This is a genomic window from Mycolicibacterium aurum, from assembly GCF_900637195.1.
GTDB classification, from domain to species: domain Bacteria; phylum Actinomycetota; class Actinomycetes; order Mycobacteriales; family Mycobacteriaceae; genus Mycobacterium; species Mycobacterium aurum.
This window is the reverse complement of record NZ_LR134356.1, coordinates 5,605,317-5,720,659: the sequence shown is the minus strand read 5'-3', so window position 1 is coordinate 5,720,659 and position 115,343 is coordinate 5,605,317. Positions and strand designations below refer to the sequence as shown.

General features: G+C 68.2%; 106 protein-coding genes and 3 tRNA genes (2 of these 109 cut by a window edge). 52 read left to right on the top strand and 57 right to left on the bottom strand.

Annotated features, from left to right (window positions below):
- The 6 genes from EL337_RS27150 to EL337_RS27125 form a co-directional block, all read right to left on the bottom strand.
- Window positions 1–2,044, bottom strand: the beginning of a protein-coding gene (locus tag EL337_RS27150; RefSeq protein WP_126316706.1) for a putative Ig domain-containing protein. It extends 2,273 nt beyond the left edge of the window; 2,044 of the gene's 4,317 nt are visible here — the first part of the coding sequence; the start codon lies at window positions 2,042–2,044; the stop codon falls past the left edge of the window.
- Window positions 2,045–2,225: 181 nt separating this feature from the next.
- A complete protein-coding gene (locus tag EL337_RS29255; protein WP_048630735.1) occupies window positions 2,226–4,802 on the bottom strand; it encodes a LuxR C-terminal-related transcriptional regulator in 2,577 nt (858 codons plus the stop codon).
- Between the two features lie 116 nt (window positions 4,803–4,918).
- Entirely contained in the window at window positions 4,919–5,770 is an 852-nt protein-coding gene (locus EL337_RS27140) for an LLM class F420-dependent oxidoreductase (RefSeq protein ID WP_048630734.1), read from the bottom strand.
- 35 nt (window positions 5,771–5,805) lie between these two features.
- On the bottom strand, window positions 5,806–7,206 hold the full coding sequence (locus EL337_RS27135) for a GntP family permease (protein WP_048630733.1): 1,401 nt from the start codon (window positions 7,204–7,206) through the stop codon (window positions 5,806–5,808).
- A 32-nt stretch (window positions 7,207–7,238) separates the two neighbouring features.
- Window positions 7,239–8,201, bottom strand: a complete 963-nt coding sequence (locus EL337_RS27130) for a 3-hydroxyacyl-CoA dehydrogenase family protein (RefSeq protein WP_048630732.1) — start codon at window positions 8,199–8,201, stop codon at window positions 7,239–7,241.
- Between the two features lie 23 nt (window positions 8,202–8,224).
- Window positions 8,225–9,145, bottom strand: coding sequence for a sugar phosphate isomerase/epimerase family protein (locus EL337_RS27125; protein ID WP_048630731.1), 921 nt, complete (start codon window positions 9,143–9,145; stop codon window positions 8,225–8,227).
- Window positions 9,146–9,333: 188 nt separating this feature from the next.
- Between EL337_RS27125 and EL337_RS27120 the strand changes: the two genes are divergently transcribed.
- The 6 genes from EL337_RS27120 (at window position 9,334) to EL337_RS27095 (ending at window position 14,799) form a co-directional block, all read left to right on the top strand.
- Entirely contained in the window at window positions 9,334–10,077 is a 744-nt protein-coding gene (locus EL337_RS27120; RefSeq protein ID WP_232786706.1) for a GntR family transcriptional regulator, read from the top strand.
- A 94-nt stretch (window positions 10,078–10,171) separates the two neighbouring features.
- Entirely contained in the window at window positions 10,172–11,887 is a 1,716-nt protein-coding gene (gene lerK, locus EL337_RS27115; protein WP_048630730.1) for an L-erythrulose 1-kinase, read from the top strand.
- A gap of 19 nt (window positions 11,888–11,906) precedes the next feature.
- Window positions 11,907–12,365 (top strand): D-erythrulose 4-phosphate isomerase DerI2, encoded by a 459-nt coding sequence (derI2, locus tag EL337_RS27110; protein ID WP_048630729.1) that lies wholly within the window; start codon window positions 11,907–11,909, stop codon window positions 12,363–12,365.
- Entirely contained in the window at window positions 12,358–13,149 is a 792-nt protein-coding gene (locus tag EL337_RS27105; RefSeq protein ID WP_306316157.1) for a triose-phosphate isomerase, read from the top strand. Before derI2 ends, EL337_RS27105 begins: the two co-directional genes overlap by 8 nt.
- 47 nt (window positions 13,150–13,196) lie before the next feature.
- Window positions 13,197–13,766: a TIGR03086 family metal-binding protein gene (locus EL337_RS27100; protein WP_048630727.1), complete on the top strand. Its 570-nt coding sequence runs from the start codon at window positions 13,197–13,199 to the stop codon at window positions 13,764–13,766.
- A 25-nt stretch (window positions 13,767–13,791) separates the two neighbouring features.
- Entirely contained in the window at window positions 13,792–14,799 is a 1,008-nt protein-coding gene (locus tag EL337_RS27095) for a PHP domain-containing protein (RefSeq protein WP_048630726.1), read from the top strand.
- Window positions 14,800–14,812: 13 nt separating this feature from the next.
- On the opposite strand, the gene dinB is transcribed toward EL337_RS27095, so the two are convergent.
- Both dinB and EL337_RS27085 read right to left on the bottom strand, forming a co-directional pair.
- Window positions 14,813–16,027, bottom strand: a complete 1,215-nt coding sequence (dinB, locus tag EL337_RS27090; protein ID WP_048630725.1) for a DNA polymerase IV — start codon at window positions 16,025–16,027, stop codon at window positions 14,813–14,815.
- Window positions 16,028–16,051: 24 nt separating this feature from the next.
- Window positions 16,052–16,693, bottom strand: coding sequence for a TetR/AcrR family transcriptional regulator (locus EL337_RS27085; protein ID WP_048630724.1), 642 nt, complete (start codon window positions 16,691–16,693; stop codon window positions 16,052–16,054).
- Between the two features lie 76 nt (window positions 16,694–16,769).
- On the opposite strand from EL337_RS27085, the gene EL337_RS27080 reads away from it, so the two are divergent.
- Entirely contained in the window at window positions 16,770–18,245 is a 1,476-nt protein-coding gene (locus tag EL337_RS27080; protein ID WP_048630723.1) for a flavin-containing monooxygenase, read from the top strand.
- A 1-nt stretch (window position 18,246) separates the two neighbouring features.
- Here EL337_RS27080 and rraA read toward each other — a convergent pair whose 3' ends face one another.
- The 5 genes from rraA to EL337_RS27055 form a co-directional block, all read right to left on the bottom strand.
- Window positions 18,247–18,729, bottom strand: a complete 483-nt coding sequence (gene rraA / locus EL337_RS27075) for a ribonuclease E activity regulator RraA (protein ID WP_048630722.1) — start codon at window positions 18,727–18,729, stop codon at window positions 18,247–18,249.
- Between the two features lie 23 nt (window positions 18,730–18,752).
- A complete protein-coding gene (locus tag EL337_RS27070) occupies window positions 18,753–19,502 on the bottom strand; it encodes a MerR family transcriptional regulator (RefSeq protein WP_048630721.1) in 750 nt (249 codons plus the stop codon).
- A gap of 47 nt (window positions 19,503–19,549) precedes the next feature.
- The gene (locus EL337_RS27065; RefSeq protein WP_048630720.1) at window positions 19,550–20,029 is read right to left on the bottom strand and encodes a hypothetical protein; all 480 of its coding nucleotides are present in this window, start codon (window positions 20,027–20,029) and stop codon (window positions 19,550–19,552) included.
- 84 nt (window positions 20,030–20,113) lie between these two features.
- Window positions 20,114–20,680: a copper resistance CopC family protein gene (locus EL337_RS27060; RefSeq protein WP_048630719.1), complete on the bottom strand. Its 567-nt coding sequence runs from the start codon at window positions 20,678–20,680 to the stop codon at window positions 20,114–20,116.
- A 31-nt stretch (window positions 20,681–20,711) separates the two neighbouring features.
- Complete coding sequence (locus EL337_RS27055) at window positions 20,712–21,377, bottom strand: DUF6474 family protein (protein ID WP_048630718.1); 666 nt, start codon at window positions 21,375–21,377, stop codon at window positions 20,712–20,714.
- A gap of 213 nt (window positions 21,378–21,590) precedes the next feature.
- Between EL337_RS27055 and EL337_RS27050 the strand changes: the two genes are divergently transcribed.
- From EL337_RS27050 to EL337_RS27040, 3 genes are all read left to right on the top strand, one after another.
- Window positions 21,591–22,502, top strand: a complete 912-nt coding sequence (locus tag EL337_RS27050) for a hypothetical protein (RefSeq protein ID WP_053086808.1) — start codon at window positions 21,591–21,593, stop codon at window positions 22,500–22,502.
- Window positions 22,503–22,565: 63 nt separating this feature from the next.
- Window positions 22,566–23,057 (top strand): ImmA/IrrE family metallo-endopeptidase, encoded by a 492-nt coding sequence (locus EL337_RS27045; protein ID WP_048630717.1) that lies wholly within the window; start codon window positions 22,566–22,568, stop codon window positions 23,055–23,057.
- On the top strand, window positions 23,054–24,220 hold the full coding sequence (locus EL337_RS27040; protein ID WP_048630716.1) for a hypothetical protein: 1,167 nt from the start codon (window positions 23,054–23,056) through the stop codon (window positions 24,218–24,220). The genes EL337_RS27045 and EL337_RS27040 overlap by 4 nt, the downstream gene beginning before the upstream one ends.
- A gap of 39 nt (window positions 24,221–24,259) precedes the next feature.
- Here EL337_RS27040 and EL337_RS27035 read toward each other — a convergent pair whose 3' ends face one another.
- The 3 genes from EL337_RS27035 to sodN form a co-directional block, all read right to left on the bottom strand.
- On the bottom strand, window positions 24,260–24,658 hold the full coding sequence (locus EL337_RS27035) for a helix-turn-helix transcriptional regulator (protein ID WP_048630715.1): 399 nt from the start codon (window positions 24,656–24,658) through the stop codon (window positions 24,260–24,262).
- A gap of 457 nt (window positions 24,659–25,115) precedes the next feature.
- Entirely contained in the window at window positions 25,116–25,649 is a 534-nt protein-coding gene (locus EL337_RS27030) for a hypothetical protein (RefSeq protein WP_048630942.1), read from the bottom strand.
- A gap of 184 nt (window positions 25,650–25,833) precedes the next feature.
- Complete coding sequence (gene sodN, locus EL337_RS27025) at window positions 25,834–26,280, bottom strand: superoxide dismutase, Ni (protein ID WP_048630714.1); 447 nt, start codon at window positions 26,278–26,280, stop codon at window positions 25,834–25,836.
- A gap of 23 nt (window positions 26,281–26,303) precedes the next feature.
- Here sodN and EL337_RS27020 point away from each other — a divergent pair, with 23 nt between their 5' ends.
- Window positions 26,304–26,651, top strand: a complete 348-nt coding sequence (locus EL337_RS27020; protein ID WP_306316156.1) for a S24/S26 family peptidase — start codon at window positions 26,304–26,306, stop codon at window positions 26,649–26,651.
- On the opposite strand, the gene EL337_RS28845 is transcribed toward EL337_RS27020, so the two are convergent.
- Window positions 26,635–26,802, bottom strand: coding sequence for a hypothetical protein (locus EL337_RS28845; RefSeq protein WP_170216938.1), 168 nt, complete (start codon window positions 26,800–26,802; stop codon window positions 26,635–26,637). The two genes, EL337_RS27020 and EL337_RS28845, sit on opposite strands and share 17 nt — an antisense overlap.
- Before the next feature lie 394 nt (window positions 26,803–27,196).
- On the opposite strand from EL337_RS28845, the gene EL337_RS27015 reads away from it, so the two are divergent.
- The 3 genes from EL337_RS27015 to EL337_RS27005 are packed head-to-tail and all read left to right on the top strand — an operon-like array spanning window position 27,197 to window position 29,460.
- Window positions 27,197–27,538: a rhodanese-like domain-containing protein gene (locus EL337_RS27015; protein ID WP_048630713.1), complete on the top strand. Its 342-nt coding sequence runs from the start codon at window positions 27,197–27,199 to the stop codon at window positions 27,536–27,538.
- A 13-nt stretch (window positions 27,539–27,551) separates the two neighbouring features.
- On the top strand, window positions 27,552–28,634 hold the full coding sequence (locus tag EL337_RS27010) for a DUF4328 domain-containing protein (protein ID WP_048630712.1): 1,083 nt from the start codon (window positions 27,552–27,554) through the stop codon (window positions 28,632–28,634).
- A 4-nt stretch (window positions 28,635–28,638) separates the two neighbouring features.
- Complete coding sequence (locus EL337_RS27005; protein ID WP_048630711.1) at window positions 28,639–29,460, top strand: glycerophosphodiester phosphodiesterase; 822 nt, start codon at window positions 28,639–28,641, stop codon at window positions 29,458–29,460.
- Between the two features lie 14 nt (window positions 29,461–29,474).
- Here the strand turns inward: EL337_RS27005 and EL337_RS27000 are convergent, their stop codons facing one another.
- The 4 genes from EL337_RS27000 to EL337_RS26985 all read right to left on the bottom strand — a co-directional run bounded on the left by EL337_RS27000 (window position 29,475) and on the right by EL337_RS26985 (window position 33,107).
- Window positions 29,475–30,020, bottom strand: coding sequence for a ferritin (locus EL337_RS27000; RefSeq protein WP_048630710.1), 546 nt, complete (start codon window positions 30,018–30,020; stop codon window positions 29,475–29,477).
- Window positions 30,021–30,148: 128 nt separating this feature from the next.
- A complete protein-coding gene (locus tag EL337_RS26995; protein WP_083442952.1) occupies window positions 30,149–31,456 on the bottom strand; it encodes an LCP family protein in 1,308 nt (435 codons plus the stop codon).
- Between the two features lie 52 nt (window positions 31,457–31,508).
- Window positions 31,509–32,276, bottom strand: coding sequence for a CPBP family intramembrane glutamic endopeptidase (locus EL337_RS26990; RefSeq protein ID WP_048630709.1), 768 nt, complete (start codon window positions 32,274–32,276; stop codon window positions 31,509–31,511).
- A gap of 30 nt (window positions 32,277–32,306) precedes the next feature.
- Window positions 32,307–33,107, bottom strand: a complete 801-nt coding sequence (locus EL337_RS26985) for a DUF2470 domain-containing protein (RefSeq protein WP_048630708.1) — start codon at window positions 33,105–33,107, stop codon at window positions 32,307–32,309.
- 112 nt (window positions 33,108–33,219) lie between these two features.
- Here EL337_RS26985 and pheA point away from each other — a divergent pair, with 112 nt between their 5' ends.
- Together pheA and EL337_RS26975 are read left to right on the top strand one after the other, a co-directional pair.
- Entirely contained in the window at window positions 33,220–34,164 is a 945-nt protein-coding gene (pheA, locus tag EL337_RS26980; protein ID WP_048630707.1) for a prephenate dehydratase, read from the top strand.
- Window positions 34,161–34,871, top strand: coding sequence for a histidine phosphatase family protein (locus EL337_RS26975; protein ID WP_048630706.1), 711 nt, complete (start codon window positions 34,161–34,163; stop codon window positions 34,869–34,871). Before pheA ends, EL337_RS26975 begins: the two co-directional genes overlap by 4 nt.
- Here EL337_RS26975 and EL337_RS26970 read toward each other — a convergent pair.
- The 3 genes from EL337_RS26970 to EL337_RS26960 all read right to left on the bottom strand — a co-directional run bounded on the left by EL337_RS26970 (window position 34,851) and on the right by EL337_RS26960 (window position 36,842).
- Window positions 34,851–35,051: a hypothetical protein gene (locus tag EL337_RS26970; RefSeq protein WP_048630705.1), complete on the bottom strand. Its 201-nt coding sequence runs from the start codon at window positions 35,049–35,051 to the stop codon at window positions 34,851–34,853. The genes EL337_RS26975 and EL337_RS26970 overlap by 21 nt on opposite strands.
- A gap of 62 nt (window positions 35,052–35,113) precedes the next feature.
- Window positions 35,114–35,464: a metallopeptidase family protein gene (locus EL337_RS26965; RefSeq protein WP_048630704.1), complete on the bottom strand. Its 351-nt coding sequence runs from the start codon at window positions 35,462–35,464 to the stop codon at window positions 35,114–35,116.
- A gap of 4 nt (window positions 35,465–35,468) precedes the next feature.
- The gene (locus EL337_RS26960) at window positions 35,469–36,842 is read right to left on the bottom strand and encodes a septum formation family protein (RefSeq protein WP_048630703.1); all 1,374 of its coding nucleotides are present in this window, start codon (window positions 36,840–36,842) and stop codon (window positions 35,469–35,471) included.
- Window positions 36,843–36,997: 155 nt separating this feature from the next.
- Here EL337_RS26960 and serS point away from each other — a divergent pair, with 155 nt between their 5' ends.
- Window positions 36,998–38,257 (top strand): serine--tRNA ligase, encoded by a 1,260-nt coding sequence (gene serS / locus EL337_RS26955; RefSeq protein ID WP_048630702.1) that lies wholly within the window; start codon window positions 36,998–37,000, stop codon window positions 38,255–38,257.
- A gap of 5 nt (window positions 38,258–38,262) precedes the next feature.
- Here serS and EL337_RS26950 read toward each other — a convergent pair whose 3' ends face one another.
- Genes EL337_RS26950 through EL337_RS26940 form a run of 3 tightly spaced genes read right to left on the bottom strand, consistent with a single transcriptional unit; the run spans window position 38,263 to window position 40,921 of the window.
- Window positions 38,263–38,610 (bottom strand): hypothetical protein, encoded by a 348-nt coding sequence (locus tag EL337_RS26950; RefSeq protein ID WP_048630701.1) that lies wholly within the window; start codon window positions 38,608–38,610, stop codon window positions 38,263–38,265.
- A complete protein-coding gene (locus tag EL337_RS26945; protein WP_048630700.1) occupies window positions 38,607–40,169 on the bottom strand; it encodes a Rieske 2Fe-2S domain-containing protein in 1,563 nt (520 codons plus the stop codon). Before EL337_RS26945 ends, EL337_RS26950 begins: the two co-directional genes overlap by 4 nt.
- Window positions 40,170–40,207: 38 nt before the next feature.
- On the bottom strand, window positions 40,208–40,921 hold the full coding sequence (locus tag EL337_RS26940) for an aminoglycoside 3'-phosphotransferase (protein ID WP_048630699.1): 714 nt from the start codon (window positions 40,919–40,921) through the stop codon (window positions 40,208–40,210).
- A 53-nt stretch (window positions 40,922–40,974) separates the two neighbouring features.
- Here EL337_RS26940 and EL337_RS26935 point away from each other — a divergent pair, with 53 nt between their 5' ends.
- The 4 genes from EL337_RS26935 (at window position 40,975) to EL337_RS26920 (ending at window position 46,178) form a co-directional block, all read left to right on the top strand.
- A complete protein-coding gene (locus EL337_RS26935) occupies window positions 40,975–41,772 on the top strand; it encodes a lysophospholipid acyltransferase family protein (RefSeq protein ID WP_048630698.1) in 798 nt (265 codons plus the stop codon).
- A 5-nt stretch (window positions 41,773–41,777) separates the two neighbouring features.
- Window positions 41,778–42,524 carry a lysophospholipid acyltransferase family protein gene (locus EL337_RS26930; protein WP_048630697.1) on the top strand — a complete coding sequence of 249 codons (747 nt, stop codon included), beginning with the start codon at window positions 41,778–41,780 and terminating at the stop codon, window positions 42,522–42,524.
- A complete protein-coding gene (locus tag EL337_RS26925) occupies window positions 42,521–43,333 on the top strand; it encodes a Cof-type HAD-IIB family hydrolase (protein WP_048630696.1) in 813 nt (270 codons plus the stop codon). Before EL337_RS26930 ends, EL337_RS26925 begins: the two co-directional genes overlap by 4 nt.
- Window positions 43,334–43,403: 70 nt before the next feature.
- Window positions 43,404–46,178 carry a helix-turn-helix transcriptional regulator gene (locus EL337_RS26920; RefSeq protein WP_232786723.1) on the top strand — a complete coding sequence of 925 codons (2,775 nt, stop codon included), beginning with the start codon at window positions 43,404–43,406 and terminating at the stop codon, window positions 46,176–46,178.
- Here the strand turns inward: EL337_RS26920 and EL337_RS26915 are convergent.
- Both EL337_RS26915 and EL337_RS26910 read right to left on the bottom strand, forming a co-directional pair.
- Entirely contained in the window at window positions 46,165–47,781 is a 1,617-nt protein-coding gene (locus EL337_RS26915; protein WP_048630694.1) for an N-acetylmuramoyl-L-alanine amidase, read from the bottom strand. The two genes, EL337_RS26920 and EL337_RS26915, sit on opposite strands and share 14 nt — an antisense overlap.
- A 141-nt stretch (window positions 47,782–47,922) precedes the next feature.
- On the bottom strand, window positions 47,923–48,873 hold the full coding sequence (locus EL337_RS26910; protein ID WP_048630693.1) for an exported repetitive protein Erp: 951 nt from the start codon (window positions 48,871–48,873) through the stop codon (window positions 47,923–47,925).
- Between the two features lie 168 nt (window positions 48,874–49,041).
- Here EL337_RS26910 and glf point away from each other — a divergent pair, with 168 nt between their 5' ends.
- The 15 genes from glf to EL337_RS26835 all read left to right on the top strand — a co-directional run bounded on the left by glf (window position 49,042) and on the right by EL337_RS26835 (window position 71,515).
- Window positions 49,042–50,280, top strand: a complete 1,239-nt coding sequence (glf, locus tag EL337_RS26905; RefSeq protein ID WP_048630692.1) for a UDP-galactopyranose mutase — start codon at window positions 49,042–49,044, stop codon at window positions 50,278–50,280.
- Window positions 50,281–50,282: 2 nt separating this feature from the next.
- On the top strand, window positions 50,283–52,241 hold the full coding sequence (locus tag EL337_RS26900) for a glycosyltransferase (protein ID WP_048630691.1): 1,959 nt from the start codon (window positions 50,283–50,285) through the stop codon (window positions 52,239–52,241).
- A complete protein-coding gene (locus EL337_RS26895) occupies window positions 52,234–52,776 on the top strand; it encodes a phosphatase PAP2 family protein (protein ID WP_048630690.1) in 543 nt (180 codons plus the stop codon). Before EL337_RS26900 ends, EL337_RS26895 begins: the two co-directional genes overlap by 8 nt.
- Window positions 52,773–53,705, top strand: a complete 933-nt coding sequence (locus EL337_RS26890) for a decaprenyl-phosphate phosphoribosyltransferase (RefSeq protein ID WP_048630689.1) — start codon at window positions 52,773–52,775, stop codon at window positions 53,703–53,705. Before EL337_RS26895 ends, EL337_RS26890 begins: the two co-directional genes overlap by 4 nt.
- A 34-nt stretch (window positions 53,706–53,739) precedes the next feature.
- A complete protein-coding gene (zomB, locus tag EL337_RS26885; RefSeq protein ID WP_083442951.1) occupies window positions 53,740–55,701 on the top strand; it encodes a terminal beta-(1->2)-arabinofuranosyltransferase in 1,962 nt (653 codons plus the stop codon).
- A gap of 232 nt (window positions 55,702–55,933) precedes the next feature.
- Complete coding sequence (locus EL337_RS26880; RefSeq protein ID WP_048630687.1) at window positions 55,934–56,989, top strand: esterase family protein; 1,056 nt, start codon at window positions 55,934–55,936, stop codon at window positions 56,987–56,989.
- Between the two features lie 154 nt (window positions 56,990–57,143).
- A complete protein-coding gene (locus tag EL337_RS26875) occupies window positions 57,144–58,058 on the top strand; it encodes an alpha/beta hydrolase-fold protein (protein ID WP_048630686.1) in 915 nt (304 codons plus the stop codon).
- Window positions 58,059–58,094: 36 nt separating this feature from the next.
- On the top strand, window positions 58,095–58,583 hold the full coding sequence (locus EL337_RS26870; RefSeq protein ID WP_232786705.1) for a DUF732 domain-containing protein: 489 nt from the start codon (window positions 58,095–58,097) through the stop codon (window positions 58,581–58,583).
- An 18-nt stretch (window positions 58,584–58,601) separates the two neighbouring features.
- Window positions 58,602–59,612 (top strand): carboxylesterase Culp6, encoded by a 1,011-nt coding sequence (culp6, locus tag EL337_RS26865; RefSeq protein ID WP_048630685.1) that lies wholly within the window; start codon window positions 58,602–58,604, stop codon window positions 59,610–59,612.
- Between the two features lie 173 nt (window positions 59,613–59,785).
- Window positions 59,786–61,675 (top strand): long-chain-fatty-acid--AMP ligase FadD32, encoded by a 1,890-nt coding sequence (gene fadD32 / locus EL337_RS26860; protein ID WP_048630684.1) that lies wholly within the window; start codon window positions 59,786–59,788, stop codon window positions 61,673–61,675.
- A 90-nt stretch (window positions 61,676–61,765) separates the two neighbouring features.
- A complete protein-coding gene (pks13, locus tag EL337_RS26855) occupies window positions 61,766–67,198 on the top strand; it encodes a polyketide synthase Pks13 (protein ID WP_048630683.1) in 5,433 nt (1,810 codons plus the stop codon).
- Window positions 67,195–68,769, top strand: a complete 1,575-nt coding sequence (locus EL337_RS26850) for an acyl-CoA carboxylase subunit beta (RefSeq protein WP_048630682.1) — start codon at window positions 67,195–67,197, stop codon at window positions 68,767–68,769. The genes pks13 and EL337_RS26850 overlap by 4 nt, the downstream gene beginning before the upstream one ends.
- A 44-nt stretch (window positions 68,770–68,813) precedes the next feature.
- Complete coding sequence (locus EL337_RS26845) at window positions 68,814–69,716, top strand: DUF4331 family protein (protein WP_048630681.1); 903 nt, start codon at window positions 68,814–68,816, stop codon at window positions 69,714–69,716.
- Window positions 69,703–70,083, top strand: a complete 381-nt coding sequence (locus tag EL337_RS26840; protein ID WP_232786704.1) for a hypothetical protein — start codon at window positions 69,703–69,705, stop codon at window positions 70,081–70,083. The genes EL337_RS26845 and EL337_RS26840 overlap by 14 nt, the downstream gene beginning before the upstream one ends.
- 37 nt (window positions 70,084–70,120) lie before the next feature.
- A complete protein-coding gene (locus tag EL337_RS26835; RefSeq protein ID WP_048630680.1) occupies window positions 70,121–71,515 on the top strand; it encodes a serine/threonine-protein kinase in 1,395 nt (464 codons plus the stop codon).
- On the opposite strand, the gene EL337_RS26830 is transcribed toward EL337_RS26835, so the two are convergent.
- The 10 genes from EL337_RS26830 to EL337_RS26785 all read right to left on the bottom strand — a co-directional run bounded on the left by EL337_RS26830 (window position 71,512) and on the right by EL337_RS26785 (window position 89,645).
- The gene (locus tag EL337_RS26830; protein WP_048630938.1) at window positions 71,512–72,390 is read right to left on the bottom strand and encodes an MBL fold metallo-hydrolase; all 879 of its coding nucleotides are present in this window, start codon (window positions 72,388–72,390) and stop codon (window positions 71,512–71,514) included. The genes EL337_RS26835 and EL337_RS26830 overlap by 4 nt on opposite strands.
- The gene (locus EL337_RS26825; protein WP_048630679.1) at window positions 72,387–75,662 is read right to left on the bottom strand and encodes an arabinosyltransferase domain-containing protein; all 3,276 of its coding nucleotides are present in this window, start codon (window positions 75,660–75,662) and stop codon (window positions 72,387–72,389) included. The genes EL337_RS26830 and EL337_RS26825 overlap by 4 nt, the downstream gene beginning before the upstream one ends.
- Window positions 75,659–78,916: an arabinosyltransferase domain-containing protein gene (locus EL337_RS26820; protein WP_048630678.1), complete on the bottom strand. Its 3,258-nt coding sequence runs from the start codon at window positions 78,914–78,916 to the stop codon at window positions 75,659–75,661. Before EL337_RS26820 ends, EL337_RS26825 begins: the two co-directional genes overlap by 4 nt.
- Window positions 78,917–78,981: 65 nt before the next feature.
- Entirely contained in the window at window positions 78,982–82,260 is a 3,279-nt protein-coding gene (locus tag EL337_RS26815; RefSeq protein ID WP_048630677.1) for an arabinosyltransferase domain-containing protein, read from the bottom strand.
- A 4-nt stretch (window positions 82,261–82,264) separates the two neighbouring features.
- Complete coding sequence (locus EL337_RS26810) at window positions 82,265–84,097, bottom strand: galactan 5-O-arabinofuranosyltransferase (protein WP_048630676.1); 1,833 nt, start codon at window positions 84,095–84,097, stop codon at window positions 82,265–82,267.
- Between the two features lie 104 nt (window positions 84,098–84,201).
- Window positions 84,202–84,984: a decaprenylphospho-beta-D-erythro-pentofuranosid-2-ulose 2-reductase gene (locus EL337_RS26805; RefSeq protein ID WP_048630675.1), complete on the bottom strand. Its 783-nt coding sequence runs from the start codon at window positions 84,982–84,984 to the stop codon at window positions 84,202–84,204.
- Entirely contained in the window at window positions 84,985–86,367 is a 1,383-nt protein-coding gene (locus tag EL337_RS26800; protein ID WP_048630674.1) for a decaprenylphosphoryl-beta-D-ribose oxidase, read from the bottom strand.
- Window positions 86,368–86,428: 61 nt separating this feature from the next.
- Entirely contained in the window at window positions 86,429–86,830 is a 402-nt protein-coding gene (locus EL337_RS26795) for a GtrA family protein (protein WP_048630937.1), read from the bottom strand.
- Between the two features lie 52 nt (window positions 86,831–86,882).
- Complete coding sequence (locus tag EL337_RS26790; protein WP_048630673.1) at window positions 86,883–88,457, bottom strand: HNH endonuclease signature motif containing protein; 1,575 nt, start codon at window positions 88,455–88,457, stop codon at window positions 86,883–86,885.
- A gap of 123 nt (window positions 88,458–88,580) precedes the next feature.
- Window positions 88,581–89,645, bottom strand: a complete 1,065-nt coding sequence (locus tag EL337_RS26785; protein WP_048630672.1) for a GGDEF domain-containing protein — start codon at window positions 89,643–89,645, stop codon at window positions 88,581–88,583.
- A 288-nt stretch (window positions 89,646–89,933) separates the two neighbouring features.
- Here EL337_RS26785 and EL337_RS26780 point away from each other — a divergent pair, with 288 nt between their 5' ends.
- On the top strand, window positions 89,934–90,236 hold the full coding sequence (locus EL337_RS26780; protein ID WP_048633213.1) for a hypothetical protein: 303 nt from the start codon (window positions 89,934–89,936) through the stop codon (window positions 90,234–90,236).
- A gap of 48 nt (window positions 90,237–90,284) precedes the next feature.
- On the opposite strand, the gene EL337_RS26775 is transcribed toward EL337_RS26780, so the two are convergent.
- Window positions 90,285–90,779 carry a nitroreductase family deazaflavin-dependent oxidoreductase gene (locus tag EL337_RS26775; protein ID WP_157866291.1) on the bottom strand — a complete coding sequence of 165 codons (495 nt, stop codon included), beginning with the start codon at window positions 90,777–90,779 and terminating at the stop codon, window positions 90,285–90,287.
- 10 nt (window positions 90,780–90,789) lie between these two features.
- On the bottom strand, window positions 90,790–92,211 hold the full coding sequence (gene pdxR / locus EL337_RS26770; RefSeq protein WP_048630670.1) for a MocR-like pyridoxine biosynthesis transcription factor PdxR: 1,422 nt from the start codon (window positions 92,209–92,211) through the stop codon (window positions 90,790–90,792).
- Between the two features lie 49 nt (window positions 92,212–92,260).
- Here pdxR and EL337_RS26765 point away from each other — a divergent pair, with 49 nt between their 5' ends.
- Window positions 92,261–92,722, top strand: coding sequence for a carboxymuconolactone decarboxylase family protein (locus EL337_RS26765; RefSeq protein ID WP_048630669.1), 462 nt, complete (start codon window positions 92,261–92,263; stop codon window positions 92,720–92,722).
- 14 nt (window positions 92,723–92,736) lie between these two features.
- On the top strand, window positions 92,737–93,498 hold the full coding sequence (locus EL337_RS26760; RefSeq protein ID WP_048630668.1) for a phosphotransferase family protein: 762 nt from the start codon (window positions 92,737–92,739) through the stop codon (window positions 93,496–93,498).
- Here EL337_RS26760 and EL337_RS26755 read toward each other — a convergent pair.
- Window positions 93,495–93,839: a TFIIB-type zinc ribbon-containing protein gene (locus EL337_RS26755; RefSeq protein ID WP_109519758.1), complete on the bottom strand. Its 345-nt coding sequence runs from the start codon at window positions 93,837–93,839 to the stop codon at window positions 93,495–93,497. The genes EL337_RS26760 and EL337_RS26755 overlap by 4 nt on opposite strands.
- A gap of 70 nt (window positions 93,840–93,909) precedes the next feature.
- Between EL337_RS26755 and EL337_RS26750 the strand changes: the two genes are divergently transcribed.
- Window positions 93,910–94,362, top strand: a complete 453-nt coding sequence (locus EL337_RS26750) for a pyridoxamine 5'-phosphate oxidase family protein (RefSeq protein WP_370737118.1) — start codon at window positions 93,910–93,912, stop codon at window positions 94,360–94,362.
- 3 nt (window positions 94,363–94,365) lie between these two features.
- On the opposite strand, the gene wzm is transcribed toward EL337_RS26750, so the two are convergent.
- From wzm to EL337_RS26730, 4 genes are read right to left on the bottom strand one after another with little or no spacing between them, the layout of a single operon-like run.
- On the bottom strand, window positions 94,366–95,196 hold the full coding sequence (wzm, locus tag EL337_RS26745) for a galactan export ABC transporter permease subunit Wzm/RfbD (RefSeq protein ID WP_048630666.1): 831 nt from the start codon (window positions 95,194–95,196) through the stop codon (window positions 94,366–94,368).
- On the bottom strand, window positions 95,193–96,092 hold the full coding sequence (gene glfT1 / locus EL337_RS26740; RefSeq protein ID WP_048630665.1) for a galactofuranosyltransferase GlfT1: 900 nt from the start codon (window positions 96,090–96,092) through the stop codon (window positions 95,193–95,195). Before glfT1 ends, wzm begins: the two co-directional genes overlap by 4 nt.
- The gene (gene wzt / locus EL337_RS26735) at window positions 96,085–96,894 is read right to left on the bottom strand and encodes a galactan export ABC transporter ATP-binding subunit Wzt/RfbE (protein ID WP_048630664.1); all 810 of its coding nucleotides are present in this window, start codon (window positions 96,892–96,894) and stop codon (window positions 96,085–96,087) included. The genes glfT1 and wzt overlap by 8 nt, the downstream gene beginning before the upstream one ends.
- A gap of 7 nt (window positions 96,895–96,901) precedes the next feature.
- Window positions 96,902–97,423, bottom strand: a complete 522-nt coding sequence (locus EL337_RS26730) for a bacterial proteasome activator family protein (RefSeq protein ID WP_048630663.1) — start codon at window positions 97,421–97,423, stop codon at window positions 96,902–96,904.
- Window positions 97,424–97,843: 420 nt separating this feature from the next.
- Between EL337_RS26730 and EL337_RS26725 the strand changes: the two genes are divergently transcribed.
- Window positions 97,844–99,040: a cysteine desulfurase-like protein gene (locus EL337_RS26725; protein WP_048630662.1), complete on the top strand. Its 1,197-nt coding sequence runs from the start codon at window positions 97,844–97,846 to the stop codon at window positions 99,038–99,040.
- Window positions 99,041–99,043: 3 nt separating this feature from the next.
- On the opposite strand, the gene EL337_RS26720 is transcribed toward EL337_RS26725, so the two are convergent.
- Window positions 99,044–100,030, bottom strand: a complete 987-nt coding sequence (locus EL337_RS26720; protein ID WP_048630661.1) for an NAD(P)H-quinone oxidoreductase — start codon at window positions 100,028–100,030, stop codon at window positions 99,044–99,046.
- 78 nt (window positions 100,031–100,108) lie between these two features.
- On the opposite strand from EL337_RS26720, the gene EL337_RS26715 reads away from it, so the two are divergent.
- From EL337_RS26715 to EL337_RS26705, 3 genes are all read left to right on the top strand, one after another.
- Window positions 100,109–100,621 carry a MarR family winged helix-turn-helix transcriptional regulator gene (locus EL337_RS26715; protein ID WP_048630660.1) on the top strand — a complete coding sequence of 171 codons (513 nt, stop codon included), beginning with the start codon at window positions 100,109–100,111 and terminating at the stop codon, window positions 100,619–100,621.
- A 10-nt stretch (window positions 100,622–100,631) separates the two neighbouring features.
- Window positions 100,632–100,721 (top strand) — tRNA-Ser (locus EL337_RS26710).
- Window positions 100,722–100,822: 101 nt separating this feature from the next.
- The gene (locus EL337_RS26705; protein ID WP_048630659.1) at window positions 100,823–102,130 is read left to right on the top strand and encodes an MFS transporter; all 1,308 of its coding nucleotides are present in this window, start codon (window positions 100,823–100,825) and stop codon (window positions 102,128–102,130) included.
- Here the strand turns inward: EL337_RS26705 and EL337_RS26700 are convergent.
- From EL337_RS26700 to hisC, 4 genes are read right to left on the bottom strand one after another with little or no spacing between them, the layout of a single operon-like run.
- Window positions 102,117–102,941, bottom strand: coding sequence for a crotonase/enoyl-CoA hydratase family protein (locus EL337_RS26700; RefSeq protein WP_048630658.1), 825 nt, complete (start codon window positions 102,939–102,941; stop codon window positions 102,117–102,119). The two genes, EL337_RS26705 and EL337_RS26700, sit on opposite strands and share 14 nt — an antisense overlap.
- A gap of 27 nt (window positions 102,942–102,968) precedes the next feature.
- Entirely contained in the window at window positions 102,969–103,430 is a 462-nt protein-coding gene (locus EL337_RS26695) for a hypothetical protein (RefSeq protein WP_048630657.1), read from the bottom strand.
- Window positions 103,431–103,448: 18 nt separating this feature from the next.
- Window positions 103,449–103,931 (bottom strand): DUF4334 domain-containing protein, encoded by a 483-nt coding sequence (locus EL337_RS26690; RefSeq protein WP_048630656.1) that lies wholly within the window; start codon window positions 103,929–103,931, stop codon window positions 103,449–103,451.
- On the bottom strand, window positions 103,928–104,995 hold the full coding sequence (gene hisC, locus EL337_RS26685) for a histidinol-phosphate transaminase (RefSeq protein WP_048630655.1): 1,068 nt from the start codon (window positions 104,993–104,995) through the stop codon (window positions 103,928–103,930). Before hisC ends, EL337_RS26690 begins: the two co-directional genes overlap by 4 nt.
- Window positions 104,996–105,078: 83 nt before the next feature.
- Between hisC and EL337_RS26680 the strand changes: the two genes are divergently transcribed.
- The 7 genes from EL337_RS26680 to EL337_RS26650 all read left to right on the top strand — a co-directional run bounded on the left by EL337_RS26680 (window position 105,079) and on the right by EL337_RS26650 (window position 109,661).
- Window positions 105,079–105,170, top strand: a tRNA-Ser gene (locus EL337_RS26680).
- Between the two features lie 23 nt (window positions 105,171–105,193).
- Window positions 105,194–105,266, top strand: a tRNA-Arg gene (locus EL337_RS26675).
- A gap of 73 nt (window positions 105,267–105,339) precedes the next feature.
- Window positions 105,340–107,079: an aa3-type cytochrome oxidase subunit I gene (ctaD, locus tag EL337_RS26670; RefSeq protein ID WP_126316704.1), complete on the top strand. Its 1,740-nt coding sequence runs from the start codon at window positions 105,340–105,342 to the stop codon at window positions 107,077–107,079.
- Window positions 107,080–107,107: 28 nt separating this feature from the next.
- Complete coding sequence (locus EL337_RS26665) at window positions 107,108–107,686, top strand: mycothiol transferase (protein ID WP_048632124.1); 579 nt, start codon at window positions 107,108–107,110, stop codon at window positions 107,684–107,686.
- Between the two features lie 14 nt (window positions 107,687–107,700).
- Window positions 107,701–108,207 carry a metallophosphoesterase family protein gene (locus EL337_RS26660; RefSeq protein ID WP_048631892.1) on the top strand — a complete coding sequence of 169 codons (507 nt, stop codon included), beginning with the start codon at window positions 107,701–107,703 and terminating at the stop codon, window positions 108,205–108,207.
- A complete protein-coding gene (locus tag EL337_RS26655) occupies window positions 108,200–108,616 on the top strand; it encodes an MmcQ/YjbR family DNA-binding protein (RefSeq protein ID WP_048631891.1) in 417 nt (138 codons plus the stop codon). Before EL337_RS26660 ends, EL337_RS26655 begins: the two co-directional genes overlap by 8 nt.
- A 124-nt stretch (window positions 108,617–108,740) precedes the next feature.
- Window positions 108,741–109,661 (top strand): tetratricopeptide repeat protein, encoded by a 921-nt coding sequence (locus EL337_RS26650; protein ID WP_126316702.1) that lies wholly within the window; start codon window positions 108,741–108,743, stop codon window positions 109,659–109,661.
- Window positions 109,662–109,846: 185 nt separating this feature from the next.
- On the opposite strand, the gene EL337_RS26645 is transcribed toward EL337_RS26650, so the two are convergent.
- From EL337_RS26645 to EL337_RS26620, 6 genes are all read right to left on the bottom strand, one after another.
- Entirely contained in the window at window positions 109,847–110,248 is a 402-nt protein-coding gene (locus tag EL337_RS26645) for a hypothetical protein (RefSeq protein ID WP_232786771.1), read from the bottom strand.
- A complete protein-coding gene (locus EL337_RS28840; RefSeq protein WP_083443042.1) occupies window positions 110,238–110,432 on the bottom strand; it encodes a hypothetical protein in 195 nt (64 codons plus the stop codon). The genes EL337_RS26645 and EL337_RS28840 overlap by 11 nt, the downstream gene beginning before the upstream one ends.
- Before the next feature lie 485 nt (window positions 110,433–110,917).
- Window positions 110,918–113,521 (bottom strand): glycohydrolase toxin TNT-related protein, encoded by a 2,604-nt coding sequence (locus tag EL337_RS26635; protein ID WP_126316700.1) that lies wholly within the window; start codon window positions 113,519–113,521, stop codon window positions 110,918–110,920.
- A gap of 18 nt (window positions 113,522–113,539) precedes the next feature.
- On the bottom strand, window positions 113,540–113,830 hold the full coding sequence (locus tag EL337_RS26630) for a WXG100 family type VII secretion target (protein WP_083443312.1): 291 nt from the start codon (window positions 113,828–113,830) through the stop codon (window positions 113,540–113,542).
- Entirely contained in the window at window positions 113,827–114,465 is a 639-nt protein-coding gene (locus EL337_RS26625; RefSeq protein ID WP_053086880.1) for a WXG100 family type VII secretion target, read from the bottom strand. Before EL337_RS26625 ends, EL337_RS26630 begins: the two co-directional genes overlap by 4 nt.
- A 125-nt stretch (window positions 114,466–114,590) precedes the next feature.
- Entirely contained in the window at window positions 114,591–115,142 is a 552-nt protein-coding gene (locus EL337_RS26620) for a cupin domain-containing protein (RefSeq protein ID WP_048635548.1), read from the bottom strand.
- Window positions 115,143–115,192: 50 nt separating this feature from the next.
- Between EL337_RS26620 and EL337_RS26615 the strand changes: the two genes are divergently transcribed.
- Window positions 115,193–115,343: the start of an alkyl/aryl-sulfatase gene (locus EL337_RS26615; RefSeq protein WP_048635547.1), read on the top strand. The gene runs 1,727 nt beyond the window's last position; only the first 151 of its 1,878 coding nucleotides appear in the window; its start codon is at window positions 115,193–115,195; the stop codon falls past the right edge of the window.

Genomic DNA, 115,343 nt, shown 5'->3' with positions numbered 1-115,343 from the left:
CTTGGGTGGCGGTCTGGTCGGGGATGGGGTTGGCGACGGTGGGCGCGTCGTTGACGTTGGCGACGGCGAGACTGAGCGAGTCGGTGACGCTGGCCCCGGACGGGTCGGTGGCAGTGACGGTGACGGAAACCGTGCCGACATCGGTGTTGGTGGGGGTCCCGGTGAAGGTGCGGGTGGTGGGGCTGAAGGTCAGCCAACTCGGCAGGGCACCGGTGGTGTAGGTGAGGGTGTCACCGGCGTCGATGTCACCGAAGGTGTTGGCGGGCAACGTGTAGGTGAATCCGGTGCCCTGGGTGGCGGTCTGGTCGGGGATGGGGTTGGCGACGGTGGGGGCGTCGTTGACGTTCGCGACGGCCAGGGCGAACGTGTCGGTGACGCTGGCCCCGGACGGGTCGGTGGCGGTGACGGTGACGGAAACAGTGCCGACATCAATGTTGGTGGGGGTCCCGGTGAAGGTGCGGGTGGTGGGGCTGAAGGTCAGCCAACTCGGCAGGGCACCGGTGGTGTAGGTGAGGGTGTCACCGGCGTCGATGTCACCGAAGGTGTTGGCGGGCAACGTGTAGGTGAATCCGGTGCCTTGGGTGGCGGTCTGGTCGGGGATGGGATTGGCGACGGTGGGCGCGTCGTTGACGTTCGCTACGGCCAGACTGAACGTGTCGGTGACGCTGGCCCCGGACGGGTCGGTGGCAGTGACGACGACGGCCACGGTACCCACGTCGGTGTTGGTGGGTGTGCCGGTGAACGTACGCGTCGCGGCGTTGAAGGTCAGCCAGGCCGGCAGGGTGCCAGTGCTGTAGGTGAGGGTGTCGGCCTCGGCATCGCCGAACGTCGCTGCCGGAACCTGGTAGGTGAAACCGGTGTCCTCGGTGGCGGTTTGATCCGGGATGGGGGTGGCGACTGTCGGCGCGGTGTTGGGTGTTTCGGTGAGCGTGATCGCGAGTGTCGCCGTGGTGGTGTGCCCGCCCCCGAACAGGCGGCCGAGGCCGTGGAAGTGGAAGGCGGTGTCGGCGGCGGTGATGGTCACGGCGTCGGTTCCGGTGGAATCGGCGTCGGTGTAGTAGGTGTAGGTGCCGTCGGTGTTGGCGGTCAGCGTTCCCTGTGTGCCGTCGGTGGTGGTGTAGGTCAGCGGGTCGCCGTTGGCGTCGTCGAAGTCAACATCGAGGATGACGGCCAGCTTGCCGTCACCGGTGAAGCTGGTACCGACGATCTGTGCGGTCGTGATGGTAGGGCGCTCGTTCCAGACGAAAGATTCGATGCGCCGGTAGAGGCCCCAGATCGCCTCCAGGAAGGGGTTTTTCGGCACACCAGGTGCGGGGGCAGGGTTGAAGTCGAAGATGCCGAGCACACCCACGACGAGGGCGCGCACTATCTGGCGAAGCGGTGCCGGCGGTGGTGGGGGCGCGGTGACTGTGACGCTGGCCTGGGGCAGGTGCGGCGGCGTGGTGGCCGAGGCCGCCAACGTAGTGGCATTGCGCTGCGTCGAGAGGGTCGAAACGACCTCGGGTTCCGAAGGCTCGGCGTCGGGAGTGAGCGTGGTGGTGGGCGACGACGGCGGCAGGTGCGGCTGCGTGGCGTTCTCATCGGGGTCCCCACCGAGCACCGGGCCGTCGCCGGACGCCGTGGGAGTTTCGGCCTCCGGCGGCGACTCTTCGGACTCCGTATCGGTAGGCACCTCGGCAGGCACCTCGAGGTCGGGATCGCTGGGTAGCTCGGCATCCACGTCGGGATCGGCGGGCAGCTCGATGTCGGGATCGGCGCTCAACTCGGCGTCGAGGTCTTCGAGCGGATCCTCCGTGGCGGGCTCGTCCTCATCATCGGGGGAGGTGGTGGTCTGCGCACCGGTCGACTCCGTGGTGGACGTCACGCCGTCGGTCTCGGTGGAAGTGTCGGTATCGGAAGTTGGTGATGAGTCGCGCGACACCGAGGTGGTGGTCTGACCGGTCTCGGTGTCGGCCACGGCGGTGTGCGGGAACGTGATGGCGCTGCCCACTCCCAGCGCCACGGCCAAAGCGCCGACCCGACCGATGTGCTGGGCGTACCCCATCGCAAACCCCATCCCTGACTGCGGTGGGTCGCTGCCACCGCATTTCGGTTCAGTCTGGGCGACGGACCAGCGCTCTCCATCCGGGACGCACTACGGAATTTTCGGAAGCGTCAACGCGCGACTACTGAGTTTTTCTTCGCAGCCACCCAAAGCAGGCAACCGAGTACCGGCGAATGCACCGTCAGCCGGTTGCGCGGCGAATCACGTCGGCAAGCGCGGAACGTCCCGTCACCCCGGCCTTATTGCTCGCGTTGTAGATATGGCTCTCGACAGTGCGCACCGACAGCGAGACGGCCTGCGCGATCTCCCGATTCGACAGTCCCTGCGCCACCAGCACCGCGATCTCGCGCTCCCGGCGAGTGAACGGCGGCGCAAACGCCGCGGCGGCGATTGCCGGGCTTGAAGCGCCACCACAGGCGGTGGCCAATCCCCGCACCCGCGACGCTGCCGTCATCGCGCTACCGACCCGGCCTGCGCGACGGTGCGACGCGGCAGCCTGCCCTGCGGCGTCGGCAGCAGCCAGCAGGTCGCCCATCGCCTCGAACTCGACTGACGCCTGAGCCAGCCCGCCGGCATCGTCAGCGCTCAGCGCCGCCGCGTAGCGCGCCGCCACTGCGGCTCTGGGACCTCGAACGAAGGCTGCCAATTCGGCGAGCCGCGCCGCGACCTCTGTGTCATCGAACTGCGCCGAGGTCTGCAGACTCCACACCTCACGGGCCCACTGACTGCCCTCGCGGGCCTTCTCCGCCGCGCTGCGGGCGAGTCGGCGCGCGTCGACGAGCCGCTGGCGCGCTGCGGCCACCCAGGCCTCGGTGAGCAGCTCGGCCGGCAACACGTAGACGGAGGACGGTTTCCGGTGTGCGCGGGCAGTCTCCAACGCGTCGCTGGCGGCATCGACGTCGCCGGACCGTGCCAACGCCTGGGCTCGTAGCAGGTAAAAACGGTGAAAGCTGCTGGCCACCCAAAAGCTGTTCGTCCCAGCGACATCTGCTTCGTCACTGACCAATTGGGTGGGCAGATGGCGCAGGGCTGCACCGAGATCGCCTGCGGCGAGCGCCGCCATGCCGACGATCTCTGAGGCCACCGCCCGCGCCGAAGCCGGCCCGTCCCGCTGGTCGAGACGGTATTCTTCGGCCACTTCGACGGCGTCGCCGATGAGTCCTGCCGCGGCGAGGGCGAAGGTGTGGAACTCGACCAGCGGCTGGCGGAGAAATCTGCCCTGGTCCGACAGGTCGACCCCGCGGCGACACTCGATGGCCTTCGCCACCGCCGCATCAGGCTGCCCGAGTTCGCCGAACGCCAAGGTCTCTGCACACAGGCCGATGGTCGTACCGAAGGCGTCCAGCTCGGAATAGTCGATACGTGCCATGACGTCGATGACGTCGGCGGGTCTGCCGGCCAGCGTGAGTTGATTGGCGCGGAATACCAACAGCTGGTGGCGGTGGGCGCCGGACGCGGTCTCGAGCGCCTCGTCGATGACCCGCCGGGACTCCTCAGGTGATTGCAACGGCCACAGCAGGTTTGCGGCACGCACGATCACGTCGTTGATGTAGGCGGACCGGGAATCTTCACCGGCATCGATACTGTCGATGACCTCCGAGGCAAACTGGCCCTTGTGCAACATGAACAGGCTGTAGGCGAGCTGGACGCGCGCGTTCGTGCCGCCACCGGCGTCGGCGGCTGCGGTCAAGAGCCGTTCGGCCGTCTCGAAATCCAGCAGTGAACTCGCCGCGGTAGCCGCTGACAGCAGCACGTCTGTCTCAGGCGGTAGGTCTGACTCCAGCCAGAGCAATCCTCGCCGCACTGCGTTGGCGGGACCGCCGCTGTCCTTCATGGCTTTGGCCACCTGCCCGCGTAACCGGCGGAGCCGCGACGGCCCACATCGGTTGAGACGGACCTCGCCGTACAGGGGGTGGCCGACGTAGACCACGTCGTCCGACGTCCGGATCAGTTCGCGCTGTTCGGCTTCTTCGATGGCAATGGGATTGGCAAGCGTCCTCAGAATGCGCCAATCGAGGGGCTCTGCCAGTGAGACGAGATCGAGGACGTCACGCACGGTGTCCGGGATGGCACCGATCTGGGAGTCGACGACTTCGGCGAGCGACGCAGACACGGCAAGATTTCCCAGCCAGCGGGCGGCACCGTCGGCGGTGACGATGCGCTCCGCGCGCGACTCCTGGTCGACCAGTTGGCGTAAGAACAGGATGTTTCCGCGGGTGAGTTGCCACATCCGGTCGCTGCAATGCCGATCAGGTGCGCATCCGAGTACGGCCGTCAGCAGCGTGTCAGTCTCGTTGTGGGACAACGGCTGGACTTCCCGCCGCTGCAGCAGACCGTCCTTCCACAGCGCGATGACGGCATCCGGTGTGCGTTCGCCCGTTCGGATGGTCACGATCGCCGAGGCCCGCTCCGCCTGCACGAGCTGGTGCAACACCAAGGCGGACAGCTCGTCGAGGAGGTGGGCATCATCGACGAATACCAGTAGGCGCCCGGGCTGGGCACCAGCGGACAGCGCGGCGATCACGTTGTGGGCCAACGCCAGTGGCGCACCGTCGACATCGTCGGTCCACTGCGCGAAGGCGCCGAGCGGGATGGAGCGGCTGGTTGCCGTCGCGGCGGCGCGCCGGACGGTCCAACCGGCGTCGGCCGCCGCGCGCGCCGCCTCGCGAGCGAGTCGTGATTTGCCGACGCCGGGCTTGCCCGTCAGCACCATCCCCAGGAACGCGCCACCGCTGATCAGACTGGTGAACTCGTCCATTTCCTGGGTCCGACCAATCAGCGGCCAGTGATCGAGCACACGTTACGTTAGCTGGCCTAGCTGTCTCGAGCAGCGTGAACAGCGAGACTGACGAGATGTGTAGCGCGCGAGGCGTCCTACGCCCTGAGTAACCCGGAGTCTCTGATCGTCTCGGCGAGGGGCTCCAGCACCGCGGGGTCGTACGGCGGCGGCAGGTACATGATCGCGAGATCCAGCCCCTCCGCGCCGAGGGCGATGCAGTCTTCGATCACCCCGCGGTAATTGCGGTCCTCGCCGAGCCGGACATGGGCCGACAGCGTGATCTCCTTGGGGTCGCGACCGACGTCGGCGCAATGCCGGGCCAGTACGTCGCGCTTGCGCGCGAACTCCTCGGGAGTGCCGCCGACGAAATTCCAGTGATCGGCGTACTGGGCGGTGATCCGGAGGGTGCGCTTCTCGCCGCTGCCGCCGATGCAGATCGGGGGATGGGGCTGCTGGGGCCCCTTCGGCTCGTTCCGGGCGTCCTTGAGTTGGTAGAACTTCCCGTCGAACGTCGTCGTCTCCTGCGTCAGCAAGCCCTTGAGGATCTGGCAGGCCTCCTCGAAGCGGTCGAACCGCTCCTTGATGGAGCCCAGCTCGATGCCGTAGGCGCCCGACTCCTCCTCATTCCATCCGGCGCCGATGCCGAGTTCGAGGCGCCCGTTGGAGACGATGTCCAGCGCGCTGGCCATGTTGGCCAGGACGGCGGGGTGGCGGTAGTGGATGCCGGTGACGAGCACGCCGACCCGAAGCCTCGTGGTGGCCTGGGCCAGCGCGGTCAGCGTGATCCACCCTTCGAGGCACGGGCCCGTCGAGTCGGAGAAGATCGGATAGAAGTGGTCGAAGGTCCAGCCGGACTCGAAGACGTCGATGTCATCGGCGGTCTTCCAGATCTCGAGCATGTCGGACCAGGTGGTGTTCTGAGGTGAGGTCTTGAAGGCGAATCGCACGTCTACCGACGTTAGTCCGGTTTCCTGAAAGGCACTCAGCTGGCGACCACGTAGACCACCGAGGCCAACGCAAAGGACATGAAGCCGATGGCCGTGGCGATGACCGTCCACGTCTTCAACGTGGTCACCGTGTCGAAACCGCAGAACCGACCGATCAACCAGAAGCCGGAATCGTTCACATGGGAGAACGTGATCGAGCCTGCACAGATGCCCACGACGACTGCCGCCAGGGGGATGGCCCCGAGTTCCATCGAGACCACGGCGGGGGCCATGATCGACCCGGCCGTCGTCGCGGCGACGGTGGCCGAGCCCTGCGCCACCCGGAAGATGATCGCAATCAGGAAGCCGGCGACGATGACCGGCAAGCCCAGGGCGTCCAGGCCATCGGCCAGGGTCTGGCCTATCCCGGTTTCGGTGAGAATTCTGCCGAATGCGCCGCCGGCCCCGGTGATCAGGATGATCGAGCACACGGGCGCCAGTGCATCGTCGACGAGGTCCTCCAACAGTCCGCCGATCGGCTCTCCGCGTCGACGGCGGGGCACGACATACAGCAACACCATGGCCAGCAACACGGTGATCAGCAGGGCCATCGAGGTGGTCCCGATGAGGCGGGACAGCTGATAGAAGATGTTGTCATCGGCCACGGCGCCGTCTGCCTCGAGCGTCGAGAACACCGTGTTGAAGAAGATCAATCCCAGCGGCAGCAGCAGGACGAACATGATGGTCCAGAAGCCCGGCCGCTCGTCCTCCGGATAGTCCTTCGGTTCGCCGAGCAGGTTCGGCACCGGCATGTTCGGATACCGCTTGGCGATGAGCAGACCGAGCCGGTAGCCGGCGAGGTACCACGTCGGCAGACCGACGAGCAGCGAGACGATGACCACCATCCCGATGTCGGCACCCATCACCGTTGCGGCGGCGGTGGGGCCGGGGTGCGGAGGCGTCAGCGCGTGCATCATCAGGAATGCACCGATGGACGGCAGCACGTACAGCATGAACGAGCCGCCCAGGCGCCGAGCCACCGTGTAGATGATGGGCAGCATGACGATGAAGCCGGCGTCCAGGAAGATCGGGAACGCGTAGAACAGCGAGGCCACCGCGAGCGCGAGCGGCGCTCGCTTCTCCCCGAACCGCTGCAGCATCTTGTCGGCGAGAGTCTGTGCGCCGCCGGTCATTTCGACCAGTCGTCCGAGGACTGCGCCAAAGCCGACGAGTAGGGCCACAGTACCGACGGTGGTACTGAAGCCCTCGATCACCACACTGACGACGTCGCCCATGCCGATGCCGGCGGCCAGGCCGGTCAACACGCTGACCACGATCAGCGAGAAGAACGCGTGCAGCCTGACCTTGACGATCAGTACGAGCAGCACCGCGATCGCCACGACGGCGATGATGAGGAGCAGGGCGGTGGGCCGCTCCGCGAGGACTACTTCGTCCATGGGTTTCCCTTCCGGGTTGACGAGAACGGCGGTCAGGATCCCTTGGGCGCAGGACCGAGTTCGCGCAGGAGATCACCCATGCGCGAGTACGCCTTGTTTCGGTAGGCGATGACTGCTGCCTTGGTGTCGTCGTCGAAGTCGCCCGTCCACCCCTTGCCGTTCTTGGTGCCGTGGCGGCCCGCGTCGACGTTGTCGGTAAGGAGCTTGGGAGTTGCCATGCGCTCACCGAACTCGTTCTCCAGGGTGCGGAATCCCTTGACGTACACGTCGAGTCCGGCTTGATCGGCGATGGCGAACGGGCCGAAGAATCCCAGCCGGAAGCCGAACGTGGTGCGCACGATGGTGTCGACGTCCTCCTTCGTGGCCACGCCCTGTTCGACGATGAGCGTCGCCTCCTTGAGCAGTGCGTATTGCAGGCGGTTCAGCGCCATGCCGGGGGTATCGGCGACCTGCGCGCCCTCGCACCCGGCCCGCACCAGGAGATCCTTGATCGAGTCGATGACCTCTTGGGTCGTGGCCTCGCCGGCGACCAGCTCGACGCCGGGGATGAACGGCGCGGGGTTGGAGAAGTGCACGGTGAGGAAGCGCTCGGGGTTGGTGACCGCGTCGACCAGCACCTTGACCGGGATGGTGGAGGTGTTGGTGCCGATGATCGCGTCGGCGCGTGCGCTCGCGCAGATCCGTTCCAGGACTTCCTTTTTGACCTCGGGGTCTTCGAAGACCGCTTCCATCACGAAGTCGACGTCAGAGACGGCGTCCTCGAGGCTGGCGCCGGCCGTCAGGTTGCCCATGATGGTCTTGGCGCTGCCGGCGCCGAACAGGCCCTGGTCCTCGAATTCCTTGGCCTCCTTCTCCAACCGTACGAGAGCATCGTTGGTGGCCTCGATGCTGACGTCGGCTATCTGCACCTTGAAGCCGTTCAGGGCGAGAACCTGGGCGATTCCGCCGCCCATGTAACCGGCGCCGACGACCGTGACGGTGTTGATCTTGCGCATGCGATGCCCTTCGGGGTTGGAGGTCAGGCGAGTGCGGAGGAGAGAACCTGCTCGATGTACTCCCGGTTCTCGGCGCACACGCCCAGAGAGTCGGAGCCGTAGTGCTCGCAGCAGAACGGCCCTGTGTATCCGAGTTCGAGTGCCAGACGGATCATCTGGCGATAGTTGATGTAGCCGTACTTCAACGGCAGCGGCGCGGAGCTGTACGCGCCGGTCGCCGGGTCGAAGTCGCGCGAATAGTTCTTGATGTGCCAAAAGTTCGAGTAGGGAAGGACTTTGGCGTACATCTCACTGAAATGCGGCATCGGTCGATGCAGCCGGATCAGGTTGCCCAGATCTGGATTCAAGCCCACCGCGTCGTGGTCCACGTCGCGGATGAAGCTGACCGCGTCGTCAGGTGTCCCGATGTAGGTGTCCTCGTACATCTCCAGGCTGAGCTCGATCCCGTTGGCCCGGGCGTGGTCGCCCAGCTCGCGGACGCGTTCCACCGCGAGATCACGCAGTGCCGGGTCGTCGACATGACCTTCCACCAACCAGAACCAGATGTGCTCGCTCTGTTCGGGCGTGACCGCCTGCATGAAGCCGGTGTTGACGATGGTGGCGCCGAAGGTCGGTGCGAGGTCGATGAGCCGGTGGGCGTCGGCCAGGTTCTTCGGCCCGTTGGCGACGTCGACAACCGAGTTACGGGTCATGGAGATGGAGGAGATCGCCAAACCCTCGTCGCGGAGAACCGTGCGGAACTCCTCGACCCGACTGTCCGACAATGCAGCGAGCGGGACCCACGCATCGGTGGGATCGATGTAGGAGAACCCCAGTTCCCGGACCTGTCGCAGCTGCGAAGCCCATACCGCCGACGGCGCGTCCTTGATGTGGCCACCGTCGGGTGCCCGGTTGCCGAACCCGAGCATGTTGGCCGCGATCGGCCAGGTGTGAGCCGAGTACATCCAGGTCCTCCGTCGTGTTCTGGATCACAAATAGCTGTATAAATCACATAGGATATAGGCATCCGGGTGCGGTCTGTCAATGCCGGGTAAACTCTGTTCGCTGGAATGGGACGGCGTGAGCAGCGGCAGGGTCACCAACCCCGACGTGTCCGCCGGGCGGTACGCCGCCGGGATGCGAGGGGTATGAAGTGGGAGTCGACGAGTACCCCATGCCGGTGCGCAACACCCTTGTCGATCAGGTCTACGAGCGCCTGATGGAGCTCCTTCTCGACGGAACCCTGCAGTCCGGAGATCCCGTCAGTATCGATGGGACGGCGCGCTACCTGGGCGTCTCACCCACACCGGTGCGGGAGGCGCTGGCCCGCCTGGAGTCCACCGGCAACGTCGTACGGGTGGCCATGCGGGGTTACCGGGTGCCGGAGATGCCCGACGCCAAGGAGATCACGGACATCATGGATGCCCGTCTGCTCATCGAGCCGCAGCTCGCGGAGCTGGCCTGCACCAGGGCCGATGCCAGACTGTTCGACGGCCTGGAACAGGCGATAGAAGGGCAGGAGCGAGCGCCGCACACGACCGACGCCGCCGCGATCAGGGCGTATCACCGCGCGGACGAACACTTCCACCGGTTGATCGCCGAACACGCCGACAACGCGGCGCTGCTGCGAGCCTACGACGCACTGGGCGGCCACGGGCAGCGCTTCCGGCTCTTCATCGGGGTGGGCGTCCGGGATTCCGCGTGTGCGATCGCCGAGCACCGCGACATTCTGGCCGCGCTCCGGCGCGGCTACGCACCCGAGGTCTACCGCATCATGCACGAGCACATCAAGGGTGTGAAGGAACGGGCACTGGCCGAGCACGCCCAGGCCGAACGCGCGAAGGGGACGCGCCCGGCAGCCGTCCGCAATGCGAACCCCGACGAGCTTCGCCCGTGATTCGGTGGCCGCTATCCTATACGATTACTGAACGAACACCCGGGTCGCGGGACCGGCTCCCGCGGACTGCCCGGCGCATCCCCAAGGACGGACAATGACGTACCTCCTCAACTCTGCAGACGACTTCGCCGACGAAGCGGTCCGCGGCCTCGTCGCCGCCCATCCCGATCTGCTGTCCGAAGTCCCCGGCGGCGTCGCTCGCTCCACGCAGACTCCACAGGGCCAACCCGCACTGGTGATCGGCGGCGGGTCCGGGCACTACCCGGCGTTCGCCGGCTGGGTCGGTCCGGGCATGGGCCACGGCGCACCGTGCGGCAACATCTTCTCCTCACCCTCTGCCTCGGAGGTGTACTCCGTGGTGCGCAATGCCGAGAACGGCGGAGGCGTCATCCTCGGCTTCGGCAACTATGCCGGGGACGTCCTGCACTTCGGCCTCGCCGCGGAGAAGCTGCGTCACGAGGGAATCGACGTGCGCATCGTCACCGTCAGCGACGACATCGCCTCCAACGGGCCGGACAACCATCGCGACCGTCGGGGCGTCGCCGGTGATCTCCCCGTCTTCAAGATCGCAGGGGCTGCCATCGAAGCCGGCGCAGACCTCGATGAAGCCGAGCGGGTGGCCTGGAAGGCCAACGACGCGACCCGGTCCTTCGGTGTGGCCTTCGACGGGTGCACCTTGCCCGGCGCCGACGAGCCGCTCTTCCACATCGAGAAGGGCCAGATGGGTGTCGGACTCGGCATTCACGGCGAGCCGGGCGTCCGGGACACCGGCATCGGCACCGCCGCCGAGATCGCCGATCTGCTGTTCGACGATCTGATGGCCGAAGAGCCCCCGCGCGGCGAGAACGGATACGACGGCCGCGTCGCCGTGATCCTGAACGGCCTCGGCACCGTCAAGTACGAGGAGCTCTTCGTCGTCTACGGGCGGATCGCCGAACGGCTGCAGGAGAAAGGGCTGACCGCCGTGCGCCCCGAGGTCGGCGAGTTCGTCACCAGCCTGGACATGGCCGGGCTGTCGTTGACCCTGGTATTCCTCGATGACGAACTCGAAAGGCTCTGGCTGGCACCGGTGGACACTCCCGCGTTTCGGCGCGGGGCGATGCCCGATGTCGAGCGTCCGGCCCGTACCGAGATCTGGGACGCGGCCGAAGCGGAGATCCCGGATTCGAGCGAGGACTCCCGAGCCTGCGCCCAGACCATCGTCGCAGTGCTGGAGACATTTCAGAACGTGTGCGCCGACAACGAGGCCGAACTCGGTCGGCTCGACGCGGTCGCCGGGGACGGCGATCACGGCCAGGGCATGGCCTACGGTTCCCGCGGCGCAGCCGAAGCCGCCCGTGCCGCCGTGGACCAGGGTGCCGGCGCGAGGACCACGCTGCTGCTGGCCGGTCAGGCATGGGCCGACTCAGCCGGTGGCACCTCAGGCGCCCTGTGGGGGGCGGCGCTGACCAGCGCAGGGGGACTGTTCACCGACACCGACGGTGCCGGCGAGCAGAACGTCGTCGATGCCGTCAACGCGGGGATCGACGCCGTCCTCCGGCTCGGGGGCGCCCAACTGGGTGACAAGACCATGGTCGACGCCGCCGTGCCATTCCGGGACGCACTCGTCGACGCGTTCGACGCGGACGCGGGACCCGCCATCGCCACCGCAGCGCGTGTAGCGCGCGAAGCGGCCGACAAGACCGCCGACATCACGGCGCGGTTGGGCCGAGCGCGGGTACTCGGCGAGAAGAGCAAGGGCACTCCGGACCCCGGCGCACTGTCGTTCTCGATGCTGATGGCGGCTCTCGGCGAGCAGCTGACTCGATGACTGTGAGAAGGAGCAAACAATGGCACTGAAGATCGTGATCGGCGGCGACAACGCCGGATTCAATTACAAGGAAGCCCTGCGCAAGGACCTCGAGGCCGATGACCGGGTGGAGGTCGTTGCGGACGTCGGCGTCGCGGACCCCGACGATGACACGTCGTACCCGAACGTCGCTGTGGCCGCCGCCGAGAAGGTCGCCCGCGGCGAGGCGGATCGCGCGCTGCTGATCTGCGGGACCGGCCTTGGCGTCGCCATCGCCGCAAACAAGGTCAAGGGGATCCGTGCCGTCACCGCCCACGACATCTACTCCGTCCAACGCTCCGTCCTGTCGAACAACGCTCAGGTGCTGTGCATGGGGGAGCGGGTCGTCGGGCTGGAGCTGGCGCGAACCCTGGTGAAGGAATGGCTCGGGCTGGAGTTCGATCCGCAGTCCTCGTCCGCGGCCAAGGTCGACGCCATCTGCGCGTACGAGGGTGACTGACACGGGGGCGATCCGCATGGGGCCGTTGTGGATCGGCACCAGCTGGAAGATGAACAAGGGACTCGCCGAAGCTCGCCGTTATGCCCGCGGGCTGCACGACCACCTCGGTAAGACCGGTCTCTCGGGAGTCCAGCCATTCATCATCCCGTCGTTCACCGCGCTCGCCGCCACCCGCGACGAACTTGGAGCCGAGTCGCCCGTGCTGCTCGGGGTGCAGAACGCACATTGGGACGACCATGGAGCCTGGACGGGGGAGGTGTCCGTCCCCCAGGCCAAGGACGCCGGCGCCCAGCTGGTCGAGATCGGCCACTCGGAACGGCGCGAGCACTTCGGTGAGACCGTGGCGACGACCCGCCTCAAGGTGGCTGCTGCGCTGGCGCACGGACTGGTCCCGCTGCTGTGTATCGGCGAGAGCGCCGAGGTCAACCAGGCCGGGGAGTCCGCGCCATTCATCCTGCAGCAGGCCGCCGGAGCGCTCGACGGCCTCACTCCAGAGCAGTTGGGACGCGTCCTGATCGCCTACGAACCCATCTGGGCGATCGGCGAGAACGGCCGGCCCGCCACCGTCGAGGAACTACGCGAGCCGTTCGCCGCTCTCGGCCGCGAGTACGGCGGCCGCACGAGCGGTCTGCTCTACGGCGGCTCGGTCAATCTCGACAACGCCGAGGACCTGCTCGGCATCGACCACGTCACTGGGCTGTTCGTCGGGCGGGCCGCCTGGGAGCTGCCGGGCTACCTGCGGCTTCTCCAGATGGCCGCGGCCCATCCCAAGGCGGGCGCCTGAACGTTCGCCCGCGATGAGTTCCGGGCCGGCACCGGGTCAGTACCGCCATGATCGACATGACCACGGCGTGCACCAGCACCGCCGGCCTTCTGCACCAGGTGAGCGACCAACAACTCGGTGCGGCAACCCCGTGCACCCACATGGACCTGCGAACGATGATCGCCCACGTCGGCGGCTTGTCGTCGGCCTTCGCCGCAGCTGCGCGCAAAGACTTCGGTGAACTGACCGACACCCCGCCGAGCACCGACGTGGCCCTCGACGAGGACTGGCGCAGCTCGTATCCCACACGGCTCGCGGGTCTCGCCGCGGCGTGGAAGGAGCCCGCGGCGTGGGAGGGAATGTCGCGGGCGGGCGGCGTCGACTTTCCGGCCGAGGTCGGCGGGATGATCGCGTTGACAGAGGTGGTGGTGCACGGGTGGGACATCGCCGTGACCGCGGGGTTGCCGTACGAGGTACCGGTCGACACCCTGGAAGCGGTGCTGGGGCATGTGGCGTCATTCTCCGGAGGAGAGCCGATCGACGGGCTGTTCGGAGCGGCCGTCCCGGTGGCCGACGACGCTCCGCTGATCGACCGGGTGGTGGCGCTCACCGGCCGCGACCCGGCGTGGTCTGGCTAGGCGCTGCCACGGGCACACTGGAGCCATGGACCCGGTCATCGCGCTGCGCCAGATCGCCTATTACAAAGACCGCGCGCGGGAGGAATCGCGGCGGGTGATGGCCTACCGCACCGCCGCTGACGTGATCGAAGGGCTGACGGACGCACAGCGGGAGAAGCACGGAGCGGCCAACAGCTGGCAGACGCTCCCCAAGATCGGACCGAAGACCGCCAAGGTGATCGCCGAAGCGTGGGCCGGCCGCGAACCCGAGGCGCTGATCGAGCTGCGCGAGGCCGCCCAGGATCTCGGCGGTGGCGACATCCGCACCGCCCTTCGGGGCGACCTGCACGTCCACTCCAACTGGTCCGACGGCTCCGCACCCATCGAAGAGATGATGCTGGCGGCGCGCGACCTGGGCCACGAATACTGTGCCCTCACCGACCACTCGCCGCGCCTGCGGATCGCCAACGGGCTGTCGCCGGAGCGGCTGCGTGAACAGCTCGACGTCATCGACGAGATCCGCGAAACCGTGGCTCCCATGCGGATTCTCACCGGCATCGAGGTCGACATCCTCGAAGACGGGTCGCTCGACCAGGAGGACGAACTGCTGGAGCGGCTCGACGTCGTCGTCGCCAGTGTCCACTCGAAGCTCGCCATGGATGCTCCGTCGATGACCCGGCGGATGCTCAAGGCCGTCGCCAACCCGCACACCGACGTGCTCGGTCACTGCACGGGGCGACTGGTGACCGGCGGCCGCGGTACCCGGCCCGAATCGACGTTCGACGCCGAGAAGGTGTTCACCGCGTGCCGTGACGCCGGCACCGCGGTGGAGATCAACTCCCGGCCGGAGCGACGGGATCCGCCGACGCGGCTGCTCACTCTCGCGATGGACATCGGCTGCGTGTTCTCGATCGACACCGACTCCCACGCACCGGGTCAGTTGGAATTCCTGGGTTACGGGGCCCAGCGCGCGCTCGATGCCGGCCTTGAGCCCGCACGCATCGTCAACACCTGGTCGGCCGACGACCTGCTCGCCTGGACGCGCGCCCGGTAGCCGAAATGCCTGGTCAGTCCGGCAGCATGGGCATTTCCAATCCCGGGTCACGGCCCACAAGTACGCCCCGGGTCAGCGCGGCGTTGCCGTAACGTCCCCGCACCCGGTCGATGGCCAGGTCGATCGTGAGCGAATCCCGCACGTCGGCCGCCTCCCCGAACGGCAGTGTGAGCTGCTGGGCCCCGTCGCGGTCGATGTTGCACACCGCGAACCCGATCAGCGTGAGGCCGCGGTCCGCGATCAGGGGGCCGGCGGCCGACACCAGGCACCGCGCGGCGCCCAGAATCACGTCGGTGGACGCGGTGGCGCGCGGCATCGTATGAGACCTGGTCACGCGGCCGAAGTCGTGAAACCGCAACCGCAACACCACCGTGCGTCCGGTCCGGTCGGCTTTGCGCATGCGCCGCGTGATCCTGTCGACGAGGTTCACCACGACGGCGTCGACCTCGGCGGCCGACATGGAACTTCCCGCCCGGCCCAGCGCCCGCTGCGCGCCGACGGAACGGCGTCGTTGTCCCGTGGTGACCCGACGACGATCCACGTTGTGCGACAAGGCGAACAGCTGGCGACCCATCGCTGCGCCCACCAGCGACCCCAGTGTGGTCTCGCTCAGCTCGGCCACATCCGCGACCGTCTCGATGCCGTGTGCGCGCAGTTTGTCCGCGGTCTTGGCTCCCACGCCCCACAGCCGCCGCACGGGCAGTGGGTGCAGGAACTCCAGTTCCCGGTCCGGCGGCACCAGCAACAACCCGTCGGGCTTGCCCTCCTGGCTGGCGACCTTGGCGAGAAACTTGGTGCGTGCGATGCCGACGGTGATCGGCAGACCGACCTCCTCGCGCACCCGCTCCCGCAGCCGCGCACCGATCTGCACCGGTGTCCCGGAGACCCGGCGAAGTCCGGAGACATCGAGGAACGCCTCGTCCACCGACAGGGGCTCGACCAGGGGAGTGGTGTCGCGGAAAACCTCGAACACCGCCTCGCTGGCCTTGGAGTAGGCCGACATCCGCGGCGGGACGACGATCGCGTGCGGACACAGCGCACGCGCCTGACGGCCCCCCATCGCGGTACGTACTCCGTAGGCCTTGGCCTCGTAGCTGGCCGCCAGGACCACACCGCCGCCGACCAGCACCGGCCGGCCACGCAGCGACGGATCGTCACGCTGCTCGACCGAGGCGTAGAACGAATCGAGGTCAGCGTGCAGGATGCTGGCGCCATCGGACACGAACATATGTTCGCATTGATGTCCGACAGATCAGGCGGTCTCGCCGTAAATGCTCGTGGTCCAAATGTGGACGAGGTTGTCGAGCACGCGATGGTCGGGGATCGACGGCTCGTGGCCCGCGAACGTCGCCGTCATCACCGACTCGTTCATGAGGTTCAGCGCCGTCGACAGTTCGATCGCGGGCAGCGTCACCGGGGCGAAGCCGTCGGCGCGCTCGGCCTCGATGACCGCCGCGATGTGGTCGATCCAGCGTTGCATCGACCTGGACCACAGCTCACGGGCCTCGGAATTGGTCGCCTGCACCCCGACGGTCGCCCTGCACACCGCGCGGTGCGCGCCGAACGTGCGGACGAAGACGTCGATGCCCCGGCGCCAGATGGCCCGCCGGTCCGCGGGCCGGTTGGCGATCAGGTCCTCCAGCGCGGCGTCTGCCTGGGCGATCACACGCTCGAGCAGCGTCAGCAGTACCGCGTCCTTGGACGCGAAGTAGAAGTAGAACGTCGGCCGCGAGATGCCCGCTCCCTTGGCCAGGTCGTCCACCGAGACCTCGGCGAGCGGGCGGTCCTCCAGCAGGCGTTCTGCGGTTTCCAGGATGGCCAGTTCCCGGTCGTCCCCGGACGGGCGCGCGGCGCGTCTGCCGCGCGCGGGACGGGCCTGACTGGCGGTGCTCACGGGAGCGACTTTACAGCATGTCGATTTTCTCGACAGGGTGTTGACTCATTCGACACAGCGTTGATAGCTTTACGTCATGACCGAATTTGTCGACGTCGTGATCGTCGGAGCCGGGATCTCCGGCATCAGCGCCGCGTGGCACCTGCAAGACCGTTGCCCCGGCAAGAGCTATGTGATCCTGGAACGCCGAGACAACCTCGGCGGCACCTGGGACCTCTTCAAATACCCCGGAATCCGCTCGGACTCCGACATGTTCACGCTGGGCTTCCGGTTCAAGCCGTGGACGTCGGACAAGGCGATCGCCGACGGCCCGGACATCCTGGCCTACCTCAAGGAGACGGTCGCCGAGTCCGGCATCGACAAGCACATCCGCTACGGCCAGAACGTGACATCCGCGGACTGGTCCGACGATGACAACCGCTGGACGGTGCACGTCGACCGAGACGGCGAGAAGGTCGAGATCTCCGCCCGGTACCTCATGGCGTGCAGCGGCTACTACAACTACGACCAGGGGTACTCGCCGGAGTTCCCCGGCGCCGCGGATTTCACGGGCACCGTCATCCATCCTCAGCACTGGCCCGAGGACCTCGACTACGAAGGCAAGCGCATCGTGGTGATCGGCAGCGGCGCCACCGCCGTGACTCTGATTCCCGCACTTGCCAAGTCGGGTGCCGGTCACGTGACCATGCTGCAGCGCTCGCCCACCTACATCGGCTCGCTGCCCGACGTCGACCCGTTCACGGTCCGGATGAACAAGACGCTTCCCGCGAAGTCCGCCTACGTCGTCAACCGGTGGAAGAGCATCATCTTCCAGTCGGCGCAGTACCAGATCGCGCGCCGGTTCCCGAACTTCATGCGCAAGACGCTGATGACGATGGCGCAGCGCCGGCTGCCCGAGGGATACGACGTCGCCAAGCACTTCGGGCCCAGCTACAACCCGTGGGATGAGCGACTGTGCCTGGCGCCCAACGGAGACCTGTTCAAGACCATCCGCTCCGGCAAGGCCGACGTCGTCACCGACACCATCGACACCTTCACCAAGACCGGCATCCAGCTGTCCTCGGGTCGGCATCTGGACGCCGACATCATCGTCACCGCAACGGGTTTGAACCTCCAGCTGTTCGGCGGCGCGACGATATCCCGCAACGGAAAGCCCATCGAGCTCAACGACACGATGGCCTACAAGGGCATGCTCCTGACGGATATGCCGAACCTGGCATTCACGATCGGCTACACCAACGCGTCGTGGACGCTCAAGGCCGACCTCGTGTCCGAGTACTTCTGCCGCCTCATCAACTACATGGATGAGCACTCCTACGACAGGGTCGAGCCGCGGCACCCGGGCACCAGCGTCGATGAACGCCCGCTGATGGACTTCACCCCCGGATATGTGTTGCGCGCCCTCGACTATCTGCCCAAGGCCGGATCCCGCGCCCCGTGGCGGCTCAAGCAGAACTATCTACTCGACCTGCAACTGATCAGGCGCGGGAAGGTGGACGACGAGGCGCTGGCGTTCTCCCGGCACCACGCACCGGTGACCGCCTCGGCGTGAGCTAGTCGGCAGCGATGACGACGATTCCGTCGTCATCGCTGTAGGCCACGTCACCGGGGGTGAACACCACGCCGCCGAACTCCACGATCGCGTTGTGCTCACCCGCGCCGGTCTTGGTGCTCTTGCGTGGATTGGTGCCCAGCGCTTTGATCCCGATGTCGAGCGTGCGCAACGTCGAGGCGTCACGGACGGCGCCGTTGACGACGAGACCGGCCCAGCCGTTGGAGCGGGCCAGCTCGGCGATCACGTCGCCGACCAGGGCGCTGTGCACCGATCCGTCGCCGTCGATCACCAGCACACCGCCGCCGCCCGGTTCGGAGAGCACCGACTTGAGTAGCGCGTTGTCTTCGAAGCACCGCACCGTCGTGACGGGCCCAGCGAACTCCGCACGGCCGCCGTACTGGCGGAACTGCAGGTCGCAGCTGCGTACGTCGGGGCCGATCTCGTCGACCAGGTCAGCGGTGGGCCGCGGTGTCACAGTCACCGCGTCATTATCTCAGCAGGCGTCTACCCGGCTGCGACGATGTCGTGGAGGTACTGCGCCAGCCCGGGCTCGACGTCGTCGTAGTACCTGGTGAATCGATCATCGGCCACGTACATCTGGGCCAGACACAGTTGCATCTCGTGGTCGCAGTCGTAGAACCGCTCGATCGACCGGCGGTGACGCTCGCGCAGCTCGGCGGCGCGCACCGAGCCGGGCGCGACACAGTCCCGCTTGGCCTGGGCCAGGTCGGCCAGCAGGGCGTCACCTTCGGCCTTGATCGCGATCCAGTCCTGTTTGGTGTAGCCCGACACCCGTTGGCGCGACTGTTCCCAGGCGGCGGTGTCGCCCCAGCGTTCCTCGGCTTCGGCGGCGTATTCGTCATCAAAGACGTTGGTGCCGAAGATCTCTGCCTGCTCGGCTGCTGTCAGCTGGATGCCTCTGCGGTGTGCGTCCATCAGTCTCTCCACTGCCTTGATCGTGTCGTTCAACTTCTCCGCCCGTGCGAGCAGCCACTCGTGCTGGTGTGCCAGAACTGCCGGGACATCAACGTCCGGACTGTCGAGGACGCTGCGGATCTCGTCGAGTGTCAGGCCTGCGGAGCGGTACACCAGCGCAAGGTGCAGCCGCTCGATGTCGGCATCGGTGTAGCCGCGGTAGCCGGCCGAGGTCCGAACGCCGGGCACGACGAGACCGATGTGGTCGTAGTGATGCAACGTGCGCACAGACACACCCGTGAGCTCGGCGACGGCGCCGACGGAAAGGGTGGTGGTCATGCCCCCACTATCGACCCTGACGTGACGTGAGGGTCAAGGGGTTTGGGTCAGTCGGCGGCGTTGCGGCGGGCCGCGAGCAGTACCACCACAACGGCCAGCACCCCGGTGATCAGGGCGGCAATCACCGGCAGCCGTGACGACTCCGAGTCGATCGGCTGCACCTGCGCCGGACCCACGACCGCGGGGATGGCGGTGGCAACCGTCGATTTCGCTTGTGCCGCAGTCTCTTCAGCGGCTGTAGGGGTGGCTGCGGGAGTCTCGGTCGCCGACGAGGCCGCGGGCGGAGCCTGCTCCGCGGTGGCCGGTGCCGTCTTCGCGGGCGGTGCCTTCTTCGCCGGGGCGACCTTCTTGGCCACCGCTCTCTTGGCCGGCGCCTTCTTGGCGGGAGCAGCCTTCTTGGCGGGAGCAGCCTTCTTGGCGGGAGCGGCCTTCTTCGCGGCGGCCTTCTTCGCCGGCGGAACCTGCGGCGCTACCGGTGGTGTTGCGGTATCGGGACTTTCGTCTGGCCGATCCGGCTGGTCTGCCATGTCGCTGCTCCTTTGAGTGTCTGCACCCGGCAGTCGCCACCATAATGCCAGGTTGCCGATCGACGAACGGGGTGTGTCAGCCGGTCACGACCGGCGCCGGACCGCCCACACCGCGCCCGCCGCGACGAGTGCCGTCGTCCCCGCGACGAACGGCCAGACCGGCGTGCCGTCGGCGGAACGGTCGTCGGCGGGGGAGGCCGCCGTGGTGGTCGCAGGTGCAGCCGGTGCATCCGGTGCCGCGGGCGCAGCCGTCGGCGTGCTCGCGGGCAGCAGCTGGTATGACCACGATCCCGTCACGACGTGGCCGTCGGCCGACGTGGCGCGATAATTCACGGTGTACGTGCCCGCCGGGCCGCCGGGGCGGACGGCCACGCTGATCACCGGGCCGTCCACGGCAGGGTCGCCGTCTGACCACTGCGCACCGTCGGGTCCGATCACCGTCATCGCCGCGAACTGGGACTGCATCGGTTCGTTGAAGGTGGCGTTCACCCGAGCCGGCTGTTGCGACAGCTGGGCGTTCTCGGCGGGATCGCTGGCGATGCGCGCGGCATGCGCCCACGCCGCGCCCGGCTGGGCGAGCGCGCCGACGCCGATGCCCAGGGCCACGATCATGAACAGAAAGGCGTGCTTGACACCCGCATGTGCACTCATCCGACTGTTGCTCTCTCGATCGACGAAGGCCTCAGGCCACGCCCAGGCGCGCCATCAGGTCGGCGTCGATACCGTCGAGCTGCTCTGCTATCGCGGTGTGCGCTGCCCGGCGGCGCGCCGTCGGCATGTTCTCCGCTGCGGTGACCGCAGCCGCCAGGTCGCTGAGCCGCTCGGTGATGGCAGCGACAAAGGCTTTGGTCTCGGGGTCTTTGGCCGACTTCGGCTTCTGTTCGGCCAGCAGTCGCAGCGAGTTCTCCGCGCCGGCGATCCGCGCGGACAGTTGTGCACCGTGCCCGGAGAACTGACCGAGCTGGCTCAACGGAACACCGAGCCTGTCGGCGCGGCGCTCGTCGATCAGCCCGCGGGCCGCGATCGACGCGCGGTACACCAGGGGAACCGCCACCGGGGCCAGCAAACGGGAGACGGTCAGCACCCTGCGAACTCGCGTGGCGGAGAACAGCTTGCCCTCGCGAGCAGCCTTGAGCTGTGTTTCAGCAACTTTGAGGGCGGTGCGGTCGCTGTCGCGCTGCGCCTTGAGCTGCGCCCGGAGTGCGCGCGTCTGCGCCTTCTGTTCGACCTTGAACCGGCGGACCTCGTTCTTGGCCGACAGCTTCGCTTCCAGCTTGGCCTTGGCCTTGATGGCGCGGGCCTCTGCCCTGCGGGTCGCGCGGGATTTGCGTCGCCTGAACAGAGCCATCCCTGCGGCCTCCCAATCGTCTCATCGGCACATTCCGCCGACGGTGCGGCGGTGACGGTGACCCACACTATCGTTCGCCGGTCGTCGGGGTGGGCACGCGCCCCCGCGGTCCGGCCGGTTTGCCCTTGTCAGCAAACGCAGAATGCGGATTGTGCGAGAATCGTCGGACATCGGGGTCAGACGGCGCCGGGTTCGTCGGAGGGTGGTGACGACGTGGGTTCGCGTGCGCGCATCGCCGCGGCGGCCTGCCTGGTGGCCTCCGGCCTGCTGGTCGGCGGCGTGGGCGCCGCGACCGCGCTCGCCGACACCGGCACCGCCGGGGGCAGCGACGACACCCCGGACAGCCGGACGCAGAAGGAGCCACGGCGCGACCGCCCGAGCGGTGACGCCGATTCCGCCGCGGGGAAGCAGGCCGACCCACCGTCGGACGTCTCGACCGGTGGCGACGCGCGGAAGCCGCGCGTAGAGGTCAAGACCCGCAGCGGTCGTCCGGCGGGCGAGGAACCAGAAGAGCCGGGGCAGGAGAACCCGCGACCTCCGTGCTGCGAAGGGGGCGGAAAGGACTGCGGGCCGGGATGGCCGTCGCCCGACGCTCCGACCGGTCCACCGACATACGACGGGGAATACGGCGAGAACCGGCCGGAAACCCTTCCCCCGGTTTTTCCGATGCCCCCGATGGGTCAGGGTCCCGAGGTGCTGGACACGGTGCCGGGGATCGGGGCCGGCCCGGACGACGCCACCGAGGCGCCGATAACCGTGCCGATCATCATCCCCCAACCGGCCGCCGTCGCTCCGCCTGCGGGGCCCGGTGCCGCAGCCGGGCCGGCGCCGGGTGGGGTGGGCGCCGGATCAGCTGCGGCGCCCCGGCAGACCCCCGGGCCACCGACGCCGCGCCAACCGCTGCCGGAAGCAACGGGCAGCAGCGTCGCGATGCCCGGTTCGGCGTACCGCATGGGCTATGCCGAACATCTTCGGGGTGCAGGCATAACGCAACTAGCGGCGCTGGCACTGCCCGGCGTCGCCGGGATTCTGATTCTGACCGGGGCCGGCGGACTGGTGGGATACCGCCAGGCCAAAGCGATTCAGCGGGTACCCCCGAGCGGAACCGCACGATTTATGAACTAGAAGGAACTGCCCACTCCGGTGGGGTGGGCAGCGCATAGTGGACTGCATCGAGAAGGGGAGATCATGCCTGCGAGCCGCAGTGTGACCCGGGCAGTCGGTGAGGTGCTCGACCTTGCTCCGCGACGGGGTGAAGTGTCGCTGCCCCGCCTGGTCGAAGCCGTCAGCGAGAGCCGGGGCAGACCCATCGAACTCGCGACGGCGGAACTGCCGCCGGGGGTGTGCGGGCAGTGGCGCCAGTACGTCGATCGTGACGTGTTCCTGATCCAGCAGGGTCTGCCCGCCTGGGACCGCACCCTCGCCCACGAACTCGGGCACCTGGTGCTCGGCCACGAGGGCATCCCCGTCGTGCAGGCCGCGAGGGACAGCACGGAGCTGGCCAGCTCCGATCTGATCGGCTACATGCTGAACCAGCGCACCGGGTGCATGGGGCCCAGCGGCGAGGACGCCGAGCAGGAGGCGGAGGATTTCGCCGCACTGCTCATCTATCGCTTGGGGCGGCTGCCCTCGGACCGATCGTCGATTGTGCAGGTCCGGCTCGGAGAGGCGTTTGGTTGATCGTCTGGGTCATCGCCGGTCTTCTCGGGTTGGCCACCGGCCTGCGGATCGGTTGGGCGCTGGTCAACAAGCAGTCCTTGGTAAGTACCGCCATGATTTTGGCCCTGGGCAGCCTGGGTGCCGTGGCGGCGCTCAACTGGCAGCCGCTGACGCTGCTCATCGACACGCTGTTCCACTGGCCCAACATCTCGATCGGGCTGAGCCAGGTGGCGCTGATCGCCTGCGCGGCGGGCAGCTGCGTGATGATCACCACGGTGTCGTCGGCTCGGTCGCCCGCCGCGGCCAAGAAGATCGCATTCGCGCAGTACGCCGTCGCCGCCGTGATCGCCGGCGTCAGCATGGGCATCTTCCTGATGGCGGGCCAGCAGCCGGAGATGTCGCCGGAGGAGTACCTCAAGCGCAACCTCGGTTCGGGCAGCGTCGCGCTGCCGTGGCTGCTTCCGCTGCTGTACGTGCTACTGGCGCTGAGCCTGGTCGCATGGGCGGGGCTGCGACACTCCAATCGCACCCGGCGCGGCCGGGCGCTGTTCGTGTTCACCGTCGGCATCGTGCTGATCGTGCTGGCCCTGGGGTTCTTCTTGCTGCGTGCAGCAGGGTCGACAGGGCTGGTCAGCGTCGGGGCGGCAGCGACGCTGCTGGGTTGCGCGATGCTGGTGGTGGCGGCGGGGTCGCTGCTGCCGAGTCTGGAGGACTGGTTCGGGGCGCGCCGGGAACTGCGGACCATCCAGCCGTTGTTGGAGGAGCTGGGACGGCGCCACCCCGACGTCGGTATCGGGGTGCGCCCACGCGGGCCGCTGGTGTTCCGGGTGGCCGAGCGCATGTCCTTGATCTCCGACGCGCTCTTCCTGGAAGCCACCGCCGCCGACGGCGCGTTACGGCCGGTGGACACGTCCGGGGCTGAGATGGGCGATCTGGACGACCTCGTCGAGCGGGCCGAGCTGGAGGCGCCCGATGCGACGCCGACCGAACAGGCGGTGGCTGTGGCCGCGTGGATCTACGCGGGCCGAGACGGAAACGCCGTCAAGGGCCGGGAGGAGTTCCCCGGCCTGGCATGGTTGCGCCAGCCCGCCGCGTACTCGGACCGGGAATGGATACTCGAGATCGCCCGCCAATACCGACAGCTCAACGACGGAATCGACACCGTCGCCGAGCGCTCTGCCTGAGGTCCCGTTGCCGGCCGGTGGGCCGGCACCGTTCCCGGGCTAATCGTCCAGGTTCTCCCGGCGACGCAATTCATCGACCTTCAAGACGATGTCCTGCTTGGCCTCGGCGGACAGGCCGACCGTCCGCGCCGCAATTCGGCGAACGCCTTCGTCGCGCATCCCCGCGAGCAGGGTGAGCTCCTTGTCGAGCTTCTCGTAATACTCGTCGTCGGTGAAGTACGCGGGCTTGATGCGGAAGAAGTTGGCAAGCGCCGCCATCGTTGCCACCGAGGGATTGGTTCGGTTGCCGGAACGCAACTGAGACAGGTACGGCGCGGACATGGTGACCCCCTCGGACTTGAGGGCTGCAATCACCTCTGCGGAGGTGTGCGGCCCACGTCCGGGCGGGTAGACGGTGTCGAACAGCCGATTGAGGCGAGCGGCAAACGTGTTGCTCATTGTGTTGACCTCCAGATACAGACAAGCGGATTCTTAGGGCGGCGTATTTGCTGATCATCGTAGCGACAGTTGTGGCCACAACCAAGTGCAAACCGCGTAAATGTCAAGCCGCTACGCGGTGTGGCGCGCCGCTGCTTGTACGAACGGCGTAGTTGTTTGCACCACTCACGGCGATAGTACGGTGCGGTCAAGCAAATAATAACGGTCCTGCAGTAAGCATACGCGCGCCTCTTTGGCAGCCCCAGCCCCAGCAGCCCCGCCTGTCACCGCGGGCAACTCTGCGATGTTTGCGTCCGCAAGTCTCCATCCGTTTGCTGGCTACCAGGTTTGGTGCAGTGCCGGGTCCGCCGGGGGACCTGCTCCACGCCATGTCGCACGGCAGAGTTCGGGAAGCGGACGCGAGAAGACAGGCAGTGAAACTGTCAGTAGCCAGTGGCAGGCCGAAAAGTGCCGCGCCTCAGGCGGCGAGGAGCATCGCGAGAATCGCGGTGTCGGGGTGGCTTATCGGGTCGACTCCCACCCGGCTCACCATCGAAGTCACGGTGCCGTCGGACTCGGCCTCCACCCACGCCGCCCGGTGTTCCAGGCCCAGGTGGGGCAGTCCGGGCAGCAGGACGCAGCCCGACGCCGCACCGGTGCACTCCGGAAGCGACGGCGTCGTCTCCGACGGCGGGTGCAGCATCATCAGTGCCGGGGGCTGGCGAGTGGCGAAGTGGCCGGGCGGCACAGCTTCGTCGCCGATCACGGTTCCCTCGGCGAGTACGAGACCGACGGTGCCGGGTTCCGGCTGCTCGGGGAGTTCCTCGCGGACGCCGAAGATGGTCGTCGTGGACAGTAGGCCGGGCATCGACGCCACCCGCACCGCCACCATGAGCAGCTGCGCCCACTCTTTGGTCGAATCCGGCCATCGGCCGGAGACCACGAACCCCTTCAGACACCCACGCGAATGGAAGGGGGCGATCTCGATCGCCCGTCCGGAACCGAAATCCATCTCGCCTCCTGGCATTTCACCGCAATGCCCGACACGCCCCTGGGTCGATCCGCTCAGGATGCGGTAGAACTGGCTGCCGCGCAAGGGGACACGACCGCGGGCACGTTCCAATCAGGTGACAAAAACAAACCCGGCTCGGTCGTGGGACCGGGCCGGGCTGTGTCAGGTAGGGAAACGGTGCGGGTCAGGCAGGCGGGTAGACGCCCATCTGCTTGGCCTTGTCGGTCTGCCAGAAGATGTCGGCGATCTCGTCGATGGTCTTGAGCAGCTTCTCGGCGACGGCGACGTCGAGCGACTTCTTCACGTCACCCGCGCCGTGGACGCCGTCCCAGAACAGCTGGTGCAGGTTCGGGAACTGCTCGAAGTGGTCCTTGGTGAAGAAGTCGGCCCACAGCACCATCAGGTGGTGCTTGACCTCTTCGGCGCGCTGCTCCTTGATGAGGATGGCGCGGATCTTGAAGTGCTCGTCATCGGAGTCGTGGTACTTCTGCAGCGTCTTGAGGCAGGACAGCGCCTCGATCTTGGCCTGCGCGGGGTCATAGACGCCGCAGTACAGGTCACAGTGGGCGTGGGCAGGCGTGGCTTCGGAAAAGGCACGGGATACGGCGGAGTCGAAGAGTCGATGCAGCATGTGCCTTAACTTACCCTTAGCCCATGCCCCGTAACCATGGGCCATCCCGGTGGTCTCCCTCGGGATTACTGCGTCGATTCGTGGTCGTCGAGGACTCGATGTATCCGACGCTCCGGCCCGGCGACGGGTTGGTGGGGCTGCGGGGTGGCACGCCGCGGACGGGTCAGCTGCGGTTGTTCCGACACCCCCACAAGTCGACGCTGTGGCTGGTCAAGCGCGTGGGCGAGGTGTACGGAACGGTGTTCGAGGCTCGGTCGGACAATCCACGGGCGCCGGGTGCGAGCGACTCGCATGACTTCGGTCCGGTATCGGCTGCCGGGACGTACCGCGTGGTGTGGACCGCCCGCGGGAGCTCTAGTACAAGACGATGAGCGCGAGGACGCCGAGCAGGACCAGCGCGATGAGCCCGGCGCGAAGGCACGCCATCAGCTGACTGCGCGTGTAGACGCGCGACGACTGCCATTCGGACGGCGGGAACGGGGAGCCTGAGCCCACTCCCGACCCTGTCGAAGACCATGCCATCAGATGCTCCTCACCCGCACGTCCTGATTCCTCCCCATGTCGAGTTCCCCAACCCGAGTCGCAGTGAGATCGATCACAGGCGAACCCATGTGACGGCGATCATAACGCTTCGTCTTCGCTGCCGAGAAATCGGCCGCGACGGCCGGACGCACGGGATCCGATTACTTAGTCCGGCGAGGCATTTCGCTCTGATCGGCGGTGGCCTGTTGATCGCCGACGGGGTTCCGGGTGCGGGTATCCACAGCCGCGGGTCGGCAACGCCGACTGACTTGCGGATAACCGATCCGGCGCCCCGCCGCGCCTGTGGATGAACCTGTGGAAACTGTGGATAGCGGTCACAGGTCGTCGGTATTGCTGCTGGTGTGGACTCGCGGGGCCGTGTCAGCATTGAGGCATGGATGACACCGAGGTGCCCCAGGCGGTGATCGGCGACGTACCCGCGAATTTCGGCGAGGCCGTGGTCTTGCTCGATGTGCGCGAGGACGACGAGTGGCAGCAGGGCCACGCGCCCGGCGCCCAGCACATCCCGATGGGCGACGTCCCCGCGCGGATGGCCGAGATCGACACCGACGCGCAGTTGTTCGTGGTGTGCCACGCCGGCGGCCGCTCCCAGCGGGTGGCGCAGTATCTGGCCCGCAACGGCTACGAGCCGATCAACGTCAGCGGAGGCATGTTGGCCTGGGCCGGAGCGGGGCGCCCCGTGGTGACGGACGCCGGAACGCCGGGAACGGTCTGATTAGGCTGGTCCGATGATCCAAGTGTGCTCCCAGTGCGGGACGCGGTGGAACGTCCGCGACCGTCAACGGGTGTGGTGCCCGCGCTGCAGCGGGACACTGCTCGCTCCCTCGGGCAACACAGCCGGTCAGGGATGGGCACCCGCACAGGCGCAGCCGCCGGCACAGGCGGGCGGACGGCGTCCCGGGCAGGTGCTGCCGTCGGGATACCGCTGGGTGGCGGTGCGTCCCGGAGCGCCACCCCAACCTCGCCGGGTCCGCCGGGAACTGGGCCCCACCCCGCGATACCAGAGCATCCCGCGATGGGGCCTGTCGGAACATTTCGCCCCGCCTGCCGAGAAGCCCGTCGAGCGCCGCGGGCCGTCGGTCGACGCGGTGCGGCTGACCCTGACCGCGACCATGGCGGTGCTGGGAGCCGCGGCGTTCGTTCACGTGGTCCGCTACATACTGCTGATAGTCAACCGCACCGTGTTGCTCAACCCGTGGGTCGCTGCGGCGGCCACCTGGGGTGGCGTCGCGATCAGCGTGGTCGCGGTGTTCATGATCGTGGCGAGCGCGCTGTTGTTGACCAATTGGTTGATCGCGCGCCGTGCCGCGGCCTTCGCGCACCAGGGGCTGCCGGAGCCGCGGTCACCGTGGGCGCTCCGGCTCGGCTGTCTCGTGCCGTTCGTCAATCTGCTGTGGGCGCCGGTGTTCGTCATCGAGCTCGCCGACACGGAGGGCAGGTCGCGGTGGCTGCACCGGCCCATCGTGGTGTGGTGGCTGGTATGGCTGGCGAGCACCGCGGTGTCCGTCTTCTCGATCGCGACGAGCTTCACCACCGATCCGCAGGGCATCGCCGACAACACGGTCACGACGATCGTGGCCTACCTGTTCGCGGCCGCTGCGCTGTTCCTGGTCCTGCAGGTGTTCCTCGGCTTCGAGCGTCAGCCGGTAGAGCGGCCGTCGAAGCGATGGGTGATCGTCGCGGCCAGCCAGGAAGAACACAGCCAGGAAGAACACGAGCCGGCGGAGCAGCACGATTCACGGGCCGGCGCGCCGAAATCAGCAGATTCCGCGCGTGCAGTTGAGCCGAACGGGGAGAACCCGGCAGCATAGCGATATGAGCTCCGGCGAGACGTTCGGCGGCCATCCATTCGTGGTCGCCCATCGGGGTGCCTCAGCCGATCGGCCGGAGCACACCCGGGCCGCCTACCAGCTCGCGCTCGAAGAAGGGGCCGACGCCGTCGAATGCGACGTGCGGCTGACCAAGGACGGCCACCTGGTGTGCGTGCACGACCGCAAGCTGGAACGCACCTCGACGGGAACCGGCCTGGTCAGTGAGATGACACTGGCGCAATTGCGCGAATTGGATTACGGCTCCTGGCACCCCAGCTGGCGCGTGGACGGAAGCCACGGCGACACCGGGCTGCTGACCCTCGACGATCTCGTCGCCCTGGTCCTGGACTGGAACCGCCCGGTGAAGATGTTCATCGAGACCAAACATCCGGTGCGTTTCGGCGCGCTGGTGGAAAGCAAGGTGCTCGCTCTGCTGCACCGGTATGGCATCGCCTCACCGGCGTCGGCCGATCTGGCAAGGGCGGTGGTGATGTCCTTCTCGGCCGCCGCAGTCTGGCGGATCCGTCGCGCCGCGCCGATGCTTCCGACCGTGCTGCTGGGCGAGACGTCGCGCTACCTGGGTGGCAGCGCCGCCACGACGGTCGGGGCCACCGCGGTGGGACCGTCGATCGCCACCCTGCGCGAGCACCCCGAGCTGGTGGATCGGGCGGCCGCGCAGGGTCGCGCACTGTACTGCTGGACGGTCGACCACTACGAGGACGTCCAGTACTGCCGGGACATCGGCGTGGCCTGGATCGCCACCAATCATCCCGGTCGCACCAAGGGTTGGCTGCAGGACGGCCTGACGGGTGCCGGTCGGGACTAGCCCGGGTTCTGCGGTCAGATCGCGCCGCCGGCGGCCTTCGGCGCTGACGGATCGGTGCCACCGGTAGAGATCTCCCGGGCGACGTAGTCCTCCAGATGGAACAGGTCGGCCCCCGCGCGTTCGGCGATGCGGACCAGCGTCGTCATCAGCGCGACCTCTTCGACCTGCTCCTTGAGGAACCACTGCATGAACTGTTCACCCAGGTAGTCGCCTTCGTCGCGCGCGGTGCCCGCAAGGCGGCTGATCTGGTCGGTGACAGCGAGCTCGAGGTCCAGCGCGAGGCCGATGGCGTCGCGGGGGGTTTCGAAGGCATTGCGCACCGGGTCGACGGCCGGGATCTCTGTGGTCACACCGCGGTCGATCAGGTACTGCACGAGCATCAGCGCGTGATTGCGTTCCTCGACCGACTGGCGATAGAAGAACGAGGCGAGCTGGGGCAGGTCGGCGCTGTCGAAGTACACCGCGATGGCGAGGTATTGCTGCGACGCTCCGAGTTCGCTGCGGACCTGATCGTTGAGCAGGCTGTGGAACTTGGTATCGAGTGCGTCATGGATGCTCATGGGCCGAGGATATAGCAGGTCAGAGGGCACTGTCAGCGAAGGTGAGCCTTACCCGGGCCCGGTAGAGGTGAGCGTAACCTTAGTAAGGTGGACCGTTGTGAGCTGGCCGACAGTGTTTGCTGTGAGCGCTACCGGTTGGCGGCGTCGAGGACGTCCTGGGGCACCGGTGAGTCCGACGCCAGTGCGGCGAACAGTTGTTGCGCGGCCTCGCTGTCCCACACCACGATCGACCCGGAACCGTTGTCGGTGAACTCGCCGATCGGCACGGTGATGTTCGTGATGTCGCCGCGCAGCGCCCAGCCCAGCCGGGCGAGATCCCAGAGGTGATCACCCTCGTCGACCGTCACCGTCTCGCCTGCCGCGCGCGCCATCGGATACCACCGCAGTGGGTTGAGGAGCACCGCCGGGCTGGCGGCGCGGTCCACGAGCGTGGACATGAATTGGCGCTGGTTGGCCATTCGGTCCAGGTCGGCGCGCGGCGTAGCGCGGCTGCGCACGAAGCCCAATGCCTCCCGGCCGTCGACGTGCTGACAGCCTGCGGGCAGGGCGATGCCCGCAAGCGGATCGTCGATGGGCTCCGTGGGGCACAGCGTCACACCGCCCACCGCGTCCACGAGACCGGCGAATCCGCCGAAGCCGATCTCGGCGTAGTGGTCCACCCGCAACCCGGTGGCCTGCTCGACCGTCTGGGCCAGCAGCGGAGGTCCACCGATAGAGAACGCGGCGTTGATCTTGTCGCTGCCGTACTCGGGGATGGGGACGTAGGAGTCGCGCGGGATCGACACCATGGTGGCGGGGGTGGAAGAGCCCAGGCCGGGCAGGTGCACCAGCAGGATGGTGTCGGTCCGGCCCGCGCCGAGATCGCCACCGGTGCTGAGCTCGGCCTGCTGTTCCGGAGTCAGGCCCTCCCGACCGTCCGATCCGACGAGCAGCCAGGTGGTTCCGGCGCCCTGGCCGGGTCGTTGCGGGTAGTCGGTGAGCGCCGCGACGCGGGTCAACGCCGAATCGGCCCATGCGCCGACCGCGACGCCGCCGACCGCCAGCAGGAGAAGGAACACGAGGGCGATCCGCAGCCAGCGCCGCACGCGCCGGGGTTTCCTACGCGCAGGCGGCGAGACCGGCGGGACCGGTCGGCCCGCCGGGGCGGGACGTCGCTGGCGCGGTGGAGGGGGTGGCGGTGACGCAGGCGGGGGCGGAGCCGGTCGAGGTGGGGGCGCGGGCCGTCGCTGCCGCGGCGGCGGAGGTGGCGGCGCGGCCTGCCTCTGCGCAGGGGGTGGCGGGGCCGGTCGGCGCGGCGGCGTCGACGGGTTGGGCGGCCAGGCGGGCCGGTAGTTGGGGTCGCGCCGGATCGCCGGCGACGGTTCGCGACGGCCGGGGTTCGCGCCCGGCGGGGGCGGCGGAACCGGCCCAGGGAACGGCGGCCGCTGGTCGTTCACCAGAAGAAATGTACGCGTAGCCAGGGTCGGAGGCGGTGAACCGGTCCGCGGGCTACTGCAGCCACCCGAGGCGACCGGCCAGCAGTGAGTACCCGACGAAGGCCACCGCGTCGATCAGGGCATGGGCGATGATCAGCGGCCACAGTCGCCCGGTCCGCTGCCAGGCGTACCCGAACACCAGACCCATGGCGACGTTGCCGAGGCCCGCTCCGAATCCCTGATACAGGTGATAGGCGCCGCGCAACAGGCTCGACACCACAAGTGCCGTCCACGGATTGACCTTCAGCTGGCGCAGCCGGGTGAGGAGGAACCCGACGACGATGACTTCCTCGGCCCAGGAATTGCCGAAGGCCAGCAGCAGCAGGACGGGGATCCGCCACCAGGTGTCGTTGAGTTCGGCGGGCTCGACGGAGGCGTTGAGTCCCAGGATCCGGGCGATCTGATAGAGCGCGAGGCCCGGAACGCCGATGAGCAGGGCGAGTCCGACGCCGCCGAGAACATCCTGGCGCCAGCGGATTCTGGCGAGGCCGATCCGCGCCGGCCCGTCGCCGCTGCGCCACAACAGGTAGATGGCCAGCGCCCCCCACGCGAGCAGCTGGAACAGGCTGGCCAGATTCAGGCCCAGGTCGATCAGGTCGAAGGGCGACCGCTTCGGGTTGAGGGCGACGGTGCGGCCCGAGAGGCCGAGGAGGACGCCCTCGATGAGACTCAGCAGCGCCGTGTACGCGCTGAGGGCGAACGTGACCGCCAGTACGGCGGCGATCTCCAGGCGCAACGCCCGCCGCTGCGCATCGGTCAGCTCGTCGTCAGTCCCGCTCACCGCAGCCACGGTAGTGGGACGCCCGGCTGTTCAGGCGCCGCGTGCGCGCAGGCCGTTGAGGAACGGGCATCCCATCAGGACCCGGATGGCCTGGCTGAGGCCCGTCACGTCGTCGACCGGCTTGGCGAACGGCAGCCGTACGTCGTGGTCACCGTCGTCCCCCTCGACCCGCAGCTGCACGCCGTACCGATCGAGCCCGAGCGGCCGGACCCGGCCCTGGCGAAGTGACGCGGGCAGGCGGGTGGCCAGGCGGTCGACGACCTCGCGATGCGCCGACTCCATGTGCTGCAGCCAGCAGGACTCCATGGCGCAGAACGGGTCCGGTCTGGCGCCGAGCAGGGCGGTGAGCGCGACGGACTCGGCCCCGGTCGAGTCGGCAACCACGACCGATTCGATCTCCAATCGCATCAGCGCGTAGGGGGCGTCGGCGTCGTCTGCTTCCGGTCCGGAATTCACTTGTAGGAGAGCAGGATTGGGATCCGCGCTGGCGATCAGATCCAGCAGCCCGGGCACTTCGGCCATCGGGACGTCGCGCACCGTGCCCTGGATCCAGACCAGGGACCGCACCGGCTCGCGCAGTGGCAGCGGTGCGTAGTCGGTCATCTCCAGCACCGCCTGGATGCCCGAGTTGCCCGCGGAGACCACCGTCGCGGCGAGCGCTCCGGCGACGGGCACGGTGATCGCGAAGGATCCGTCGTCGAGCAGGTGGTGCACCGGGGTGGTGACGGGGTCGAGGCCCTCGACGGCGAGCATCGCGCCGCCGGCCCGTACGCACGCGCTACGGATCCGCTCGGCCGTGGTGGGGGTCGCAGTCGGTGTCAGTGAGGCCATCGCGATTGCCTTTCGTTGGTAAGGTGAGCCTAACTTAACTAGTCGAAGTCGCGCGGCGCAAGGCCTTCCCGCAGCGGAACGGCATTACCTCCGAAACCGTTAGTGTGGTGCGGTGCCCGGCATCGCCTACCTCGGTCCCGAGGGAACGTTCACCGAGGCAGCCCTGCGCGCGATCGCGGCCAACGGCCTGATTCCGCCGGGTCGTGGGCGGCACGACGCCCCCGGAACCGAGACCATCACCCACATCGCCACCGACAGCACGGCCGCCGCGCTGGCCGCCGTCCGATCCGGGGAGGCGGACTTCGCCTGCGTCCCGATCGAGAACTCGATCGACGGGTCGGTGATACCGACGCTGGACAGCCTGGCCGACGGCGCGGCGGTCCAGATCTATGCCGAACTGACCCTCGACGTGTCCTTCTCCATCGCCGTGCGCCCGGGGACCACGGCCGGGGAGGTGCGGACCGTCGCGGCTTTCCCGGTGGCGGCAGCGCAGGTGAAACGGTGGCTGACAGCGCACCTGCCCGCCGCCGAACTGGTCCCGGCCAACTCGAACGCCGCCGCGGCCGCCGATGTCGCGGACGGCAAGGCGGACGCCGCCGTCACCACCGCGCTGGCCGTGCAGCGCTACGGCCTCCAGGCACTCGCGGAGGGCGTCGTCGACGAACCGAACGCCCGAACCAGGTTCGTCCTCGTGGGGTGCCCCGGCCCGCCACCGAGAGTCACCGGCGCCGACCGGACGTCGGTGGTGCTGCGCCTGGACAACGTGCCCGGCGCGCTGGTCGCCGCGATGACCGAGCTGTCGATGCGCGACATCGACCTGACCCGGATCGAGTCCCGCCCCACCCGCACCGAGCTGGGCAGCTACAAGTTCTTCCTGGACTTCGTCGGGCACATCGACGACGCCCTGGTCGCCGAGGCGCTGCGGGCGCTGCACCGCCGCTGCGCGGACGTGCGGTATCTGGGCTCGTGGCCGACGGGCGATGTGGTGGGAGCCGTGCCACCGCGGCTGGAGGAGGCGGCGACCTGGTTGGACCGACTACGGGAGGGCAGGCCGTGAGCGGACGGCTGGTGCTGGTGCGGCACGGGCAGACGCACGGAAACGTCGATCGGCGCCTGGACACCAGGCCGCCGGGGGCAGAACTCACCGATCTCGGGCGCGACCAGGCCAGGACGTTCGCCCGCGAGCTGTACCGTCCGCCGGCGATGCTGGCGCACTCGATCGCCACGCGCGCGGTGCAGACGGCCCGTGAGATCCACACCGAGATCGGCACCCGGGTGGGCGCCGACGTGGGCCCACACGAGTTCGAGGGGCTGCACGAGGTGCAGGTCGGCGACCTGGAAGACCGCTCGGACGAAGAAGCCCACGACGAGTTCAATGCCATCTACCGTCGCTGGCACGGTGGCGAGCTGGACCTCGCGCTGCCCGGCGGCGAGACCGCGCAACAGGTCCTGGACCGCTACGTGCCCGTGCTCGACCAGCTCCGGATGCGCTACCTGGACGACGCGGCCTGGCGCGGCGACATCGTCGTGGTCAGCCACGGCGCCGCGATTCGGCTGGTTGCCGCCGTCCTGGCCGGGGTGGACGGGCATTTCGCCATCGACCACCATCTGGCCAACACCGAATCTGTCATCCTGGCACCGATCACCGACGGTCGGTGGAGCTGCCTGCAGTGGGGCAAGCTGACCCCGCCGTTCGGTCCGGAGACCCCGGTGACCACCACGGGCGGCGCAGACGCCGCGCGCTCAACCGACCCGATGGGCTGAGACGGCGTCGATCCGGTCGCAGACACACCCGACCGCACCGCAGTCGATGCGGAGCTCGTGGACGCTGTCGGCAGCCACGCAGTCGTCCTCGGTGCATTCGGTGCGCAGGAAAGCGTGGTGGATGAGCGCTCCGTGGCAGTGCTCCAGGCCCAGACGGCAGGCGCGGCACTGAAAGGTCATGAGCCGTTTGTAGCACTTGCCGCCGACGACTTCGGGATGCCGCGCGGCATCGGTGGACCGGTTCAGCCCCAGCCGAGTTCGTGCAGCCGGTCATCGTCGATGCCGAAGTGGTGGGCGATCTCGTGGATCACCGTGATGGCCACTTCGTCCACGACGTCCTTCTCGCTGTCACAGAAGTCCAGCAGCGCCCCGCGGTAGATCGTGATGGTGTCGGGCAACGAACCCGCGTACCACGAATCCCGCTCGGTCAGCGCCGTGCCTTCATACAGCCCGAGGATGTCGGGCTCGTCCTCGTTTCGGTCGGCGACCAGGATCACCACGTTGTCGAGCGCCGCGGCCAACCGGGGCGGGATGAGATCGAGGGCATCGCCGACCAGCTCGTCGAACCGCTGCGGGCTCATCGCCACGGCCACCGGGCTACGCCACGGGTGGCGGCGGGAGGAGCGGGGGTGGTGGCTCGACCGGGCCGGGCACCGGGGCCGGTGGAGGCGGAGGCGGGGGCAGCGCGCCGGGCGGCGGGAGCTGCTCGGCCGGCGGAGCAGGCGGTGGTGGTGGCGGACCGTTGAGGAACGTGTTGCCACCTCCCGGCGGCGGGACCTCCGACGGCGCCTGCTCGGTGGGCGTGGGCGCCGTCGTCGCCTGCGGACCGTGCACGGTCTGCTGACTGTCGCTGGTGCTGTCCTCGTAGGTGGTCTCCGAAGACCCGCTGCTCGAGGACGACGACGACGATGACGACGACGACGGTGCGTCGGGCATCGGGATCGGCGGCAGGCTGAGGCGCTCCTCCGGGATGTCCGGCGGCGGTACCGGCGGCTGCCCGTTGATCATCAGCGGGCCCTTGGCGGTGTTGAGCAACGTCGACCATCCGCCGTTGCCGAGTGTGGCGCCGATGCTGCAGGACACCTGGTGGCTGCCCGCCGCCCAGCTCGGCAGCGACACGGTGCTGTAGATCAGCGTCAACGTGGTGTCGCGCAGCTTGATCGGCGCCAGGTAGGCGTCGGTCATCTTGGTGCATTCGTCTTTGATGAAGGTGTCCTGCGCGGCTTCGGGCGGCAGCACATCGGGGAACTTCGTGGCGAGGTTGACCGCACCGGTCACCTCCATGGCGTGGGGGGCCGCGCAGTCCACCGGGATGTCGGTGGGCTGATTGGTGGCCGGGTCGATACCGAGGCAGGTACCCACCGGCCACACCTTGGACTGGTCGATCTCGGCGACCCTGCCCTGGAATGTCAGCTGCTGATTGTTCGGCCCCGGCAGCTGGAGACCGCACAGCATCCGGCGTTCGCCGGACTGCCGCCACGCCTTGTCGCCCGACCAGAGCATGCTGATGGTGAATCGGCTGTTGGGGTCGAAGCGGGCTCCCAGATAGCGCTTGACCGCAGCCGAGCACTGCTCCTGGCTGATCTGCTGGATGCGCGCCACCGACGGAGGTGCGGCGTCGGGTCCGTACTCACTGCCCGGGAAGGTCCGCATGTCGACGGACTCGGCCACCTCGAAGCGGTGCTCGGCGGCGCAGTCGACGATCTCGGCGGCGTCGGGGGTGCGGTCGGGCCAGGTCAGGCAGTCGCCGCTCTTGGCGTGGTCGAAGGTGTCATTGCCGCGCGGTCCGAGTGAGATCGAATTGGCGGTCAGGCCGCCAGTGGGGTCGGCGCTGGGGAGCACGGTGATCACCCCGGCGATCAGCAGCCCGCCGAGCGCCGTCAACAGCAGCGCTCGCCGCGTCGACGCCCCCTGCAGGCTTTTCCACCAGGGCGCCGGGCTCGATCCGGTTATCTCTGACATCCGCTCCATTGTGACAGGCGTGTCAGGTCCTGTGACAAGTGATGCAGTTGTAACGTTATCCAGCTGAGCCGCGCCGGCGGCGGGACGCGACGCTGGTGCCGGGGGGATGCGAAACCTACTAGGGTTTGCGCCGTGGCTGTAACTCCTCACGCGAGCGTTCGTCGGTGATCGACCCGAGATTCCTGCGAGAGAACCCGGACGCCGTACGTGCGTCGCAACAGGCCCGCGGCGAAGATCCCGGTCTCGTCGATGCGCTCGCCGAGGCCGATACGGCGCGGCGGGCCGCCATCTCGGCCGCCGACAACCTGCGCGCCGAGCAGAAGTCGGCGAGCAAGCTGATCGGGAAGGCCTCGCCCGACGAACGTCCGGCGCTGATGGCCGCGGCCAAGGACCTCGCGGACAAGGTCAAGTCCGCCGAAGCGGCGCAGTCGGAGGCGGAGAAGGCCTACACCGCGGCACACATGGCGATCTCGAACGTCATCATCGACGGCGTCCCGGCCGGCGGCGAAGACGACTTCGTGGTGCTCGACACCGTCGGCGAACCGCCCGCCATCGACGATCCGCGGGATCACCTGGAACTCGGTGAATCGCTGGGGCTCATCGACATGGAGCGCGGCGCCAAGGTTTCGGGCTCGCGGTTCTATTTCCTGACCGGTTTCGGCGCGCTGCTGCAACTGGGGCTGTTCCAGCTGGCGGTGCGCACCGCCACCGAGAACGGTTTCACGTTGATGATCCCGCCGGTCCTGGTCCGGCCCGAGATCATGGCGGGCACCGGGTTCCTCGGCGCCCACGCCGACGAGATCTATCACCTCGAAGAAGACGACATGTACCTGGTCGGGACCTCCGAGGTGCCGCTGGCCGGCTACCACTCCGGGGAGATCCTGGACCTGTCGCAGGGTCCGCTGCGGTACGCGGGCTGGTCGACGTGCTTCCGCCGGGAGGCGGGCAGCTACGGCAAGGACACCCGCGGCGTCATCCGCGTGCACCAGTTCGACAAGGTCGAGGGCTTCGTCTACTGCAGGCCGGAGGAGGCCGAGGCCGAGCACGATCGGCTGCTCGGTTGGCAGCGGCAGATGCTGGCCCACATCGAGGTGCCGTACCGGGTGATCGACATCGCGGCAGGCGATCTCGGCTCATCGGCGGCGCGCAAGTTCGACTGCGAGGCGTGGGTGCCCACGCAGCAGACCTACCGGGAACTGACCTCGACGTCGAACTGCACGACGTTCCAGGCCCGCAGGCTCGCGGTGCGCTACCGCGACGGGAACGGCAAGCCGCAGACCGCGGCGACGCTCAACGGCACGCTGGCGACCACACGCTGGCTGGTGGCGATCCTGGAGAACCATCAGCAGCCCGACGGCAGCGTGCGCATCCCCGACGCGCTGGTGCCCTACGTCGGCACCGACGTGCTGACGCCGGCGAAGTAACGGCGCTAACGACTCGAGAGGAATTCGTCGAGCAGTTCCAGGAACTGCTCGGGGTGCACCGGCGTGCACGCCGGATTCGGATGTGCCCCAGCCACATCCAGGGTGACAAGAGTCGACTTCAGCGGCCTGCGCACGTCCAGCGGCAGCCAGCGGCGAAAGTCGGAACTGCCCCACAGCCGGAACCGCTGCATGAACAGGCCCAGCGGTGTGGCCCGGTATCCGCGGATGTCGCGCAGCGGGATGATCTTCGAGGTGCCGGAGGGAAAGTGGTAGCGCCGCAACGTCAGTGCCTCCCGATCCAATTGGATCAGGCCGTCGTCGTAGAACCGGCTGACAGTGTCCACGGCGGTCACAACTTCGTCGAGCGCAGTTCGTGACCCTTGGTGGTCAGGCAGCGGCCGTTGGTGAGATTCCATTGCCAGCCATGGAGGTTGCACGTCAGCGTCGTACCTTCGACCACGCCGAACTTGGACAGATCAGCTTTCAGGTGCGGACAGCGACGCTGGATCTCCCAGCCCTCCAGGGTGATCGACGCGGTGTCGTCGTGCGCCTCGGCGAACCAGCCGTCGGCGTAGGCGATCCGCTCGTCGGTGAGGCATTTGAAGAAGGTGTAGAGGTACTCGTTGTAGCCGCCCACCCGCCAGGCCGAGAACCGCGTCGACAGGAAGATGGTGTTCACCCAGTCCGGCTCCTGATCGCGCAGCACCGTCCGCACCAGTTCCGCGGCGATGCCGAATCCGTAGCGGAATTTCTCATCCGGAATCGCCTCGCGGACAGCACGTTTCGGGAAGTCGAGTACGACGGTCTCGTGGCTGTCACCGGCCTCGAGGCGTAGTTCGACGGGGTAGCCGATGCCGTCGCAGATCTGGTCGGAGGCCAGCATGATGGGCTCGAAGAGCGCACGCAGCGGCTCCAGCAGCGGCTCGCCCGTCGCGGGGGCCCAGCGGGCCTTCTCGGCCGCCAGCACCGGCGCCATCCGCTCGGCATAGGCGGCGATGTAGTCGGCCTTGCCGGTCGTGAAGATGGCCTCGACGTCGGCGTCGGGAATCGGATGGGTGAGCGAGTTCAGTTGGGAACCGGTGAAATCCGCGGTGGACCCGGGAATCATCAGCAGCCCACCGTCGTGACCGTGCGAGCGCATCTGATCCAGGAACACGATCTGGTCGGGAAAGATGTTGGCCGGATCGCCGTGGTCGTCGTTGAGGTCGCGCAGCGCGGAATCCAGGAAACAGGGTGGGCCCGCCGACGGGATGACCCAGGTGGCACCGACCTGGGCGATGTACTGCCTGCAACGGTCCATCTGGCGTTGCCGTTTCTGGGTGCCGAAGGCCTGCTTGGCGCGTGCGGGCATGTCGTAGACCATCGGGTACCAGATGGCACCGGAGTACTGCAGCATGTGGACGTCTATCTGGCCGAAGTCGGCGTGCAGCATGTCCAGGTCCACCGGCCGGGCGTCGTTCATGTTGAACGCCGTCGTGGAGCCGTCCGACACCACCAGCCCGGAGTCGCCGATCGGCCCGTCCGCGGGGGCGCGCAGCGCGACGATCATCACCTCGAGATCGCCCTTGGGTCCGCTCACCGTGTGCTTGACGGAGTCGGTGGTCTCGAAGAACGTGTGGAAGCCCAGTTTCTCCAGCTCGCGGCGCAGGTCGGGCACCGGGAAGTCCGGCAGCAGGACCACTGCGTCCTTATTGACGTGCTCGCTCAGGTTCTGCGGGTCGAAGTGGTCCTTGTGCAGGTGGGAGACGTAGAGGTAGTCGACGTCGCCGAGGTCTGCCCAATCCAGCGCGCTGTTGTCGGGGAACGGGAACCACGAGGCGAAGTAGGCCGGGTTGACCCACGGGTCGCACAGAATGCTTCCGGCCGCGGTGTCGATGCGAAAACCGGCGTGCCCCACACTTGTGACCTGCACAAATACCCTCTCTCGCGACGAACTGCCCGGGTATGAGCTTAGCCGGGCGCGGAGGTGTCGTTGTTCCAGAGCGCCCGATAGTGGGCGATGCGCTCGCGGTCCGGGGCCACGCCGTACGCGTCGAGCAGCGTGGCCGCCCAGTCGTCGGGCCCGCCGTCGGCGGCGCTCGGGTAGTTCCAGTCCAGCGACATCGTCGCGATGGCCAGGTCGGCCCAGCGGTCGGCCACGCCGAGGTCACCGAGATCGACGTGCCCGCTGCAGCTGCCGTCGTCGGCCATCAGTGTGTTGGGTGCGCATGCGTCGCCGTGGCACACCACCAGCCGATCGGCAACGGGAGCCGGGCCGCGCACCCATGACGGCCGCCCGAACGGGCAGCCCGCCACCGGTAACGCGTCGTGCAGCATCCGCAGCCCCGATCCGATGGCGGTGGCGGCGGTTGCAGGCCGGTCAGACCAGATCGGGTCCACCGCCGAACGTCCCGCAACGGCGGCGGTGTGCATCCAGCCCGGCCCCGAACCCAGCACGATCGGGACGGGTGTGTACGGCCGGGCCCAGCGAAGACGGGTCACTTCCAGGGCCAGCAGGTGCGCGACGTCGTCCGGATAGACCTTCACGAACTCGGCGGGTGCCCCGGCGCCGATCGCGAACGTGACCCCACCGAGTTCGTTGACCCAGACCGCGGTCACCGGCCGGCCCCCGGCGAGATCGTCGACCACCGGAGGAACCGGCTGCGGTCCGCGCGGTGCAGTCACGGGTCTGTCCCCTCTCTCCCGTCCGGGCCGGTCCGGCAACTACGCTTGCTGCTGTGGAACCGGTATACGGCACAGTCATCCAGCTCGCCCGGCTGGTCTGGCGCGCCCAGGGGCTGAAGTTCACCGTGACCGGTGTGGAGAATCTGCCCAAGACCGGCGGTGCGGTGATCGCGATCAACCACACCAGCTACTTCGACTTCACGTTCGCCGGGCTACCGGCCTACCAGCAGCACCTCGGCCGCAAGGTGCGCTTCATGGCGAAGAAAGAGGTCTTCGACAACAAGATCACCGGCCCCATCATGCGGAGCCTGCGCCATATCGAGGTGGACCGCAACAACGGCGCGGCGTCCTTCGACGAGGCGTGCCGCAAGCTCGCCGAGGGTGAGTTCGTGGGCGTGTACCCCGAGGCGACGATCAGCCGGAGCTTCGAGATCAAGGACTTCAAGTCCGGTGCGGCACGCATGGCGATAGCGGCCGGGGTGCCGATCGTGCCGCACATCGTCTGGGGGGCCCAGCGGATCTGGACCAAGGGGCACCCGAAAACCATGTGGCGTCCCAAGGTTCCGATCTCGATCGCCGTCGGCACGCCCATCGAGCCGACGCTGCCCGCCCCCGAACTGACCGCGCTGCTGCACCACCGCATGCAGCACCTGCTCGAGCAGGTACAGGACGCGTACGGTCCGCATCCGCCGGGCGAGTTCTGGGTTCCCCACCGGATGGGGGGAGGCGCGCCGACGTTGGCGGAGGCCAACCGGATGGACGCCGAGGAGGCCGCCCGGAAAGCGGAGGCGAAGGCGGCCCGCCGCGACACGCCGGGAATCGACACCGGATCCGCCGAGGCGCCGGGGTAGGCAGCATGGAACCGGTCTTCCGCGCGCTGGAGTTGACGGCGAAACTGGCGGTGAGGGCTACCGGGACCCGGATCACCTTCCGCGGCGTGGAGAACCTGCCTGCCACCGGAGGTGCGGTCATCGCCATCAATCACACCGGCTATGTCGACTTTCTGCCCGCCGCGCTGGCGGCCACCCGCCGCGGGCGCCGCATGCGATTCATGATCAAGGCCGAGATGAACGACATCGCGACCGTGGCGTGGCTGATCCGGCACACGGGAACGATCCCGGTGGACCGGGCGGCCGGTGCGGGCGCCTATGCTGCCGCGGTGGAGTCGCTTCGGCGGGGCGAGATCGTCGGGGTGTACCCGGAGGCCACTATCAGCCGCAGTTTCGAGCTGAAGGAGTTCAAGACTGGTGCGGTGCGGATGGCCGGGGAGGCGCAGGTGCCGATCGTGCCGCTGATCGTCTGGGGGGCGCACCGGTTGTGGACGAAAGACCATCCGAAAGCGTTGGGGCGCCGCAAGTTCCCGATCACGGTGGCCGTGGGACGTCCGATCGCCCCCGATCGGGGAACCGCTGAGCTCGACGGCGTGCTGCGCGTCGAGATGACGCATCTGCTGCACGAGGTGCAGGCCGACTACGAGCAGCCCGCGGGCGCGTTCTGGCTGCCGCGCCGACTGGGCGGCGCAGCGCCCACGCCTGCGGAGGCCCGAGGACTGGAAGAGGCAGAGTTGGCCGAGCGGGCCCGTAGGCGGAGAAAGGACTCATGAAGCCGGCCCTGGTCGCGACCGATGTCGACGGCACCCTCCTCAACGAGGACGAAATTCTCAGCCCCAGAACACGATCGGTCGTACGCGCGGTGGTCGATGCCGGGGCGCAGTTCGTGTTGGCCACGGGTCGGCCGCCGCGGTGGGTGAAGCCCGTGGTGGACCAGTTGGGGTTCGCGCCGATGGCGGTCTGCGCCAACGGCGCGGTGATCTACGACCCGTCGGCAGACCGGATCATCGCCGCGCGCACCCTGTCGACCGATGCGCTGGCCCAGCTGGCCGAGATCGCGACGCGGGTGATCCCCGGCGCGGGTCTGGCCGTCGAGCGGGTGGGCAGCAGCGCCCACGACGCGGCCACCCCTCAGTTCGTCAGCTCACCGGGCTACGAGCACGCGTGGCTGAACCCCGACAACACCGAGGTGTCAGTCGAGGACCTGCTCAGCGCACCCGCGGTCAAGCTGCTGATCCGCAAATCCGGTGCACGGTCGGCCGACATGGCCACCGAGCTCGCCAGGCACATCGGCCTGGAGGGCGACATCACCTACTCGACCAACAACGGGCTGATCGAGATCGTGCCGCTGGGCATCAGCAAGGCCACCGGCATCGACGAGTTGGCCCGGCCGCAGGGCATCGCCGCTGCCGACATCGTGGCCTTCGGCGACATGCCCAACGACGTGCCGATGCTGTCATGGGCCGGGCTCGGCGTCGCGATGGGCAATGCGCATCCCGATGCGGTCGCCGCGGCCGACGAGGTGACGGCCACCAACGCCGAGGACGGAGTCGCCCTCGTGCTGGAGAGATGGTGGCTGTGAACTCAGGTTCACGGAGACCCCGCAGAAAAAGGGCGTCACTGGAAACACCCTGAGTTTGCCGCCTGTCATGATGGTGGCCGTGGGGGGTTACCACGACGCCTCGGCGGGGCCGGCCGCGGCCGCCGACGAGTTTCTTGCCGCGGCCCGGCGCCGGCCGTCGGGTCTGCTCATCGAGGGCGAACCCGGAATCGGTAAGACGACGCTGTGGTCCGCGGTGGCCGATCAAGCCGCACGAGCCGGTTTCCAAGTGCTGACGGCACGCACGGGGCAGGTCGAGTCCGGGCCCGCCCATGCTGCGGTCGCCGATCTCTTCGCCGGCATCTCGCCCGGCATCCTCGCCGCCCTGCCCGACATGCAACGGCTGGCAGCCGACCGGGTGCTGGTGCGCGAACACACCGCGGGGCGGGCCACCGACGAACGGCTGACCGCGGCGGCATTGCTGGGCGCGGTGCAGGCGATGAGCGCGCAGGCGCCGGTCCTGATCGCAATCGACGACGTGCAGTGGCTGGATCCGTCCAGTCGCGCGGTGGTGGCCTTCGTGGCCCGACGGATCAGGGGCGCGGTCGGAGTGCTGGTGACCGAACGGTCGGGGGTGCACGTCCACGATCCCGTCGCGTCCTGGCTGCACGTGGGTACCGAGGCCCTGACGCGCGTGCGGGTCGCCCCGATGAGTCTGGGGGCGCTGCACACGATGCTGTCTGCGCGTCTCGGGAGGCGCTTCTCCCGGCCCGCGATCGTGCGGATCGCCGAGGTGTCGGGTGGAAACCCGCTCTACGCACTGGAATTGGCGCGGGTGGTCGACGTCGGTCCGCCAGGCCGCCAGCTGCCCGCCACACTGGCCGAGGTGGTCAGGCTGCGGGTCGACGGGCTTGCCGACGACGTACGTGACGTGCTGCTGGTCGCCGCGTCGGTGACGGTGCCGACGGTGGACCTGCTCGCGGCGGTCGTGGACAGGACCGCCGCGCAGGTCACGGCCCTGCTGGAGGCCGCCGAGGTCGAGGGCGTCGTGGTCATCGAGGGCAACCGCGTCCGGTTCACACATCCACTGCTGGCCGGCGGCATCTACGACAACGCCGAGCCGGGCCGGCGCCGGGACCTCCACCGGCGGTTGGCGGAGATCAGCACGCAGCCAGAGTTGCGGGCCCGCCACCTCGCACTGTCGGCCACCGAGGCCGACGAGGCCACCCTGGCCACCTTGGACGCTGCCGCGGAGTCGGCGCGGGGTCGCGGCGCGCCTGCCGCGGCGGCGGAGCTCGTCGAGCTCGCGATCCACCTCGGCGGAGACAAGGTGTCGCGCCGGATCCGGGCGGCCGAGCATCACTATGTCGCCGGCGACATGCCGCGGGCGGCTGCGTTGCTGGAGACCGTCACCGACGATCTGCGCCCGGGGGTGCTGCGCGCACTGGCATTGAATCTCCTTGCCGGCGTGCGGATTTTCCAGGATGACTACGCGGCGGCCGTCAGGCTTCTCGAGCAGGCCCGCGCCGACGCCGCCGACAACGACGCGATCCTGGTGTCCTCGTTGATCTCGCTCGCGTTCGCTCTCGGCATGGCAGGCACGTTCGACGAGCAGCTGAGGATCGCCTGGTCGGCGGTCGAGACGGCGGAGCGGGCCGGGATGCCCGCGTTGACCAGCCGGGCGCTGGCCATGTGGGTGCATGTCAGCTTTCAAGCCGGCCACGGGCTGGACGAGGCGGCCCTGCAGCGCGCGGTCGACCTGGAGGATCGCGACGACAACACTCCGATCCCGTTCCGTGCCAGCGCAACCCGCGGATTGATCCTCGGCATGACCGGCCGGCTGGCCGAAGCCGATGCGCAGCTGGCCGAGGTGGCCGAGCGGTGCCATCAGCGGGGCGCCGAACACGACGTGATGGCGGTGCTGGGTTACCGCACCCTGGTGGCGATCTGGCACGGCCGCTACGACGACGCCGAGGGCCACGCCGCGGACATGATGGAGCGCGCCGAGCAGCTGGGCGGTTCGATGGTGATCGCCCTGAGCATCGGTGCCGCCGCGGCCGGTTACCGCGGACACGAGGCCCGTGCCCGCGACTACGCCCGGGCCGCACTGGCCCAGGGCGAAGGCTATCCGCCGCTCACGGTCTGGGCGAGTGCGACGTTGGCATTCCTTGAGGTGTCACTGGGCAACTATCGTCAGGCGCTCGAGGCCGCCGCGCCACTCATCGAGCTGTACCGGCCGTTCACCGGTACCGAGCTGATGTCGTGCTGTTTCATGCCCGACGCGGCCGAGTCGTTGATCGCCCTGGGACGGCTGGACGAGGCCGAACCGTTGATCGTCGCCTTCGAGCGCAATGGTGCGGCCCTGGACCGGCCATGGCTGCTGGCTGTCGGAAGCCGCTGTCGGGCAATGCTGTTGGTGGCCCGGGGCGATCTGGCCGGTGCGTTGTCGGCGGCGGAGGAGGCAATGGCCCACCACGACCGCCTGCCCATGCCTTTCGAACGCGCGCGCACCCAACTGGTACTCGGTGACGTACAGCGCAGGCTGCGCCGCCGCGACGCAGCGGCGACGACCGTGCGCGACGCGCTGCGCAGGTTCTCCGAACTCGGTGCCCCGCTGTGGGCGGAGCGGGCCCGTACCGAGTTGGCCCGCAGCACAGCCGGGGGCCGCGCCGAGAACGCCGAGCTGACTGACTCCGAGCGGCAGGTCGCCGAACTGGTGGCCTCAGGCCTGAGCAACCGTGACGTCGCCGACGCGTTGTTCGTCAGCGTCAAGACGGTCGAGACGAATCTGACCCGCGTGTACCGCAAGCTGGGTATCCGGTCTCGGGCGCAGCTGAGTCACCGGCTCGCGCCGGTCGAGGAGACCGAGACGTCTAGACCGGATTGATCGGCGGGGTGAACCGTTCCAGCTGAACCGGATTGAGATCGGTCGATGCCGGCAGATCGACGGGTACGCCGTCCACTACCCGGGTGACGGTGCCCTTCTCCCGGTCGAAGTTCAGCGTGCCGTGCTGGAAATTCTGCACGATCCACAGTGGTTCGGCGATCTCGGCGCTCGTCGGCAGCCCCAGCGCCCCGCGCTCGAATCCGAGGGCGCCCCAGGCTCGGTAGAGCTCACCGGTGATGGGCTCGGCGCCGCTCTCCGGTGACCAGTACATGGCGCCCCGCTCGAACGTCACGTAGCGGGTCGGCCCTTGCCCGGACGCTTCCGGGGACGTCGGCCGGCCCAGATAGCTGTTCATCCCGCCCAGGGCTTCCCATTTCGCGAAGATGGCTCCGCCGCGCAATGTCTCGGCGAGCTGCTCGGGTCCCGGTGGATCGTCGAACCGGGCGGCGATGTCACGGATCTGGCCCATCAGCGCGTAGGCGGCGTTGCCGGGGCACTCGGTGATCCCGACGTCACGGTGGGTGAAGATCGTCGGCAACGTGGGCGACGCGCCGAACGGGAACTTGGTGAACGAGCCGCCCTCGGACGGCAGCACGACGGCGCCCAGCGGATCGACACCGGACTGCCCCAGTACCCATCCCAGAAGCCTTGCGGTGGTGCGCAACTGGATCGGCGTCGGCGGCACCGTCTCGAAGTTGCCGAGCATCGCCACGCCCCACGTGTTGTGGTTGAAGCCACCTGTGTGTGCCCCTTCGACGGGGCGCGTCATGCCCCCGGCGCGGCCCTCGAACACCTGGCCGTACTTGTCGACCATCGCGTTGTAGGCGATGTCGCACCAGCCCAGTGTCCGGGTGTGGTACTCGTAGATCGACCGGACGATACCGGCTGAATCCGCCGGTGTGTACTCGTTGCTGCCCGCGGTGTGATGCACCACGCCCGCGCGAATCTTGGTGTCATAACGCGGGTCGCCGCACCGCATCCCCTCGTCGGCGCCCCATTCGGCGCGGTTGATGATGTGCGGCGGCTGACCGGCGGGCGTTGCCGCGTTGGGCAGCGGCCCCAGATCCGGTGGCGCCTCGGGCGGGCTGATCAACACCGCCGTGATGTTCTGGCTGAACGGCTGCTCGACGTTCGCCGGGATATAGCCCAGTTCGGGGCCGCCGGGTTTTCGGGCGGGCGCCGCCGGTGCCGTTGCCGGCGCGTCGACGGGACGCGTGACCGCGATCTGCACCGTGGTGGTCCGCCCCACGAACACCGGATCCGTGCCCCGGGGGCCGGGCAGGTCGGCGCCCACACCATCGAGGTTCTCGGCGTCGTACCACGGCCCCCACGAGCCGTCGTCGTGCTTGGCCCGGACCCGCGCCGAGGTGCCGGTGAGGTCGTCGGACGTCAGCGCCACCATCGAGAACGGGGTGTCCTGATGCAGTTCGCGGATGGTCTCGCCGCCACCGAGATCGGTCAGCGGCTGCTGGACGAGATGAGGGGCCGCCATGGCCGGTGTGTCGTCACCGTCGGGCACACCGGAGATCGCCCACGGCAGAAGCACCACTGTCGCCGCGAGCGCGGTGAACAGGATTGACGGTGCAGCCCGCTGATACAGCACGGACTGATGTTACGTATGAGCCCAATGGTGCAAGTGTTACGACACGGGCATTTGAGGGACCAAAACACCTGCAACGGCACCGCAGAGCGTGCTGACGCTTCTGCGGTGCCGTTCGGTGGCAGGACCGTGGGGCGTACCCGGTTACGCGCCCGGTTCGATCGCGGCTTCGGCGGCGCCGAGCCCCGCTTCGACCTCGGCGGGAACCTCGCCCGCGGCCGTGGCGAGGGGGGCGGCGGGAGCCACCGGCGGCTTGACCGCCGACATGATCGCCGGCATCAGCACGCCCTTGAGCAGGTCGATCGCCTCGCCGGCACCCAGGCTGTTGGCAGCGCTGGTCAGGTCACCGAGCAGACCGCCGCTGCTCGTGGCGACGGGCTGGGTGGCTGCCAGCGACGGATCACCGAGGATCGGGTAGCTGCCCAGTGCCGGGTCGAGACCGACCGGCGCTGAGATGGGCACCTCACCCGTGGCGGGCAGCCCCGAGGTGGAGATCGGCAACGAGCCCAGCCCGGAATCGGTCAACGCCGCCGGCGTCGTCAGCCCCGGAGTGGTGAGACCGGGGGTGGTCAGGGCGGGGTCGGTGAGCGACGGCGTGGTCAGGCCGGGCGAGGCCAGCGCCGGGTCGGTGAGACTCGGCGTGGTCAGGCCCGGGGTCGCCACACCGGGGACGGTCAGACCCGGGGTGGCACCGGTCGGGCTGGTCAGTCCCGGATTCGTCAAGGCGGGATTGGCCAGTCCGGGGTCGGTGAGCGAGGGCGCGGTCAGCCCCGGCATCAGGCCGGGGGAGGTCAGGCCCGTGGAACCGAGTCCGGGGGTGAGCGTCGTCGGTGACGTCTGGGTCCCGGTCAGCAGGCCCGTCGGCAGCGGCGGCAGGTTGATGCCGAACTGGGAGAGGCCCTGGGACAGGGCGGTGATCAGCTCACCGGGAAGATCGGTGATGGTCGCGGCCTGGACGAACTCGCGATGCTGGGGACGATCCTGGGCTGACGCGGACAATTCTGAAACAGCGATAACTGCAACCGGACTCGCGACTGCCAGAGCGGCGACTGTGCTCATGGCTGTCGAGAGCCGGCGGCGACGTCGGTTCGGCACGGAAGTCTCCTCAATATGGAAAGCACTGACTAGTACTGACGTACGTGACTGATGGTACTGATGTGACACGTGTGTCTAGAGTGACGAGATGGAATCGTGAGCTAATCGCGACCTGCCCGGCTCGGCCAACGGGGGTGCCACCCCCTCGGTCGGATACCCTTGCTGCCGATGAACTCTGAAGATCCCGGGGTTGCAGCGCGCCCGCACGCAGGTGGATTCGATCTTTTCGTGGTCGGCTCCGGGTTCTTCGGCCTCACGATCGCGGAGCGGGCCGCGACCCAACTGGGCAAGCGCGTCCTCGTCGTCGACCGTCGTCCGCACATCGGCGGGAACGCGTACTCCGAGCCCGAGCCGCAGACCGGCATCGAGATCCACAAGTACGGCGCGCACCTCTTCCACACCAGTAACCAGCGGGTGTGGGATTACGTGCGCCAGTTCACCGAGTTCACCGGTTACCAGCATCGTGTCTTCGCGCTGCACAACGGGCAGGCCTATCAGTTCCCGATGGGTCTCGGCCTGGTGAGCCAGTTCTTCAACCGCTACTTCACCCCCGACGAGGCGCGAGCGCTGATCAAGGAGCAGTCCAGCGAGATCGACACGGCCGACGCGCAGAACCTCGAGGAGAAGGCGATCTCGCTGATCGGGCGTCCGCTCTACGAGGCCTTCGTCAAGCACTACACGGCCAAGCAGTGGCAGACCGACCCGAAGACTCTGCCCGCGAGCAACATCACCCGTCTGCCGGTGCGCTATACCTTCGACAATCGGTACTTCAACGACACCTACGAGGGCCTGCCGGTCGACGGTTACACGAAGTGGCTGGAGAACATGGCCGCCGACGAGCGCATCGAGGTGCGGCTGAGCACCGACTGGTTCGACGTCCGCGACCAGCTGCGCGCGGAGAATCCGGACGCTCCTGTGGTGTACACCGGGCCGCTGGACCGGTACTTCGACTACTCGGAGGGGCGCCTGGGCTGGCGCACGCTGGACTTCGACCTCGAGGTGTTGAGTGACTGCGGGGACTTCCAAGGCACGCCCGTGATGAACTACAACGACGCCGACGTGCCCTTCACCCGCATCCACGAGTTCCGGCACTTCCACCCCGAGCGGGACTATCCGACGGACAAGACGGTGATCATGCGCGAATACTCGCGGTTCGCCGAGAACGACGACGAGCCCTACTATCCGATCAACACCGATGCCGACCGTGCGGTGCTCGCCTCCTACCGGGCGCGGGCGAAGGCGGAGACGGCGTCGGCGAAGGTACTGTTCGGCGGCCGCCTCGGCACCTACCAGTACCTGGACATGCACATGGCGATCGCCAGCGCGCTCAATATGTACGACAACACCCTCGCGCCCCATCTGCGCGACGGCGTGCCGCTGGCCGAGCCCGAAACAGAAAGCAGTTGAGCATGAGTGACATCCCGTCCGGCGCGCTGGATGCCGGACCGTCACGTGCGGTCAGCCCCCTGTCCCGCGTCATCCTGCCGCGGCCCGGCGAGCCGCTCGACGTCCGCAAGCTCTATATAGAGGAATCGGACACCAACGCCCGCAGGGCCCATGCGCCCACCCGCACCACGCTGGAGATCGGCGCCGAGTCCGAGGTGTCCTTCGCCACCTACTTCAACGCGTTCCCCGCCAGTTACTGGCGTCGCTGGTCGATCCTGGAATCGGTCGTGCTGCGCGTCGAACTCACCGGCAGCGCCCGCGTCGACGTCTACCGGTCCAAGGCCACCGGAGCCCGCATCACCGTCGGTGGGGCCCCGATCGCCAGCGCCGAGGACGGCGTTCCGGCGGTGCTGGAATTCGAGGTGGAGCTCACCCCGTTCGAGGACGGCGGCTGGATCTGGTTCGACATCACCACCGACGCGCAGTCGACACTGCACCACGCGGGCTGGTACGCGCCGATCCCCGCACCGGGACGTGCACACGTCGCGATCGGCATCCCGACCTTCAACCGGCCGTCGGACGCGGTCAACGCGCTGGCCGCGCTGACCTCGGACCCGCTGGTCGACGAGGTGATCACCGCGGTGATCGTCTCCGATCAGGGCACCCAGAAGGCCAAGGACCACCCTGGCTTCGAGGCCGCGGCGGCCGCGCTGGGCGACCGGCTCACCATTCACAACCAGCCCAACCTCGGCGGATCCGGCGGCTACAGCCGGGTGATGTACGAAGCGCTGAAGAACACCGACTGTGAGCAGATCCTGTTCATGGACGACGACATCCGCGTCGAACCGGACTCGATCCTGCGGGCGCTGGCCTTCAACCGGTTCGCCAAGACGCCCACCCTGGTCGGTGGCCAGATGCTCAACCTGCAGGAGCCCTCGCACCTGCACGTGATGGGCGAGATGGTCGACTCGACGAACTTCATGTGGACCAACGCGGTCAACACCGAGTACGACCACAACTTCGCCAAGTACCCGCTCAGCGATGAAGAGCACGAACGCAGCCGGCTTCTGCACCGTCGCATCGACGTGGACTACAACGGCTGGTGGATGTGCATGATCCCGCGCCAGGTCGCCGAAGAGCTCGGTCAGCCGTTGCCGCTGTTCATCAAATGGGACGACGCCGACTACGGGCTGCGCGCGGGCGAGCACGGCTATCCCACCGTCACGCTTCCCGGCGCCGCGATCTGGCACATGGCGTGGAGCGACAAGGACGACGCCATCGACTGGCAGGCGTACTTCCATCTGCGTAACCGCCTCGTCGTGGCGGCGCTGCACTGGGACGGCAACGTTCGCGGACTGCTCGCGAGCCATCTGAAGGCGACGTTGAAACATCTTCTCTGCCTTGAGTATTCGACCGTCGCCATTCAGAACAAGGCGATGGACGACTTCCTGGCCGGCCCCGAGAACCTGTTCACGATCCTGGAGTCGGCGCTGCCGGATGTGCGAAAGTTGCGCCAGGAGTACCCCGACGCCGTCGTCCTGCCCGGTGCCACCACGTTGCCGCCGCCGTCGGACAAGCGGTGGCGCAAGAAGGTCAACATCCCCACCAATCCGGTGGCGATCTCGACGCGTCTGGCCCGTGGCGTGGTCCATCAGCTCAAGGCCCACGACCCCGAACACCACCGTCGGCCGCAGATCAACGTCGCCACCCAGGATGCCCGCTGGTTCTCGCTGAGCAGGGTCGACGGGGTGACCGTGACGACTGCCGACGGGCGTGGTGTCGTGTACCGGCAGCGCGACCGGGAGAAGATGTTCGAGCTCCTGCGCGAATCGGTGAAGCGGCAGATGCTGCTGGCGCGCAAGTTCAACCGGATGCGCAAGGTGTACCGCGCCGCGCTGCCGACGATGACGAGCACACAGAGGTGGGAGAGCGTGTTGTTGCCCTCCGGCTCGGAACCGGGCTCGGGACAAGGACATGGCTGAGGCCCCACGCGGCGAGGACGCCGTGCTGGTGGCTGTGCAGTCGGCGGTTGCCGGGCGGCCCGGTGTGCTCCCCGTCGCCCGCGGCCTTTCGCACTTCGGGGAGCACAGCCTCGGCTGGCTCGCGCTCGCCGCGCTGGGCGCCCTGTTGTCTCCGCGCCGGCGCCGCGACTACGTCGCCGCGGGCGCGGGCGCGTTCCTCGCCCATGCCGCCGCCGTGGTGATCAAGCGCGTCGTCCGCCGCACGCGGCCGGATCACCCCGACATCGCAGTCAACGTGGGCACCCCGAGCCGGTTGAGTTTCCCGTCTGCGCATGCGACGTCGACGACGGCGGCGGCGGTGCTGCTGGCACGGCCCACGGGTCTGCCGTTGCCCGCGCTGCTGGTGCCGCCGATGGCATTGTCGCGCTTGGTGCTCGGCGTGCACTATCCGACGGACGTGCTCACCGGGATCGTGGTCGGAGCTGCCGTGGGGGAAGCAGTCGGCAGGCTGGGGGACACACTCGCCGACAGGCGTGAAGGGGTGCGAACCGCATGAGCACATCCGAGATCAAGCAGGGCACCGGCTCGGCCCCGGGCCCGCCCAAGAACCTCGTCGCCGGGATCATCAAGGCGATGCGCCCGCGCCAGTGGGTCAAGAACATCCTGGTGTTCACCGCGCCGGTGGCCGCGCTCGGGGACGACCGCTTCCTCTACGACTATCGCGAAGTCCTGGTCAAGGTCCTGATCGCGTTCGTCGCGTTCAGCCTGGCCGCGTCCTGCGTGTACCTCGTCAACGATTCCCGCGACGTCGAGGCCGATCGTGCGCACCCGACCAAGCGGTTCCGTCCGATCGCGGCGGGCGTGGTGCCGCAGTGGCTGGCCTATACCCTCGCCGTTGTTCTGGGTGTCGCGGCGCTCGCGATCTCGCTGCTGGCATCGGTCAACCTGGCCGTGGTGATCGCCGTCTACATCGCGATGCAGATGGCCTACTGTTTCGGGCTCAAGCACCAGGCCGTGCTGGACATCTGCATCGTCTCGTCGGCCTACCTGATCCGTGCGATCGCGGGTGCGGCCGCGGCCAGTATCCCGCTGTCCCAGTGGTTCCTGCTGGTGATGACCTTCGGCTCGTTGTTCATGGTGGCCGGAAAGCGGTACGCCGAACTGCAACTCGCCGAGCGCACCGGCGCCAAGATCCGCAAGTCGCTGGAAAGCTATACGGCGTCCTATCTCCGTTTCGTGTGGACGGTGGCGGCCACCGCGATGGTGGTCTGCTACAGCCTGTGGGCGTTCGAACGCGATGGCTCCAGTGCGTCGTGGTACGCGGTGACGATCGTTCCGATCACCATCGCGATCCTGCGGTACGCCGTCGACGTCGACGGCGGAATGGCCGGCGAACCGGAGGAGATCGCGCTCAAGGACCGAGTGCTGCAGCTGCTTCTGCTGGCGTGGATCGGGACCATCGGTGCCGCAGTCTTCCTCGGCTGACACCCTCGTGGCGGCGAGCCGCCCACCGGCGACGGTGGCGGGTCGCCCATGGACGGCGGCCGCCGCGGGCCGGCTGACCCGGGGGCCTGCCTTCCCCTACGGCGTCTCCGCGCGGGTGAGCCTGTGGGTGAGCGTGGCGGTGGTGGCCGTCCTGTTCGGCTGGGGCGCCTGGCAGCGTCGCTGGATCGCCGACGACGGCTTGATCGTATTGCGTACTGTCCGGAACCTGTTGGCAGGCAACGGCCCTGTCTTCAATGCCGGTGAGCGGGTCGAGGCCAACACCTCCACGGTGTGGTCCTACCTGATGTACCTCGGCGGCCTCGTCGCAGGCGGGGCCCGGCTGGAGTACGTGGCACTGACCTTTGCGCTGGTGCTGAGCGTTGTCGGGGTCGTCCTGGTGATGGTGGGGACCGCCCGGCTGTACGCGCCCACCCTGATGGGACGGCAGGCGCTGCTGCTGCCCGCCGGTGCGCTCGTCTACATCGCGGTCCCACCGGCCCGCGACTTCGCCACCTCTGGGCTCGAAAACGGTTTGGTGCTGGCCTATCTCGGGCTGCTGTGGTGGATGATGGTGGCCTGGGGCCAGGCGCTCCGGGGACAGCCGACGTCGCGGGCGTTCGACTACACGCTCGCGGTGCTCGCCGGGCTCAGCGTCCTGGTGCGGCCCGAGCTGGCGCTCATCGGTGGGCTCGCGCTGGTGATGATGCTGACCGCGGTGAAGGGATGGCGCAGGCGCGCGCTGATCGTCGCCGCAGGCGGCCTGATCCCGGTGGCCTACCAGATTTTCCGGATGGGCTATTACGGACTGCTCTTCCCGGGCACGGCCCTGGCCAAGGATGCCTCGGGGGCCAAGTGGGAGCAGGGTTTCACCTACCTCGCCAACTTCAACCAGCCCTACCTGCTCTGGGCCCCTGCGGTGTTGCTGATCGGGCTCGCGATCATGGTGATGCTGCTGTGCGGGCGGCCCGCCCGGGTCAACCGCAAGGCCCCCGCGGGATCGGGCCGGCTGGCCCGCATGGTCCAGAGTCCTTCGGCGGTAGTGGCTTTCATGCTCCTCAGCGGAGTGCTGCAAGCGGCGTACTGGATCCGCCAAGGCGGTGACTTCATGCACGGCCGCGTGCTGCTGACACCGTTGTTCTGTCTGCTCGCCCCCGTGGCGGTGATCCCGTTGATGTTGCCCGACCGGCGCCGAATGGCCCGTGGCGCAGGCTATCTCTACGCGGGAGCCACCGGCGTGCTGTGGCTCGCGGTGGTGGGGTGGGCGCTGTGGGCGGCCAACTCGCCGGGCATGGGCGCCGACGCGACCCGCGTCACCTACACGGGCATCGTCGACGAACGCCGCTTCTACGCGCAGGCGACGGGCCACGCCCATCCGCTCACTGCCGCCGACTATCTCGACTATCCGCGGATGCGTGCGGTGGTGACCGCCATCGAGAACACCCCGGACGGGGCGCTGCTGCTGCCCGCAGGCAACTACGACATGTGGGACGTCGTGCCCGCCTACCCGCCGCCGCCGGACGCGCCGGCCGACTACATCGGGCCGCACACCGTCTTCTTCACCAACCTCGGGATGCTGGGCATGAACGTCGGGCTCGATGTCCGGGTGATCGACCAGATCGGTCTGGCCAACCCGCTCGCGGCGCACACCGCGAGGATCGAGGACGGCCGCATCGGCCACGACAAGAACCTGTTCCCGGATTGGGCGGTCGCCGAAGGTCCGTTCTTCAAGGAGCCGCCGTACCTGCCGCCCTACCTCGACGAGGACTGGATCCGGCAGGCCGAGGTGGCGCTGACCTGCCCCGACACCGAAGAAGTGCTCACCGCGATCCGCGCTCCGATGGGGCCGCGCAGGTTCCTGTCCAACCTCAGGCACGCTGCGGATTTCACCCGTTATCGGATCGACCGGGTGCCTCGCTACGAGCTCGAACGGTGCGGTCTTCCCGTGCCGGAACCGGTGAATCCGCCGTATCAGGGGCTGCCCCCGACCGGCCCCTGACCGCAGGCGATTTGTTGCGGGGGTGAGTTTTCTGCTTTCGTAACGTTGCAGTCATGTCGGGCAGATAAGCCTTATGACACAAGACCGCGGACGGCACTTGGTGCCGTCCGACAAATGAGAGATCACCACAAAGGTGTGGTTGACTACACGGACAACGAGGCCGGGTCCGGGGGCTGCTCTGATGGAGCGGACGGCCTGCTGCCGTTTAACGACAGATGGGAAACACACACGCATGAAGCTCGTTGGGAGGCTGCGCGGGGCAGCCAAGGGCGCGCGGCGTCGGCTCACGGTGGCTGCGCTCGCGGCGACCTTGCTACCGGCCCTGATCAGCACGGTCGGCGGTGCGCCGACCGCAGCGGCGTTCTCGCGTCCCGGTCTTCCGGTGGAGTACCTGATGGTGCCGTCCGCCGGGATGGGTCGCGACATCAAGGTGCAGTTCCAGAGTGGCGGTCCGAACGCTCCGGGCGTCTACCTGCTCGACGGTCTGCGCGCACAGGAAGACTTCAACGGCTGGGACATCAACACCCCGGCGTTCGAGTGGTATGTGGACTCCGGCCTCGCCGTGGTGATGCCGGTCGGCGGCCAGTCCAGCTTCTACAGCGACTGGTACAGCCCGGCGTGCGGCAAGGCGGGCTGCAGCACCTACAAGTGGGAGACCTTCCTCACCCAGGAGCTGCCCGCCTACCTCGCGGCCAACAAGGGTGTGAATCCCAACCGCAACGCGGCCGTCGGTCTGTCGATGGCAGGTTCGGCCGCGCTGACGCTGGCGATCTACCACCCGCAGCAGTTCCAGTACGCCGGTTCGATGTCGGGCTTCCTGAACCTGTCCGAAGGCTGGTGGCCCGCCCTGGTCAACATCTCGATGGGTGACGCGGGCGGCTACGACGCCAACGACATGTGGGGCCGCACCGAGGACCCGAACAGCGCGTGGAAGCGCAACGACCCGATGGTCAACATCGGCAAGCTGGTGGCCAACGGCACCCGCATCTGGGTGTTCTGCGGCAACGGCAAGCCGGCAGAGGTGAACGGCAACATCGCGGGCGACAACCTGCCGGCGAAGTTCCTGGAGGGCCTCACGCTGCGCACCAACAAGACGTTCCAGGAGGAGTACATCGCCGCCGGTGGTCGCAACGGCGTGTTCAACTTCCCGGCTGGTGGCACTCACGACTGGCCGTACTGGGGTCAGCAGCTGCAGCAGATGAAGCCCGACATCCAGCGGGTGCTCGGCGCAGTGCCGCAGCCGTCGGCTCCGGCTGCTCCGGTCGAGGCTGCGGTCTCGGGCGGCTAGTCCGAACGACTCGATATTGACGGCGGTGACGCTCCCTCGGGAGGTCACCGCCGTCGATCGTTTAGGCCCCGGCCCGTCGCGGTGATGTGATTCACTACCTTGCGGGCAGGCCGGACAGCACGTCCCGGACGGAATCTGACGGAAGAGGTGCCGCATGCGCGGGATGATCCGAGCGGTCACACGGCTGGCCGCGGCCGCCACGCTGGCAGCAACCCTGTTCGCCGCAGGCGCCACGCCCTTCACCCCGGACGCCCCCACCGCCCGTGCGCAGGGTGTCGAGATGCTGATGGTGCCGTCGGCGGCCATGGGCCGCAGCATCCCCGTCGCGTTCCAGGGCGGCGGACCGCACGCCGTGGTCCTGCTCGACGCCTTCAACGCCGCCCCCGACGTGAGCAACTGGGTGACCGCGGGCAACGCCATGAACACGCTGTCCGGCCTCGGCATCTCCGCCGTCGCGCCGGCAGGCGGCGCCTGGAGCCTGTACACCAACTGGGAGCAGGACGGCGGCAGGCAGTGGGAGACGTTCCTGGCCGACGAGCTGCCCAACTGGCTGGCCGCGAACAAGGGCCTGGCCCCCGGCGGTCACGGCATCGTCGGTGCCGCCCAGGGCGGCACCGGGGCCCTGACCATGGCCACCTTCCACCCCGACCGCTACCGCTTCGCGGGATCGCTGTCGGGCTTTCTGAACCCGTCGAACACCTACACCAACGGCGCCATCACGGCCGGCCTCGCGCGCTTCGGCGGCGTCGACACCCGCAACATGTGGGGTCTGCCACAGCTGGGCCGCTGGAAGTGGCACGACCCCGACGTGCATTCGCAGCTGCTGGTGAACAACAACACCCGGTTGTGGATCTACAGCCCCGCAACCACCACCTGCACCGACGTGCCGGCGATGATCGGGTACTGCGACCAGGCCCAGGGCAGCAACCGCAGCTTCTACCAGCACTACCGCTCGATCGGCGGCGGCAATGCGCATTTCGACTTCCCGGCGTCGGGCAACCACGACTGGGGTTCCTGGAGCGCACAACTGGCCGCGATGACCGGCGAACTCGTCGCCACGATCCGCTGACGGGGTAGCCCGGCGCCCGCCCGGTACCTTGGAGTCGTGCACTACGGCTCACTCTCGACGAAGGCAGGGGTGGCGGGAATCTCCGCGCTGGTAGCGCTGCCCGCGACCTGGCTGACCGGGTGCTCCATCGGGGGCGACATGATCGCCGGCATGGACACCGAGGTCGAGACCGCCCCGCCGCACGCCCAGTCCACCGCCCCGCTGCCCGGCGTCGGCAACTCCAGTTCCAAGTCCAACGCGCTGAACGTGACTCCGCGGCAGCGGTCGTATCTCGACGGGCTGCACGAGGCCGGCGTGGCGCCGTCCAGCGATCTGTCGGCGTTGAGCATCGGTTCGTACGTCTGTCAGGCGCGCGCCGCCCAGCAGACCGACGAGGCGGTGTGGGACTTCGTCGTCCCGCTGGTGCGCGACGACATCAGTGACGCCGACGGCAGTGACGGGGTCCGCGCCGAGACACCGTCGGCAGATGACCTCCACTCCGCGACCGCCGACTACATTCGGATCGCGACCGACCGACTCTGCTAGCAGGAGCTCTCAACTTTCATGGCCAACACCACACGGCGGAAACGCCATCGAATTCTGGCGTTGTTCGCCGCCGGGGCGGTGGGCGTCGTCGTCGTGCTCATCGTGGCGATCGTGATCGTGGTCCTACGCCGGCCCGATTCGCCGCCGACGGCGTTGCCGCCGTCGGCGATCCCGCCCACCGGGGTGCCGTCGACGCCGTCGAAGCCGCGGCCCGAGTTCCAGGACGCCAGCTGCCCTGATGTCCAGCTGATCTCGATCCCGGGAACGTGGGAGTCCTCGCCGGTGCTGGATCCGTTCAACCCGGTGCAGTTCCCGGCCGCGCTGCTGCTCAACGTCACCAACCCGATCCGCGGGCAGTTCGACGGCCAGCGGGTCGAGGTGTTCACCGTCCCGTACACGGCGCAGTTCCACAATCCGCTGTCCGCCGATCGGCAGATGTCGTACAACGACAGCCGTGCCGAGGGCACCCGTGCCGCGGTCAAGGCGATGACGGACATGAACAACCGGTGCCCGCTGACCAGTTACGTGCTTGTCGGCTTCTCGCAGGGCGCGGTGATCGCCGGGGATCTGGCCAGCGACATCGGCAACGGCCGCGGACCGGTGGACCAGGACCTGGTGCTCGGCGCGGCGCTGATCGCCGACGGCCGCCGCCAGGCCGGTGTCGGCGTGGAGGTCGGTCCGAATCCACCCGGCCAGGGCGCCGAGATCACGCTGCACGAGGTGCCGACGCTGTCGGCTCTCGGCCTGACGATGAGCGGCCCCCGTCCCGGGGGCTTCGGGGCGCTCAACGACCGGACCTTCGAGATCTGCGCGCGGGGCGACCTGATCTGTGCCGCGCCGGAGTCGGCGTTCAACATCACCGAGCTGCCGAAGACACTGCAGGTGCTCTCCGGAGGGGCGGGTCAGCCGGTGCATGCGATGTACGCCACGCCGCAGTTCTGGAATCTCGACGGTCTGCCCGCCACGGGGTGGACACTGAACTGGGCGCAGGGCGTCATCAACAACGCCCCGCAGCCAAAACATGGCTGACCTGTGACCGAATCTTCGCCGGAGATTTGGCTGCGGACGCGGAGGTCGCCTAACATTGCGTCAGATTAAGGAAAATCTAAGAGTGGTCGCCGGCGGCTGATGGGTGGGGGCGTCGACCCCGGTACGATCTTCGGGTTTTTCGGGACATCGGTCCCGCTTGATTGGAGTGAGAGATGGCTTTCCACAACCCGTTCATCAAGGACGGATTGATCAAGTTCCCGGAAAACGGGAACCTGGTCAAGCACGTCGAGCGATGGGCGAGGGTACGTGGGGACAAGGTCGCCTACCGATTCGTCGACTTCTCCACCGAGCGCGATGGTGTCGTCAAGGACCTGAGCTGGGCTGTGTTCGGCACGCGCAACAAGGCGGTCGCCGCCCGGCTGCAGCAGGTCACCGAACCCGGTGACCGCGTCGCGATCCTGTGCCCGCAGAACCTCGAATATCTCATCGCCTTCTTCGGCGCGCTGTACTCCGGGCGCATCGCGGTGCCGCTGTTCGATCCGTCCGAGCCGGGCCACGTCGGCCGGCTGCACGCCGTCCTCGACGACTGCAACCCGACCGCGATCCTGACCACCACCGAGGCTGCCGAAGGCGTGCGGAAGTTCTTCCGCACCCGTCCGGCCAATCAGCGTCCGCGCGTCATCGCCGTCGACGCGGTGCCCGACGAGGTGGGCGCCACCTGGGAGCCGGTCGACGTCCAGCAGGACACCATCGCCTACCTGCAGTACACCTCCGGCTCGACGCGTATCCCGACCGGCGTGCAGATCACCCACTTGAACCTGGCCACCAACGTCGTGCAGGTCATCGAGGCGCTGCAGGGTGAAGAGGGCGACCGCGGCGTCACATGGCTCCCGTTCTTCCACGACATGGGCCTCATCACCGTGCTGCTGCCGACCGTGATCGGCCACTACATCTCCTTCATGACGCCCGCCGCCTTCGTCCGCAGGCCGGGCCGCTGGATCCGCGAGATGGCGCGCAAGCCGGAAGACACCGGCGGCGTCATCTCGGTGGCACCCAACTTCGCCTTCGATCACGCCGCGGTGCGCGGCCTGCCCAAAGACGGCGAACCGCCCCTGGACCTGTCGAACGTCAAGGCCCTCCTCAACGGCAGCGAGCCGATCTCGGCGGCGACCGTCCGCAACTTCAACGACGCGTTCGGCCCGTACGGGTTCCGGCCGCAGGCGATCAAGCCGTCCTACGGGCTGGCCGAGGCCACGCTGTTCGTGTCGTCGACGCATTTCAACGAGTCGCCGAAGATCATCTCCGTCGACCGGGAACAGCTCAACAACCACCGCTTCGTCGAGGTCCCCGCCGATTCCGACAAGGCCGTCGCCCAGGCGTCCGCCGGCATCGTCGGTGTCGCTGAGTGGGCGGTGATCGTCGACGCCGAGTCGGCCACCGAGCTTCCGGACGGTCAGATCGGCGAGATCTGGATCAGCGGCCAGAACATGGGCACCGGCTACTGGGGCAAGCCCGAAGAGACGGTGGCGACCTTCCAGAACATCCTCAAGTCGCGGACCAACCCGTCACACGCCGAAGGCGCCACCGACGACGCGACGTGGGTGCGCACGGGCGACTACGGCGCCTTCCACGAGGGCGAGCTGTACATCACCGGGCGCGTCAAGGATCTCGTGATCGTCGACGGGCGTAACCACTACCCGCAGGATCTGGAGTACTCCGCGCAGGAGTCCACCAAGGCGCTGCGGACCGGATTCGTCGCCGCGTTCTCGGTCCCGGCCAACCAGCTCCCCGACGAGGTCTTCGCCGACTCGCACGCCGGCCTCAAGCGCGATCCCGACGACTCGTCCGAGCAGCTGGTCATCGTCGGCGAGCGGGCGCCGGGCGCGCACAAGCTGGAGATGGGTCCGATCGTCGACGACATCCGCGCCGCGATCGCGGTGCGCCACGGTGTGACGGTGCGCGACGTGCTCCTCACCCCGGCCGGCGCGATCCCGAGGACGTCGAGTGGCAAGATCGGCCGCCGCGCCTGCCGTTCTGCCTATCTGGACGGCAGTCTGCGCAGTGGCAAGGTGGCCAACGCGTTCCCGGATGAGACGGACTGACGCCCAACCACAGCAACAGACGGCGGCCGAGCGGTCGCCGCGGCACCGGCGGCTCTTCGGTCGCCGCGTCGATCGTGAGGTTATCTGAACATGGCTGAACCGAACCCGGACCTGACCGTCAACGAGATGCGCGAATGGCTGCGCAACTGGATAGCCAACGCCACCGGACAGGCGCCCGATTCGATCAGCGAGTCGACGCCGATGGTTGAACTCGGTCTGTCCTCGCGTGACGCGGTCGCGATGGCCAGCGACATCGAGGACTTCACCGGCGTCACGCTGACCGCGACCGTTGCGTTCCGGCATCCGACCATCGAGTCGCTGGCCACGGTCATCGTCGAGGGCGAGCCGGAAGTGGACACCGCCGCGCTGGATGCCGAGGACTGGTCGCGCGACGCTGATGAAGGCGTCATGAACATCGCCATCGTGGGCGTGGCCACCCGGTTCCCGGGTGACATGAACACCCCCGACGAGATGTGGGCCGCGCTGCTGGAAGGCCGCGACGCCATCACCGACCTTCCGGAGGGGCGGTGGTCGGAGTTCCTGTCCGAGCCTCGGGTCGCCGAGCGGGTCGCCAAGGCGCACACCCGCGGCGGCTATCTGTCCGACATCAAGGGCTTCGATTCCGAGTTCTTCGCGCTGTCGAAGATGGAAGCCGACAACATCGATCCGCAGCAGCGGATGGCATTGGAACTGACGTGGGAAGCGCTGGAGTACGCCAGGATTCCGGCGTCGAGCCTGCGCGGCGAGAACGTCGGCGTATTCGTCGGCAGCTCGACCAACGACTACATGATCATGGCGCTGTCGGACCCGTCCGTCGCGCACCCGTACGCGATCACCGGTAACTCCAGTGCGATCATCGCCAACCGGGTGTCGTACTTCTTCGACTTCCGCGGGCCGTCGATGTCCATCGACACCGCCTGCTCGTCGTCGCTGGTCGCCGTGCACGAGGGCATCAAGGCGCTGCGGTCCGGCGAGGCCGACGTGGTGGTGGCCGGTGGTGTCAACGCCCTGGTCACCCCGATGGTGACCGTTGGTTTCGACGAGGTCGGCGGGGTGCTCGCACCGGACGGCCGGATCAAGTCGTTCTCCAAGGACGCCGACGGCTACGCCCGCTCCGAGGGTGGCGGCATGCTGGTGTTCAAGCGTCTCGAAGACGCCCGCCGTGACGGCGACGAGATCATGGCCGTCATCGCCGGTGGCGCGGTCAACCACGACGGACGTTCCAACGGTCTGCTCGCCCCGAACCCCGATGCGCAGGAAGCGGTGCTGCGCAAGGCATACAAGGACGCCGGCATCGACCCGCGCACGGTCGACTACGTCGAGGCGCACGGCACGGGCACCATCCTCGGTGACCCGATCGAGGCCGACGCGCTCGGCCGCGTTATCGGCCGCGGCCGTGCCGCCGACCGGCCCGCGCTGCTCGGTGCGGTGAAATCCAATGTGGGACACCTGGAATCGGCGGCCGGTGCGGCCAGCCTGGCCAAGGTGGCACTGGCGCTCAAAAACGACAAGATCCCGCCGTCGATCAACTACAGCGGTCCCAATCCCTACATCGACTTCGACAAGGAACATCTCAAGGTCGCCGACACCGTCACCGACTGGCCGCGTTACGGCGGCAAGGCGATCGCAGGTGTTTCCGGCTTCGGCTTCGGCGGCGCGAACGCGCACCTGGTGCTGCGCGAGGTGCTGCCCACCGATCTCGTCGAGCCCGCTCCGGAACCCGATGTGGCCGTGGTGACCCCCGCCAACGACGACGCGAAGGCCGTGTACGTGGGCGGCGTGCGGATGGATGAGTACGGCGAGTTCATCACCGACGAGTCGCTTGCGCGAGGAGAATCCGGCTTCGATGACGACGATGACGATGCCCTCGACACGCCCGCTGCCTCCTATGACGACGAACCCGAACTACCCGGCCTGACCGACGAGGCGCTGCGCCTGCTGGAGATCGCCCGCGAGGAGCTGGCGGCCGCAGAGCCCACGGCACCGCTTGTGCCGCTGGCGGTGTCGGGCTTCCTGACCTCCCGCAAGCGCGCCGCAGCCGCTGAGCTGGCCGACTGGATCGACAGCCCCGAGGGCCGCGAATCGTCGCTGGAGTCCATCGGGCGCTCGCTGTCGCGGCGCAACCACGGCCGCTCCCGCGCGGTGGTGCTGGCGCACGACCATGACGAGGCGATCAAGGGCCTGCGCGCGCTGGCCGAGGGCAAGCCCAACCCGATCGTGCTCGCCGCCGACGGGCCCGTCACCAACGGACCCGTGTGGGTGCTCGCCGGATTCGGTGCGCAGCACCGCAAGATGGCCAAGAGCCTCTACCTGCGCGACGAGATCTTCGCCGAGTGGATCAACAAGGTGGACAGCCTCATCCAGGACGAGCGCGGGCATTCGATCGTCGAGCTCATCCTCGACGACGCGATCGACTACACCGACGACACCACCGAGCTGCCGATCGAGAAGGTGCAGCTGGTCATCTTCGCCATCCAGGTGGCACTCGGTGAGCTGCTGAAGGCGCACGGTGCGAAACCCGGTGCGCTGGTGGGCCAGTCGCTGGGCGAGGCCGCCGCGGCGTACTTCTCCGGAGGTCTGTCGCTGGCCGACGCCACCCGCACCATCTGCTCGCGCGCGCACCTGATGGGTGAGGGCGAAGCCATGCTGTTCGGCGAGTACATCCGGCTGATGGCGCTGGTGGAGTACTCGGCGGAGGAGATCGAGACGGTTTTCTCGGATTTCACGGGCCTCGAGGTGTGCGTGTACGCCGCGCCGACCCAGACGGTCATCGGCGGCCCGCCCGATCAGGTGGACGCGATCATCGCCCGCGCCGAGTCGGAGGGCAAGTTCGCCCGCAAGTTCCAGACCAAGGGCGCCAGCCACACCTCGCAGATGGACCCGCTGCTCGGTGAGCTCGCCGCCGAACTGCAGGGCATCGAAGCCCACCCGCTGCAGGTTCCGTACTACTCGACCGTGCACGAGGGCAACCTGATCCGGGCCGGAGCCGACGCGATCCACGACGTCGACTACTGGAAGAAGGGACTGCGGCACAGCGTCTACTTCACCCACGGCATCCGCAACGCCGTCGACAACGGCCACACCACGTTCCTGGAGCTGGCGCCGAACCCGGTCGCCCTCATGCAGGTTGGCTTGACCACGGCCAGCGCCGGCCTCCACGATGCGCAGCTGATCGCGACGCTGGCGCGCAAGCAGGACGAGGTGGACTCGATGACCACCGCGATGGCGCAGTTGTTCGTCCACGGCCACGACCTCGATTTCCGCACCCTGTTCCCCAGGCGCTCACGGGGTCTCGCCGGTGCGCTGGACTTCGCGGACATCCCGCCCACCCGCTTCAAGCGCAAGGAACACTGGCTCGACGCGAACTTCACCGGTGACAGCTCGGCGGTGATTCCGGGCAACCACGTCGCCACCCCCGACGGCCGGCATGTGTTCGAGTACTGCGGCAAGGGTCAGACCGACCTGGCTGCGCTGGTGAAAGCCGCTGCGGCAGCGGTGATCCCGGATGCCAAACTGGTCGCCTCGGAGCAGCGTGCGGTGCCGGGTGACGGTTCGCGGCTGGTGACCACGTTGACCCGCCACCCCGGCGGTGCGAGCGTGCAGGTGCATGCGCGGATCGACGAGTCCTTCACTCTCGTCTACGACGCGATCGTCAGCCGCAACGGCGCCGCCGCGGTGCTGCCCACCGCGGTCGGCGCGGGTACGGTCGCCGAAAACATCTCTCCTGCAGCGTCAGTCGAAGAGCCCGAGGAATCCGAAGGCGCGGCGGCCATCCTGCACGACAACCTCACCGCGGGAGCGGGCATCGCGGCGGGCTTCGCGAAGTGGTCGCCGGACTCCGGGGAAACCATCGGGGAGCGGCTGGGCACCATCGTCGGCGCGGCCATGGGCTACGAGCCCGAGGACCTGCCGTGGGAGGTGCCGCTGATCGAGCTCGGCCTGGATTCACTGATGGCCGTGCGGATCAAGAACCGGGTCGAGTACGACTTCGACCTCCCGCCCATCCAGCTGACCGCGGTGCGGGACGCCAACCTCTACGCCGTGGAGAAGCTGATCGCCTACGCGGTCGAGCACCGCGACGAGGTCGATGTGCTGGCCGAGACACAGAAGGGTCAGTCCGCGGAGGAGATCGCTGCTGCGCAGGCCGAGCTGATGGGCGGCGCCACCACCGTCGCCGAGCTGGAGGCCAAGCTGGCCGAGGCGGGGCACCCGATCGCGGCGGAGTCCTCCGACGACGTCACGGTGGCCGACGAGACCGCGACCGCCGCGGGTACCGAGGCGCCGCCGAGCATCGTGGACATCCCGCCGCCCCCCACGGATCCCAGCGGTCCTGCCGTCCCCGCTCCGCCCACGGACCCCAGCGGTCCGACGGGTGAGAAGACCTCGGCCGCCGGCCTGGCCGCCAAGGTGCTGACCCAGGAGGCGGTCACCGAGGCGCTGGGCGCCGACGTGCCGCCCCGCGACGCCGCCGAGCGCGTCACGTTCGCCACGTGGGCGATCGTGACCGGCAAGTCCCCGGGCGGCATCTTCAACGAGCTGCCCTCGATCGGCGACGACGTCGCCGAGAAGATCGCGGCGCGGCTCTCCGAACGCGCCGAGGGCACCATCACCGCCGAGCAGGTCGCGTCCGCCCGGACCATCCAGGACCTGTCGGTCGCGGTGCGCGACGAGATGGACGCAGGCGAACTCGACGGGTTCGTCCGCACCATCCGTGCCCGGCCCGAGGGGTCCACCCGTATCCCCGTGTTCGTGTTCCACCCGGCCGGCGGCAGCACCGTCGTCTACGAGCCGCTGCTGAAGCGGTTGCCGGCCGACACCCCGATGTACGGCATCGAGCGGGTCGAGGGGTCCATCGAGGAGCGGGCCGCCGAGTACCTGCCCAAGCTTCAGGAGATCCAGGGCGACGGGCCCTACATCCTGGTCGGCTGGTCGCTGGGCGGCGCGCTGGCGTACGCCTGCGCCATCGGGCTGAAGCGCGCGGGCGCCGACGTGAAGTTCGTCGGGTTGATCGACATGGTGCGCCCGGGCGAGGAGATCCCGCAGACCCAGGAGGAGACCCGCGCACGCTGGGATCGCTACGCCCTGTTCGCGCAGCGCACGTTCAACGTCGAGGTCCCGCCGATCCCGTACGAGGAGCTGGAGGGTCTCGACGACGCAGGCCAGGTGAAGTTCATCCTGGACGCGGTGAAGGACGCCGGCGTCGACATCCCGGGCGGCATCATCGAGCACCAGCGCACGTCCTACCTGGACAACCGGCTGCTCGAAACCGCGGAGATCCAGCCCTACGACGGGCACGTCACGCTCTACATGGCCGATCGCTATCACGACGACGCGATCTTCTTCGAACCGCGCTACGCGATCCGCCAGCCCGACGGCGGCTGGGGCGAATTCGTCGCCGATCTCGAGGTGATCCCGATCGGGGGCGAGCACATCCAGGCCATCGACGAGCCGTACATTGCAAAGGTCGGCGCCCATATGAGCGAGGCGATCAACGCCATCGAGGCTGAGAGCGAGGGCAAGTGACTGAAGAGGTTTCCGCCGCCACCCCGCCGAAGACGTCCGCCCAGCTGCTGGCCGAGCTTCGCGAGAAACTGGAGCTCGCCAAGGAGCCCGGTGGCGAGAAGGCTGTCGCCAAGCGCGCGAAGAAGGGCATCCCCAGTGCCCGGGAGCGCATCTACGCGCTGCTGGATCCGGGCAGCTTCCTGGAGATCGGTGCGCTGGCCAAGACGCCGGGTGACCCGAACGCACTCTTCGGCGACGGTGTGGTGACCGGCCACGGCACCATCAACGGCAGGCCGGTCGGCGTGTTCAGCCACGACCAGACCGTCTTCCAGGGCTCCGTCGGCGAGATGTTCGGCCGCAAGGTCGCCCGCCTGATGGAGTGGGTGGCGATGGTGGGCTGCCCGATCATCGGCATCAACGACTCCGCTGGTGCCCGCATCCAGGATCTGGTCACGTCGCTGGCCTGGTACGCCGAACTGGGCCGCCGCCACGAACTGCTGCGCGGGCTGGTGCCCGAGATCTCGCTGATCTTCGGCAAGTGCGCGGGCGGAGCGGTGTACTCCCCGATCCAGACCGACCTGATCGTCGCGGTGCGCGACCAGGGCTACATGTTCGTCACCGGGCCCGACGTCATCAAGGACGTCACCGGCGAGGACGTGTCGCTCGACGAGCTCGGCGGCGCCGACGCCCAGGCCAGCTACGGCAACATCCACCAGGTCGTCGAATCCGAGGCCGCGGCGTTCCAGTACGTCCGGGACTACCTGAGCTTCCTGCCCGCGAACACCTTCGATGATCCGCCGATCGTCAACCCGGGGCTTGAGCCCACGGTGACGCCGCACGACCTCGAGCTCGACTCGATCGTGCCGGACTCGGACAACCAGGCCTACGACATGATGGAGATCCTGCTGCGGATCTTCGACGACGGCGACGTGTTCCAGGTCGGCGAGCAGTCCGGCCCGGCGATCATCACCGCGTTCGCGCGCGTCGACGGCCGCCCGGTCGGCGTCATCGCCAACCAGCCGATGTACATGTCGGGCGCCATCGACAACGAGGCCTCCGACAAGGCGGCACGGTTCGTCCGCTTCTGCGACTCCTTCAACACCCCGCTGATCTTCGTCGTCGACACCCCGGGCTTCATGCCGGGCGTCGCGCAGGAGAAGGGCGGCATCATCAAACGCGGCGGCCGGTTCCTCAACGCCGTCGTGGAGGCCAGCGTCCCGAAGGTCACGATCACCATCAGGAAGTCCTACGGCGGCGCGTATGCGGTCATGGGCTCCAAGCAGCTGACGTCGGACTTCAACTTCGCCTGGCCGACGGCGCGGATCGCGGTCATCGGTGCCGAGGGTGCCGCTCAGCTGGTCGTGAAGCGGTTCCCCGATCCCACCGCGCCCGAGGTGCAGAAGATTAGGGCCGACTTCATCGAGGGCTACAACGCGACGATGGCGGTGCCGTGGGTGGCCGCCGAGCGGGGCTTCATCGACGGCGTCATCGAGCCGCACGAGACCCGGCTCCTGCTGCGGCGATGCCTGCACCTGTTGCAGGACAAGCAGATCAGCCGGGTCCACCGCAAGCACGGCCTGACGCCGATCTAGGTCCCGGTGCACCCTGATGCCTTCTGTGGGATTGAATACAGCCTGTGTCGACTGACTTCACCGGGCTGAGACGTGGCGCGCCGCTGGGCGACCCGAGACTGGATCTGTGCGATCTGTACGTGTTCCAGTCGCCGAAGGACCCGACGCGGACGGCGCTCATCCTGACCGCCAACCCAGACGCCGGCCCCCTGCATCCGGGCGCCGTGTACCGGATCGCCATCGACAACGACGGCGATCTGCGTAACGACATCGCGTTCAACTTCGTCTACTCCGAGCCGGTGGACGGGCGGCAGAAGGTCGACGTCTGCCTGGCGCTGCAGTCCGAAGCCCGGGTCGACGCGGCGGCCGGGTCGTTGATCTTCGGCGACGTCGAGGTGTCGTTCGACGACCAACCGCACCTGTGGCGGTCGCGGTCGGGGTCGTTCTCGTTCTTCGCCGGCGCCCGCAGCGACGCTCTCTTCGCACAGACCAACGTCATCGCGATGGCCGTCGAACTGCCGACCAGCTATCTCGGCGCCGCCCCTGACGTGCGGATCTGGGCGCGAGTCAGCGTTCGGCGCGACGGTGAGTGGCTGCACGCGGATCGGGTCGCCCATCCGTGGGTCAGCGGATTCTTCGCCACCGACGAGGAGCTTGCGGAGTACAGCGCGGGCGAGCCGAACGGGGACCGCACCCGCTGGATGGGTCACCTCATCGACCTGATGGGTGACACCGGGGGATACAGCCGCGACGAGGCGGTGGACGCGATCGAGGCCGAGGGCACCCTGCCGGACGTGCTGACCTTCAATCCTTCCGCTCCCGCCAAGTACCCGAACGGGCGCACGCTGACCGACGAGGTGGCCGACTACCGGTCGAGGTTCCTCACCAAGGGACAGAAGACGGTGTCGGGGCTGACCCCGCACAACGACCTGCTCCCCGACTTCCCGTACCTCGGTGCGCCCCACTGAGCCAGCAGCAGGCGCAGAATCGTCGCTGCTGCTCGCTGCCTACCGCAATTGCGAGTCCCTGCCGTTGGTGGGTGGACTGTTCACGCGCGGCAGGCGCGAGGCGCAGGCCGTACTCTCCGTTGTCGTGGCCGCCGTCATCTCCGAGCTCGACATGACCGCGATCGTGCGTGACCGGTTGCCTGCCGAGGCCATCGAGGCGGTGATCGCGCGGATCGACCTGGTCGCCCTGGCCAACCAGGTGATCGACGGTGTGGAACTGAGGGCGATCATCCGCGAGGCGACCAGCCTGGCGACTACCGAGGTGATGCACCCGGCGGAGGCCCGCTCGCTCGTCGAGCGGATGCGTACCCGCAGGCAGAGATCGTGATCGACGTCATGATCAACCAAGCCGATAGGATCCGCGCATGCCGCTGAGCGACGGCGAGGTGATCTCGGGTTATACGATCTCGCGACGATTGGGCGCCGGTGGCATGGGCGAGGTGTATCTGGCGAGGCATCCGCGACTGCCGCGCTACGACGCGCTGAAGGTGCTGTCGGCCGCGGTGTGTGCCGACAACGAATATCGGGAGCGCTTCAACCGGGAGGCCGACATCGCGGCCACGCTGTGGCACCCGCACATCGTGCAGGTGCACGACCGTGGTGACTTCGAGGGCCGGCTGTGGATCTCGATGGACCACGTCGAAGGGACCGACGCTGCCCGGCTGCTCACCGAGCGTTATCCGCACGGGATGCCGCCCGCGCTGGTGATCCGGATCGTGACGGCGGTGGGGGAAGCGCTCGACTACGCACATCAGCGCGGCCTGCTGCACCGCGATGTCAAACCCGCCAACATCCTGATCGCCGATCCGGAGACCGAGAACGAGCGGATCATGTTGGCGGACTTCGGTATTGCCCGCAGGCTCGGTGAGGTCAGCGCGCTGACCGGGACGAACATGACCGTCGGCACGGTGGCGTACTCGGCGCCGGAACAGCTGACCGCCGACCACGCGATCGACGGCCGCGCCGACCAGTATGCGTTGGCTGCCACGGCATTCCAGCTGCTCACCGGTTCTCCGCCGTTCCAGCACTCCAATCCGGCGATCGTGATCAGCCAGCACCTCACCGCTCAGCCGCCGTCGATCGGGGTGCACCGACCCGAATTGTCGGGCCTGGGAGCTGCTTTCGAGAAGGCCCTGGCCAAGTCTCCGGCCGACCGGTACGACCGCTGTGTCGACTTCGCCCGCGCGCTGGCCAACCGCAGCGGCGCGGTGCACCCGGATTCGTCGCATGACCCCGAGGCCACCCGGTTCGCCGGCGCGGCGCCCGGGCCGCGGCATGCCAAGGCGGCACCCGGACCGAAGCCGCCGACGAAGTCGCGGGGCCGCATCCTGGTGGCGGCGGCGCTGGCGCTGTCGCTGGTCGCCGTTGTCGCCGTGGTCCTGCTGGCGGTGTTCGAGCGGCAGGAACTGCGTACCGACGCCCGCGAGACTCCCACCACCACCGCGCCCCCGTCGGGGAACGTGACGTTGCCGGTGGTGGTCGTGGGCGCGGACTGCGCCACGCTGGGCGGGGCCGGGGTCACCGAAGGCGGCGAACCCGCCTACTGCGCGCGGCTGACATCCTCAGGGGAGCCGTTGTGGTCGCTGTATCCGGGTGAGATCCCGCATCCGAGTACCACCCCCGACCCCGGCGCGGGCAATCAGAACCCCGACACCCCGGTGCTGGTGTGCATGGAGCAGACCGGGCAGAGCCAGGTCGACTGCCACGACGACATCCTGCAGGAGAACACCGATCCGACCGCCAACGACAACCAGGGCTAGATCGGTGGCAGGTCGAGCCAGTCGTCGACCATGAAGGCGTCGCCGCGAGCGATCACGGTGGCTCCGCCGTGGCCTGGGTAGTGGGCGGGGATGACGGCGGCGCGCCGCCGCGACGCCTCGGTGAGCACCCGGTTGCGGGTGGTCGCCGCCGCTGCGGGGTCCTCGTCGAACGCGCACGCGTCGTCGGGGCGCGGGAGCTGGATCGGGCAGTGTGTCAGATCGCCGACGAACACCGCGGGCACACCGGCGTCGAGCCACGCCACCGAGGATCCGGGGGTGTGGCCCGGCGCGGGCCGCAGCCACAGCGATTCGCTGACCCGGTGGTCGCCGGAGAACAGCTCCATCTGCGCTTCTACCGGTAACACGCTGTCGGAGAACACGGTTCGCATGCCCTCGCGGTCGCCGGGGCCGTCGGGGGAGAAATGCCGGTAGTCGGCTTCGGGCATCAGGTAGCGGGCGTTGGGGAATGTCGGCACCCACCCGTGAGGACCCTGTCGGGTGTTCCAGCCGACGTGGTCGGTGTGCAGATGGGTGTTGACGACGATGTCGACGTCCTCGGGCTGCACGCCGGCGTCGGCGAGTGCGGCCAGGAAGCCGGTGTCGAGTTGGTGCAGTGGCGGCATGTGGGGGCGGTCGCGGTCGTTGCCGACCCCGGTGTCCACCAGCACGGTCAGCCCGTCGACCTGGATGACCCAGGTCTGGATCACGATCTTCCATTCGCCGGCAGCGCGGTCCCAGAACGCCGGCTCCAGCAGGTCGGCGTTGTCGGCCCAGGCGTCGGCGGGGGTCTGGTCGAACAACGCGGTCCGCAACCGGAACCGGGTCTCCAGGACACGCGACAGCGTGGCGCGGCCCAGTCCGATCCTGCCGGTCACGGCTGGATGCGGATCGGTCCCGGCGACCACAGTCCGGAGTGCGTGGACTGGCCCAGTTCGATGTCGGCCGGCTGCGCCTCGACGATGGTGTCGAAGCGGCGCAGCGAGCCCCAGTCCTGGCCCCAGTCCTTGGACAGATAGGTCGACATCACCGATGCCCGCAACAGCAGGTCCGAGATCCCGAGCAGGCCGCCGTTGATGCCGTCCTGCCAGGTGTCGGTGCTCTGCAGTTTCGCGTAGTAGTCCGGCGAGATGCGGAACTTCGGGATCTCGGTGACGCCGTTGGCGTGCAGCATGGGCTGCTGGCACGGGAACGCCAGGCCCACCGCCCAGTCCATCATCACGGGTTGCTGCGACCCGATGTACTCCTGCACGGAACGCACCTCGGGAACCCGCGGGGGTGTCACCGCGACCCAGTCGCCCTGGCCGAGCGACAGGTCCTCGGCCACCACCCTGACCGCGATCGCGTCGGCGGGAATCTGGGCCCTCGGGTAGCGCAGGTTGCGCCAGGACGGGGTCGGGCCGATGTCGTAGGGGCTGACCCTTCCTGCCGGGGCAGGCGCGCCGTCCGGTCCTGGCAGCGCATACTCCAGCTCAACGGTCTGGCCGGAGGTGAACGCGTTCGCGACGCTGGTGCCCGAGATCGTCCCCGCTGCGGTGATCACCACGAGCGGATGCGCGTCGTCGGGCGCCGGGAGCTGGTACCAGGCGGAGGCGAGGCGGCTCTCCTGTTGCGGCCCAAGCGAATACGTTCCGGCCACCGGGACCCGCGCCGGGTCGAGGCCGTACGGCAGTGGCACGGTCGACCCGTTGACGCCGGGGCGGGACAGCTTGATGGGGCGCTGCCAGTCGTAGTCGGTGCCGGGCTGCGGGTTGTTCAGCCGGATCGCCTCGGCGATGATCCGGTCGGGAACACCGTTGGGGGAGAAGCCGACCGGGTCGGTGCCGCCCAGCGGGCCCAGGCGACCGTAATCGCCCGGCAGTGCCTGCAGGAAGCCGTCGTTGGAGTCGGGCTCGACGAGGACGTCGTCGGCCAGACCGCACCCACCGGCGAAGGCGCGGATGTTGGCCCAGCCGTTGGAGTACGTGGGGTACTGGCGCACGACACCGATGGCCATCGACGCGACCATGAACAGGACCATCAGCCCGGCGGCGATCGGAATCGGCGCAGCGGTCAGGACGTTGACCACCCGCGATTCCCGGCGCTGGGCCAGATGCAGCCAGAACGCCCACAGCGCGGCGATGCCGAAGAGGATGAAGAACACCGTGCTGGCGGTCACCCCGCCGAGTTGCGGCACCGAGTTGTTGTATGGCGCACCGAAGTTCGAGACGTACCACCAGCCGTTCGTCGACGCGAAGCACAGCGCCAGGATGAACAGGACGGCGGCGAGGAACGTCATGCGGTTGCGCGCCGACCGCAGCACCACCGGGGACACCAGCACGGTCGCCAGCGCCGCCATCGCACCACCTACCGCGGCGAACAGGCCGAAGTGGTGGATCCACTTGGTGGGGGTGAACATCAGGAAGAAGATGGTGGCGAAGATGACGCCCATCAGCCGCCAGGCGGGCCCGCGCGCGACCCCGGGAACCCGCTTGCGCCGCAACATGATGAACAGCGACGAGAACAGGCACAACGCGGTGAACAGGAACGCCACCCGGCGGGCTATCGCGCCGTCGGTGGTCGGCAGGATCAGGTAGTAGTAGCGCAGGTTCTCGGTCCACCACTCCTGGCTCGGACCGATTGCGGTACGAATCTTGGTGGCTTCCAACACTGTTGCCAGGGTCTGGTCGGCGAACACCACAGCCAGCACGATGGTGCCCGCGGCCAGCAGCGGCGCGATCAGCGGCCAGATCCCGACCTGTCGGCGTCGCCGCATGACGATCCGCAGGATGGGGCGGCCGCCGGCCACCAGCGCGGCCACCGCGATCAGACCGGTCGGCTGGATGCCCAGCGTGAACGCCGCGGTCGTGATCGCCAGGGCGGCGGGGGTGAGCCTGCCGGAGGTCACTGCACGTTCGATCAGCACGTAGGTGATGAGCGCGCCGGTGGCGATCTGTCCTTCGGGCCGCAACCCGTTGTTGAACGGCATCCACGCCGCGAGCAGGACCAGTCCCGCGGCCCACAGCGCGGCCCGACTGCCCGACACCGCGGGGCCGAGGCGCGGGAGCACTTCGCGCGACAGCAGCAACCAGCACACCAGGGCGCAGATCAGGTCGGGCAGGCGGATCCAGATGCTGGCCGTACTGACCTGCGTCATCAGCGCCAGCAGGTTGTAGTACCAGCCGAACGGGTCCTCGGGGCTGCCGAACCAGCGGAAGTAGTTCGACATGTAGCCGGCATGTTCGGCGACGCGGGCCATCTGCAGGATGTAGCCGTCGTCGGAGGAGTTGGCGCCGATGACGTACCAGAGCGCGAACCCGCCGACGACGACGCCGTCGACCGCGGTGAGAGTGCGCCACCGGGTCGGGACGACCCGACGCATCCGTCGCCCGTCGAGGCGGTCCAGGCGCCACAGCGCCAGCAGCGCGATCACAGTGGAAACGATCGCGAGCACGATGGCCAGCAGCTTCAGCGTGGTGGGCTGCGTGGTGAAGCGGGTGTCGATGGTTGCGGAGAACGACAACCCCGGCGGAGCGGGACCGGTCAGGTCGGTGAACACCCCGACGATGGCGGGCCGCAGGTTCGGATCTGGGTACCCGGTGCGCTGCGGTGACCCGTCGGCCTTCGTCAGGCCGACGAAGTCGGCGTACGTGCCGTCCAGAGACGACGTGATGTCGATGCGCTCGCACCCCGGTGATCCGGTGACCCTGTCCCGGCTCACGCTGGCCACCACGACGTTGCGCACGATCACGTCGACCCTGGCGCCGCCGATTCCCGGGTCGCTGCGCTCCTGCCCTCCGCCGCCGATTCCCGGGTCGCTGCGCTCCTGCCCTCCGCCGGTGACGTTGACCAGCATCGCGTTCAGCGCCGCGTCCCGGCCCTCCGCGGGGGCGGTGCCCAGCACCAGACCGCCGTCGGCGGGCAGTCTGTCGATGACGTCGCAGGGCACCGTTGCGGTGAGGCTCACCGGAGCCTGGCTGATCAGCGGGGCGGTGACGTTGCCGACCTGGCCCTGTTGCGGCCAGTTCAGCGTCGCGGTCGTCTGCGTGACCGGCAGCAGTGGAGTCGCGACCGCCAGCACGAAGCCCAGCAGACCCGCGATCGTCGCGACCCAGCGCGCCACTCGGACATCGTTCACGGCGCGGCCTGTGCTGCCGTTCTGTTCGTTCACGGGAGGGCCCTGATGGGTCCGCCGCGGTTCCAGCCGAACACCTGCGTCGACCCTTCCTCGATGGCGGCGTCGGGCGCCTCGTCGCGCGGCACCACCCGGTTGTAGCGCTCGAGTGAGCCCCAGTCGCGGTACCAGTCGCCGCTGAGATAGCTCGGGATGGACTCGGTCCGCAGCAGCGCCTGGATGAACAGGAACGGTCCGCCGTCCTGGGCCGCCTGCCACTGATTCGACGACACCACGATCTGCTTGAAGTTCGGCATGATCCGGTACTCGGGTAGCTCGGCGATCCCCAGGTGTTCGGAGAACGGCCGCTGGCACGGGAAGTTGGCCGCGGTGGCGATGTCCATCAGCACCGGGGTCTGCGTGCCGAGGAACTCACTGGCGGTCTGCAAGACGGGCACGCGCGGCGGCGTGAACCCGAACCACTGATCCTCGGACAGGTTGGGGTCGTCGGCGACGATGCGGGCGACGTTGGCTTCCGGCGGCGCCCACTCCAGCGGGAACCGCAGGTTGCGCCACGCCTTCTGCACGAAGATGTCGATCGGCTGGACCTCGCCCAGTTCCTGGTACGAGCCGTCGGGCCGGTGCACACCCCACTGCAGCTTCAACGACTGTCCATAGTTGAAGGAGCCGTCCTCGTTGTAGTACCAGATCGCGCCGGCCGCGGCGACGGTGACCAGCGGCCGGTCCGGTGTGCGGGGCGGCAGCTGATACCAGGCCGACGTCGCCTCCGCGGCGACCGACGCCTGATCCGACCCGGGTTCGACGAAACTGCCCATCACCGGAGTGGTCGCGGGGTCGAGCCCGAACGGCAGGAACACGTTCGATCCGTTGACGCCCTCGGGTCCGTAGCCGCCGCCGGTGCCCGCCGCGTAGCCGACGCCGATGTTGGGCTTGTCGACGGGACCGTCGGAGTTGACCGTGCCGGGGTTGGCGGCCACCGGTTCGGCGGGCTCGAGGGTGTCGCTGATGCCGTTGGGGGTGAAGCCGACGGGGTCCTCCCCGCCGAGCGGCCCGTATTCGCCGAACCGCTGGCCGGGGACGGGTTGGAGCATGCCGGCGTTGGTGTCGGCCTCGACCAGGACGTCGTCGGCCATGGCGCAGCTGTCGCCGGAGAGTGCTGCGATGTTGGCGGCGCCGGTGGTGTACACCGGGTAGCGGCCCACCGTCGCCTTGAGCATGGACCCGAGCTCGAGCACCACCATGATGACCGCCACCACCAGCAGCGGGGAGGAGGCCACGGCCCGGTTGCGTCCGGTGTCGGCCACCTCGGTGTGGCCGGCGTAGTCGATGCGGAAGTGCAGCCAGGCGGCCAGCAGGCCGCAGGCGATCGCCAGCACCAGGAAGATCGTCGTCACCGGGTAGCCGAGGATCACCGGCTGCTTGTCGAACCACGGAACGCCGTAGTTGGCCACGTAGAACCAGCCGTTGATCCCGGACGTCGCCCAGGCCAGCACGAACAGCAGCGCGGTGACGTAGAGGGCCAGGTTGCGTCGGCTGTGCAGCCCGACGCGGGCGAAGGCGAACGCGGTGACCGCCCCCAGCGCGCCCGCCAGCCCGGCGAACGCACCGAACTGCACGGCCCACTTGGTGGGGGTCAGGGTCAGCAGCAGCAGTCCGATGCCGGTCGTGCCGACAAGCCGCCACACCGGACCGTTCACGGCGCCGGGGACGCTGCCGCGGCGCAGCAGCACGGTGATCAGTCCGAACAGGCACAGCAGCAGGATCAGCACCGAGAAGCGCCGGGTCAGCGAGCCGTCGACGCTCTCCTCGACGGTGAGGTAGTAGTACCGCAGGAACTCCTGGTACCAGGGGACGGTCGGGCCGACGACGTACTTGATGCGCACCGACTCGGCGACGGTGGCCAGGGTCTGATCGCGGAACACGACGACGAAGAGCAGTGATGCCGACGCCAGCAGTGTCGCCAGCGGTGCGAGCAACCCGTCCACCGGGCGGCGGGACGCGATGATGCGGGTGACGGCGCGGGCGCCGACCAGCAGCGGCGCCACCGCGACGAGACCCTGCGGGGCCAGCGTCACGGAGAACACCGCGACGACGATCGCCACGGCGTACGGCCACAGCCGGCGGGTTCCGATCGTGTTCTCCACCAGCATCCACGCCGCGACGACGCCGAACGCGATCAGCGGCTCCGGCCGGAGCCCGTTGTTGAACGGCAGCCACGCGGCCAGGAACACCGCGCCCGCGGTCAGCACCGCGACCCGGTTGCCCGCCAGTCGCCTGCCCAGCCTGGGCAGCACGCAGTGGCTGATGATCAGCCAGGTCGCGATGGCGGCCACGGTGGCGGGCAGGCGCATCCAGACGCCGGCGGTGCTGACGGAGGCCAGGTGTGCCAGCACGCTCTGGTACCAGTCGAACGGCGCCTCCGAGGCCCCGAAGTACCGGTAGTAGTTGGTGAGGTATCCCGCTTCGCCGGAGACCCGGGCGATGGTGACGTTGTAGCCGTCGTCGGAGGACTGGGCCCCGACGATGTGCCAGACCAGCAGACCGCCGACGACGGCGACGTCGGTCAGCCAGGTCCACAGTCCGGCCCGGCGCGGGCGGCGGAGCTCGTCGGGGATCCGTCGGCCCGAGGAGCGGTCCAGCAGCGACAGCGCGACGATCGAGGCGATCACGCAAAGGACGCCGAGGACCATGACGCCCAGCTTCAGCGCGGTCGGCGTGGTGATGAACCGGGTGTCGACGTCGATGCGCGCGGCCAGGCCGGCGGCGTCCGGAGCGACCTCGAGGTCGGTGAACACGCCGGCCACCTGGGGTCGCTTGTCCGGCGGCAGGGTTCCGGTGGCGCCGGGGATCCCCACGAAGTCGGCGCCGACGGCCCCGACATTGGCCCAGATGCGCAGTTCGCTGCAGGCGCCCGAGTCCACCGCGTCGCGCGGGGCCACAGCGGCGACGGTGTCGCGGAACGCCACGTAGACGACGTCGGCGTTGGCGCGCACGAACAGTCCGTTGCGGCCGGCGTCGATGCCGTCGGCCGGAATCGTCGAGAACACCACGCCGCCGTCGGCGGGCAGCGTGGCCATCGTCGTGCACGGGATGGTGACGTCCAGGGATCGGGGCGCACCGGAGACCAGCGGAGCGGTGATGTCGCTGACGAATCCGTCCGCGTTCGCTCCCTGCGGCCAGGCGATGGCGGCCGTGGACTGCTTGACCGGCAGCAGCGGAGCCAGGCCGCACAGCACCACACCGGCGAGCCCCGCGATGACAGCGAGAAGACGGGCGGACGGGGCAGGCACGAGGCTCGATGTTAGGCGACGTACCTATGCCGGGAAGCTCGGCGTGCCGCGGCGCAACCGAGCCGTTAGCTGAGCCGCAGCGGTGCGGGGCTCCAGAGTCCGCTGCGCTCCGTCGTGCCGAGGTCGAGCCGGGCCGGTTCGGCGTTCGGGTAGAACGGCGTGAGCTGCTGCAGCGCGCCCCAGTCGCGGAACCACGCGGTCTTCAGGTACGTCGGGACGGTGGTGGGGCGCAGCAGCAGCTCGGTGATGCCGAGCGGGCCGCCGCCGAGGTAGTCCATCACCGGCGAGTTGGCTTCGGCCCCGAACCGGTCGGGCAGGATCCGCCACTTGGGCACCTCGGTCACACCGTTCTGGTGCCCGAACGGGCGCTGGCAGGGGAAGGCCAGCCCGACGAGCCAGTCGAGCAGCACCGGATCGGTCGAGCCGACGACGTCCTGGAGCGTGCGCAGTTCTGGGATACGGGGCGGGGTGAGCGCGATCCAGTGTTCGGGGCTCAGATCGTCATCGGTGGCGACCAAGCGGATCCGGGTGGCCTCGGCCGGGATCGCCGACAACGGCGCCCGCAGGTTGCGCCATGCCGGGGCGGCTCCGACGTCGCCGAACTCGATGGATCCCCGGGGATCCCCGGCAGCGTCGCCGTCGCCGGCCCACTGCACGACGACCTCGCTGGAATCGAAGCGTCCCGCGGCGGCCACCACGAGCAGCGACTCGGACCGGTCCCGGTCACTCCAGCCCTCGGGCAGCCGATACCAGGCAGACCGCAGGAATGCGGGCTGCTGGGTGCCGCTGCGCCAGCTGCCGAGCACCGGTGTGCGCGCGGGATCGAGGCCGTAGGGCAGTCGGGCACGTGAGCCGTTGACACCCGTCGTTGCGGTGGTCCCGCCTTCGGTGCCGGCTTCGCCGCCGGTGACCCCCGTGCTGTCACCGTCGCTGTCGGCGAAGTTGTCCGAGCCCGGCTGTTCCATCACCGGGTCCGCGGACACGTCCGACGGAATTCCGTTGGGGCTGAAGCCCACTGACGCGCCTGTGCCGACCTCGCCGAGCCCTTCTCCTGCGGGCACCCCGATGGGCTGCAGGACGCCTGCGTTGACGTCCTGCTCCACCAGGACGTCTTCGGCCATGCCGCACGTCTTGCCGGTCAACGCCTCCAGGTTGGAGCGGCCCACCGTCCACGCCGGATACTGGCTCACCATCGCCACCGTCAGCGACACCACTTCGAACGTGACCAGAGCCCAGGTGGCAATGGCCAACGGCGACCGGCCGATTCGCTTCCACAGCGGCGGGGTGCCGGCGGGCGGCGGTGTGTCGCGGCCGGTGAAATGCAGCCACGCGGCCACCAGCAGTGCGACGAACGACAGCCCCAGCAGCATGGTGGTGAAGCCGAACTTGTACTCCGGGAAGTCGTTCGCCCACGGCACTCCGAAGTTGGACACGTACCACCAGCCGTTCACTGTCGCGAACGACAGCGCGGTGACGAACAGCACCGCGGCGGTGAACACGGCGCGGTTGCGAGGTGAGCGCATCGCCACCGCGGAGATCGCGACCGCCGCCAGGGCGCCGAGGCAGCCGGCCAGCCCGGCGAACACGCCGAAGTGGTGGGTCCACTTGGTCGGGGTGAACATCATCGCCAGGAACGAGATGATGGTGATGCCGATGATGCGCCGGCTCGGGCCCAGTGCGGTGCCGGGAATTCTGCCCTTGCGCAACGACATCGCGACGGCGACGGCCAGGGCGAGCAGCAGGGTCAGCACCGCGAAGCGGCGGGCCACGGAACCATCGGGGCTCGTGGTGAACAGGCGCGAGTAGCGGATGTGCTCGTCGAACCAGGCCAGGCTGGGCCCGATGGCCGACTTGAAGCTGCTGGCCTGCAGTTCGGCGGCCAGCGTCTGGTCGCGGAAGATCAGGAAGATGGTGACGGTGCCCGCCGCGGCGATCGGGGCCAGCAGCGCGAGGTAGCCGAACCGCGAGGTGTGGGCGGCCACAATGGTTTTCAACGGGCCGATCGCCACAAGCAGCGCGCCGATCGCGGCGATCCCGGTCGGCCCGGAGAACAACGTCAGCGCTCCGATGATGATCGCGATCGCGACGGGGAGCAGCCGGCTGGTCGCGACACCCCGCTCGACGGAGCACCAGGTGAGCAGGATGCCGAGGGCGATGATCGGTTCGGGGCGCAGCCCGTTGTTCAGCGGCAGCCAGAACGCGAGGAACAGTCCGGCCGCGGTCCACGCTGCGGCGCGACTGTGTTTGACCGCCGAACCGAGCCGGGGGATGACCTCGCGGCTGATCACCCACCAGCAGGCCAGCCCCATCAGCAGCGTCGGCAGCCGCATCCACACGCTGGTGGTGCTGACGTGCGCCCACAGCGCGAGCAGGTCGTAGTACCAGCCGAACGGCGCTTCGGGAGTGCCGAACCAGCGGTAGTAGTTGGCCATGTAGCCGGCGTTCTCGGACACCCGGGCCATGGTGAGGATGTAGCCGTCGTCCGCGGTGTTGGCGCCGACGAAGTGCCACCACACCAGCACCGCGGCCACCAGGCCGTCCAGCGGCGACAGCGACCACCAGCGCTGCGGCAGGAAGCGCTTGTGTCTGCGGCCGTCGGCGTTGTCGAGGACGTGCAGTGCGCCGAGCGAGATCAGCGTCATCGCCACGCCGATGACCATCGCGAGCAGCTTGAACCAGGTCGGCGAGGTGCTGTAGCGGGTGTCGATGGTGGCCGAGAACTGCAGCCCGGGCGGTGCGGGCCCGGCCAGGTCGGTGAACACGCCGACGATCTGGGGTCGGAAGTCGTAGCCGCCGCGCTCGCCGCGCAGCGGTTCACGAGGCGGGGTCGCGTCGGCCGACCCCGGGTTGTCGGGTTCCTCCGTCAGCCCGACGAATTCGCCCGTCACCTTGTCGGCGTGCGCGGTGATGACCAGCTCCCGGCACTGCGGGCTGAGCACCTGGTCCAGCGGGGCGCTGACCACCGGGGTGTTGCGGACGATGACGAGCAGGTCGTCGTTGACGCGCTCCACGAGCAGGCCGCGGTCGATGGCCTTGGGGGCCTGCTTGGGCACCGTGGACAGCAGCACGCTGCGACCGGGCCGGTCCAGTCCGGCGGCAGCGCTGCACGGGATGGTGATCTCGAGATCGGTGGCGACGTAGCCGATCAGCGGGGCGTTGACGCTCTGCAGCACGTCGTTCTGCGGCCAGTTGAGCTGGGCGGTGGTCTGGTCTACCGGGAGCAGGGGCGTCGCGATGGCCAGGACGGTGCCGAGCAGCCCCGCGACGATCGCGACGAGCCGCGCGGTGCGGTGGTTGCTGCCCGACACCTCTGTCGGCTCGGCGGGCGCCGGCTGCTGGACCACGGGGCTAGATGGTAGATGGCTTGCGGATGGCCAGCACAAAGGGCCCGACGGTGGACACATCGAACCGCGGGTCGTCGAACAGCGCCTCGTCGAGGGCGACGTGATAGCGCCGCACGTTCGGCTGATTCGGGTAGACGTCCTCGGCCAGGCGCAGGGTGTAGGTGTCGTTGGCCCCGCGGCGCATCAGGAACACCGATGGAGGCTCCCACGGCATGCTGTCGAGCGCCTCGATGAACTGGTCGGCGTCGGTCAGCATCCGCCAGCCCTCGATGGCACCGGCGCGCTGGTCGAACTGGGCGAGCGGGTTCGCGTAGTGCGACGTCAGGCCCTGGAACCCGTAGTAGGGGTAGTACGACAGGAAGCTGTAGTCGGCGGTCAGCACCACGGTTTCGTTGCGCGGTCGGCCGGTGACGTCCTGGATGCGGGCGTCGACCTCCCGGTAGTACTGCTCGGCACCCGGTGGGCGGCGGTCTGCCCGCTCGCCGTAGCCGTCGGTGTCGGTGTAGGCGACGACGATGTCGGAGCGCAGCACATCGGGGATGTCCTGGCTGAAGGTCAGGGCGCCGAGAGCGCCGATCGCGGTGGCGACCGCCACCACCCGGGTGGCGTTCGGCGGGCGCACGCGGGCCGCCACCGCGCGGGCCAACTCGATGAAGCCGAAGGCGCCGGCCGCGGTCAGCAGGATGGTCAGGGTGGGCTGCAGCCGGAACGAGAGCAGCGTGGTGCCCACCAGCGTGGTCAGCATGGACAGCAGCGACCAGGCATAGACGGTGAGGACGGCGATCGCGAGCGCGCCGGCGCGGGTGGAGCTGCGGGCGCGGACCACCAGCCAGCCGGTGCCGAGCATGCACAGCGCGCCGAGCAGGGTGAACTCGAGCATAGGGAACGACAGCTCGGCGCCGTCCTTGGGCAGGTAGTGCTGCGCGGTGCCGGATTCGGCGGGTGTGCCGCGCGCGGCGGCGAGCAGGTAGGGCGCCCACGTGAGCAGGGCGATGACGCCGGAGAGCACCGCGATGACGAGAAGGCGCAGCAACGGGTCGAGGCGACGGCGCGCGATGGCCAGCAGCACCGCCATGACCGTCAGCGTGAATGCGGCGTACAGGAACAGCAGTGTGTAGAACAGCGCCGTGACACCGAGGAACAGGCCCGTGGCGACGACCGCGGCCCACCCGCCGTTTCTGCTCCTGCCTGCCAGCCCCGACCACGCCAACACGAACACCGGCGGCAGCAGCACCGAGATGATCGCCGCGTACGGCTCGGCGGGGGAGTAGGCCAGCGCCGCGGCGGCGGTCGCAGTCGAGACCACCAGGGCGTACTCGAATCGAATCATGCTGGCCCACAGCACGAACGCCAGCACGATTGCGATCGTGATGGAGGTGACCGCCCACGGCTTGAACATCTCCCAGGCGGGGGTCCCGGTGAGCGCGGCCAGCCGGCCGCCCATCCAGAACCATCCCGCCGGGTAGAACGGGGGCAGGCCGATGTAGGTCATGTCGTGCAGGCCCGGCTGATCGGCAAAGCGGGTCATGTATTCGGTGCGGAACTGCTGGTCGACGGAGATGCCGAACAGGTAGAGCTTGGTCGCGCCCAGCGGCATCGCGAGTGTCACGACCGAGAACGCGGACAGGAACAGCACCGAGCCGATGCGGGCCAGGGTCTGCCTGCCGCGGCGCCATGCGATTCCCGCGCCGAGCAGACCGATCAGGCAGACCACCTGCCCGACCGTGGTGAGCGCATGCAGCTGGTTCGACGAGTTGTAGGCGGGCCATTCCACGCGCGCGATCGCGACCAGGCTGACGGCGGCGACCACAACGGCGACGGCCGTTGCAAGGAGCATGTGACCGGCCACGGTGATCGGCGTGGCCAGGGGATGACCGGCCCTCGACTCCCGGGTCGTCCCGTGCCTTTCGGGCGCGGCCCCACCGCTACTGCCCACCGGACTCAGATCGGCAGCTTGCGGAAGATGGGGCGCGGGATGTGGCGCAGCACCATCATCACGTAGCGGAAGGTGCCCGGCGCCCAGATCAGGTCCTTGCCCTTGTTCGACGCGGTGACCGCCATTTCGGCCACCTCTTCCTTGTCGACGGTGAAGGGAGCCTCCTTGGCCCCGGTGGCCTTCCAGTGCTCGATGGTCGTCGTGGTGCGCACCTGCCCGGGACGGATCACCAGGACACCGACTCCGTACTCGCGCAGTGCCTCTCCGAGGCCCAGGTAGAAGCCGTCGAGGCCGGCCTTGGTGGAGCCGTAGACGAAGTTGGAGCGGCGGACCCGCTCCCCGGCGGCCGAGCTCATCGCGATGATGCGGCCCGAACCCTGGGCACGCATCTTCTCCCCGAGCAGCACGCCGACCGAAACCGCTGCGGTGTAGTTGATCCCGGCGATCTGGACGGCCTTGCGCTGGTTCTTCCAGAGTTCTTCGGCGTCCCCGAGCAATCCGAAGGCCACCACCGCCACATCGACATCACCCTGGGCGAAGGCGGCGTCGATCACCTTCGGGTGGTTCTCGGTGTCCAGTGCGTCGAAGTCGATCCAGTCGACGGCCTTGGCGCCCGCCGCGGTCATCTGGGCCATGGCGGCGTCCTTGCGTGGGTGGCCGGGCACATCGGCCAGCACCACGCGGGCGTGGGCGTTGCGCAGGTAGCGCTCGGCGATCGCGAGGGCGATCTCAGAGGTCCCGCCCAGAAGCAGGATGGTCTGAGGGTTGCCGGTGGCATCAAGAACCATCTAGAGGAGCTCCAGTCGTCGGGCCATGTCGGAGGCGAAGACACCGTCGGGATCGACCTTGCGGCGCAAGGCAATCCACTCGTCGATGCGGGGATACATGGCGTGGAAGGTTTCGGCGGTGGTGCGGGAGTCCTTGGCGGTGTAGAGGCGGCCGCCGAACTCGAGCACCCGCTTGTCGAGCCCGTTGAGGAACTCGTTGAGGCCCGCAGTGATCGGGAAGTCGACGCACACATTCCAGCCGGGGATCGGAAAGCTCAGTGGCGCTTGGTTTCCCGGGCCGAACAGCTTGAACACGTTGAGGAACGAATAGAAGCCGGAACGCTGGATGTCGACGATGATCGCCTTGAACTCGTCGACGGCCGACGTGGGCACCACGAACTGGTACTGGCCGAAACCGGCCGAACCGTAGGCGCGGTTCCACTCACCGAACATGTCGAGTGGGTGATAGAACTGCGTCAGGTTCTGCACCTTGCCTCGGTAGGTCCCGGACTTGCGGTACCAGAGTTCGCCGATCGGGCCGAAGGTGTACTTGTTGGCCAGGCCGTTCGGAAAGACGTCCGGAAACGTGAGTAGTTGCGGCGCATCGAATTTCAGCGGGTTTTTCTGCAGCTTCGTGGGTAGCTGATCGAGCGTTGCCAGCGAACCGCGAGAGATCGCGGCCCGGCCCAGCTTGGGCGGTGCGCTGATCGCGTCGAACCATGCGCTGGAGTAGGTGTAGTTGTCCTCGGTGCCGTCGCTGTGGAAGGCGATGGTCTCGTCGAGCGTGGAGGTGACGTCGCCGTCGGCGATGAAGTACGCGGTCTCGGTGGGCGTCATCTTGATGGTGGCCCGCAGGATGATGCCGGTGAGGCCGTTGCCGCCGACGGTGGCCCAGAACAGGTCGCTGTCCGGACCATCGGGCCCGATGGTGCGGACTTCGCCGTTGGCGGTGAGCAGGTCCATGGAGCGCACGTGGTTGCCGAAGCTGCCGGCGCTGTGGTGGTTCTTGCCGTGGATGTCGCAGGCGATGGCGCCGCCGATGGTGACCTGGCGGGTGCCGGGCAGGACGGGAACCCACAGCCCGAGGGGCAGCGCTGCCCGCATCAGCTGGTCGAGGTTCACGCCGCCGTCGACGTCGACGAGCGCGCCGTCGGCGTCGATCGTATGGATGCGGTTGAGCACGCTCATGTCGACGACCAGGCCGCCGCCGTTCTGGGCGTTGTCGCCGTAGGAGCGCCCCAGGCCGCGGGCCACCACGCCTCTGCCGGGGCTCTCGGCGGCGCGGGTGACCGCCTTGACGACCACCTCGGGGTCCGGCGAGGACAACACCTGCGCGACGGACGGGGCGGTGCGGCCCCAGCCGGTCAGCCGCTTCGCCGTGGTCGAAAACTCGGTGCTCAACATCGTCACAGAGGGTACCGCTTGCGCTGACGTGCTCACCGCAGCGCGATCATTTAGCCGATTGCTACGCGCCGGTGAACCGGAAGATCACGGTGCGCTGGACGATGAAATTGATCACCGTCGCGGTGCCCTGCGCAATGACGAACGCCACCGGCACGCGCCAGGGCTGATCCTCGAACTCCATGTAGAAGAAGTAGTTGATGCCCACCTGCACGGCGTAGGTCACGGCGTACAGCGCCACCACCGCGATGAATCGTGCGGTGCTCGGCGGCGCCCTGAACGTCCACCGTCGGTTGATCAGATATGCGGTCGTGGTTCCCGCGATGAAACTCAGCGTCTTGGCGAGGTTCACGTGCAGACCCACCGCCAGCAGGGCCACGTACAGGCCGAAGTCCACGATTGCCGACAGCCCGCCGGTCACGAGGAAGCGCCAGAGCTGAGTCTTCAGGCTCAGCTGGGGTGACATGGGGGGCTCGGCCACCCGGGCAGCTTACGGGGTGGGTGTCACCGCTACCTGATCAGAAGGGCGGGGGTTTGTCGTGTTCGGCGACCAGGTCGTCGTTGAGTCGGCGTTCGGCGGCGATGGCCCGTGCGCGGTTCTGCGCGCGGGTGTGCCGTCGGCGGGGCATGGATCGGCCGCGGAGGTCGCTCGTGGGGACGAGAGGTGGATCACCCTTCCAGAGGGTGGCGGTGGGCCGGCACAGAGTGGGGAACAGCAGCCGGCTTCCGGGCTCGGTGGTGTAGCTGTGGCCGGTGGGGCTGGTCCAGGCGACGGTGCCGTCGGGATGTTGGCGGTCGCGCCAGCCGAGGGCGCCGATCCAGAAAGTCTTCAGCAGGTGATGAAAACGGCAGAGACACTTGAGGTTCGAGGGATGCGTCGGCCCTGTCGGGTAGGGCACGGTGTGGTCGATGTCGGCACTGGTGGCGGGGTGGTCACACCAGGGGAATCGACAGGTGAGGTCACGAGCGCGGATGAAATCGGCCAGCGCGCGGGACGGGGCGTAGCCCGATTCGGGTCCCGCCTGACCGGGATGGCGGATTTCGCGGAACCGGGCGCCGGTGAGCAGTCTGGCCAGCAGGGGTGCGGGCACGATGCCCGCCCCGAACACGAAGCCGGACTTCCCGCCGGCGCAGATGTCGGCCACGGTGTGTGGTGCCGCCGGCGTGAGGGTGTGGGATGCGACATCTTCGAGGGCCGCCGGGTGGGCTGCGTCGTCCCCGCCGGCCTCAGGGTCCCCGGCTCCGATATCGCCGGTGTCCCCGGCGGTGCCTGTGGTGGCGTCAGTGAGGACGTACACGGTCATGTCCTTGGCGGGACGGTCTTTCCGGGCGCCGGCGTCGCAGTCCTCACGTCCGCACTCGCAGACCAACGCGATCCCGGCGATACGGGCGGTGATCGCCGCGGCGAGTCGATCACCCAAGCTGCGGGGGTCTGCCGAGCACGCACTGTGGGCCATCTCGCGCAGGCACCGTTCGACCACCGCCGCATCGGTCTCGTACAGCCGCGCCCATATGGTGGTGAACCCCGGCGCGTCGGTGGGCGAACCGAACTCGACATCGGGCTCGGTGCTGGATTCCCGCGCTCGCCGCAAGGCGCCCGGGTCGTGCCGCTCGACAAGGGCGTCGATGGCCAGCTCGGTCTTCTTGATGGACCGCGGCCCCCAGGTGACGATCTCCGCGGCCAGATCTGCGTCAACGGCGGCCATGGCCGCGTCCTCGAGGATCAGGTCGGTACGGGAGACGATCTTGCGAACCAGCATCTCGCTGATCAGACCGCGGGCGAACAGGGCGCCCACCGCAGGCAGGCGATCGCGCAGAACCACGCCGCGGTGGGCCTGATGCAGTGCCAGCGACCGGGTGATGGCCTGGGCGGCCGCCAGTTCGGCGGCCACCGCGGCATCAGGATCGACCCACCAGGTCTCCCGCTCGCTCGCGGGCAGGCCGGTGCGGCGAATGAAGATCTCGGCCATCACGGCGAGTTTGGCCGCGCACGCGGCGTTCTCGCGGCAAGCCCACTGCTTGGCCGCGTCGACGAGGTCGGCATCGCTGAGACGCTCCAGCGAATCCACACCCGGCACCGGCCTATCGAACATAAGTTCGATTTTATCGACTTCCGGGCGTATACAGCTTCCGGCAGATTGCCGCTTGTGGATAACGACGGGCCCGGGAAAAAGCTGTGGATAACCAATGACGAGAACGCCGAGGACGGGTAAGGCCTAGACGCAGCACACCTGGTTGCCGCCGGCGCGCTTAGCCTCGTACATGGCCTTGTCGGCGGCTGAGATGAGGCCGTCTATCAGCTCGCCGGAATCGGGGGGCGCGGCGACCAACTCGACACTGGCGACCCCGAGACTCGCGGTGACCCCCCATTCGGTGGACGCGATCGCCATTCGGACGCGCTCCGCTGTCGCGTCGACCTCGGAGCGGCGTGCCGTCTCGGCCACCAGGAACTCCTCCCCACCGATGCGGGCCAGCACGGCGTTCTCCCCGACAGTGCGCCGCATGGAGTCCGCCACCGATACCAGCACCAAATCACCTGTGGCATGGCCGAACTGGTCGTTGAGCTTCTTGAACCCGTCCAGGTCGATCATCACCACGCTGAAACGCCTGCCCTCGTGACCCACGGCGCCGGCGAGCAGTCCGTGCGCCGCACGGCGGAAGCCGCGGCGGTTCACCAGCCCGGTCAGCGGGTCGGTGGTCGATTTGGTGGCGTCCGCCCACAGCCACAGCACCAGTACCTGGCCGCAGATCGGCACCGAAAGCAGTGCCCCGCAATAGATCAGCAGTCTGGACAGCGCAAGGGCCACGTCCCCGTCCAGTGCAATCCGGGCACACGAGGTGACTGCCGTGAGGACCCCGACGAGCAGCGTGAAGAACAGCAGCCGGGGTCCGTGGAAGAACGCGACGTAGCCGGCGAGGCCGGCGAATGCAAAGCACGTGACCAGTCCAGAGAGCGGGTCCGCTTCGGTGAGGGCTGCGATGGCGATTGCGACGCTGCCGAGCACCGAGAACCGATAGGACAGTCGGCGACTCGGCCATCGGATCGCGTACGCAACTCCTATCGCCGCCAGACCCGTGACGATCGTCGCCAGCAGGGTCCGGGGAACCACCTCTTGCGGACCCGAGGGACTGAACAACATCAACCCCAGCGCGAGGGCGAGAACACCCATGGTGGCGGCCATCAGGCAGCGGCCGAAGGCGGCGAGGTGCCGAGCCGCAAGGTAGGCCGACAGCCATTCGAAGTGGTCCGGCTGGTTCCACCACTGACGGATCCTGTGCACCTGCTGCCCCCACTTTCGCCCTGCCGATCGTCCGCTTCGAAGGCGCAGGGACCTGCGCAGACTGTACCGAGTCGGTGGTGCCCGGCGATGGTCCGCGACGAAATCGGCATGGTCGGCACCCGCCCGTTTCTGCCAGCGGCCGCTCAATCTCTGCCAGCGGAAATGAACCCCCTGAGCTGCCGGTTGAACCGGCCAGAACACCAAGAACCACCACCACCATCACCACCAGAAGTCGAAACCGCGAGACACGCTCCACGGCTCCGACCCACACAAGGGAAGAGCAGAACCATGAAGAACCTCACCATCACCGCCACCGCAGCCGCCGCCCTGACCGCCGGATTCCTGGGCCTGGCAGCCCCCGCGCTGGCCGCCCCCACCGGCAACGGCGACGCCCGGGCCACCATCAGCCAGCTCGAAGCCCAGGGCAACCGGGTCATCGTCAACAAGCTCTCCGACGCCTCGCTGTCTGAGGCCGACGTCGTCAGCGTCAAGCAGGGCGGCCCGATCCGCGGCACCGTGCAGGACGATTTCAACGACCGCACCTACCAGCAGACCGTCACCGGCTACGTCTACTACGTCGACGTCCGCTGACCGATCGACACGCAAGGGCGCTCCCGCCGGGGGCGCCCTTGATCGTGCTCAGGGTGTTCGCGTCAAGCGCACGATCGGGATCGTGCGATGCGCCGCCCGGATCTCATAGTCGCCGTACCCGGCGTAGACCTCGAGTGCCTTGTGCCAGGCGGCGTCTCGCTCCGAGGGGTCCGTGACGACGGCCGCGCGGTAAGTACCACTGCGCGCACCGGCGAGGACCTCGACGGTCGGGTTGACCGTGAGATTGCGGTACCACGCCGGATGTCCCGGCCTGCCGTAGTTCGACGCGATCAGCAGAAGCGAATCGCCCTCTGCCACATACACCAACGGGAGCACCCGCCGCAGACCCGACTTAGCGCCGATCGTCGTCAGCAGCATCACCGGAAGCGGATAGACGCTGCTGAATCGTCCCCCGGTGAGACGCAACAGCGGCGGATCGAGCACCGGCGCCACCCGCGTGGCGAAGAAGTACCCCGCCGACGTTCGCCCGAACTTCTCCAGGACTCGCCCGTAGACGGTCATCTGACGGCGCTTAGCGCTCACGGCGTCGACGCTATAGGCCGCTGGCCGCCAGCACCTCGCATAACGCCGAAACCGCGCTGGAAAAGGCATGGTCGGCCGGCGCCGCGAAACCGACGATCACCCCGTCGGGGGCGGGGATCTCGGAACCGGCGAGCGGATGCCGCATCATGGACAGCCCGGTCAGGCCGACACCCGCTTCGCCCGCGCGCCGCAACACCTCCGGTTCCATACCGTCGGGCAGCGACACGAGCAGGTTCACCCCCGCCGCGAGCCCGCTGACCCCGACCCGAAGCGGCGCCAGAGCGGAGACCAGCAGATCCCTGCGCTTGCGATAGCGGGCGCGCATGCGCCGCACGTGCCTGTCGTAATGGCCGCCGGTGAGGAAGTCGGCGAGGGTCAGCTGCGCGATGGCGTCCACATAGAACTGTTGACCGCCTGCGACATCCACCACCGCATCGACGAGGGGCTCCGGGAGCACCATCCATCCCAGCCGCAGCACCTGGGACAGGCTCTTGCTGGTGGACCCGAGGTAGGCCACCCGGTCGGGCCGCAACGCCTGCAACGAGCCGACCGGTTCGCGGTCGTAACGAAACTCCCCGTCGTAGTCGTCGTCGAGTACGAAACCGCCTGTGCGCTCGGCCCATTGCACCACTGCCATCCGCCGCGACGAGTGCAGGGACATGCCCAGCGGGTTGTGGTGCGCCGGGGTCAGCAGTACCGAGCCGACATTCATGTGGTCGAGTTCGTCGATCACAGCGCCCTTGTCGTCCACGCTCACCGGTACCGTCGGCACCCCGGCCTGAGCGAGCGCGTCCCGGAACAGGAAGAGCCCGTAGGCCTCGACCGCGACCGTCCCACCCAATGCCTGTGCCAGCAATTGCACGGCCTGCCGCACGCCGGCGCAGATGACGACGGAGTCCGGCGAGGTGCGCACCCCACGTACCCGTGCCAGGTATTCGGCGAGGGCACTGCGTAATTCGGGACGGCCCCGCGGGTCACCCATCCGCAGGGCCTCGGTCGGTGCGTTGATCAGCGCCCTGCGCATGCTTGCCGCCCACTGGGTGCGCGGGAACTCCGCCACGTCGGGAGTTCCGGGCATCAGGTTGTGGACGGGGGTGACGCGCGCGCCGTGCGGGCGGCGCGTGACGGGCGGCGCCGACGCGGTCGGCCGCACCGCCTCGACAACCCAGGTGCCCGCCCCCTGACGCGACGCCAGCCAACCTTCGGCCACGAGTTCGGCATAGGCGTCGGCGACGGTGTTGCGGGCCAATCCGAGATCGGCGGCCAGGGTGCGGGACGGCGGCAGCATGGTTCCCGGCGCCAGGCGTCCCGACCGCGTGGCGTCACGAAGCGCCGCGATCAGGGTCTCCTTGGTGCCGCGCGCGCCGGGCGTCAACGCCTCCCTCAGGTCCAGGTGGAGGTCACGCGCGCCCGAATTGGCCCATGAAGTCACGCAAGAATTAGACCACCGTCGCGGGTCATTCGGCTCTACCGTCGAAGACATGACACAGACACTCAGCACGCAGGACCGCATCAAGATCTATCAGGCTTCGCCTGAGCTCTTCGACGCCATGATGGCGCTGTCGACCGCCGCGGCCAAGGACGTCGACCCGCAGTTGGGCGAGCTCATCAAGATTCGGGCGTCCCAGATCAACCACTGTGCGTTCTGCCTCGACATGCACACGCGTGACGCCCGCAAGATCGGCGTCAGCGAGCAGAAGCTCGACGTCCTGGCCGCGTGGGCCGAGGCGGGAGACCTGTTCGACGAGACCGAGCGCGCCGCGCTGGCGCTGACCGAGGCGATCACCGAACTCGGCCACGGCGGGGTGTCGGACGACGTCTACGAAGATGCCGCCGCGGTGTTCTCCGACCGCGAGCTCGGCCAGGTGATCGCGCTGGCCGTCACCATCAACGCCTGGAACCGCATCAACGCGGCTGTGCGGACGGCACCGCCGCGGCGTTGACCTACCGTCGAAGGGTGCAGACCCGGTCCGGTGCGGAGATCGTCGTCGACGGCGACGTCGTCCACAAGCTGCACCGGCCGGGGACGGACCCGCGACTTCTCGCGGCGCGCCTCCGGATCGCCGCCGCGTCGCAGGCGTTGCTGTCTCCGCGCTCCGTCGTCCCGGAAGCGGTGGGGCTGCGCTGGATGTCGCACTGGCCGCGGGTGGAAACCGTTGTCCCCGAACCACATCACGCCCCGTGGGCGGCGGCCGGTGAGCTGCTGGCCGCGCTGCACCGCGAACCGGCAGCCGGCCGGGTTCCCGCCAACGGATGGCCCCGGCGATTCCGCCGCGCCGTCGACAACCTCAGGGGCTCAACCGGTCCGGTCCGGCGGGCCGCGGCCGCCCTGCCCGACGTCGTCTGGCGGGCCGGCTCCCCGGGACGGCCGATGACCCTCGTCCACGGCGACTGGCACCTCGGCCAGCTCGGCAGGCGCAGCCCTGCCGCGCCGTGGCAGCTCATCGACATCGACGACGTCGGCGCCGGTGATCCGGCCTGGGACCTGGCCCGTCCGGCGGGGTTCTGGGCCGCGGGCCTGATCCCGGACGAGGACTGGAACACCTTCCTGGGTGCCTACCGCGCCCGCGGACCCGCACTCGCCCCCGGAGATCCGTGGCCCACCCTGGAACCGTTCGCCCGCGCTGCCGTCGTGCACGCCGCGGCGTCCGGCCTGGTGCACGGCGACTCCGACGACACGCAGCGGGCATTGGAGGATGCCTGCGCGCGGATGACCTAGCTGGAGAAGAAGAGCCGGCCGAACCCCTGTTTGCGGTAGTGCTTGTTCCCGCGGTGGCCCCACCCCGGCCCGTATCCGCCGTAACCGGGATCGCCGCCGTAGCCGTACCCCTGCTGGGCGGGCATCGGCGGCGGCGCGGCCTGGACGAACCGGTTCTCCATCTGTGTCAGCGACTCCAACTCCCCGAAGTCGAGGAAGATGCCGCGGCAGGAATCGCACTGCTCCAGGTGGACGCCGTTGCGTTCGTAGGTCTTCATGACACCGGCGCACTTCGGGCACAGCAGGGTGTTGCCCGCACCCGAGGTGGGCGGCGGGGGCGGTTGATATGGCGGGATGCTCATATGTGCATAACGCGCGGTGAATGCGAGAAGTGCCATTGGACCCTAGGGCGGCGTTTCGCGGGCAGGAACCATGGCAGGCATGAACGAGACACGCACATCGGACGCTCCGGTCACCGAGCTCACCGAGACGGAGAGCTGGGGGCTGCTCGGCGGTGTATCTCTCGGACGGTTGGTGACGACGGTGAACGGATGGACCGAGATCTTTCCCGTCAACTTCGTCGTCCAGCGCAACACCGTGCTGTTCCGCACCGCGGAGGGCACCAAATTGCTCACCGCCGCGCTCAACGAGTACGTGGTCTTCGAGGCCGACGACCACAACACCGCCGAGGGGTGGAGCGTGATCCTGCGCGGAAAGGCCCGACTGCTGGCGACGTCGGCCGAGATCGCGGACGCCCGGCGCGCGGGCCTCTACCCGTGGATCGCCACCCAGAAGGAGCGCTTCGTGCGCATCACGCCCCAGGCGGTCACAGGGCGCCGGTTCCGGTTCGGCCCTGAACCGGACGAAGGCGCACTGGTCAGCTGACCGTCACACCCAGTAGGCGACGCGAGCGCGGTACTGGCGCATCGCCAGTGCGGCGAACCCCCATCCGACCACGGTCAGCACCAGGACCACGACCCAGTGCCGCAGCTCCTGGTCGGCGCCCAGCAGTGGGGCGCGGACGATGTCCAGATAGTGCAGCAGCGGGTTGAGTTCGACGATCTTCGCCCAACCGCCGGCGCCCTGGGCCTGCAGCGTGGATTCGTTCCAGATGATCGGGGTCATGAAGAACAACAGCTGCACCAGGCTGGCCAGCAGAGGGCTGATGTCGCGGTACCGCGTGGCCAGAATGCCGAAACACAGGGCCACCCAGACGCAGTTGAGCGCCAGCAGGGCCAGGGCCGGGATGACCGCGAGGTCGGCCCAGTTCCAGGGTTTGGGAAAGATGACGGCGATCACCACGAAGATGATGATGTTGTGGGCGAACAGGAGCATCTGCCGCCACACCAGCCGGTACACGTGCACCGACAGCGGGGTCGGTAGCTGTTTGATCAGACCTTCGTTCGCGACGAAGACGTCCGCGCCCTCGAGTATCGACGCGTTGATCAGGTTCCAGACGATCAAGCCGAGGGTGACGTACGGAAGATGCTCGGAGAGTTCGAGTTTGAACAGCATCGAGTACAGCCCGCCCATGGCGACCGCAGTGGTGCCGGTGGCGATGGTGATCCAGAACGGCCCCAGTACCGAGCGTCGGTAGCGCTGCTTGATGTCCTGCCAGCCCAGATGCAGCCACAGTTCGCGCTTGCCGAAGCCGTCCACCAGGTCGCCCCACGCGCGGGCGAACGTCCGGGACTGGGCCGCGGCATCCGTGATCGTCATTCTCGTGTGAACCTCTCGCGTCGGCCCAAGCGGCGCAGTCGAATCCATTCACCGAAACCGGCGGGATCGCGTCGTGACACCAGGAAGTACCAGCCGAATCTCAACCATTCCTGCGGCACCAGCTTGCGCATCCCCGGTTGGGATTGCAGGTAGCCGCGGTTGCGGTAGGTGAAGTACCGCTTCGTCGGGTTGTCCGGATACTGCGTGTGCATTCGACCGCCGAGGATCGGCTTGAACTCGTCGCCGCCCTGAGGGTGTAGATAGACGGCGGTCAGGCACGTGCCGAACGGCAACCCGGTGCGCAGCAGTCGCCGGTGCACTTCGGTCTCGTCACCGCGGAAGAACAACCGCAGATCGGGCACCCCGGTGGCTTCCAGGGTCTCCGCACGGAACAGAGCCCCGTTGAACAGGTGCGCGATACCCGGCATCAGGTCGGGCAGCTCGGATTCGATCCGGAGCTCGCTGACCCGCCGGCGCCACGACAGCCCGCGCCGCAGCGGGAACGCGAGACGCTCGGGGTCGTCGAGGTCGCAGATCATCGGCGAGACCTCCGCCAGATGGTATTTCTCGGCGCAGGCCAGCAGCGTCGGCAGCACTTCGCTGTTCTGTGGCCTGCCGTCGTCGTCGGCCAGCCACACCCAGTCGGCGCCCAGGCTCAACGCGTGCAGCATGCCGAGGGCGAAACCGCCTGCGCCGCCCAGGTTTCGGCGGGAACCCAGATAGGTGGTCTGAACGGGCTGGCCGGCAACCAGATCACGGACGCGTTCGTCGTGGTCGTTGTCCACGACGATCAAATGGTCGGGAGGCCTGCTCTGTGCGCAGACCGCGTCCAGCGATTTGGCGAGTTCGTCGGGACGGCGATGGGTGACCACCACCGCAATAACCTGCTCAGTCATGCGTGTGCGCCGTTTCCTTGAGCACCTCGCGCACGTGCCGGGCGGCGTCTTCGCCCTCGTAGGCCCGCACGACGTCCTCGATGCCGCCCTCCATCTTGATGGTGCCGTGGTCGATCCACATCGCCGTGTTGCACAGCCGGGCCAGGAACTCGTTGGAATGGCTGGCGAACACCAGGATTCCGGACCGCTCGACCAGGCTGGCCAACCGAGTCTGCGCCTTCTTGAGGAAGTCGGCGTCGACGGCGCCGATGCCCTCGTCGAGCAGCAGGATCTCGGGGTCGATGCTGGTGACCACGCCCATGGCCAGGCGCACCCGCATGCCGGTGGAGTAGGTGCGTAGCGGCATCGACAGATAGTCGCCCAGCTCGGTGAACTCGGCGATCTCGTCGACCTTGCTCATCATCTGCTTGCGCGTCTGCCCGAGGAACAGGCCGCGGATGATGATGTTCTCGAAACCGGAGATCTCAGGGTCCATCCCGACGCCCAGGTCGAACACCGGAGCCACCCGGCCCTGCACCGTCGCCACCCCTCGGGTGGGTTCGTAGATGCCCGACAGGAGCCGCAGCAGTGTCGACTTGCCGGCACCGTTGTGTCCGACGAGGCCGACGCGGTCGCCCATCTTGAGCGACATCGTGATGTCGCGCAGCGCTTCGATGACGACGACGTTGGAGTCGTTGCGCCCGATCGCCCCGCCGGCCTTGCCGAGGAACGCCTTCTTCAGCGAGCGCGTCTTGGCGTCGAAGATCGGGAACTCGACCCACGCGTTACGGGTCTCGATGTGTGGCTCGACGGGTTGTGTCACGCGGCTCTCACAGGTACTGGCCGGTGCCGGGGTGTCCGGGGCCGCCCCGCTGGCCGGGCACGCCCACACCGGGAGGCAACGCGCCCTGGCGCATCTGCTCCAGCTGCTGCCGTGCGGCCATCTGCTGGGCGAACAGGGCGGTCTGGATGCCGTGGAACAGCCCTTCCAGCCAGCCGACCAGCTGGGCCTGGGCGATCCGCAGCTCGGAGTCCGACGGCACCGAGTCCTCCGTGAACGGCAGCGTCAGCCGCTCCAGCTCATCGCGCAGCTCGGGGGCCAGACCTTCCTCGAGTTCGTGGATGCTGGTGCGGTGGATGTCGCGCAGCCGGCCGCGGCTCGCCTCGTCGAGCGGTGCGGCGCGCACCTCCTCCAGCAGCTGCTTGATCATCGTGCCGATCCGCATCACCTTGGCGGGCTGCTCGACCAGGTCGGTCAGCGACTTGCCGTCGGCGCGCTCGAGGTCGTCATCGCCGGCCATACCGCCACTGCCGATGATCTCGATGTTGTCGTCGTCGGAATTGGTAGACATGTCTCTAAGGGTGCCCCAGCTTTTCTCGCCTGATGCGGCCGGGCTCCGCGTCGATGATGGTGCGGGCGTCACCGGTGCCGTTGATCTTCGCGCACCCGACGGCTCTCGGCCACCACGAAATGCCGGGGGCCAGCGGCGAAGATGGCGTCGATCTTCAGGGGTGGCAAACCTGCGGAGTTGGCGACGGCGAGCGCGAGGCCGGTCCGGCCAGGAGGTCCAGGCGTGGAAGCGGTTGCCACCGTTACCACCAGCAAAAACCGACTGAGCGGGACTCCGAACCGGAAGGTGACTCGACTAGTATGGCTGCGCAGATAGCTCGTGCCGTTTCGACACGGGCGGTAACAGCAGGGTCGGGCCCCGCCGAACCGGACCGAAGGGGCGGTTCGGCGTCGTTCCGACACGCTTCAAAGGTGGACTTGGATGGCATACGACGTCGCCCGGGTGCGTGGACTGCACCCCTCGCTGGGCGATGGCTGGGTGCATATGGACCCCCAGAACGGCATGCTGCTGCCTGACTCCGTGGGGCGGGCGGTGTCGACGGCGTTCCGTGGTTCGATACCCACCACATCCAGCGCGCACCCGGCCGCGAGGCGCAGCGCGGCTGTCCTGGCCGCGGCGCGTCAGGCCGTGGCGGACCTGGTCAACGCGGATCCGGCGGGCGTGGTCCTCGGCGCCGACAGGGCAGTGCTGCTGACCTCGCTCGCCGACGCTGCGTCGGGCCGGGTGGGCCTGGGCTACGAGCTGGTGGTGACGCGCCTCGACGACGAGGCCAACATCGCACCGTGGTTGCGTGCGGCCAACCGTTTCGGCGCCAAGGTCAAGTGGGCCGAGGTGGACATCGAGAGCGGCGAGCTGCCCACGTGGCAGTGGGAGAGCCTGGTGACCCGGCCGACGCGTCTGGTCGCAATCACTTCTGCGTCTTCGACATTGGGCACGGTGACCGAACTGCGCGAGGTGACCAAACTGGTGCACGAGGTCGGCGGCCTCGTGGTCGTCGACCACTCCGCGGCGGCGCCGTACCGGCTGATCGACATCGAGGAGATCGAGGCCGACGTGGTGGCGGTGAACGCGCTGGCGTGGGGCGGCCCGCCGATCGGCGCGCTGGTCTTCCGCGATCCGAGCATCATCGACGCGTTCGGGTCGGTGTCACTGAACCCAGACGCCACCGGCGCCGAGCGGCTCGAATTGGGCGCGCACCAGTTCGGCATGCTGGCAGGCGTGGTGGCGAGCATCGAATACCTTGCTGCACTTGACGACTCCGCACAGGGCGCGCGCCGCGAGCGTCTCTCGGTGTCGATACAGTCGGCGACGGCCTATCTGAGCGGACTGTTCGACTATCTGCTCACGTCGTTGAAGTCGTTGCCGACGGTCACGGTGATCGGGAGCCCGGAGCTGCGGATCCCGGTGCTGACGTTCGCCATCGAGAACGTGCCCGCCGAGCGCGTCGTGCAGCGGTTGGCCGACAACGGCATCCTGGCGATCGCCAACGCCAGCGCACGTGTGCTCGACCTCATCGGCGTCAACGACGTCGGCGGAGCGGTGACCATCGGACTGGCGCACTACAGCACCGCCGCCGAGGTCGATCAGCTGGTGCGGGCTCTCGCCTCGCTGGGCTGACCCTCAGATATCAACGCGCAGAAGGACTTTGCCCGACACGTCGCCTGAGTCCAGTAGCTCGTGGGCGGCTTGGGCCTCGGTGATCGGGAACTCGGCGCCGATGACGGGACGGACCAGTCCGTCGGCGACCAACGGCCAGACCTCGGCGACGACGCGGTCGACGATCTCGGCTTTGCCGCCGCGTCCGGTCACCGGACGTGCCCTAAGGGCGGTGGCGATGACGCTGCCCCGCTTGGCCAGTAGTTTGCCGATGTTGAGCTCGGCCTTGGCGCCGCCCTGCATGCCGATGATCACCAGCCTGCCGCCGGTGGCGAGGGCGTCGATGTTGCGGTCCAGATAGGAGGCGCCCATGATGTCGAGGATCACGTCGGCACCCGGATTCCCCGAGCCCTCGTCGCGCACCTTCGCCACGAAGTCCTCATCGTGATAGTCGATGGTGATCTCGGCGCCCAGCTCGGCACACAGCTCCAGCTTGTTGCGCGAGCCCGCGGTGACGACGACCCGGCAGCCCAGCGCCCGCGCCACCTGGATGGCATGCGTGCCGACACCGCTGGCGCCGCCGTGGATCAGGAGCAGCTCGGGTGCGGTCAGCCCCGCGGCCATCACCACGTTGGACCACACCGTGCATGCGACCTCCGGTAGCGCGGCGGCGTGCGGCAGCGGGACGCCGGCAGGCACCGGCAGCACCTGCCCGGCCGGAACGGACACGAATTCGGCGTAACCGCCCCCGGCCAGCAAAGCGCAGACGGGTTGCCCCTGCGACCACTGCCGAACCCCGTCCCCGAGGCCGGCGATCACCCCGGAGACCTCAAGACCGAGGATGTCGCTGGCTCCGGGAGGCGGCGGATACTTGCCGGCAGCCTGCATCAGGTCCGCGCGGTTGACCCCCGCGGCGACGACCTTGATGAGAACTTCACCCGCCGCCGGGGAGATGTCTGGCACAGACTGCCAGGTCAGCCTGCCTGCAGAGTCCGCAACGATCGCCCGCATCCACGCAACGCTACTACGCTGCGGAAACAGGCTGAGATTTCGCCACCAGCAGCGCGCCCCCGGCCCTACTATGTGCCAATGGAGGGGATCATCGGGGGGCGCACGGCGAGCGATACGCCGGGGCTGGATATTGCAGAGCAACGGGCGTGGCAGAACTTTCTGGACGCCGCATTGCGGATGTACGCGACCATGAACAGGTCGCTGTCGGACGAACACGGGCTGACGCTCAACGATGTGCGGCTACTCGACCTGCTGGTCAAGTCGCCGACGGGAGCGGCCCGGATGGGTGACGTCGCAGAATCGCTGATGTCGTTGCCCAGCCGGGTGACGCGTCAGATCCATCGCCTGGAGGTGCAGGGTCTCGTGACCCGCGGCGCCAGTCCGGACGACGGCCGCGGCGTGCTCGCCAGCATCACTCCCGAGGGGAGAACGGCGTTGGCCAAGGCGATGCAGACCTACGGGGACGCGGTGCGCGTGCACTTCCTCGATCGGTTGAGCCGGCCACAGGTGACCGCGATGGGCGAGAACTGTCGTCGGATCAGCGCAGGACTGAAGGCCGGGGCGCCGTCCGCCAAAATCGGTCGCGTCTAGACTGTCTCGCGGTGGCGTGGCAGAGCGGCCTAATGCACTCGCCTTGAAAGCGAGAGTCGGCTAACACCGACCGGGGGTTCAAATCCCTCCGCCACCGCCACACACCCCCGGGGGGTCCCCCGATCGGTGGACGGCGTGTCCACCGGCAGTCGCGCCGATCGCCCGATGTGCCCACGGCGCCGATCCCACGAGGATCGACGCATGGCAACTGCTCTCGCCGACCGCAGCTCGGCGCAGGACGTACGGAAGATCGCGCTGGCCAGCTATGCCGGCTCGGCGATCGAGTTCTACGACTTCTTCATCTATGGGACTGCCGCCGCGCTGGTGTTCCCGACGGTCTTCTTTCCCGAGCTCGGCCATGTGATGGCCACTACCGCGTCATTGGGCGCGTTCGCGGCGGCATTCCTGGCCAGGCCCATCGGCGCGGCGGTGTTCGGTCACTACGGTGACCGGATCGGCCGCAAGCAGACGCTCGTCGTCACGCTGCTGCTCATGGGGGTGGCCACCGTCGGGGTGGGGCTGATCCCCAGCACGGCCAGCATCGGAATCGCCGCGCCACTGCTGCTGATCACGCTGCGGCTGGTGCAGGGCTTCGCGGTCGGCGGCGAGTGGGCCGGCGCGGTCCTGATGACCGCCGAACATGCGCCGCCGGGCCGCCGCGGCTTCTACGGCATGTTCACCCAGCTCGGGTTGGGCTCGGCGCTGGTGCTGTCCAACCTCGTGTTCCTTGTCGTGTACCTCGCGTTCGGCACCACCGGTTCGGCCTTCCTGCAGTGGGGTTGGCGGATCCCCTTCCTGCTCAGTGCGGTGCTGATCGGGATCGCCCTGATCGTGCGGACCCGACTGGAGGAATCGCCGGTGTTCACCGAATCGGTGACGCAGTCGGTGCATCCCGGCACACCGCTGACCACGCTGATGCGTCGGCAGGGCCGCCAGGTGCTGCTGGCCGGCGGCGCCGCGATCTGCGCCCCGATGCTGGTGTTCCAGGCCGGGACGTTCTTCACCCACTATGCCGCCGAGCACATGGACTACTCGACCAACCTGGTGCTGCTGGTCAACGTCATCGGCGGGCTGTGCGCCATCGGGTTCGCCGCGATCTCGGCGATCCTGTCCGACAGCCACGGCCGGCGCCGCGTCACCGCGTTCGGGTTCGCACTGGCCGTGCCGTGGGCCTTCGCGGTCTTCCCGCTGGTCGAGTCGCGACATGAATCGGTGTTCGTCACCGCGATCGTCGTGACCTACGCGCTGATCGGCCTGTGTATCGGTCCACTGGCGGCGTTCCTGCCGGAGATCTTCGCCGCGCAGTACCGCTATACCGGCGCGGCGCTGTCGCACACCATGGGCTGCATCATCGGTGGTGCGGTACCGCCGGTGATCTCGCCGATCCTGATGGCGTCGTACGGAGGTGGGGCCATCGCCGCGATGATGGGCGGGCTGGCGCTGATCAGCTTCCTCTGTGTCCTCGCGCTGCCGGAGACGGTCGGACTCCGCGGGTCTACTCGCCGGTGAAGCTGGGCGGCCGCTTCTCGAACATCGCCGTGATGCCCTCGGAGAGGTCTTTCGACGGCAGGAACGCGGAGTTCCATGCCGCCACGTACCGCAGGCTCGCCGCCACTTGGGCGGTGCGCTGCTCGTCGAGCACATCCTTGACGCCCTGGACCGTCAGCGGCGGGTTCGCGGCGATCTCGGCGGCAGTGGCATGCGCCGCCGCCAGAGACGCCTCGGCGTCGTCGTAGACGTCGTTGACCAGGCCAATCTTCTCGGCGCGTGCGGCATCGATGTCCTTGCCGGTCAGCGCCAGTTCGCGCAGGTGCCCGTCGGACAGGATCAGCGGCAACCGGGCCAGGGAACCGACGTCGGCGACGATCGCCAGCTTGACCTCGCGCACCGAGAACTTCGCGTCGGCGCTGGCGTAGCGGATGTCGACCGCGGAGATCAGGTCGACACCGCCGCCGATGCACCATCCGTGCACGGAGGCGATGGTCGGGGTGCGGCAATCGGCCACCGCGGTGATCGACTGCTGCATCGTCTTGAGGCGGGCGTGGAAGTCGGCCCGCGGTCTGGCCGACGAGCCGTCGGCCATCATCGGGCCCAGCGTGTCACCCATCGCGGCCAGGTCGAGGCCGTAGCTGAAGTTCTTGCCGGAGCCGGTCAGCACGATGGCGCGGATGTCGGGGTCGGCGTCGAGTTCGCCGAAGGCCACCGGCAGTTCGGCCCAGAACGCGGGGCCCATGGCGTTGCCCTTGCCTGGTCCGAGCAGCGTCACCCGCGCGACATGGTCCGCGACGTCGACGGCGAGCGATTCGAATGCACTACCCATGGAGCAAGAGGCTAGCCCTCGGTGAGATCACGGTGGCGAGCCGCCCATCAGGACTTCGCTGACCGTCGCGTCGGGCAGGAACTGGCACGCCGCGTCGGCGAGGATCTGCCCGATGAACTCGCCGTCGGGCCCGAGCGGGTTGCCCTCCTGGGCCAGGACCTCGCGCACGACCGCCACCCGGGTGGCCTCGTCGAGGTCGCTGTACTCGCCGCACGTCATCTCCACCGCGTTCGCGGGTGCGGGCACCTCGGGGACGTCGGTGTTGCGGGTGGGCAGCGGCAGGTTCGGAATCTGGATGTCGGGCAGACCGGGCAGGCCCGGGATTCCCCCCGGCCCGTCGGTGCTGGGATCGTCCGACGAGATCGGCGGGCCCGGTTCGGTGGTTTGTGCCACCACGCCCTCGGTCGTGCGCCCGCACGCCGTGGTCGCGCCGAGCACGGCCGCCAGACCGACCATCGTCGCGGCTGTGAACCGTACGCGCGTCCTCATCCTGGCCACGATATGCGGCTAGACCCGTTCCAGGTAGAAGTACAGGTGACGGGGGGTGCCCGAGGTGGTGTCCAGCGCACCTTTGCCGTTCATGATGCCGATCACGGCGTCGTCGTCAACGACCTTGAAGTGGTCGTGCACCGGCTTGCCGTCGTACACCATCGAGGCGACCGCCTCGCCGCGGAACTCCTCCACCCACAGGCTGGCCTCGCCGTTCATCGCCTCGGTGTTGGAGAACTTGTTGCCGTCGGCATCGAGGCAGACCAGGGGTTTGGCATCGGAGGCCGAGTGGAACGTCTTGCCAAACCAGTTGAGCCGCTTCATGAAGCCGTTGGCCTTGTGGCCGGTGTCGAACTCGCCGCCCTTCCACTCGCCGATCATGAAGTCGATGGTGGCGGGGGCCAGCGTCGCCCAGAACGCGTCGAGCTCGGCGTCGGAAAGCCGGTCGGTCCGGGCGGTGAGCTCGGAGAACGTCTGGCGGGCGGTTCGTACTGACGTCATCGTTGCGTCTCCTGTTCGGTGATCCAGCGTCGGGCGAAGTCGAGGAAGGCGTCGTTCTCCTCGGGTGCGGAGACGGTCACGCGGACCCCGTCCTCACCGTAGGGGCGGACGATGATGCGGCTGTTGGCGGCATCGGCGGCGAACTGCTGGGCCCGGCCGACCAGCGGCAGCCAGACGAAGTTGGCCTGCGAGGGCGGCAGGTCGTAGCCGGCGTCGCGCAGCGCCGCGCTGACCCGGCGACGTTCGGCGACGACGGCGTCGGTGCGCTCCAGCAGCTCGTCGGCAGCGTCCAGGCACGCGACCGCGGCGGCCTGCGACACGCTGGTCGCGGTGAACGGGACGTAGACCTTGCTCAGCGCGGTGATGATCTCCGGATCGGCCACGGCGTAGCCGATGCGGAGGCCGGCCAGCCCGTACGCCTTCGAAAAAGTACGCAGCACAACGACATTGCTGTGGGCGCGGACCAGGCCGAAGCTGTCGGGTACCAGGTCGTCGCGGATGTACTCGATGTAGGCCTCGTCGAGCACCACCATGATGTGCGGCGGCACCGCCTCGACGAACCGGGCCAGTGCGTCGGGGTCGACGACGGTGCTGGTCGGATTGTTCGGGTTGCACACGAAGATCAGCCGGGTGCGCTCGGTGATCGCGGCCAGCATCGCGTCCAGGTCGAAGGTGTGGTCGCTCAGCGGTACCTGCACCGGTGTCGCGCCGGCGGTGCGGACCTGCAGCGGGTAGATCTCGAAACTGCGCCAGCCGTACAGCACTTCGTCGCCCACGGTCGAGGTGATCTGAATGAGCTGCTGGCAGAGGCTGACCGAGCCGCACCCGACCGAGATGTTCTCCGGGGCGAAGTTGACGTGCTTGGCCAACTGCTCCTTGAGCTCCACGTAGCCGTTGTCCGGGTAGCGGTTGATGCCGTCGGTCGCCTTTTCGATCGCGGCCCGCACGCTGGGCAGCGGTCCGTGCACGGTCTCGTTGCTGGCGATCTTGATGGCGCCGGGCACCGTCTTGCCCGGCGTGTAGGCGGGCAGATCGGCGAGTTCGGGGCGTAGACGGGCGGACACCCGAACAGTTTAGGGCCCGGGTGGATCTGCTTTGCTTCCCGTGGTGGGGCCTGTGTAGTCTCATCCAGCGGCGGTAAACGTCGGGAGGCGTGCCAGAGCGGCCGAATGGGACTCACTGCTAATGAGTTGTCCGCCTTAAAGCGGACCGGAGGTTCAAATCCTCTCGCCTCCGCCATATAACTGAATAGCTCCACACAAGCGCCCGTAGCTCAACGGATAGAGCATCTGACTACGGATCAGAAGGTTAGGGGTTCGAATCCCTTCGGGCGCACTCTCGTATCGACGGCCGCAATGTCGACTTTCGGCCCTATTCCGCAGTGCCGGCGGTCACATTGACTGCGTACGTGGCCACCGTCGAAACATCGACCCTGGAGCCGGTGAGGCCTTTTCCGCCTCGTCTGGGCCCCAAGGGCAATCTGATCTACAAGCTGATCACGACCACCGATCACAAGCTGATCGGCGTCATGTACTGCGTCGCCTGCTTCGTCTTCTTCATGGTGGGCGGCCTGATGGCGCTGTTCATCCGCACCGAGTTGACGTTGCCGGGGCTGCAGTTCCTGTCCAACGAGCAGTACAACCAGCTGTTCACCATGCACGGCACGGCGATGCTGCTGTTCTACGCCACCCCCATCGTGTTCGGCTTCGCCAACCTGGTGCTGCCGCTGCAGATCGGTGCGCCGGACGTGGCATTCCCGCGGCTCAACGCGCTGTCGTTCTGGCTGTTCCTGTTCGGCGCGCTGATCGCGCTCGGCGGCTTCATCACCCCCGGCGGCGCCGCGGACTTCGGCTGGACGGCCTACTCGCCGCTGACCGACGCCATCCACTCACCCGGGGTCGGTGGTGATCTGTGGATCTTCGGTCTCGGCGTGGGCGGTCTGGGCACCATCCTGGGCGCGGTGAACATGGTGACCACGGTGGTCTGCATGCGCGCCCCGGGAATGACGATGTTCCGGATGCCGATCTTCACCTGGAACATCCTGGTGACCTCGATCCTGGTGCTGGTCATCTTCCCGATCCTCACGGCGGCGCTGTTCGGGCTGGCCGCCGACCGACATCTGGGCGCGCACGTCTACGACCCGGCCAACGGCGGTGTGATGCTGTGGCAGCACCTGTTCTGGTACTTCGGTCACCCCGAGGTGTACGTGATCGCGCTGCCGTTCTTCGGCATCGTCAGTGAGATCTTCCCGGTGTTCAGCCGCAAGCCGATCTTCGGCTACACCACGCTGATCTACGCGACGCTGGGCATCGCCGCGCTGTCGGTCGCGGTGTGGGCGCACCACATGTATGCGACAGGGGCGGTGCTGCTCCCGTTCTTCAGCTTCATGACGTTCCTGATCGCCGTCCCGACGGGCATCAAGTTCTTCAACTGGATCGGCACGATGTGGAAGGGCCAGTTGACGTTCGAGACACCCATGCTGTTCTCGGTCGGGTTCATCGCGACGTTCCTGCTCGGTGGCCTGTCCGGTGTGCTGCTGGCCAGCCCGCCGCTGGACTTCCACGTCACCGACAGCTACTTCGTCATCGCGCACTTCCACTACGTGCTGTTCGGCACCATCGTGTTCGCCACCTACGCGGGCATCTACTTCTGGTTCCCGAAGATGACGGGCCGCCTCCTCGACGAGCGGTTGGGCAAGCTGCACTTCTGGCTGACGTTCATCGGCTTCCACACCACCTTCCTGGTGCAGCACTGGCTGGGCAACGCCGGAATGCCCCGGCGCTACGCGGATTATCTCCCGACCGACGGGTTCACCACGCTCAACGTCATCTCCACGATCGGGGCGTTCATCCTCGGAGCGTCGATGTTGCCGTTCGTGTGGAACGTGTTCAAGAGCTGGCGCTACGGCGAGGTCGTGACCGTTGACGATCCGTGGGGGTACGGCAACTCACTGGAGTGGGCCACCAGCTGCCCGCCGCCTCGGCACAACTTCACCGAGCTGCCCCGGATCCGTTCGGAGCGTCCGGCGTTCGAGCTGCACTACCCGCACATGGTCGACCGGATACGGGCCGAGGCGCACGTGGGGCGTGCCCACGGTCCCGAGGACGGGGACGTGACGCGACTCGACTCGGAGAACGTGCGCAGCTGACGTGCTGGGTGCGGTTATGTTCGACCGCATGGCCGGCAACCTCACCCCCTGGGAACCGCCTCTGGCGGGCACCGAAGCCGAGCACCTCCTCGGGGCGCTCGACCGCCTGCGGACCACGTTTCTGTGGAAGGCCGATGCCCTCGATGCCGCGGGCCTGTCCATCCGGATCGGACCGTCGGCGCTCACCCTCGGCGGGCTGCTCAAGCACCTGGCCTTCGCTGAGGACGTCATGTTCACGGACAAGCTCGCCGGTGAGCCCGTCGGCGAGCCGTGGGTGACGCTGCACGACGGTACCGACGACTGGGAGTTCACCTCGGCCGCAGCAGACAGCCCCGACCAGCTTTACGCCTACTGGTATGACGCCGTCGCACGATCCCGTGCGCGCGTCTCGGCGGCGCTGGAGCGCGGCGGGCTCGATCAGCTTGCCGCCGTTCACGACGAGGAGGGCAACCACGCCAGCCTGCGCCGGCTGCTGTGCGATCTGATCGAGGAGTACGGCAGGCACACCGGCCACGCTGACCTGCTCCGGGAGGCCGTCGACGGCCGCGTGGGCGAAGATCCGCCGCCGGGGTGGACGCCGGTCTCACCGGGTAAGCCGGAGCTATGACCGGAATTCGAAACGTGCGCCTACTGCTGATCGCCGATACGCACGTGCCGAAGCGGGCCAAAGACCTTCCCGCACAGGTGTGGGAGGAGGTGGACGGTGCGGACGTCGTGATCCACGCCGGCGACTGGGTCGAACCGGACCTGCTCGACGCACTCGAGGAACGGTCGAAGCGACTGGTTGCCTGCTGGGGCAACAACGACGGCCCCGAACTGCGCGCGCGACTGCCCGAACGGGCCGACGTCGTATTGGGCGGGCTGCGCTTCACCGTCGTGCACGAGACGGGCGGCGCGGCCGGCCGCGACGAGCGGATGGCGAAGCTCTACCCCGACACCGATGTACTGGTGTTCGGCCACAGTCACATCCCGTGGGATGCGACGTCGAAAAGTGGCCTGCGGCTGCTGAATCCGGGATCACCGACCGACCGTCGCCGCCAGCCGCACTGCACCTACATGACCGCGACGGCGGACGACGGCGTTCTCGTCGACGTCGAACTGCACAAGCTCGGGCGGCGTGATGCGTGACCGTCCCGCCACCGTCGACGACGTCCACACGATCGCCTCGTCGATGCCGCACGTGACGCGACTGGTGGGCCCCAAGGCGGGCAATTCGATCTACCAGGTGGGCAACAAATCTTTCGTGTTCTTCCGCACGCCGCGTCCCGATGCGTTCGACCCCGACACCGGAGAGCGGTACGCCGACGTCATCGTCATCTGGGTGGACTCCGAGGACGACAAACGCGCACTCACCCAGGATCCGAACTCGCCGTTTTTCACCACCGACCACTTCACCGGCCATCCGTCGGTTCTGGTGCGCGCCAGTCGACTTGGGGAAATCGGTGTCATCGAACTGCGCGAGCTCATCCAGGACGCCTGGCTGTCACGCGCCTCCACACGGCGGGCCGATCGGTGGCTCGCCGAACACAGGACCTAGCCTGCGTCGGTAGCGCAGATGATGCCGAACGAGTGACGTTCACGTGCCGGGTGCGGGCCGCGCCGGGGGTGCGGCCCGACAAGAGGTGCGAGGCACCCCCTGCGCGCGCCGATAAAATTCTCCGGTGATGTCCGACGTTACGACGATGACGGCCTCCGCCCAGGCGAGCCTCGGCGCCAAAGACTACGGGGCGGCGGCGTCGGCGGCATGGTCCGTGTTGACCGTCGAGCCGTCCCATGAGCATGCGATGCGGCTGTATGCGCTCGCGTTGCACGGGCAGGGGCGTCTCGCTGACGCACTGTCGATGGCGTGGCGTCTGGTCAGCGAGCACCCGCGGTCGCCGCTCGCGCTGTACACGTATGCCAGCCTGCTGCACGAGTCGCGGCAGGATCAGCAGGCGTTGGCGGCCGTCGACGACGCGCTGCGGCTGGAGCCCACCAACCCGGACGCTCTGGTCTTGCGCGGTGACATCGTCCGCACGGTATGGGGTGCGAAAGCCGCTGAACAGCAGTATCTTGAGGCGCTGCGAGTTGCGCCCGATCACGCAGTAGCACACCACAATCTCGCGGTGAGCCGCCTGAGGTGGGGGACGCTCACCCAGGCGGTGCGGGGGTTACTGACGGCCGATCGCGCGAATCCGGCGTTGCGCCCGTTGGTGATTGACAATGTCGGGCTGGCGCTGGTACGGGTGCTGCGGATGGCGACGGCGTCGGTGGTGTTCCTGGCGGTGGCGTTGATCGTGGTGATGGCCGCGCACGACGATGGAATGCCGACGGTGCTGCCGAGGATCGCCGCCGGTGTGCTGGGGTTGGCGCTGGTGGTGCCGCTGGTGTGGGCGGTGCGGTCCGTGCCCGGCGCGGTGCTCAGCACTGTTGTGCGGCAACGCTTTCTGCTGGGTCTGCGACTGGCGTTCGTGGCGCTGGCAGTATTGCTGGGCGTGGTGACGGCGGCGGTGGGCGCGAACCCGGTGTCGGACGTCGCAGGGACGCTGCTGTTGTTCGGGGTGTTCGGCTTGACGGTGCTGGGGTTTGTGACGGGCTCGTAGCTGACGTCACACCGCGAACAAGGGACGACCCTTGGGGTCCTCGTAGGACGCGATGATGTCGGCCACCGAAGCTGACACGAGGTGAGAGTGTCACGAGTTCGGGTACGCCGGTTGAGCCGACTCTGGCGACTGCGATGACGTGATGTGCATGATCGGTCAGCGTGCAAAAGCCATCACCATTTTTGTTATTCACTCTCGTGCGGGCGGATCGAATTCACCGCCTCGCTTGCCGATGCGAAATGAATACGGAAGAGCTCACGCAGCCAAGCCATCAACTCGTTGTCGTTTGCACTCGCAGCAGGAGTGACCAGGTTGTCCCTCGCTCGGGAGAGGAGATGCATGAACTGCCACGTGCCGGTGCGGTCCGACAGACCGAAGGTGTTAGCCGCGTCCGGCGGTGCCAGCATGAAGTCGATTCCGCCGTCTCGTGCTGACCAACACACTTGGACTTTGCAATCCTGCCGACGATAGATAATGGCCCACGCAGGTCGATCGCCGTGAGACCAGGGGTCTCGGATTTCGTCGAGTTCAAGACCTCGGGCAAACATGTCTGAACCGAGAAAGTCCGCCAGTTCTTCAGCCTTCATCGCCCTCCGTATGCACACGTATCCACGTATTGTCACGCTGCACGTAGCCGAACGCCCACGCATTTTCCTTCAGAGAATTGATCTCCATGACGGAGAACGAGAGTCGCCGAACGGTTGCGAGTTGCTCGCCACTATGAAATCCCGGCGGCAGGACGTACTCGATGCGCGAAACTCGGGTTTCCATGTGTCGAATGAGAAACCGCTCGTTTACCTCCCGGCCGAGTTGCCCTTCTCGGCTTTCATACAACCCGGGCCGCAATGCCCCATGCCGCTTCTCCGGTGTCGTAGTACATGCCGCCATAGCGAAGGGCCGCGTGTCGACTGGCGGTACCAAACCTCTCAGGTCAGTCCAGCTAGTGCGCGTAGCGGACGGAACTGCAGTGCGCTGCAAGAATTTTGGATCATTGTTGTTGATTCGAGTTTCAATCTCTGGCTGCGGTGACGATGGCTCCTGCCAACAGCTGGCTGTATGCAAGTCGCCCCAACAGTTGGAAGCAAGCGTCGGATTCAGTCGCCAATCGAACCAAGCCCTCCTTGTTTCCGCGTTCGTACCAATACACTTCCCACATTCCATCGGGACTGGGTTCGACGCACCACGAATATTCGGCCCTGCCACCTAGCGCTAGAACCTGCTTTGATATGCCGATCTTTTCTAGAGTTCGCCCGAGCTCATTCACGTTCAAAGTGGATCTCCCTCAGATAGCCGGCGTTGAGCAAGTCAACGATCGCATGCGGAAAATAGTACTGAATGCCTCCTCCTGACTGGGCCATCGCCGGCGCAATGGGGCCTTGCCAGATAGGTATTGGCCGGACTACCTCGTAGCGGTGGTAACCGGCGTCGAGGCTCAGCGGTGGTAGGCCGCGGCGTGCGAAGTCGGTGTCGACCGGGGAGCCGAACCTTCCGAAGCCTGGGCCGAATCGGTCGAACGTATCGCCCGGTTCGAGGACGACTGCTTCACGCGACTCGGGAGTGAGGAATCCCTGGGGATGATCTTGGGGGTCCGGCCAGACAAGCACAGGATTCCCGTGCATATCGGTTTCCCCGGTAGGCCAGTATTCGCGATTCCAATCCTCAGCGGACTGGCCGCCGTGGGGGTCGTACGAGTCGGGTATCAACCGTTGCACCTCTGGGTCTGAGCTTGGTAGGCCGGGGGACAATGCGTCGCTGATGCGAGTCGGACTGTTCGCCGCGTCGTCGATCAACCCCGCGTCTAACAGATCGGCCTGTGGATGTGCCAGGTGGTCAGTGGCGACCGATGTTCCATCAGGGTGGTAATGGTCCGGAGCACCCGGATGGTTCTCTGGATGCGTTGCGGGGTGGTACTGATCAGTGTCGCTCTCCGAGTCCCCATTGATGTGTTGGTGGTCATTTGGGCCACGCGTTGCGGAGCTATCGGTGTCGTTCGAGTGTTGTGAAGGCCCCTGCTCCAACAGCGACGGATTGTCGTCCGATGAGGGGGAATCACCGGCTGAGCGTGACGCATCTTGTTCGCTGACTCCCGACATGGACGAGTACTGCGAATGATCGTCCTCTCCCGGCGCACTGCCGCCAGGTGTGACTGGCGGATCTGCGGGCCCGTGCGCCGGCGTCGCCGCCGGACCCGGCGAGGCGCCTCGTCCCGCGTCGAGCGGCGCGCGTGGCCCGGCATCGCCCTCCGCGCCGGCACCTGACGGCCGAGCGGCCGGCGCTGACGGCTCACCAGGACGCGGGCCCCCTCCCGACGGGCCGTTGCCCGACGGCCCGTTGCCCGACGGTGAGCCACCGGACGGCGCCGACCCGCTCGGTGCCGCACCCGTCCCCGGTGCACCGGGGCCTGCGCCGCCGGGAATTCCCTCGGGCCGCAGGGGCGGCACACCGCCGCCGGGATGGAACTCCGGAACATGCGGTGGCTCAATGGCATTGGGCGCCCCGCGGGTCCAGCTACCCAGCTCGCCGAGCTTGGGCAGCCGTCCCTCGTCGAGCACGTGCCTGCTGAGGTTCAAGCCCTTGGCGACGCTGCCCGTCTTCGACAGCGCACCGCCGGGCACGAACAGCGAGCCGATGTTGAACGCCGCCTCGCCCGCGGCTCGGCCGGGTTGATCGCCGGACCATTTGTCCCAGGCGACGAACTCCTTGCCCATGGTGGCCAGCACCCCGGGCAGCGTCGACGGGTCCTTGGCCACCGACAGTGCCATCTCGGCCATGCCCTTCCAGGTATCGGGGTCGGCCATCGCCACGACCCCGGACACGGTGCCGATCAACCCGGTCACCGCGCCCACCTGAATGTCGGTGTACAACGTCACCGCGTCGGCAAGTCGGTTGCCCACACCCTCGCCGAAGTTCTGCACCAGGATCGGGCGGATCCACTTCTGGAAGGCGGTCGCCGCGTCTGCGATCACGCCGGTGAGTTCGTCGAGCAAGCCGACGATGCCCTTGACCTGCTGCTGGAAGTTGTCCAGCACCGCGCTGACGTCGTGGGCGACTTCGCGCAGGATGTCGTCGGCCTCACCGGTGAAGACTCCCTTGACGGTGTCCCACAGGCCGTCGATCGACAGCCGGTCGAGTATCCGCCGGATCGCGTCCTGGGTCGCCTGCACGCCCGAGGCGAAGTCCGTAATCGACTGTGCGACAGAGTTGGACACCTCGGCCAGCGACGAGATCGCGGTGCCCAGGCTTTCCAGCGCGGTCGTCATCGCCGCGCCCTCGGGGATCTGCTGGGCGCCGACGACGCTGTTGATCCCGCTCATCTGCGGCTCGATCAGCGCGAACCCGGTGGCAAAGTTGCGCCACTGCGCCGCGGTCACGCCCATGATCGCGGCGTTGCCCGACGGCCAGGTCATCGCAGCCCCGGAGAAGAAGCCGATCCCCGGCAGCACCTGCAGGAACGGTTGGATGAGATACCACTTGTCCGGCGGCGGGACGGTGACGCCGTTGGGGCCGGCGGGCACGTGCGCGGGCAAGGTTTTGCCGGGCTCGGCACCGAGGCCGCCCGAGGGGCCCGGACCGCCGATCGTCGCGGCGGCATCGGCGTTGCGGTAGTTGTAGCCGGTGGCCTGCAACAGCATTCCCACCGACGCGAAGGCGTTGGCCGCGTCGGCGACCGCTGAGGTGAACTCGCCGGCCTGGCGGCCGTACTTCAGGCCGAAGTTCATCCCCGCCGGATCCATGCCGGAGGAGATGCCGCCGCCGAGCGCCGCGCCCAGCGCATCCGACAGCCGAGCCAACTGTGCGCCGATTGCACCGGTCTGCTGACCCGCGGCGATCAGCGCCTCCGGGTCAACCTCGATCCGCACTGTGTGATCCCCCGATGGTCATGCCTGCCACATCTGACCGTTCTTGGCGACGGCGTCGGTGTAGTTCTTGTGCGCGGTGTCGGCGACCTTCTGCAGGGCGGTGAGCGCTTCCTTCATCTGCTCGGCGCCGGTCTCCCACTGCTTCTGGGCCTGCGTCTGCGCATCCGACGCGGCGCCCTCCCACGAGCCACGCAGCGTCGTCATCGCGTACGAGATGTCGTCGAGGCATTCGGTGACCTCGCGACCGAACTCCTCCATGTGCGTGATCGCGGCGCGCAGCGCATCGAAGTCGACCACCAGGCCGCTCATGGCTCATCCTTGTGCTTCGCATCGCGATCGACTTCGGACTGCGGTTCGGGGTTCGGCACCACCCCGCCATGAGTGTCCCCGCCGGCTGCGGCCCCCTCGACCATCGACGACGCCTGCTCGACGAATCCACCGGCCAGCTGGGCGCCTTGCTGCAGGACGCCGCCCAGCTGCTGCGGAGCCGATTGCGCGGACTCCGCGACCGATCCCAGCCGTTCGAGGTCCATCATCTGGGCCAACCCCGTGAGCGACTCGGGGGTCGGCGTAGCCGCACCACCCGAGGCCGAAACCGCCGGCGACGCCGCCAAACCCGGGTTCCCGCCACCGCCGCCGGTCTGCATCGTCGCGTTGAGCGCGTCGCCGGACTGCTGGTCGGTCTTGGCGTACTCCTTGCCCGCGAGGTTCAGCAGGTCCGCCATGGTCTGCAGGCCTCGCACGACCTGGCCGGCTCCGGTGTGCCACTGGTCCCACGCGGGCAGGTACGCCGACGCCGCGTCACCTTTCCAACCCGAACCGAGCAGCTGCCGAGTCTCCAGGTCCACGCTGGACAGCCCGTCCTGCAGCCGCTGTCCGGCGTCGCGCAGCCGCTCGGCTCCCGCGTGCAATTCCGACACCACGACCTCGACCGAACCGTCCACGGCAAGCAGCCTATGGGCCGTCCGGAGGGGGTCCGTGCGCCAATTTCGCCCCGCCGCGAGGGTCTGGGGTGGGCACGTGTACGCCCGGCGGTCGCGCGCGTCGAAGCGCCGCGCACAGCAGTGGCTCAGCCGGGGCGAGTGACCTTGTCGTGCTCGGCGCCGCACACGAACAGTGCGAGCCGGGCCGGAACGTCACCCGGGTTGCGCCAGCGGTGCCGGGTGCCGTTCTGCACGACGGTGTCACCCGGGCGCAGCGTCACCTCCGCACCGTCGTCGAGCTCGAGGATCACGGTGCCCTCCAGCACCACCTCGAAATCGATGGTGTCGGTGGTGTGCATGCCGGGGTCGTCGAGCTCCATATAGCCGAGCAGGCCGGGCAGCTTCTCCTCGCCGTCGGCGATCGCCTGTTCTGTGCTGAGGTCGTCCGTCCTGGCCGTTGCGGTGCCGGGCGGCAACGTGAACATCGAGAAACGGAAACCACCGACCGGCGGAAAGTAGGTGTGCCAGTTGGGCATCGACCCGTCGTCGGGAAAGTGCGGTGTCTCGTCGCCGCCCCACAGCATGGTGAACTCGGAACCGGGCAGCAGCACCGGCTTGCGGGGCGCGACAACCTCGTCGCTGACGAAAACGGACTTGCCGGACTCATCGTGTCCGGTGACGACTCGGCGGGTATCCATTACGTCAGTCAAGCACCGCGGAGTGCCGCTTCGTGGCAATCTCTGCAGACATGGACAGCAAGACGCCCACGGAAACCATCGAAGCTGCTCACCGCGCGCATCTGACCACCCTCCCGTTCTCCGACACCCGGGATTTCGCCGACGCCGACCGCGGATTCATCGCCGCGCAGCAGCCGTGCGTCATCAAGGCTGCGGACGGGC

Excerpts from the sequence above, each read along its gene's own strand:
- EL337_RS27005 (WP_048630711.1), top strand. The coding sequence starts at position 28,639 with ATGAGCTCCGGCGAGACGTTCGGCGGCCATCCATTCGTGGTCGCCCAT.
- EL337_RS28840 (WP_083443042.1), bottom strand. The coding sequence starts at position 110,432 with ATGGAAACCCGAGTTTCGCGCATCGAGTACGTCCTGCCGCCGGGATTT.
- lerK (WP_048630730.1), top strand. The coding sequence starts at position 10,172 with ATGACGTACCTCCTCAACTCTGCAGACGACTTCGCCGACGAAGCGGTC.
- EL337_RS26985 (WP_048630708.1), bottom strand. The coding sequence starts at position 33,107 with ATGGCCTCACTGACACCGACTGCGACCCCCACCACGGCCGAGCGGATC.
- EL337_RS26900 (WP_048630691.1), top strand. The coding sequence starts at position 50,283 with ATGAGTGACATCCCGTCCGGCGCGCTGGATGCCGGACCGTCACGTGCG.
- EL337_RS26805 (WP_048630675.1), bottom strand. The coding sequence starts at position 84,984 with ATGGTTCTTGATGCCACCGGCAACCCTCAGACCATCCTGCTTCTGGGC.
- EL337_RS26920 (WP_232786723.1), top strand. The coding sequence starts at position 43,404 with ATGGTGGCCGTGGGGGGTTACCACGACGCCTCGGCGGGGCCGGCCGCG.
- EL337_RS26810 (WP_048630676.1), bottom strand. The coding sequence starts at position 84,097 with ATGCTCCTTGCAACGGCCGTCGCCGTTGTGGTCGCCGCCGTCAGCCTG.
- fadD32 (WP_048630684.1), top strand. The coding sequence starts at position 59,786 with ATGGCTTTCCACAACCCGTTCATCAAGGACGGATTGATCAAGTTCCCG.
- EL337_RS26755 (WP_109519758.1), bottom strand. The coding sequence starts at position 93,839 with ATGAGCATCCCGCCATATCAACCGCCCCCGCCGCCCACCTCGGGTGCG.
- EL337_RS27010 (WP_048630712.1), top strand. The coding sequence starts at position 27,552 with ATGATCCAAGTGTGCTCCCAGTGCGGGACGCGGTGGAACGTCCGCGAC.
- pks13 (WP_048630683.1), top strand. The coding sequence starts at position 61,766 with ATGGCTGAACCGAACCCGGACCTGACCGTCAACGAGATGCGCGAATGG.
- EL337_RS26765 (WP_048630669.1), top strand. The coding sequence starts at position 92,261 with ATGACACAGACACTCAGCACGCAGGACCGCATCAAGATCTATCAGGCT.
- EL337_RS26750 (WP_370737118.1), top strand. The coding sequence starts at position 93,910 with ATGGCAGGCATGAACGAGACACGCACATCGGACGCTCCGGTCACCGAG.
- EL337_RS27070 (WP_048630721.1), bottom strand. The coding sequence starts at position 19,502 with ATGACCACCACCCTTTCCGTCGGCGCCGTCGCCGAGCTCACGGGTGTG.
- EL337_RS27130 (WP_048630732.1), bottom strand. The coding sequence starts at position 8,201 with ATGCGCAAGATCAACACCGTCACGGTCGTCGGCGCCGGTTACATGGGC.
- EL337_RS26880 (WP_048630687.1), top strand. The coding sequence starts at position 55,934 with ATGAAGCTCGTTGGGAGGCTGCGCGGGGCAGCCAAGGGCGCGCGGCGT.
- EL337_RS26875 (WP_048630686.1), top strand. The coding sequence starts at position 57,144 with ATGCGCGGGATGATCCGAGCGGTCACACGGCTGGCCGCGGCCGCCACG.
- derI2 (WP_048630729.1), top strand. The coding sequence starts at position 11,907 with ATGGCACTGAAGATCGTGATCGGCGGCGACAACGCCGGATTCAATTAC.
- glfT1 (WP_048630665.1), bottom strand. The coding sequence starts at position 96,092 with ATGACTGAGCAGGTTATTGCGGTGGTGGTCACCCATCGCCGTCCCGAC.
- EL337_RS26655 (WP_048631891.1), top strand. The coding sequence starts at position 108,200 with ATGCGTGACCGTCCCGCCACCGTCGACGACGTCCACACGATCGCCTCG.
- EL337_RS26790 (WP_048630673.1), bottom strand. The coding sequence starts at position 88,457 with ATGTTCGATAGGCCGGTGCCGGGTGTGGATTCGCTGGAGCGTCTCAGC.
- sodN (WP_048630714.1), bottom strand. The coding sequence starts at position 26,280 with ATGCTGCATCGACTCTTCGACTCCGCCGTATCCCGTGCCTTTTCCGAA.
- EL337_RS26645 (WP_232786771.1), bottom strand. The coding sequence starts at position 110,248 with ATGAAGGCTGAAGAACTGGCGGACTTTCTCGGTTCAGACATGTTTGCC.
- EL337_RS27095 (WP_048630726.1), top strand. The coding sequence starts at position 13,792 with ATGGACCCGGTCATCGCGCTGCGCCAGATCGCCTATTACAAAGACCGC.
- EL337_RS28845 (WP_170216938.1), bottom strand. The coding sequence starts at position 26,802 with ATGGCATGGTCTTCGACAGGGTCGGGAGTGGGCTCAGGCTCCCCGTTC.
- EL337_RS26700 (WP_048630658.1), bottom strand. The coding sequence starts at position 102,941 with ATGGGTAGTGCATTCGAATCGCTCGCCGTCGACGTCGCGGACCATGTC.
- EL337_RS26665 (WP_048632124.1), top strand. The coding sequence starts at position 107,108 with ATGGCCGGCAACCTCACCCCCTGGGAACCGCCTCTGGCGGGCACCGAA.
- EL337_RS27100 (WP_048630727.1), top strand. The coding sequence starts at position 13,197 with ATGATCGACATGACCACGGCGTGCACCAGCACCGCCGGCCTTCTGCAC.
- EL337_RS27135 (WP_048630733.1), bottom strand. The coding sequence starts at position 7,206 with ATGGACGAAGTAGTCCTCGCGGAGCGGCCCACCGCCCTGCTCCTCATC.
- wzm (WP_048630666.1), bottom strand. The coding sequence starts at position 95,196 with ATGACGATCACGGATGCCGCGGCCCAGTCCCGGACGTTCGCCCGCGCG.
- EL337_RS26895 (WP_048630690.1), top strand. The coding sequence starts at position 52,234 with ATGGCTGAGGCCCCACGCGGCGAGGACGCCGTGCTGGTGGCTGTGCAG.
- EL337_RS27030 (WP_048630942.1), bottom strand. The coding sequence starts at position 25,649 with ATGGATTTCGGTTCCGGACGGGCGATCGAGATCGCCCCCTTCCATTCG.
- EL337_RS26705 (WP_048630659.1), top strand. The coding sequence starts at position 100,823 with ATGGCAACTGCTCTCGCCGACCGCAGCTCGGCGCAGGACGTACGGAAG.
- EL337_RS27045 (WP_048630717.1), top strand. The coding sequence starts at position 22,566 with ATGCCTGCGAGCCGCAGTGTGACCCGGGCAGTCGGTGAGGTGCTCGAC.
- EL337_RS26925 (WP_048630696.1), top strand. The coding sequence starts at position 42,521 with ATGAAGCCGGCCCTGGTCGCGACCGATGTCGACGGCACCCTCCTCAAC.
- EL337_RS26690 (WP_048630656.1), bottom strand. The coding sequence starts at position 103,931 with ATGACGTCAGTACGAACCGCCCGCCAGACGTTCTCCGAGCTCACCGCC.
- EL337_RS26795 (WP_048630937.1), bottom strand. The coding sequence starts at position 86,830 with ATGTCACCCCAGCTGAGCCTGAAGACTCAGCTCTGGCGCTTCCTCGTG.
- EL337_RS26730 (WP_048630663.1), bottom strand. The coding sequence starts at position 97,423 with ATGTCTACCAATTCCGACGACGACAACATCGAGATCATCGGCAGTGGC.
- EL337_RS26620 (WP_048635548.1), bottom strand. The coding sequence starts at position 115,142 with ATGGATACCCGCCGAGTCGTCACCGGACACGATGAGTCCGGCAAGTCC.
- EL337_RS26630 (WP_083443312.1), bottom strand. The coding sequence starts at position 113,830 with ATGAGCGGCCTGGTGGTCGACTTCGATGCGCTGCGCGCCGCGATCACG.
- dinB (WP_048630725.1), bottom strand. The coding sequence starts at position 16,027 with ATGTTCGTGTCCGATGGCGCCAGCATCCTGCACGCTGACCTCGATTCG.
- EL337_RS27125 (WP_048630731.1), bottom strand. The coding sequence starts at position 9,145 with ATGTACTCGGCTCACACCTGGCCGATCGCGGCCAACATGCTCGGGTTC.
- EL337_RS26960 (WP_048630703.1), bottom strand. The coding sequence starts at position 36,842 with ATGGAGCGGATGTCAGAGATAACCGGATCGAGCCCGGCGCCCTGGTGG.
- EL337_RS27035 (WP_048630715.1), bottom strand. The coding sequence starts at position 24,658 with ATGAGCAACACGTTTGCCGCTCGCCTCAATCGGCTGTTCGACACCGTC.
- EL337_RS27080 (WP_048630723.1), top strand. The coding sequence starts at position 16,770 with ATGACCGAATTTGTCGACGTCGTGATCGTCGGAGCCGGGATCTCCGGC.
- EL337_RS27055 (WP_048630718.1), bottom strand. The coding sequence starts at position 21,377 with ATGGCTCTGTTCAGGCGACGCAAATCCCGCGCGACCCGCAGGGCAGAG.
- EL337_RS26695 (WP_048630657.1), bottom strand. The coding sequence starts at position 103,430 with ATGAGGACGCGCGTACGGTTCACAGCCGCGACGATGGTCGGTCTGGCG.
- EL337_RS26715 (WP_048630660.1), top strand. The coding sequence starts at position 100,109 with ATGGAGGGGATCATCGGGGGGCGCACGGCGAGCGATACGCCGGGGCTG.
- EL337_RS26890 (WP_048630689.1), top strand. The coding sequence starts at position 52,773 with ATGAGCACATCCGAGATCAAGCAGGGCACCGGCTCGGCCCCGGGCCCG.
- EL337_RS26725 (WP_048630662.1), top strand. The coding sequence starts at position 97,844 with ATGGCATACGACGTCGCCCGGGTGCGTGGACTGCACCCCTCGCTGGGC.
- EL337_RS26780 (WP_048633213.1), top strand. The coding sequence starts at position 89,934 with ATGAAGAACCTCACCATCACCGCCACCGCAGCCGCCGCCCTGACCGCC.
- EL337_RS27015 (WP_048630713.1), top strand. The coding sequence starts at position 27,197 with ATGGATGACACCGAGGTGCCCCAGGCGGTGATCGGCGACGTACCCGCG.
- glf (WP_048630692.1), top strand. The coding sequence starts at position 49,042 with ATGAACTCTGAAGATCCCGGGGTTGCAGCGCGCCCGCACGCAGGTGGA.
- EL337_RS27065 (WP_048630720.1), bottom strand. The coding sequence starts at position 20,029 with ATGGCAGACCAGCCGGATCGGCCAGACGAAAGTCCCGATACCGCAACA.
- EL337_RS27060 (WP_048630719.1), bottom strand. The coding sequence starts at position 20,680 with ATGAGTGCACATGCGGGTGTCAAGCACGCCTTTCTGTTCATGATCGTG.
- EL337_RS29255 (WP_048630735.1), bottom strand. The coding sequence starts at position 4,802 with ATGGACGAGTTCACCAGTCTGATCAGCGGTGGCGCGTTCCTGGGGATG.
- EL337_RS26930 (WP_048630697.1), top strand. The coding sequence starts at position 41,778 with ATGGAACCGGTCTTCCGCGCGCTGGAGTTGACGGCGAAACTGGCGGTG.
- EL337_RS27020 (WP_306316156.1), top strand. The coding sequence starts at position 26,304 with ATGCCCCGTAACCATGGGCCATCCCGGTGGTCTCCCTCGGGATTACTG.
- EL337_RS26835 (WP_048630680.1), top strand. The coding sequence starts at position 70,121 with ATGCCGCTGAGCGACGGCGAGGTGATCTCGGGTTATACGATCTCGCGA.
- EL337_RS26970 (WP_048630705.1), bottom strand. The coding sequence starts at position 35,051 with ATGACCTTTCAGTGCCGCGCCTGCCGTCTGGGCCTGGAGCACTGCCAC.
- EL337_RS26800 (WP_048630674.1), bottom strand. The coding sequence starts at position 86,367 with ATGTTGAGCACCGAGTTTTCGACCACGGCGAAGCGGCTGACCGGCTGG.
- EL337_RS26720 (WP_048630661.1), bottom strand. The coding sequence starts at position 100,030 with ATGCGGGCGATCGTTGCGGACTCTGCAGGCAGGCTGACCTGGCAGTCT.
- culp6 (WP_048630685.1), top strand. The coding sequence starts at position 58,602 with ATGGCCAACACCACACGGCGGAAACGCCATCGAATTCTGGCGTTGTTC.
- EL337_RS27000 (WP_048630710.1), bottom strand. The coding sequence starts at position 30,020 with ATGAGCATCCATGACGCACTCGATACCAAGTTCCACAGCCTGCTCAAC.